This window comes from Allobosea spartocytisi, assembly GCF_014764685.1.
Lineage (GTDB): Bacteria > Pseudomonadota > Alphaproteobacteria > Rhizobiales > Beijerinckiaceae > Allobosea > Allobosea spartocytisi.
Genome location: NZ_JACXWY010000006.1, coordinates 110,461 through 222,460, shown reverse-complemented (window position 1 = coordinate 222,460; position 112,000 = coordinate 110,461). Strand labels below are relative to the sequence as shown.

Sequence of the window (112,000 nt, the reverse complement as noted above, 5' to 3'; positions counted from 1 at the left end):
ACGATGGCGCGGCCGGCGGCGAGGCGAACCGGATAGACGCAGCTTCTGGCCGCGACCCCATCGAGCAGGACGGTGCAGGCACCGCATTCACCGAGGCCGCAACCGAATTTCGGGCCGTTGAGCGCAAGATCGTTGCGCAGGAAGAAGAGCAGCGGCGTGTCGGGCTCGCCTTCGACGCGATGCTCGGCGCCGTTGACGGTCAAGGTGAAGGCGCGCGCGACAGGCCTCATCCCACCCTATCCGCGCCTGGAGAATGCAAGTCCCGCGACACCCACCTGCCCCGAAAGTCATTCGTATACGAACGAGACAACAACGATTCCGGATCGGCCGCAATCGTTATATCGTTGAAAACCTCATCGGCCGATGGGCGGCGTGACCAAGCCGAGGCCGTTCAGTGCCCCTGGACCGAGGGCACCTTCTCGGCCGGCGGCGTGTTGCGGCTGCGGCCGGAGCGGACGAGGCCGTCGATCACCACCATGCCGATGCCCGGCAGGTCGCCAAGCTGGATGCTGTCGAGGAAGCTCTTGCCCGCGGAGTGCTGGGCCTTGTCCATGAAGACGAAGTCGGCGGAGCGCCCGACCTCGATCAGACCGCAATCGAGATTGCGCATCCGCGCCGTGTTGCCGGTGGCGAAGCAGAAGGCGATCTCGGCCGGCACCTCTCCCAGCGAGGAGAGCAGCGAGACCATGCGGGCGATGCCGAGCGGCTGGACGCCGGAGCCCGCCGGCCCGTCCGTGCCAAGGATGACGCGGTTGAGTTCGCCCATCTCGCGGGCGACGCGCAGCGTGTAGAGAGCGGCGCGCTCATTGCCGTTATGGACGAGTTCGAGGCCGCGCTTGCAGCCCTCGCAGATGCAGCGGATCTCCGCGTCCGGCAGGGCGGTATGGCCGCCATTGATGTGGCCGACAACGTCGGTATCGGCTTCCAGCACCACGTCGGCGCCGATCAGCCCCGAGCCCGGGATCGAAGGGCCGCCCGTATGGATTGTCGACTGGATGCCGTATTTGCGCGCCCAGGCGACCATCTGCTTCGCCGTGGCGCCATCCTTGACGCCGCCGAGCCCGACCTCGCCGAGCAGCCTGACGCCGGCATCGGCCAGATCCTTGAAGTCCTGCTCGACCATGCCGGGCTCGATCACCGGCGCGCCGGCATGGATCTTCACGCCGCCCGGCCGGAAGGCGTCGAAGCAGCGCTGGGCATAGATCGCCATCGCCTTGACCCCGACGACATCCCTCGGCCGGCCAGGCGTATGGACCTCGCCGGCGGAGATCATCGTGGTGACGCCGCCATGCATGGTCGAATCGATCCAGCCGAGCTGGTTCTGGCGCGGCGTCCAGTCGCCCGCGACCGGGTGGACATGGCTGTCGATCATCCCCGGCAGAAGCACCGTGCCGTTGGCATCGATGACGGTGTCGGCCTTGTCGGTGTCCAGATCCTTGGCCCGGCCGACCGCCGCGATCCTGCCGCCGATGGCAATGAGCGTATCCGCTTCGAGAATGGGATTGCCGATATCGCCGCTGAGCATGAGGCCGATATTCCGGACCACGAGCTTGTGGTCGGGGGTGATTGTCGCCGTCGATTGTTCAGCCATCGGCCCGCCTCGGTTTGGTCGTTTCCACGTTACGCGCCGCCAATTGACAAAGCCATATCGGCGAGTCATATCGTTTGTATACGAACGAATTTGTCGGACCCTTTTCGTCCTGTCAAGCAGGAGGGAGAGCCTCATGGCCTACGCGGTCACGGAAGCCTGCATTCGCTGCAAATACACCGACTGTGTCGCGGTCTGCCCGGTCGACTGCTTCTACGAAGGCGAAACGATGCTTGTCATCAATCCCGACGAATGCATCGATTGCGGCGTCTGCGAGCCGGAATGCCCGGCCGAGGCGATCATCCCCGATACGGCCGAGGGTTCGGCCCGCTGGGTCGCCCTCAACGGCCGACTTGCCGCGCAATGGCCCGGCATCACCGACAAGCGCGACGCGCCCGCCGATGCCGAGGATTGGAAGGGCATCCCGGACAAGCTGCAATTCCTGCCCGAGGCCCTCGACGCATAGGATTTACTTTGCCGGCAATGCTTCGGCGGAAGCAGAGACTCGGCTGCGACTTAACCCTCGAATTCCACGACCCGTCGGTGAAGGCACCCGCCAGCCCGCCGCCGGACTTTCAAGGACGATGCGATGAGCCATTTCTACGAGGAACAGGTCCTGAGCGTGCATCACTGGACGGATACGCTGTTCAGCTTCACGACGACGCGGGATACGACGTTCCGGTTCAAGAACGGCCAGTTCACGATGATCGGGCTGAAGGTCGGCGAGCGTCCGCTGCTGCGGGCCTACAGCGTCGCCAGCACGAATTACGACGAGACGCTGGAGTTCTTCTCGATCAAGGTGGCGGACGGCCCGCTGACCTCGCGTTTGCAGAACCTCAAGGTCGGCGACCCCATCATCGTTGGCAAGAAGGCGACGGGCACGCTGGTGCTCGACAACCTCAAGGACGGCAAGCGGCTCTTCCTGCTCGGCACCGGCACCGGGCTGGCGCCGTTCCTGTCGCTGATCCGCGACCCCGAGACCTATGAGCGCTATGAGAAGGTCGTGCTGGTCCATGGCTGCCGCCAGGTCGCGGAGCTGGCCTATGGCGAGCGCATCACCCAGCATCTGCCGCAGGACGAGTTCCTCGGCGAGATGATCCGCGAGCAGCTGATCTATTACCCGACGGTGACGCGCGAGCCCTTCCGCAACCGCGGCCGCATCACCGACCTGATGACTTCGGGCCAGCTCTATACCGATATCGGCCAGCCCGGCTTCGATCCTGAGGGCGACCGCTTCATGCTCTGCGGCTCGCCGCAGATGCTGGCCGACCTCAAGACGATCTTCGCCGAGCGCGGCCTTGAGGAAGGCAATCACGGCGAGGCCGGCGACTACGTCATCGAAAAGGCCTTCGTCGAGAAGTAGAATGCGGGATTGAACGCCGGGCGGAGGCAGTGCAGATACAGGCGTCCGTGCAGCGGGCTGTCGATGAGAACCCGAAGCTCCGAGCGAACACGAACGGCGTTGGCGCCGAAAGCACCAAGGCCGGACAATAAGCATCCGCCCCACCGATGCGGGCAGCTCCGAAGGCGACCGGAGGCACCGGGACGCAGCTTCGACGGAAGCGGCAAAGTCCGATTGACAGCGACGAAAAACCGACCCTATCATTCGTATACAAACAAATTATGCGCTGAAATCGCGAGGGGACGAGATGTACGACGTTTTCGCCACTGACCGCTTGATCGATCACTGGCTGATCGAGGACATCGGGGCCTGCGATCTCACCGTCCAGGTCATGATCGAGCCGGACGAGGTCGGCGCGTTCTACATGAACGCCCGCGAGCCGATGATCGTCGCCGGCGTCGAGGTGGCGGCGCGCGTATTCCAGCGCTACGACCCGACGCTGAAGGTGAAACTGCGCGTCAGGGACGGGGACCGCGTCGAGAAGGGCGCCGTCCTGGTCGAGGTCGAGGGAGCGGCCCGCAGCGTGCTTACGGCCGAGCGCACCGCCCTCAACATAGCCCAGCGCCTGTCCGGCATCGCCAACGAGACCGCGCGCTATGTGGCGGCGATCGAAGGCACGAAGGCCAGGCTCATCGACACCCGCAAGACCACGCCGGGCCTGCGCATGATGGAGAAGCATGCCGTGAGCTGCGGTGGCGGTCTCAACCACCGGCTCGGCCTCGACAACGGCGTCATGGTCAAGGACAACCACATTGCCGTCTGCGGCAGCATCGCCGCCGCCGTCGCGCGGGCCCGCAAGAAGCTGCCCGTCCTGACGAAGCTCGAGATCGAGTGCGACAACCTCGGGCAGGTGCACGAGGCCGTCGCCGCCGATGTCGATGTCATCATGCTCGACAACATGCCGATCAAGGACATGGTCGAGGCCGTCGCCATCATCGGTGGGCGCGCGAAGGTCGAAGCCTCCGGCGGAATCAGGATCGACACGATCCGCGCCATCGCGGAGACCGGCGTGGACTATATTTCGACCAGCAAGATCACGCAGGCTGCGGTCGCGGTGGATATCGGCCTCGACGAGGCGTGAGCGGCGGCGATGCGTCCCGGCACGCTGTTCTTCGTCATCGGCCCGAGCGGTGCCGGGAAAGACACGCTGATGCTCGGCGCCCGCGAGGCGCTGGAAGCGACGGGGCGCTACGTCTTCGCCAGGCGGGCGATCACGCGGCCCGCGGGTTCGCCCGGAGAGGACCACGAGGCGGTATCCGATGCGGAATTCGAGGGCCGCAGGACGGCCGGGGAGTTCCTGATCGATTGGGAGGCCCATGGCCTGCGCTACGGGCTTCCGGCCTCTCTTGAAGGAGAGCTGGCAGCTGGCAGGCATGTCGTCGCAAACGGATCCAGGGCGGTTGTCGACGCCCTCTCGCGACGCGCCACCCGGCTGGTCCTGGTGGATGTGGTCGCGCCTGCGGCCGTTCTGGCCCGGCGCATCGCGGAGCGCGGGCGCGAGGATTCCGGAGCTATCTGCGAAAGGCTCGCGCGCGTCGTCGAACCGCCGCCGGCAGGTGTTCGGCGCGTCGAGGTTCTCAACGACGACACCCCGTCGGTCGGCGTCGAACGCTTCGTGGCCGCGATCGAGAACGCCGCCAACTACCTGACCTTGAAGCGCATGCCCTTCCTGACCGGCAGGCGCTTCTGCGCCTATCTGCCCGTCGGTGGCACGGTCGATGGACGCGACTATCTCGGGCCGGGCAAGATCGAGCTCTCCAATGGCACCGCAGCCGTTCGCACCGAGGTGCAGGCGGTCGAGCCGTCCGGGCTGCTGGAAGCCGACGAGATCGGCCTCTCGGCCGAAGCTTTCGCCGAATTCGCGATGCCCGAAGGCAGCGAGGTGACGATCCGGCGAACGCCTTCACCCGAAAGCCGCGAAGCCCTCACCGGCAAGCTCCGTGGCGAGGCGCTCTCCGAGGAGCAGTATCGCCTGTTGATCCGGGACATTGTCGAATCGCGCTATCCCGATGCCGAGGTGGCCGCCTTCCTGGTCGCCGCGACGCAGAAGCTGACCGACCGCGAGGTGGCCGCGCTCGCGCGCGTCCGCACCGGCTTCTCGCAGCGGATCGCCTGGCCTGACCGGATCGTCGTCGACAAGCATTCCATGGGCGGTATTCCCGGCAGCCGCATCACCCTCATCGTCGTCCCGATCATTGCCGCGCACGGCAAGTTCCTGATGCCCAAGACCTCCTCGCGTGCCATCACCTCGGCCGCCGGCACGGCGGACGCCATGGAGGTCGTGGCGAATGTCGAGCTCGATCCGGCCGGCTTGCGCCGCTGCCTCGAACAGGCCCGGGCCTGCATCGCCTGGAATGGGCGGCTCAACCACTCCGTCGTCGACGACGTGATGAACGCGATCACGCGGCCGCTCGGCATCGATTCCAATCGCTGGTCGGTCGCCTCGATCCTGTCGAAGAAGTTCACGGCGGGATCGACGAATGTGATCGTCGATCTCCCTTACGGCCCTCGCGCGAAGCTGCATTCGCTGGAGGAGGCCACCGAGCTCGCTCGCCTGTTCGAATTCGTCGGGCAGGAGCTCGGCCTGGTGGTCGAGGCCCATCCGACCGATGGAAGCAGGCCGATCGGACGCGGCATCGGCCCGGCGCTGGAAGTCCGGGACGTCAGATGGGTCCTGAACCGCGACCCGCAGGCGCCACCCGATCTGCTGGAGAAGGCCCTGTTCTTCGCCAGCCGCATCCTCGCATGGGATCCCGACATCGGCTCCCCGGAGGCAGGCAGGGAGCGGGCCGTCGCGCTGCTGGAAAGCGGAGCCGCGGCACGGGCCTTCGAGGCGATCATCGATGCCCAGGGCCGGCGCGCGCCGCCGATCGAGCCGGGTCTGCTGGTGCATACGGTGCGCGCCGGGCGCTCCGGGCTGATCGAGGAGATCGACGGCTGGGCGGTCGCCGGCATCGCGCGTCGCGCCGGAGCCCCCTTCGACAAATCCGCCGGGGTCGACCTGAAAATGCGCGTGGGTGAAGAGGTCCGCGCCGGCGATGCGCTTTTCGCTATTCACGCCTCATCGGCGGCCGATCTCGACGAAGCAAAGCGTCTGGCCGAGGCCGAAGCCTGCTATCTGATCGGCGATTGATCGCCGGCCGCATCGCGCCGCGGCACGAAATCAGGCGTGAACGGGCTCACGGTTCCCTGCCCCGCCCTCTCGAGCGGGGCACCGCCATCGCTCAACCGTGCCCGAGAGCCGGCATGGTGATCGGCCGCGCGAGCCTCGCCTGCGCCGTCAGGCGGATGCCGGCATTGACCGCGCCATAGCCCGCATAACCGTCGCGCTGGACGATCTCGAAGAATAGCCCGCCATCCAGCGTCTGCGTATAGGCCTGCCGGAAGCTGCCGCCGGCATCGCTGTCATGGAGGATGTTCAGCGCCTTCAGCCGGTCGATCTCCTCGGCCGACAGATCGGAACGGGCTTCCAGATCGTCATAGTAATTCTCGGGGATCGGGAGCATCGCGACGCCGTTGGCGATGAGCCGCTCCACCGTCGCCACGATGTCGTTCGTCGCGAAGGCGATGTGCTGCACGCCCGAGCCGAAGAAATCGGTGATGAAACGTGCCGACAGTGTTCGGTGGCTCTGCGAGCCGTTGAGGATGAGCCGCAGACCGTGACCGGGCTCTCCGTCGAGCCCGCTCTCGATCACCTGGCTCTGGACCACGCCGCCGGGATCGAGCACGGCCTGGCTCGGCGCCTTCCTCGTGTCGAACAGCGAGGAGTAGAACAGCAGCCAGGTCAGCATCTCCTCGTACTGCATGCTCTGCGAGACATGGTCGACGCCGGTCAGCCCGGCCTCGGCGTCGCTTTCCTCCGTCGCCTCGAAATCGACCTCGGCCCAGCGGCCGAGCGACGAGGTGCGATCGAGGAAGTAGACGAGGCTGCCGCCGAGCCCGCGCACGGCGGGGATATCGAGTTCGCCCGGCCCGATCGCGCCGGCATGCGGCACGTCGAGCAGCGCCTTGGCCCGGGTGATCGCGGCCTGCGCATCCGGCACGCGCAGCGCCAGCGCACAGACCGAGGTGCCATGGGTGATCTGGTAGCTATGGGCGAAGCCGTCCGCCTCGCTGTTGAGCACGATGCGGATATCGCCTTGGCGCCAGAGATCGACATCCTTCGAGCGATGCGCACCCTTGCGGCTGAAACCGAGCGCGCGCAGAAGCTTCTCGAAGCCCGGCCGCTCCGCCTCCGAGGCAGCGAACTCGATGAACTCCACCGCCTGGACCGGCCCGGGCGGCGGCATCGGCACCACACCCGGCACGGGCTTGCCGATCTGCCGTGCCGTCTCGTCGAGCAGCCAGATCAGGGAGCGATGCCCGTCGAGCGCCACCGAGCGGGCCGAGCCCGCGCGGAAGCGGTCGTTGAAGATCTCCAGCGAGAGCACGCCGTCATAGCCGGTGGAGACCAGCGCGCGCATGAAGCCGGCGAGGTCGAGCTCGCCCTGCCCCGGCAGGCAGCGCCAATGCCGGCTCCAGGAAAGGAGGTCCATCTGCAGCAGCGGCGCATCGGCCATCTGCACCATCGAGATCTTGTCGCGCGGGATCGTGCCGATGGCGGACAGATCGAGCTTGCGGGACAGGATATGGAAGGAATCGAGCACGATCCCCACCTCGGGCCGATTTGCGCGGCGCACGATCTCCCAGGCATCGCGATAGTCGAAGACGTGCCGTCCCCAGGCCAAAGCCTCGTAGCCGACCTTGAGGCCGCGCCGCCCGGCCCGCTCGCCCAGCTCGGCGAAGTCAGCGGCAAGCCGGTCGATGCCGGCCAGCGCTTCCGGCGAGGTGTTGGAGCAGACGAAAAGCAGGTCCGTGCCCAGCTCCTGCAGCAGATCGAACTTGCGCTCGGCCCGGTCGAAGACACGCTGGCGGCGCCCCTCCGGCATGCCCTCGAAATCGCGGAAGGGCTGGCAGGTGACGATCTCGAGGCCGAGATCGGCGCAGATGCGCCTGATCTCGGCCGGAGAGCCTGGAAAGGCGATCAGATCGTTCTCGAAGATCTCGACCGCCGTGAAGCCGGCCGCCGCGATGGCCTCGAGCTTTTCCTGAAGCGTGCCCGAGACACAGACCGTGGCGATTGACGGAATCACAGAATGCCTCCTCCGGCGCGGCTCACGCGGCCTTGGCCAGTGCAGGCGCGACCGTAAAGGGCGCACCGGTCTTGGCCTTGACCTCGTCGAGGGTGACGCCTGGCGCAAGCTCGATGAGGGTCAGGCCGCCGCCATTGGCCTTGTCGCAGGTCATCACGCAGAGATCGGTGATGATCATGTCGACGACGCCGGCGCCGGTCAGCGGCAGCGAGCAGCGCTCCAGCACCTTGGATTCGCCCGCCTTGTTGGCATGGTCCATCACGACGATGACCTTCTTCACGCCCGCGACGAGGTCCATCGCGCCGCCCATGCCCTTCACCATCTTGCCGGGGATCGTCCAGTTGGCGATGTCGCCATTGGCGGCGACTTCCATGGCGCCGAGGATGGTCAGGTCGATATGGCCGCCGCGAATCATCGCGAAGGAATCGGCCGAGGAGAAGAAGCTCGAGCTCGGCAGCACGGTGATGGTCTGCTTGCCGGCATTGATCAGGTCGGGATCGGCCTCGCCCTCATAGGGGAAGGGACCGATGCCGAGCAGGCCGTTCTCGGATTGGAGCGTGACGTCCACACCTGCAGGAATGTAGTTCGCCACCAGCGTCGGGATGCCGATGCCGAGATTGACGTAGAAGCCGTCTTTCAGTTCCTTGGCCGCGCGGGCGGCGACTTCTTCGCGGGTCCAGGCCATCAGGCTGCCTCCCTCTTGCGCTCGGTCAGCTTCTCGATGCGCTTCTCGTTGATCGTGCTCTTGATGACGCGGTCGACATAGATGCCGGGGGTGTGGATCGCCTCTGGATCGAGCGAGCCGACCGGGACGATCTCCTCGACCTCGGCCACCGTCACCTTGCCGGCGGTCGCCATGTTCGGATTGAAGTTCCGCGCGGTCTTTCGATAGACGAGGTTGCCGGCGGTGTCGGCCTTCCAGGCCTTGACGATGGCGAGATCGGCCTTGAGCCAGGTCTCGCGCACATAGAGCTGCCCGTCGAATTCCTCGACCGGCTTGCCCTCGGCGACGACGGTGCCGACGCCCGTCTTGGTGTAGAAGGCGGGGATGCCGGCGCCACCGGCGCGGATGCGCTCGGCCAGCGTGCCCTGCGGATTGAGCTCAAGTTCGAGCTCGCCGGCGAGATATTGCTGCTCGAACAGCTTGTTCTCGCCGACATAGGACGCGATCATCTTCCTGATCTGCCGGGTCTGCAGCAGCATCCACAGGCCGAAGCCGTCGGCGCCGGCATTGTTCGAGATCACGGTCAGGTTCTTCACGCCGGAATCGCGGATCTGCGGGATCAGGCTCTCCGGATTGCCCGACAGGCCGAAGCCGCCGGACATGATCGTCATGCCGTCGAACAGCAGCCCGTCGAGAGCCGCCTTCGGGCCGTCATAGATCTTGTTCGTCATCCATCCCTCGTCATTGTCGCTTGCCGAACTGACGGCAGACTATCCTGTTGTCTCAGACTCGTTCCAGCCCGATTGCGATGCCCTGCCCGACGCCGATGCACATGGTCGCGAGCGCACGGCGCTTGCCGGTCAGCGACAGCTCCAGCGCCGCCGTTCCGGCGATGCGGGCGCCCGACATGCCGAGCGGATGGCCGAGCGCGATCGCGCCGCCATTCGGGTTCACGAATTCAGCATCCTCCGCGATGCCGAGATCGCGCAATACGGCGATGCCCTGGCTCGCGAAGGCCTCGTTGAGCTCGACCACGTCGAAATCGGTCGGCTTGATGCCGAGGCGCGCGCAGAGCTTGCGGGTCGCGGGAATCGGCCCCAGCCCCATCACGCGCGGCGCGACGCCGCCCGCAGCGCCGCCGACGATCCGCGCCAGCGGGGTCAGGCCATACTTCGCCGCCGCCTTCTCGGAAGCGATGATGAGAGCCGCCGCGCCGTCATTGACGCCCGAGGCGTTGCCGGCGGTGACGGTGCCGCCTTCCTTGCGGAAGGGCGTCGGCAGCTTGGCGAGCTTCTCCAGCGTGGTGTCGCCGCGCGGATGCTCGTCGATCTCGACGCGGATGGGGTCGCCCTTCCGCTGCGGGATCGAAACCGCGACGATCTCCTTGGCAAGCCGGCCGTTCTGCTGCGCCGCCACGGCCTTCTGCTGCGAACGGACAGCGAAGGCATCCTGATCGGCGCGGCTGATGTTGCAATCGGCCGCGACGTTCTCGCCGGTTTCCGGCATGGAATCAACGCCGTACTGCGCCTTCATCAACGGGTTGATGAAGCGCCAGCCGATGGTGGTGTCGTGGATCTCGGCATGGCGCGAGAAGGCGCTGTCGGCCTTGGGCAGCACGAAGGGGGCGCGCGACATGCTCTCGACGCCACCCGCGATCATCAATTCGGCCTCGCCTGCCTTGATCGCGCGAGCGGCGGTGATGACGGCGTCCATGCCCGAGCCGCAGAGCCGGTTCATCGTCGTGCCCGGCACCTCCTTCGGCAGGCCGGCGAGCAGCAGCGACATGCGCGCGACATTGCGATTGTCCTCACCCGCCTGGTTGGCGCAACCGAAGATCACGTCGTCCACCGCGCCGAAATCGACGCCGGCATGGCGTTCGAGCAGGGCTTTCAGCGGTACCGCACCGAGATCGTCCGCCCGCACCGAGGATAGCGACCCGCCGAAACGGCCGATGGGCGTGCGGACATAGGCACAGATGAAGGCTTCGCTCATGTCGTCGTTGCTCTGCTTGCTGTCTGTTCGGGTCGGGAAGACGGTCGGAAGCCGCCCTCAGATATCGAAGAAGACCGTCTCGTTCTCGCCCTGCAGGCGGATGTCGAAGGTGTAGACCGGCTTGCCGTCCTCGTCGCCGCGCGTTGCGATCAGCGTCGGCACGCGCAGGCGGTGTTCGATGCGGGCGAGAAGCGGATCGGCCGCGTTGGCCTGTTCCTCGTCGTCGAAATAGAGCCGCGTATGCAGGCCGATATTGATGCCGCGCGCCACGATCCAGAAGGTGATGTGCGGCGCCATCGGACGACCGTCGAAATAGGGGACGATGCCCGGCTTGATCGTCTCGAAGCGATAGACGCCGGTGGTGCCGTCGAGCGGCTGGCGGAACCAGCCGGGAAAATGCGGATCGGCCTCGCCCCGGCGCTCGCCGGGGCCGGGATAGAGCCCCTGCGCATCGGCCTGCCAGATCTCGATCAGCGCGTCCTTGATCGGCGAGCCGGTCCCGTCGAAGACGCGGCCGGTGACGACGATGCGCTCACCCTTCACCTCCGGCGACAGCGGCAGCGAGCCGAGATCATGCGGAAAGATGCCCTCGATGCCGGAGAAGTTCGGCGTCGCGCCGATATGGATGTAGGGCCCCGCCGTCTGCGACGGGCTTTCCTTGAGACGGCGCAGAGACTGGACCATCAGTTCCCCTCCATCCGGTTCTCGAACAGGGTCGAGCGCCGGCCACGCAGCACGATATCGAATTTGTAGGCCATCGTGTCCATCGGCAAGGTCGCCTCGCGGTCGAGCCCTGCGACGAGTTGCTCCACCGCCTCGCGGCTCGGGATGCCCATCACGATCGGGCACTGCCAGATCATCGGGTCGCCCTCGAAATACATCTGGGTGATCAAGCGCTGCGCAAAGGCATGGCCGAAGACCGAGAAATGGATGTGCGCCGGGCGCCAGTCATTGACCCCATTCGGCCAGGGATAAGGGCCGGGCTTGATGGTGCGGAACCAATAGCGGCCCTCGTCATCGGTGATGGTGCGCCCGCAGCCGCCGAAATTCGGGTCGATGGCGGCGAGATAGCTTTCCTTCTTGTGGCGGTAGCGGCCGCCGGCATTGGCCTGCCAGAACTCGACCAGCGCGCCGCGCACCGGCCTCGCATCCTCATCCAGCACCTGGCCGTGCACGATGATGCGCGGGCCGATCGGCTCACCGGTCTGGACGTAGTTGAGGATCAGGTCGTTATCGAGCGGCCCGAGCATGTTGTGGCCGAAGACCGGCCCGGTCATCTCGGAGAGCGTATTGCCGAGCGACAGCAGCGCGTTCTTCGGCGAGCGCAGCACGGAGGTCTTGTAATCGGGCGTAAAGGCCGGCGGATGCCAGCTTCGATCACGCTGGTAGAACGAACCGCCCTGATGGCTCGAATTCTCGTTGCGCATTTGCGGCGCCTCCCTCCGTCGGAGCCTGTCTCGTCAAGCTGAAAGCCAGATTGCGACGAGATCGGCCCACTGTTCTTGATCTTGCTCAATTCAAAGCTTTGCCACGCCCAAGCTGCTGCTCACCGAACGGCCGGAGCGTGGCAGCCGGGCTCAGCCCGCCTTCTCGTTCTCCATCTCCGCATAGACCGCCTTGGCGATCTTGAAAGCGTGATTGGCAGCCGGCACGCCGGCATAGATCGCCACATGCAGCAGCGCTTCCTTGATGTCGTCCATGCTGGCGCCGGTATTGCGCGTGGCCCGGACATGCATCGCGACCTCGTCATGGTGGCCGAGCGCGGCGAGCAGAGCGATGGTCAGCATTGAGCGCTCGCGCTTGCTGATCCTGTCGCCCGACCAGACCGTACCCCAGGCGCTTTCCGTGATCAGCGTCTGGAAGTCTTCGGTGAAGGCGTCGGTATTGGCGACGGCGGCGTCGACATAGCGCTCGCCGAGCACTTTGCGGCGGGTCGCCATGCCCTGTTTGAAACGATCCGATACGTCAGCCACGTCCGTGCTTCTCCAGATGTCCGGTCACCAGCGCGAGTAGCCGGGCGGGCTGCTCGACCGGGGGAATATGTCCGCAGCCCTCGATCAGCGCGAAGCCCGCGCCCGGAATCCGCTGCGCCATCGCCCGCACCAGATCGGGCGGCGTCGAGAGATCGCCATCGCCGGCCACGGCCAGCGTCGGCACCGTGATCGCGCCGATGGCGGCGGTCAGATCGGCCTGGCTCAGCGCCTGGCAGGTCGCGATATAGCCATCGGCAGGCTGGCGGAGCAGCGCATTGCGCCAGCCGGCGAGATCATCCGGCCGCTCGGCATGGAAGGCAGGAGTGAACCAGCGCTCCATGACGGGATCGGCGATGGCGGCAAGCCCGCCCTTGCGGACGGCATCGATACGCGCATTCCAGCTTTCGGCCGTGCCGACCTTCGCGGCGGTATCGGCCAGCACCAGCGCCGCAAGACGCTCCGGCGCGCGCACCGCCAGATCCTGCCCGATCAGCCCGCCGATCGAGAGCCCGACCAGCGAAAAACGCCGCAAACCAAGGTGATCGGCAAGCCCGATCAGATCATCGGTGAAGTCGGCAATCGCATAAGGCCCCGGTGGTACGTCCGAGAGGCCATGGCCGCGCTTGTCATAGACGATGACGCGCCAGTCGCGAGACAACGCCGCGACGACCTCGTCCCAGATTCGGAAATCCGTACCGAGCGAATTGACCAACACAACGGCCGGCGCCGCGCGCGAGCCGCTGTCGCGCCAGTGCACGAGCTTGCCGTCGATGCGAGTGAAAGCCATGGAAGACGTCTTACCCCGAATACGAGGCCATCATGAGCGATTTGGATGCTCATGTTAAATGGCATTATCGCCAGTCAACATAACCCTGTAGTTATTTTAACTGGCGATCAAATGCTCCTCCGACTCCGTCTGGTTATGACTGGCGTCGTCGGCGCCCGCCGAGGCAGGCTGCGGCGCGAGCTGCGTGCCGCCGCAGACATGGATGACGTCGCCCGTGATGAAATTCGCGCGCGGCGAGGCCAGAAAGGCGATCGCGCCTGCGACATCCTCGGCAGTCCCGAGCCGGCCAAGCGGCGACATCTTGCGGAAGGAAGCGGCCAGCCCCGTGTTCTCCTTCACGATCTTGTCGTTGAAGGGGGTGTTGAGGAAGCTCGGCGCGACCGCGTTGACGCGGATATTGTCGGGGCCGAGCTGCACGGCGAGCACGCGGGTGAGACCGATTAGCCCCGATTTGCTGGAGGTATAGGCGACGCCGGTGCCGGCGAGATAGACCCGCGAGGCGACATTGACGATGCTGCCGCCGCCGCTCTGCTTCATCAAGGGCTGCGCCGCCTGGGCGAGCAGCATCGGCACGGTCAGGTTGAGCGCGAGCACCGCGTTCCAGACCGACAGCTCGACGCTGTCGATGCGCGGAGCTCCGGTCATGCCGGCATTGTTGACGAGGCAGTCGAGCCGCCCGAAGCGCTCCGCCACGCTGTCGATCAGGCGTTGCGAAGCCCCTTCCTCCAGCAGATCGACAGGCTCGGCGACGGCTTCGCCGCCATTGCGGCAGATCTCGTCGCAGATCGCTTGCGTCCGTTCGAGGGCGCGATCCGCCAGCACGACGCGAAAACCGTCCTCGGCCAGCATCCGCGCGGCGGCGGCCCCGACGGCGCCGGCGCCGCCGGTGACAAGAGCAAGCTTCATCGCCGTACCTCTTATTTCTGCTGCCAGGGCATGAGCCGGCGCTGCAGCCATTGCAGCGCGTAGGTCAGCAGCACGCCGAGGATCATGACGACGACGAGGCCGGCATACATCTTCTCGGGGTTGAGGACCTCCCAGTAATAGAAGGTCATGTAGCCGACGCCCTGCTTGGCGCGGACGAACTCGACCGAGATGATCACGATCATCGCCGTGCCCAGCGCGATGCGCAGGCCGGAGAAGATCACCGGCATGGCGCCGGGCAGGATGACGTGGCGCAGCATCGACCAGCCCTTGGCGCCATAGTTCTTGCCCGCCATCAGGTAGACCTTGTCGATGCCACGCACCGCCGCCATCGTGTTGATCGCCATCAGGATGAAGACGGACAGCGCCACCACCAGGATCTTCGGCGCCTCGCCGAACGGGTCGGCGAACATCAGCATCACGATCGGGAAGATCGCGATCTTGGGCAGCACATAGATCGCTGAGAGCGTCGTATCGAGCATCAGCCTGACCGTCTGGTTCAGGCCCATCACCACGCCGAGCAAAACGCCCGGAATGGCGCCGAGCACGAAGCCGACGAGGACGCGCGCCACCGTCGCGAAGACATGGCTCTCGGCCACCAGCTTCCAGACGCCGGCCCAGCCCTCGCTATTGAAGGCTTCCGGCATCAGCCAGGGCCGGCCGAGCAGGGTCGTGCCGGAGAAGCGATCGTAGCGGGTGCTCAGGTCCCAGAGCGCCGAACCGATCCGGCTCGGCGGCGGAAACCAGGTCGGGTTGATGAAGCCGCTATCGGCAGCGATTTCCCAGAGCACGAGGACGAGGAGCGGAAAGCCGAGCGCCAGCGTGCGCTCATAGGCGCCCCTGCCCTTCACCGGCACCAATCGGCCGATACGCTCGCAAGCCAGCACCAACAGGACGAAGCTCGCCCCGATCGCCGGCCAGGCGAAATCGCTCCACAGCCCGGCGATCGCGAGCGCGGCATTGAGCGCCACGCCTGCGGCGAGCAGGAGAAGGATGGCGCGCGCATCGTTGTTGGCCGCCGGAGACCCCTTCACAGGCGTCCGGTCGTCACTCGCCGTGATGCCTTCGGTGGATGCGATCGTCATGGCCGTGCCTCCATGGCGCGCGTCACCTCGGCGCTGAGCTTCTCCCAGATCTCGGCCCGGTATTCGGCAAAGCGCGGCGCGTTCTGCATCGCGATGGTGCGCGGGCGCGGCAGGTCGATCTTGAAGGTCGCGAGGTGCCGGCCGGGCTGGGCACTCATCAGGATCACGCGGTCGCCGAGCAGCACGGCCTCGTCGAGGCTATGGGTGATGTAGAGCACGGTCTTCCGGGTCTCTTCCCAGATCCGCAGCAGCTCCTCCTGGATGACGACGCGAGTCTGGGCATCGAGCGCGCCGAGCGGCTCGTCCATCAGCAGCACCTCGGGATCGTTGGCAAGCGCGCGGATGATGCTGACCCGCTGCTTCATGCCGCCCGAGATCTGGTGCGGGTAGTACTCGGAAAACTTGCCCAGGCCCACGCGGTCGAGCCAGTAGCGCGCGGTGTCGAGCCGTTCCTTGCGACCGATACCGCGCATCTGCGGGCCGAAGGCGACGTTCTCGATCAGCGTCTTCCAGGGAAAGATCGCGTATTCCTGGAAGACGACGCTGTTGAGCGGCTTAGCCCTCTCACGGCCGGGACGGATGTCGATCGAGCCCAGCGAAATCGATTCCAGCCCCGCCACCATCCGCAGGAAGGTCGACTTGCCGCAGCCGGAGGGGCCGACGATGCAGACGAATTCGCCGTCGGCGACATCGAGGGAGAAATCCTCCAGCGCGACCATGGTGCCGTCGGCCGTGGGATAGTGCTTGCTGACATTGCGCGCGCCGATCTTCGGCGCGGCGATGGCCTGCATGGCGGCGGCATTCATCGGCCGACCCTCCGGGCTCGTTGTTGTTGCATCGATCCTGTCCGAGAACCGCGGTTCAAACGGGCCGGCACGAGCCAGCCCGGCCGCCTCACTTGGCCGGAGCGGCCTTGCCGAGAATCTCGACGGCCTTGGCGACGAAACGGCCATCGATCACCTTCGCCATGTCGAGCGGCTTGTCGTATTCGGTGCGACCGTTCTCACGGTGCACGCGCTCGATATCGGCAAGGCCGTCGGTGGGGATCGCCATATTGGGATCGAAGATCACCGAGCCGCCGTTCTTGATCGCCTCGGGCGTCGAGGCGGTATATTTCAGATAGCCGTCCATATTGGGCTGGGCGAGGAAATCGGGGCCCTGCATCAGGCGCGCAGCTTCCGTCATCGCCAGCACGAAGCGCTCGGCCACCTCCGGCCGGTCCTTGATGAACTTGCCCGAGGCGACGAAGGCGACCGTCATCAGGCCGGGCGTGATGTCCTGCATCAGGAGCTTGCCGGTACCGGCCTTGAGGATCTGGTCGGAATAGGGCGAGGAGGTCAGCACCGCATCGACGGACTTCGCTTCCATCGCCGCCGGCATGTCGGCATTGCCGACATTCAGGAGCTGCGCGTCGCGCAAGGTCAGCTTGGCGCTCTCCAGCGCCTTGCTGACGAAATACTCGCCGCCGCTGCCCGGCCCGCCGGCCGCCGCGATGCGCTTGCCCTTGAGGTCGGCGACCGACTTCACCGCGCCGGAATCGAGCAGGTCCTTGCGGACGATCAGCTTGGTCGGGCCGTCGGTCATCGGATCGAGCCCGCCCGGCGCGATCACGCGGATGTCGAGGCCGCGATTCCACGCCGACCAGAGCGAGGCGACGATCGAGATGCCGCCGACATCGACGGAGCCCTTGTCGAGGAAGGCGATCGCCTCGGTGCCGGATTTGACGCTGTCGAGCTGGACGTTGAGCCCGTATTTCTTGAAGAGCCCGCGCGACTCCGCGACATAGGCGGTGGCGAACTTCATGATCGGGACATAGGCGACACGCACGGATTGGGGCGGGTCGAGCGGCTTCGGCGCGGGTGCCTGGGCCAAGGCCGGCGAGCCGGCGAAACCAAAGACCATGGCGACGCAGGCGCTACGCCAGCGAGCAAAACCTTCGAACATCCGTTCCTCCCTTTGGGGACGGCTGCCTGCCGCCTTCCCGTTCGTGTCACGTCTGCGGGCTTCTTCGGCCCGCTCATCCGCTTTCGTCAACCGTCCTGAGCGGCGGAAGGCCGTCGTCTCCTAGCTTACAAGCTCCGACACCGCGCTGAGATAGGCTCCCTGAGCCGTAAGGCCCGCCTGCAATTCCGCGATCGGCACCTGCGCCGGCGTCACGCCCCGGTCGGCGGCGATGGCGGCGGCGACGCCCGCAGCATGGCCTGTCAGCCAGCATTGCGGGATCTCGCGCATGAAGGAATGGCTGGTGGCATCGCAGGAGAGATGCCGGCCGGGCGCCAGCAAACCATCGATCTCGCGCGGCACGATGGAACCGTAGGGAACCGAGATGTTCGCGAATTTCGGTGCGAGCGAGGGCGAGACGCCAATCTCGTCCGGCGCCGTGCTGCCATCCCAGTTCTCGCGGGTGAGCTTGCCCAGCCCCTTGAGGCGCCGCCCGTGCCGCACGCCGAGCTGCGGCGCCGAGAGCATGATGAAGGCGTTCCCGAAACCGGGCGCATGGGCGCGGTAGAAGGCGAGATGCTCCAGCATCAGCTGGTGGCTCCTGATCTCGACCTCGGAAAGATCCTCAACCTTCAGCGCCGAATAGCCGGCGAGACGCGGCCCCATGAAGACGGCGATGTCGTCCCGCCACGAAACCGAGGGCTTGTCGAAGAAGCGCATCGCCTCGCGACCGCGCGCCATGAATTGCGAGAACTGCTCCGGCGTCTCGGCCCGGAAGCGCAGGAAGCCCTTCATGTCGACGCCCGCAAACAGCCAGGAGGTGTTCATGCAGCCATGGATGTCGCGGATATCGACCTCGGTGTCGAAGCCGGAGCCGGCGCCGGCATAGAGATCGCCATCGCCCGTCGCGTCGATCGTCACCCGGGCGAGGATCGCGCGCCGGCCCTCCTTGCTCTCGAAGGTGCAACCGGCGACGCGCCGCCCTTCCATCAGCGGACTCGCACCCCAGGCATGGAAGATCGGATGCACGCCGGCCTCCAGCACCATGGCCAGCGATTCCGCCTTGAGCCATTCCGGATCCAGCGTCGGCGCATGAGTGACGGTGTTGTTGAACGCCGCGTTGCGCTGCCCCCAATAGGCGACGCGCTCCGGGTCATGCGAGCCCCATTCCTGCGGCTCCGGCCCGGCGATCTTGTCGCGGGTCAGGCGTGACAGCAATTCCTCGGCGAAACCGCGAATGACGTGCCGGCCCTGCCAGTCGCTCATCCGGTCGATCCAGATGACGAGGCCGCCGGTCGAAAGGCCGCCAAGATGGTTGTAGCGCTCCAGCAGCACCACATCGGCACCGCGCCGGGCGGCGGCAACGGCAGCCGCCGTGCCGGCAGGCCCGCCGCCGACGACCAGCACGTCGCATTCGGTATGAACAGGCAGTTCGCGCGCCGGCTCTGTGATCGTCTTGTTCGAGAGCCTGCGGCGCTCGAACTTCTCCGTATCGAAGGTCTCGGAGCGGAAGAACAGCCGTCCTCCCTCGCCTTCCATCGAACCCATGATGCGTTTCCTCGGGCTTCGAGGCCGGGCCTTTCCGCACCCGCTTGGGGCGTGAGGGAGGCTCGGCGGCAGTTTCTTGCAAGGAGGATAGTCAAGCCGAACAACGCTGTTCAAATGAATTTGGGAGGCCTATTCATGAGCAATATTGCTCAATCGGGAGCCACATGATGGACGTCGCCGGGCTCGAGGCTTTCATCCAGATTGCCGAATTCGGCAGCTTCCGGCGCGCCGCCGAAGCGATGCGCCTGTCGCAGACGGCACTCAGCCACCGCATCCGCAAGCTCGAGGAGGATGTCGGCGTCACGCTGTTCCAGCGCACGACGCGCAGCCTCGCCTTGACGCGAGCGGGACAGGCGTTCTTCCCGGAGGCGCGCGACGCGCTGCTGCGGCTCAGCAATCTCTACGACAATCTCAAGCGCGAGGGCCGGCAGTCGCAGGAGAAGGTCTCGGTCGGCTGCCTCGGCTCGCTCGGCGAGCATTTCCTGCCGGACGTCCTGCGCGAATTCCGCCAGCGCTACCCGCATGTCTCGGTGACGGTCTTCGACGAACCGGCCGCGGCTTTGCGCGAGCGCGTCTCCTCGGGCGAGGCCCAGTTCGCCCTGACCATCCTCGGCGCGCAGCTCTGGACTCAGAAGTCCCGCGCCCTGTTCGAGGAGGATTTCGTCGCGGCGGTGCCCGCCAGCCATCCGCTGGCGGAACGCGAGGCGCTGACCTGGGCAGATCTCGTCGGCTATCCGCTGGCCCGCGTCGCCACCACGACGAGCCACGGCTTCATGCTGAGCGAAAGCCTCGGCACCTTCGGCGAGAGGCTCGACTGGGCCTATGAGGTCCAGCGCGTCAACATGGCGGTCTGCTTCGTCGCCAACGGCATTGCCGTCACCGTGCTGCCGCGCCTGGCGATCCCGCCGAGCCCGAACCTGCGCATCCTGCCAATCACCGCGCCATCGATCCGGCGCACGGTCGGCATCATCGCGCGCGACGGCGTACCGCTGCCCCGCCCGGCGCAGCATCTGCAACGCATGCTGCTGCACGCGATCGCCCGCCATCCCAAGGGAATTCCCTCCGGTGAGGCTCAGGCCTCCGGTCGGGACAAGGCGACCACGCCGGGCAGTTCCTCCCTGTCGAGCAGATAGGCAAGGTCGTAGGCGGTCCAGCCCGCCCGCCCCGTCGCCAGCCCCTGCGCGTCGAGCACAGGCTCGAGCACGCCGGCGATATCCGCGAGCCGGTTCCGATCGTAGCATTCGATCATGATCGCCCCGCCATCGGCATAGGCAGCTGCGCCGGCCGCTGGCACCGTGAACGGCACGGGCGCGACCGCCGGGTCCTTCTGCAGGACATGGACCGCGCTCGCCGCCGTCTCGCGCAGGACATGGTCCGCGATCGTGTCCCAAGCGCCCTCAGTGGCTGAGACATCCGCGAAGGTCGTCGCCATCAGCGCGCTGCCGACGCCGCCGCCGCGGCTCAGTACCGCAAGATGGCCCACACGGAAGAAACCGCGGAAGGAAAGCCGCATGTTGCGCGACCACGGCGTCGGGGTCTCCAGCAGCTTCCGATAGGGAGCACTCGCCAGCACGGCGTTGTCTTCGAGCTCGTAGAGCGTCAGGAATTCCGGCAACGGCCCCTCGCCGCGATGATAGCGGCGGGCGCGCAGCATGCCGGGGATGGCGAGCCGTTCGGGAACATGCTCTCGCGTATGCCAGAGATCGTATTCCGCGCGCCGGTCCGGATCGACCCCGTTCCAGAGCGAAAGCAGCCCGCGCCCTTTCAGCATCGTCCCGCCCCGCCTTGGTCAGCCCCGTCCGCGCCGACGCTCACGCCGGCTTCCTCTTCAGGCGGAAATCGTAGTGCAAGCTGTCATAGGGCCTGTCCATCGCCCTGCCGTCCGGAGCCTTGCCCGGTGGATGGGATGGGAATTCGCGGATCAGCGAATCCTTCACGCCGAACACCACGTCGGAATCGAGATAGCGATCCCCGGCGACGAAGACATGGGTGACGAGCGTGTCATGCCCGTCCGCATGGATCATGAAATGCACATGGGCCGGACGGTAGGGATGACGCGCCTGTGCCGCCAGCATCTCGCCGACCGGGCCGTCATGGGGAATGGGATAGGCTGCGGGCCTGATCGTCCAGAAATGGAACCGCCCTTGCGCGTCGGCCAGCAGGCGGGCCCGCATCGCCAGCCCGCCCAGCTCGTCCATCTGCTGCACGTCGTAATAGCCGTCCGCATCGGAATGCCAGACATCGACCGCAGCGCCCGCCAGCGGCGTCCCGTCGGCGGAAGCGACCGTGCCCGAGACGAAAAGCGGCTCGCCCTTGATCCCGTCGGAGATATTCGAGCCCAGCGGAAACACGGCCGGGTCCTGCACATAGAAGGGGCCGAGCACCGTGGTGTCGGTCGCGCCGTCCGCGTCGCGGTGATTGATGGCGTCGACCAGCATCGAGACGCCGAGCGTATCCGAGAGCAGGATGAATTCCTGGCGCGTGTCGTCGCACATCTGTCCGGTGCGGGTCAGGAAGCCGATCGCCGCCTCCCACTCCGCCATGCTCGGCTCGACCTCCTTCACCAGGGCATGGAGATGGCGCACCAGCGCCAGCCCGATCTGGCGCGTGCGTGGATCGGACGCCTGCGCGACGCGGTCGAGCACCGCCTGGGTGATCGAGTTCTCGTCGAAATTGCGCATGGCTTCCTCCTGCCTGCGATGCCTGCCGGGGGCTCGCCCCGCTTCGCCGGATGCGCCGCGCCTCAGGCCGCGCGCGGCGCCGATTCCAGCGGCTTGCCCGCGAGCCAGGCCCGGCCGCGCCTGTAGAGATCCTCGACGACCGGCCCGATCAGTCCCGGCATGTCGGGCTTGACCTTGAAGCCCAATCCCGACTGCAGATAGGCGAGATGGCGATAACCGACGGGGAAACTCTCGAGCCGCTCCCGATCCAGTTTGGGAGCTTGCGAAGGATCGACCGGATCGAGGCGATCCTTCTCGTAGATCGGCTGGCGCAGCACCAGCCCCCAGCTTCCGTCGCGCTTTTCCAGGAAATCGTAGAACCGGCCGGTGCAGACCACGTCGCAAATGACGCCGTCCACGCTGGCGCGCTGGTTGATCGTCATCTTGGTCTGGGCGATGGCGCGCTCGCCGGCAAGGTCGATCGCCGTCCCGCCGAGGAAATGCAGGATGCTGACGCCCTTCTCGAAGCCCTCGCGGCTGACCTTGATGAACTCGTCCGCCGTCCCCTGGAACCAGGTTGCCATCATCCGCCCGTCATCGTGCCAGACGCTGCGGAAGCGCTCCCAATCGCCGGCATCGCGCCAGACGGCCCAGTTCTCCACGAGATCGCGGATCAGCAGGCGCTCCCTCCATTCCTCGCTCATCCGATGCCTCCCATTGTACATTCGTTGGAAATTTCCATATGAGAACGAGTTCATTATGTAAAGAAGGCATCGCGGCTCGCCGGGTCCGAACCGGGAAACAGGTTGAAACCACCCGGACGAAGCTCCACTATCGCACGGCGCTTCCACGGGCTGACCGAAGCATTTGAAGAAAACCGGATAAATTCATGCAGCCGGCCGAGTCGGGCTCCGTCAAATCAGCCATGCGCGTGCTCGACCTGCTCGAGTATCTGCGTCGCTGGAACGCCGCCCAGACCCATACCCAGATCGCCGCGCAGCTCGCGATCCCCAAGAGCAGCCTGACGCAACTGCTCAAGACCTTGGTCAGTCGCGGCTATCTCGACTACGACCCGGCCAGCAAAGGCTATTTCCTCGGGCCGGCCATCGCGGCTTTGGGGCAGCGCAGCGCCGAAACGCGGGACCTCGCCAGCGTCGCGGAAACCGTGCTCGCCGAAACCGCGCGGGCGACCAGCGAGACCTGCGCGCTCAACGTGCTGAAGGGCGACGTCTCCGAGGTCATGGCGACGGCGAGCGGCACACACCGGCTACACTACCTCATGCGCGTCGGCGATACGGCGCCGCTCTATGCGACCTCGGGCGGCAAGGCGCTCCTCGCCCATCTGCCGGCGGAGATGCGCCAGGACTATCTCTCCCGCATCCGCCTCGAGGCGATCACGCCGCGCACGATCGGCAGCGTCGCGGCGCTCGAAGCGGAGATCGCGGAGATCCAGCGCAGCGGCATCGCCTTCGTGGTGGAGGAGTTCACGCCGGGCATCGCCGGCATGGCCCGGCCGATCCTGAACCGCTCCGGTTTTCCGCTCGCGGCGGTCAATATCGCGCTGCCGATAGCGCGCTATGACGAGGCCCTGAAGCAACGCTGCCTCAAGGCCTTGGACGCGGCCGTTGCGATGATCCGTGAGCGGATCGGCATCGCCTGAAACAGGCCGATTGAGATCGGGCCCTTCTCAGATCGGCTTGCCTTCGAGGAAGTCGAGCATCACCTCGCGCTGCGCCAGAAACATCCCGACGCCGGTCTGCGTGCGGCAACCGATGCGTTGAGCCGCCTCGAGCAAGGGCGAGACTTCCGGCACCGTGATGACATCGCCGACGAATGTCTCCGGCTTCAACCTGCTGACCTCGACCGGAAGCGGATCACCCTGCTTCATCCCCATCGGGGTCGCGTTGGCGACGATGCCGAAACCGGTGGGATCGGCCGAACCGGTCACCACCTTGCGTGGATGCATGCCGGACAATTTCGCGATCAGCGCATCGCGCTTGGCCACATCCATGTCGTGAATGGCAAGCTCGGCGACGCCGGAATCGAGCAGTTGCAGGCCGATAGCGCTGCCAGCCCCGCCGGCACCCACGAGCAGCGCGCGTTGCCCCCGCGGCTCGCAGCCCGTCTGCATCATGGCGCTGACGAAGCCCTGCCCGTCGGTCATGTCGCCATCCCAGGAGCCGTCGGCGTTACGCCGCACAACATTCGCCGAATCGAGCAGCCGCGCCCGCGCCGAGACCGACGCGCAATGACGCCGCGCTGCGAATTTATGCGGCACGGTGGCGATGATGCCATCGACATTCCGGATCGGCCCCAGCGCCTCGATAAAGGCGTCGACATTCTCCGGCAGCACATGGATCGGCACGACGATGGCGTTGCGGCCACGCTCGGCAAAACCCTTCGTCATGCCCGCCGGCGCCTTCACCTGCGCGATGGGGTGACCGATGATCACGAAAATCCGCGTCTCGCCGCTCAGCATCTCCAGCATCGCTTCCTCCGTCGCAGCGGCCATGGTGCCGCCTTTCGATTGATCGAATATATGAACTTATTTATAGATGAAAATAATCAGCGGACCAGCGGCGCTTGAAACGGCTGCCGCCTTTTCACCGAAAGCCAAGCCATGCTGTCGCTCGCGCATCTCACCTTCATGCAGGCCGGTCCGCTCGAGCTGATCTCGCTCGCCGAGGCCGGAGGGTTCGACGCGGTAGGGCTGCGCCTGATCGACCCCGCGCCCGAAGCCGCCCTCTTCCCGGTCGTCACCGATGCCGGACTGTGCCGGCGGACCAAGGCGGCGCTGGAGGCGACGGGTCTCACGCTTCTCGATATCGAGGCGGTCTGGCTGTGGCCGCAGACGCAAGTCCCGAAGCTTCGTCCCGCGTTCGAGGCCGGGGCCGAACTCGGCGCCCGCAACCTGCTCGTCGCCGGCAACGACGCCGACCGGAACCGCATGACGGACCGCCTCGCCGAGCTCTGCGGCATGGCCCGCGAATACGGCATGGGTGTCGGCTTCGAGTTCATTCCCTATACCGCCCTGAATTCGCTCGCCTTTGCGCAGGAGATCCTGAAGGCGGCCGATCAGCCCCATGCCGGCCTGCTGATCGACGCCTTGCACCTCGCCCGCTCCGGCGGTTCCCCGGCCGACATCGCCGCGATCGATCCTGCACTGATCGCCTACGGCCATCTCTGCGATGCGCCCGCATCCTCCCCCGGCCTGGAGGGGCTACGGGCCGAAGCGCGCGGCGCAAGGCTCTATCCGGGCGATGGCGACCTGCCTTTGGCGGACTTCCTGAACGCGTTGCCGGCGGACAAGCCGATCGCCCTCGAAGCGCCGAGCGCCGCCTACGGCCATGACGACAGCGAAAGGGCACGCCGCGCGGGCGCTGCCTGCCGCGCTTTGCTGGCGAGCATCGGCCGCGGCTGACCGAGGCGCCATCAGCAGGCCTGCCGCTTCTCGCTCGACCGCGCGGCGCGCCTGGCTGCAAAGCGCCGCGTATGCTCCGCGGCGCTGGCGACCTTCTCCCGGAGCGTCAGGGCGGCCTCGCTCGTGACGGGTGTTTCGACCACCATCTGCAAGCCATCCGGCAGGACGTCGAGGATGTCGTCGAGGGCGATGACACCCTCACCGAGATGGAAACGCCCTCCCCGTGCCTCGGCCGGCAAGGCTTCGAGCGGCGGCGCAACCGGGCCGGCGTCGCAAAGCTGGATATAGGCGATGCGCGCGGCGGGACAGGCGCCGAGCTGTTGCGGCGTGCCGCCGGTGCGGTGGAAATGCAGCACGTCCAGGATCACACCGGCATTGGCCTTGCCCGCCGCCTCAAGCAGCGCGAGCGCGGCCGCCAGATTCGGGATGTCGCGATAGCGCATGAACTCGACACCGACATGCAGGCCGCAACGCGCGGCTTCCTCGCAAAGCCGGGAAAACAGATCGATCCGCTCAGCTTCCGACAGGAAGCTGTCATGGCCGATGATCTCGGTCCCGATCGCCGAGATATGGGTCGCGCCCAGCTCCGCACCGGTTTCGAGCGCGGGCACGAAGCTCGCTGCATCGATCCCGGGGCGCAGCACGAAGGCCTCGACATCGAAGACCCGGACACCGGTCGCCTTCGACGCAGCCTTGATCGCGCGGATGACCTCGGGTCGGCCGATGACCTCGCGAGCCAGCGGCTTGTTCATGGCGCTGCGCAGGACGAGCCCCGCAGCCCCGAAGCCGCTTTCACCCGCAGCCTCGATCAGGGCCACGGGATCGCCGCCGCCGACCGTCAGATTGGCGATGGAGAGGTCGTGCAGGTTCAGCGCGCATGTCATGGCGGATGTCCTGTTGCGGAGGAGTGGGGGTGATGCGCAGCGTTCCTTCCGACGAGGTAGCCGAAGGTCATGGCCGGGCCGAGATTGATGCCACCCGCCGGATAGGTTCCGCCCATCACGCTCGCCATGTCGGCTCCGACCGCGAAAAGGCCGGCGATCGGGCGGCCCTGCGTATCCAGAACGTTGGCTTGTGCGTCGGTCTTCAGCCCTGCGAAGGTGCCGAGGCTGCCCGGCACGATTTTGACGGCATAGAAGGGGCCATGCTCGATCGGCGCGACCGACGGATTGGGCCGGACCGACGCATCGCCGCCCGCCCTGTTATAGGGCGTCTCACCGCGGTGGAATTGCGGATCCCTGCCCTGCGCGGCAGCCGCATTGTAGCGCGCCACCGTCTCGACGAGCCGGTCCGGATCGATGCCGCAGATCCGCGCAAGCTCGGCCAGCGTCTTACCGCGCCTGAGATAGCTGCTGGCAAGATAAGGCGCGAGCGGCAATGGCGCCGGCTTGGCGAAGCCGAGCCCATAGCGGCGCTGGAAGCGATGGTCGCAGATCAGCCAGGAAACCGGCTCCGCCCCGGCCGGGATCGCCTTCAGCAGGGCCTCGACATAGTCGTAATAGCTGTCGGCCTCGTTGACGAAGCGGCGCCCATCGACCGTCACCGCGATCAGCCCCGGCTTGGCACGCTCGACGAGATGCGGGAAATGCCCGAAGGAACCGTCCCTGCGCGGCACCAGCGAGACCGGCGCCCAGGCGCAAGGCGCTGCAAGCCCACCATCGACGAGGGCGCCGACGCTCTCGCCCAGGCGCAGCCCGTCGCCGGTGTTGCTGCGGGGTGCCGCCGACCAATGCGCCCGCCCGGTCGGATTGCGCGGCACCAGCTCCTTCAGGCGCTCATAGTCATGCGGAAAGCCGCCGCAAGCCAGCACGACGCCGGCGCGCGCGATGATCCGATGCTCCTGCCCGTCCCGGTCGACGACGGCCCCGATGACCGCCCCGTCATGGCTCAGCAAGCGACGGGCCGGCGCTTTCGCATGCAGATCGACGCCGAGATCGCTGGCGGATTTGAGCAGCCGCGCGACAAGCGCATTGCCGTTGACGAGCTGCATGCCGCGCCCGTGCCGGACGAGGTCGAGAGCATGCCGACCGATGCGGCGCGCGACATGGCGGAAGGACGTCCAGGATCGTGTCGCGTTGAGGAAATGGGCGAAATCGGCACCCGAGGCGATCCCCATGCCCAGCAGCGAGATTTCGGGCAGCGGCGGCCGCAGCTTTGCGACCAGCGGTCCAAGCGCGCGCCCGTCGAACGGAGCCGCGCAGACCGAGCGCCCGCCCAGCCCGGCGCCGGGCGCGTTGCCATGCATGTCGGGGATCTTGTTGCCGTCGATGAACTGCACGGCGGTGTTCGCGCGAAAGAACGACACCATCTCGGGTGCCGCCGCCAGGAAAGCCTCGATCCGGGCCTCGTCGTAATGGTTGCCGAGTTCGTGCCGCAGATAGGTGCGAACCGCCTCCCCGTCCTCCTCGATCCCGGCCTCGCGGGCGAGCGGATTGCGCGGCACCCACATCCAGCCGCCGGACCAGGCGGTGGTGCCGCCGAAGACAGGCTCCTTCTCGACGACCACGACCTTCAGCCCGTGCCAGGCGGCGACGACGGCTGCCGAAAGACCGCCCGCCCCCGAGCCGATCACCAGCAGGTCGCAATGCTCTTCAGGACGGTTGCTCATATCCATCAGGGATCGGCCTTCGCCGGTGGATGCGTGAGGTATCAGGCGCTGGCCGTGGCCTGGACCGCGCGCAGCATCGCCTCTGTCTTCTCCCGCAGCATCCGTGCGCGTGGCGCCGCCGGCATGGTCCTGGCGAGCTCGGCCATCGGAATCTCCACGCTGATCGGCAGGTCCTGAGGAATGGCGCGCAGCATGCCCCTGAGGTCGAGCCCGCCCTCGCCCGGCGGCAAACGTGCCTGCCGCGCCTGGTAGATCATCGTCTCGTGATCCTTCGGACGTTCGGCGGGCAGGTCGCAGATCTGGAAATAGCAATGCAGGTGCCTGGGCATCGCGGCCACGTCGGCGGCCGTTTCGCCGGAGCGGTCGACATGAATCGCATCGACGATGATGTGCCCGTTCGCCGGGTTGGCCGCCTCGACGATACGCCGGGCGGCGGCGAGCGTCTTCACGCCGGTCCAGGGCATGTGCTCCAGCCCCATCCCGATGCCGAAGGGTGCGCCGAGTGCGCAGATCTCGGCGAATTTGTCGACCATGAAGGGCTCGTCCTCGACATCGCCGGCGACGAGCACGAACTTGCCGCCGAGCTTCGCGCCGGTCTCGATCACCGGCAGGAAATCGGTCAGGCGCGTGTCGCGGTTGATGCGCAGGATCTCGAAATCGAACAGCGCCACGCCGCTATCGGCGATACGCCGCTGCGTCTCACGGAACATCGGCGTATCGCCGATCATCGGGAACTGAGCCTCCTTGCCGGGCGCTGCCGGCGCAAGACGCAGGCTGGCATGGCTGTAGCCGGCCTCCGCCGCCGCGCTGAAGACGTCCGGCGGCGCGAGCTCCATGACAGTGAGATGGGCGAGCGAGATCAGGCGGTTCATGCCTTGCGGTCCTGATGGCGGTAATAGGCGATGGTGGCGGCGATGCCGTCCGACAGGCTGGTCTCGGGCAGCCCCGGGAGGAGCGAGGCGATGTCGTCCTTCGCGAGCTCGGGTGCGATCGGCATCGGCGCGCCACGCGCGCTGAGCTTTGCGCCCGGCACCTGCCGTGTGATCTCGGCGATGACCTCGTCGATGGACACGGTCCTGCCGGCAAGGGTGAAGGCGTGGGCGCCCGGCGCATCGCTGAACAGCGCCGCCTCGAAGGCCGCCGCGACATCGTCGACATAAACGAGCCCGGACGGGCCGACATAGTCGATCTCATAGGGCACGCCCTGCGCGGCGGCCCGGCAGGCCAGGGTCGGCCCGGCGCTGGCGCCCGCCTCACCACGGCCCGGGCCGTAGACGATATAGGGGCGGAAGCCGACGCTCGGCATGGCGTGATCGGCCCAGTAAGCGCGCGCGCTGCCCTCGCAGGCGAGCTTGAAGGCGCCGTAATGCGTCATCGGGAACGGGATGCTGCCGCTGTCCGGGCCGAAGACGCCGGCCGAGCTGGCATAGACCACCCGCGCCATGCGCTGGCGCAACGCCGCCTCGAAGACGTGGAGCGTCCCGATCAGGTTGATCTCCGCGCCCTTGACGGGATCGGCCCTGCAGGCCGGCGTCAGGATGCCGGCCATCGCGATGGCGCGGTCGCACCCCTCCGCCGCCTCATGGACGACTGCCCCGTCGCGGACATCGCCGCGCCGCCATTCCACCCGGCCGGCAAGCTCGCCGAGGATGTTGCGCACAGCGCCGCTGTCCGAGGCGATATCGAGGACGCGCACGGCAACGCCGCGGGCCAGAAGGCGGCGAATGATCCAGGCGGCGATGAAGCCCGTGCCGCCGGTCATGAGCACACGCATGGCGCCGCCCCTCCTAGCTCAGCGGCGAGAAGGCGGTCGGCAGATAGATCGCCGAGCTCAGGCTGGTCAGATGCGCCGGCCCGCCCTTCGGCGGCCAGATGCCGCGCTCGACGGCCTCGGCCCGCTTGGCCATGCGGTCATTGAGCGAGGCGAAGGGCCAGATATGGAGGAAGCGCGGCAGCGCCCCGTCGAGCGCATACATCGCGCCGAGCAGAGGCGAGACCTTCGCGCGCTCCGGCACGGCGGCACGCCACAAATCCATGGTCGGCTTGAGACCAGCCGCCTTCACGCCGTAGATGCGGATCTCGTAGACCGGGCCGTGCTTTCCGGGCGCGAGCGGCGCCACGAAGTCGAAAGGCGCATAGGTCGTCGTCTCGACCTCCAGGAAATGCTCGGCCGCGCCGAACAGACTGCCCTCGACGACCTGCCGCGCGCGATCCTCCGCCAGAGCGCGGTCATCCTCATAGCCCTGCAGAATCAGGACCTGGTTCAGCGCGCCGATCTCGGCCGTGAAGCAGCCGAGGAGCTTGCCCGCAAATCCGTTGCCCGTGACGGCGGCCTCGATCCCGGCGAGAACCTTCGGCAGCCCTCCAACCTCGGGCCTGATCCTGGTGACGGCATAGCGCATCGGCGTTCCTCCTGCTCGTTAGCGACAGGACATAGCCGCATCGCGTCATCAATGAAAGTTCATTCTGGAATTTCATTTCAGTTTTGAATATACGGCTCACCAGAGAACACCGACAAGAGCCGGGTAGCGGCGGCGTCGTGGTCGGCCGGCGGCGAAGGCCTCGCCGATGGCCGATCCGGCACGGCCAGGGAGAGGAAGCGAAGCGTGGCCGGATCACCCGATGGAATCGCCTCGGCAGCGGCGAAGGATGCGAATGTCTACGACCTGGTCGTGATCGGCGGCGGCGGCGCCGGCCTCACGGCGGCCCTGTTCGGTACGCTGCGCGGGGCGCGCGTGCTGCTGCTGGAGAGCACCGAACATGTCGGCGGCACGACCGCCTTCTCAGGCGGAACGATCTGGATTCCGAACACGTTTCACACCGCCGAGGTCGGGACGCAGGACAGCGTCGAACAGGCCGAGACCTATCTCCATGCCGCGCTCGGCAACTACGCCGCCCCCGACATGATCCGCGCCTTTCTCGAGGCGGGCCCGCGTGCCGTCGAACTGCTCGACCGTGAGACGGATGTGAAGCTGCGGCCCTACCCGCTGCACCCGGACTACATCTCCGACCTGCCGGGATCGACGATGAAGGGCCGCGCGCTGGAGCCCGTTCCCTTCGACGGCCGATTGCTCGGCGACAAGTTCGATCTGATCCGCCCGCCGATCCCGGAATTCACCATTCTCAACGGGCTGATGGTTGATCGCAACGACATCGCCCATCTGCTCAACCTGAAGAAATCCTGGGCTTCGTTCCGCTATTCGCTGGCACTCGTCGCCCGCTATGCGCGCGACCGGCTCAGCCGCAAGCGCGGCGCCCGGCTGACCATGGGCAACGCCCTGATCGGCCGGCTGCTGCACTCCTTCTTCCAGCGCGGCGGCACGGTCTGGACTGAAGCCCAGGTCGACAGGCTGATCGAGGAGGACGGACGCATCGCCGGCGTCAGCCTCCTTCGCAATGGCGGGCGCCAGGACATCCATGCCGTGCACGGCGTCATCCTCGCCTCCGGCGGCTTCAACCGGAATCCCAGCTTGCGCAAGGAGCTGGTGCCGGATGCCGAGATCCACACGCCGGGCGCGCCGGGACACAAGGGCGCGGCGCTCGAACTCGCGCTGAACGCTGGCGCGCGCATGGGCGACCGCAATGTCGAGAACGTGTTCTGGGCGCCGGTCTCGATCCGTCAGCGGGCGGACGGCACCAAGGCCGTCTTCCCGCATTTCGTCTTCGACCGGGCCAAGCCGGGCACGATCATCGTCAACAAGGCCGGCAGGCGCTTCTTCAACGAAAGCACCTCCTATCACCTCACCGGCAAGGCGATGATCGAGGCGCACCGCAACGAGCCCAGCATTCCGGCCTTCCTGATCGCCGATCATCAGGCCATCAAGACCTACGGCCTCGGCATGGTCCGTCCCGGCGGCAGCGGCATGCCCTTCCTGCTCAAGGACGGCTATCTGGTGAAAGGCGAAACGCTGGCCGAGCTGGCAAGCAAGCTTGGTGTCAATGCGCCGCAACTGCAAAAGACCGTCGAGACCTTCAATGGGTATGCCGCGACCGGGATCGACCCGGATTTCGGCCGCGGGACCACCGCCTATCAGCGCAATCTCGGCGACTCGAAGCACGGCCCCAATCCAACCATGCGAGCGCTGGAGAACGGGCCATTCTACGCTGTGAAGCTCTATCCGGGCGATATCGGCGCCAGCGCCGGCCTGGTGACGGACGCCCATGCACGGGTGCTCGGCACGGATGGGCCGATCGCCGGCCTCTACGCCATCGGCAACGACCAGAACTCGATCATGGCCGGCCTCTACCCGGCGCCGGGCATCACGCTCGGGCCGGCGATGACCTTCGCCTACATCGCAGTGCAGGACGCCCTCGCCGCCTGATCGGCTTGTCCCACGCCACCTTCGCCTCGGATCGGAAACCCATGCTCGACAATTTCAGCGGCGCGACCCGCATCTATTTCATCATCGGCCACCCGATTGCGCAGGTGAAATCGCCCTACGGCATGACCCGCCTGTTCGAGCAGAACGGCAAGGACGCCATTATGGTGCCGATCGACATCCTGCCCGAGGACGTCCCCGGCTTCGTCACGCTGGCCGGCCGCCTGCCCAATTGCGACGGCATCTGCATCACCGTGCCGCATAAATTCGCCGTGGTGCCGCATTGCCGCACGATGTCGAAGACGACGCAGGTGCTCGTCTCCGCCAATGTCATGCGGCGCAACCCGGACGGTTCCTGGCATGGCGACATGTTCGACGGCCCCGGCCATGTCGGCGCGATGCGGAAGAACGGCGCCGAGCTCGACGGCAAGCGCGCCTTGCTGATCGGCGCTGGCGGAGCCGGCAGCGCGATCGGGCTTGCGCTGCTCGATGCCGGCGCCCGCGAGCTCGCCATCCACGACACCGACGCCTCTCGCCGCGACACGCTGATCGCAAAACTGAACGGGGCTCATCCCGGCAAGGTCACGATCGGCTCGCCCGACCCCACTGGCTTTGACACCGTCTCAAATGCCTCACCGGCCGGCATGAAGCCAGGCGACGCCCTGCCCTTCGACATGACGCGGCTCAGCCCCGCGACCTTCGTCAGCGATGTCGTGACCAAGCCGGCGCTCACGCCGCTGATCGAGACGGCTCGCCGGATCGGCTGCAAGACCTCGACCGGCATCGAGATGTTCGAATCCGAGGCCGCGCTGATGCTCGACTTCTGGCTTGAAACCGCAAACTAGCGCGAGCCGCGGATTTCAGGGAAACGCCGCAGGCTCCGGCGCTTCAGACGAAGATGTTCGGGCGCGGCTCGCCCGGCTTCTCGACCGGCAGGCGCACCGTCGGGCCGAGCTGGCCGAGCTCCTGGGCAGCCGCCACCAGCAGAGGCGCGAGCTGCTGCATGCGCTCCTCGGTCAGCCGGATGAACGGCCCGGCGATGCTGATCGTGCCGGTGACGCGGCCGTCGAGCGAGGCACGGATCGGCGTGGCGATGGCGTTCATCCATTGCGAGAATGTCTGCTGGGTGACGGCGTAGCCGAGCAATCGCGCCTCGCGCAGCCGCCGGCGGACCGCCTGTGCCGTCTGCGGCGCGTTCGGCCCGTATTCCTCGCGCGAGCCGTAGCCTTGCTTCTCGATCAGCGCGATGGCCTCCTCGTCGGATTTGGTCGAAAGCCATGCCAGCCCCGAAGAGGAGCAGGACAGCCTCGCTTCCTGTCCGGCGTCGGGATCGTAGCGCAGCCCGCCGCGCGCGCCTTGCGCCTTGGCGACGAAGATCAGCCGGTCCTCGTCCAGGATCGTGACCCGGACGAGCTCGCCGCAGTCCTGCGCCAGCCGGTCGAGCACCGGCTGCATCAGATCGGTGATGCCGTGCGCCTGCAAATAGCGCAATCCGAGAGAGGCGACCTTCGCCGTCAGAACGTAGGAACCGAAATCGCGCTCCTGCCGGACATAGCCCTCCTCGACCAGGCTCGCCAGAAGGCGATGGGTCGCGCTGCGCGGAATCTTGATGGCGTCGGCGACCTCGTAGAACGGCATGCCGCCCGGATGGTTGGAAAGGATTTCCAGGATCCGCAGGGTGCGTTTGAGAATGCCATCTGGCCCCGCCCCTTTTTCTTTTGTCCTGGGCATCATTGTCTCCGACAGCGTTGAAGGGTCACGATAGAGGAGGCCGGGCTCTCTTCACAAATGCCCGGCCGGGCCGTTCACCGCCACCCCATCGGCAAGAACGCCCTAACATCTTGTAAAAGATCGAATTTTTTATTGACCGGAGCACCACTTGAAGACCGGTATCACAAACTGGACTTTTATTCCAGTTTACGATACCGCTACCGCGAGCGACCCGAAAGACGGCGCCCCAAGAAGACACCCGGAGGAGACCTGATGACCCAACGCAACGGGAATGGCGGAAGGGGAGCCGGCACCTCGCGCCGTTCGCTCCTTCTCGGAGCCGGCGGCCTCGCCGCGACGCAATTGGCGAGCAGCAAGCTCGGCATGCCCTATATCGGCAATGCCGCCGCGGCCGAGCCGATCCGGATCGGGATGATCTGGGCCAAGACCGGCGCCATCGTCGACCAGTCGACCTTCCTCGCGCAGGGCGGTCTTTTCGCAGCCGAGCAGCGCAACAACCAGCTCCTCGGCCGGCCTCTCGAGATCATCTGGCTCGACGAGCCGAACCCGCAAGGCGCCCAGCTCAACGCCCAGCGGCTGATCGACGAGCACAAGGTCTGCGCGCTCATCGGCGGCGCCCAGAGCTCCTTCGCGCTGGCCATCTCCGCCGTCGCCAAGAAGGCCAAGATTCCCTATGTCGCGGCCAACGCCGCCGCGCTCGATCTCACCGGCAAGCTCTGCAACAAATACACTTTCCGGCTGCAACCGCCCGTCGACGTCCACACCAAGGTCCTGGCCCCCTATTGCATGGGCCTCGGCAAGCGCTGGTACACGCTGACGGCGGCTTACGCCTTCGGCCAGGACATCAAGGCGAGCTTCACCGACTTCAACGCCAAGAACGGCGGTACCATCGTCGGCGCCGACGAGGTGCCGGTCGGCACGCCCGACTACTCGTCCTTCATCCTCAAGATCCGGGCCGCCAAGCCCGACGTCGTCGTCGGCGGCCTTTCCGCCAGCGACCTGACCACCTTCCTGAAGCAGTGGAACGAGCTCGGCATGAAGGGCAAGATTCCCTTCGCCGAAATCTCGATCGGCAACACCGATATCTGGGGCGTCGGCCCGGACGCCGCGACCGGCATCTACACCATGGTCTGGTACTACAAGAACCCGGCCAACACCGAGGACGACAAGGCCTTCACCGACGCCTACATGAAGAAATTCAACCAGCCGCCGCCGGACAAGGCCTGGATGGGCTGGTTCGGCATGCGTTCCCTGCTGGAATCGATCGAGCTCGCGAAGTCGACCGAGCCGGCCGCGATCGTCAAGGCCCTGGAAACCTGGCACGTGAAGGACGGCGACCTCGACGTCAGCTATCGCGACTTCGACCATCAGATGAAGCGGCGCACCATCATCTGCAAGGTCAAGGACAAGATCACCGACAAGTGGGACTATGTCGACGTGCTCGAGAACGCGCCCAAGACAGTCGCCGAGATCGACGCGGCCTTCGGATCGGCGGCCGACAGCGCCTGCAAGATGGATGGCCTCTAGAGCCGGAACCTGAATCCGTCTCTCACCAAGGAGTCAGAGCAGGATTCTCGCGAAAAACCGGTTCCCGCTTTTTCGCATCCTGCTCCAAGGCGCCGTCGCCCAGCCGCGGCAACCCGGCGAAACCGCGGCTCCCGCGACCCTCTCATTCCGCGCCACGTCTTTGACGTGGCGCCTTCCCCGCCCGGCAGCCCGATCCGTGCCGGCGCGGGAGGGGCCATGCCATGCTCGACATGATCATCTCCCAGGCGGTGAACGGCCTCATCCTGGGCTTTCTTTACGTTCTCATCGCGATCGGCCTGTCGATCATCTTCGGCATGCTGGGTATCGTGAACTTCGCCCACGGCTCGTTCTTCGCCATCGGCGCCTATCTCGCTTTGGTGCTCGCCCGCGATTTCGGCTGGCCCGCCGCCCTGCTCTCGCCGCTCATCGTGGGCGCCATCGGCATGGTCGTCGAGATGACGTTGATCCGGCAGCTCTACGGCAAGGAGCCGCTGCTCGGCCTGATCCTGACCTTCGCGCTCGCCCTACTGGCCGAAGCGATCCTGCGGCTCATCTTCGGCGGCGCCCCGGTTCCGTTCAGCCCGCCGGCCATCCTCTCCGGCTTCGTCGAATACGGACCGATCCTGATCACGAAATACCGCATGACGGTGTTGATCGTGACGGTGCTGGCGCTGATCAGCTTCTGGGCCTTCCTGCGCTTCACGCCCTTCGGGCGGATCATCCGCGCCGGCTCGCGCGATGCCGAAATGGTCGGCCTGCTCGGCATCAACCTGCCGATCGTGCTTTCCGGCGTCTTCGGCATCGGCTGCTTGCTGGCGGGGCTGGCCGGTATGCTGGCCGGGCCGCTCTGGACGGTCATCCCCAGCATGGCCTCAGGCGCCATCATGCCCGCCTTCGTCATCGTCACCATCGGCGGGCTCGGCTCCTATTCCGGCGCGATCATCGCCGGCCTCCTCGTCGGCATCACCACGGCCATGACCATCCAGTTCGCCCCGGTCTGGTCGGGCGCCGCGATGTACGTGCTGATGGCCGCCATCCTGCTCATCCGTCCGCGCGGCCTGTTCGGCGAGCGCTGGGAGAGGTTCGAATGAGACTCCGCCCCATCCTGACCAGCCCGATCCTCTGGATAGCGATCGTCTTCGCAGGGCTCACCCTGGCTTGGATGGCCCAGGGCGCCCCAGTCAACCTGATCACCCAGATCGCGATCTACACGCTCTACGGCGCCGGCGTGAACCTGCTCGTCGGCTATACCGGGCTGGTGCCTTTCGGAGCCTCCGTCTTCTTCGGCTGCGCCAGCTACTTCGCCGCCCTGCTGCTTCTCGGGCCGGTCAAGCAGGACATCGCGGCCCTGCTCCTCTCCGTGCTGCTTTCGATGGCGCTGGCAGCCGTGCTCGGCGCGCTGATCCTGCGCCGGCGCGGCCTCTATTTTTCGCTGCTGACGCTCGCCTGCTCGCAGATCGCCTTCGAGGTCGCCTATAAATGGACGGCCGTGACCGGCGGCGAGAACGGCCTTCAGGGCGTGCCTCGCACCAGCTTCCACACCGAGATGCAGTTCCATCTCTTCGCGCTCGCCACGGTGCTGCTCGCCATGTGGTTCCTCTGGCGGCTGGTCCATGCGCCGTTCGGCCGCGTCCTGCAGGCCGTCCGCGATAACGAGCAGAGGGCGAGCAGCCTCGGCTACAACACCTATCTGGTGAAGCTCCTCGCCTTCGTCATGATGGCCGGCCTCGTCGGTTATGCCGGCTCCCTGCTGACGTTGATGCTGCAAGGCGTCTACGCCAACAATCTCGGCTGGCAGCGCGCCGGCGACTCGCTGCTGATGACCGTGCTCGGCGGCGTGCATCATTTCCTCGGGCCGCTCTGGGGCGCGATCGCCTTCATCGTCCTGGAGAACCGGCTTTCCGCCATCACCGAGAATTGGTGGCTGATCTTCGCGCCGATCATCATCGTCTTCGCGCTCTTCTCCCCCGAGGGCATTCAGGGACTGGTGCAGCGCCTGCGCCGCAACCAGCGCTGGACGCTGACCCGGAACACCATCCCGCCGCGCCCCGCCGTGATCGAGCCCTATGAGAGCACGGCCCAGGCGATGGACCCCGACAAACCGGTGCTCGAAACGCGCAAGCTGAGCAAGAGCTTCGGCAGTCTGGTGACCGCCAAGGAGATCGACCTCGAGGTGCGCCCCTTCGTGCTGCACTCGATCATCGGCCCCAACGGCGCCGGCAAGACCACCTTCTACAACATGCTGACCGGCGTCCTGCCGCCGAGCGGAGGCACGATCCTGTTCGAGGGCAAGGACATCACGAAGCTGCCGATGTATGCCCGCGCCCGGCTCGGCATCAGCCGCTCCTTCCAGATCCTCTCGATCTTCCCGAACCTCTCGGTCTTCGAGAACGTCCGGGTCGCGGTGCAGGCGCAGCGGCACGGCGCGCTCGGCTTCTTCAGGGACGCCCACGACATCGCGCCGCTGAACGAGCGGACCTGGTCGATCCTCGATGCGGTCGGGCTCGCGGACCGGGCGGCGGACCCGTGCATGAACCTGCCGCACGGTGCCAAGCGCCTGCTCGAGATCGCCGTCACGCTCGCGATCGATTCCAAGCTGCTTCTGCTCGACGAGCCGCTCGCCGGGCTGGCCGAGGCCGACCGGCAGATCGTCGCGGAGTTGATCCGCAACCTGTCGAAGAAGCACGCCGTGCTCCTGATCGAGCACGATATCGACCGGGTTCTGGCGATTTCGGACCGCATCTCCGTCCTGCACCAGGGCCGGATGATCGCCGACGGAAAGCCCGCCGAGGTCGCGCGCAATCCGGAGGTGATCGCCGCCTATCTCGGCACCGCCAAGGGCGAGGCGAAGGCGCCGCCCGCGATCGAGCGGAAGGCGCATGCCGCTGGCAAGCCCCTGCTCGAAGCCAAGGGGCTGGCCGTCGGCTATGGCGGCAGCACGGTGCTGAACGGGGTCGACATCTCGGTCCATGAAGGCGAGGCGATAGCCCTGCTCGGCCGCAACGGCGTCGGCAAGACCACGCTGCTGCGGGCGCTGACCGGCACGTTGCCGCTGGACGCAGGCTCACTCAGCTTCGCGGGCACGGATATCGGCGCGCGCAAGCCCTACGAGATCAACCGGCTCGGCATCTCGCTGGTGCCGGAAGGGCGCCGGCTCTTTCCCAACCTGACGGTGGTCGAGAACCTGCAGATCGCCCAGCGCGCCGGGGGCCTCAGCATCGAGCAGTGCTTCGAGCTCTTCCCGCGCCTGCGCGCCCGGCAGAAGGCCAAGGCCGAGAACCTCTCCGGCGGCGAACGCCAGATGGTCGCCATCGCCCGCGCCCTCGTCGTGCCGAGCAAGCTCGTCCTGCTCGACGAGCCTTTCGAGGGGCTCGCCCCCGCGGTCGTCGAGGAGGTGATGGCGGCGCTCGTCAAGCTGCGCGGCAAGGTCGCGATGGTCATTGTCGAGCATCATGCCGAGACCGTGCTGCCGATCGTCGACAGGGCCGTGGTCCTGGTCAACGGCCGCATCGCCTTCGCCGGCGACGCCGGCGATCTCGAGAAGGATCATGCCTTGCAGGCCAGGCTGCTCGGCGTGGTCCAGGCCGATGAATCCGTGGCGGCCTGAGGCGGCTACGCGGGAGAGGTCTCGGCCTCTCCCGGCATGAGGACCATGCCATGTTCAAACGCATGTCCATTCTCGAAAAGAGGCCCGGCGACGATCCGGCCTTCTTCTCGCATCACTGGCAGGAGCGGCATGGGCCGCTGGTCGGCCGCCTCCCCGCCATCCGCAGCTATGTGCAGAACCATGTCGAGGCGGTGTACGAGCCTGCGCCTTTCCGCATCAGCGGCATCGTGGAGCTCGGGTTCGACGATGCCGCCGCCATGGACAAGGCCTTCACCGCCGAGACGGTGCGGGCCGTCAGGGCCGACGAGCCGCAGTTTCTCGGGAACACCACCGGCTACGTGATCGGAGCTTCGAGCATCCGCATGGCCGAGGAGCAAGGCAAGCTCATCGTCCTTGCGGCGCATGGCGGCGACCGGGCCGGGCTGGAGCCTATCGAGACCGCGTTGCGGCGGTTGCCGGGCTTTGTCCAGTCCATCCGGGACGATGTCGCCTCGACGATCCCGCGCCCTGGCTCCGAAGGGGCGAGCCAGCGGGTCGACAGCTTCTTCCATCTCTATTTCAGCGACGTCGCCGGCGCGGACCGAGCCGCGCTTCAGATCGCCGCAATGTCCGACGGGACGGCAAAGCTCGGTATCGTCCGGGTGCGGACGGTCAGGATCGTCTAGCGGCCGCTTAGGCTCCCTGCCCGGGCCGCACATGCAAGGGCGTCGTTGGACTGCAATCGTTTCCCAACCTGCCATTCATAGATCACATCGGAGGACATCATGGCGCGCGCACGGATCGGGATCATCGGCCTCGGCACGATCGGAAAGACCCATCTTGCTGTGTTGCAGGAGACGGACAATGCCGAGGTCGTCGCCATCTCCGATCCCACGCCGGCCGCACGCGACCATGCGGCCAGCCGCAACGTCAAAGCGTATGACGACCATCGCGCGATGATCGAGGCCGAGCGCCTTGACGGCGTCGTCATCGCCACGCCCAACGACCAGCACGTCCCCATGGCGCTCGACTGCATCGCCCGCGACATCGCGGTTCTCGTCGAGAAGCCGATCGCCGAAAGCGTCGAGGCGGCGCGTCGGCTCTGCGATGCCGCCGAGGCGAAAAATGTCCCGGTGTTGGTCGGCCATCACCGCCGGCACAATCCGGCGGTCGGGGCGGTGCGCCAGGCCATAGCGGACGGCCTCATCGGCAAGCCGGCCATCGCCACCGTGATCTACACGCAGCTCAAGCCGGAGAGCTATTTCAACCTCGGCTGGCGTCGCGACACCGCGAGCGGCGGCCCGATCCTGATCAACCTGATCCACGAGATCGACCTGATCCGCTATGTCTTCGGCGAAATCGACAGCCTGCAGGCGCTGAGCTCTTCGACGGTACGTGGCTTCCCGGTGGAGGACACCGCCGCCGTATTGCTGCGCTTCCGCAACGGCGCGCTCGGCACGATCAGCCTCTCCGACACGGCGGCCTCGCCCTTCAGCTGGGACCTGGCCTCCGGTGAATTCGACCAGATGTCGGACACGGCGGACAAGCTGAAACGCCAGAAGGTTTCCTCCCATGTCTTCGCCGGCTCGGAAGGCTCGCTGACCCTGCCGGATGTCCGCCATTTCAGCTATCGCGGCGCGGGCGAGCCGGGCTGGCTCAGCGAATTGAGCGAGGACAAGCTCGCCATCAGCGTCGAGAGCTCCTATCGCCGCCAGGCCCGGCATTTCGCCGCCGTCTCCCTGCGCCAGGAAGAACCCGTCATCAGCGGCCGCGACGGCTTGCGCACGTTGGAGGCGACGCTCGCGGTCAAGACGGCGTCCGAAAGCGGCAGCACCGTCCGGCTTCCAGCCTGACAGGCAGCCGCAGCCGCTACGGCGCCGTCAGAGTCAACATTGGAGATGGAAGGGACGCACTCAGCCGAGCCGGGCGACGCTGCGCAAATCCTCGGCCGTGGTCGAGGGGAAGCCGAAGAACTCCAGATAGGCGGGGATCTGCTCGAACAGCATGTCCTTGCCGACCTGGACCTCGCAGCCGCGCGCGCGTGCCGCCGCGAGGAAGGGCGTGATCTCCTCCGCCATCACCACCTCGCCGACGAAGGTCGCAGGATCGAGGCGGGCGATGTCGAGCGGCAGCGGGTCGCCCGGTTTCATTCCGAGCGGCGTGGCGTTGACGACGATGTCGAAACCGGCGGGATCGTTGGATGCCAAGGATACGCCGAGCGTGGGATAGTAGCGTCCAAGCCGCGCACCCAGCGCCTCGGCTGCGACAGCGTTGATGTCATAGAGTCCGAGTTCGCTGACCCCGGCCTTGGCAAGGGACGCAGCGATCGCTGAGCCGACGCCGCCGGCGCCGAGCACCAGCGCCCGCTTGCCGGCGATGGCGCGCCCCTTGCGCAGCACCCCGCGCACGAAGCCTTCGCCGTCGAACATCTCGCCGGTCAGGCGGCCATCGGCCTCGCGACGCACGGCGTTGCAGGCGCCGGCGATCGCCGCCGTCGGCAGCAGGACGTCGACGAGCCCGGTCGTGGTGACCTTGTGCGGCATCGTCACCAGCGCGCCATGGGCATTCGAAAGCCGGAAGACCAGCTTCAGGAAGTCCGGATAGTCCTCGGCCCGACAGCCCATCGGCACGACGACGGCGTCGATCCCCTCGCGCTCGAAATAGGGGTTGTAGATCATCGGCGCCTTGAAGCTCTCGGTCGGGTAGCCGAGATGGGCGATGAGCCGTGTGGTTCCGGTGATCATGCTGCGCTCGCCGCCGGCTCGATGAGGACGACGGTTTCGCCCGAGCGGGCCGCCCGCTTGACGGCGTCGATCACGGTGAGCGTGGCAAGGCCCTCGCGGCCCGAGGCGATCGGCGCCGCGCCCTTGCGGATGACATCGCAGAAATGGCGGATCTGGCGCGCCAGCGGGTCGTCCGGAACGAAGGGAACGCGCTCGCGCACAAGCGGCTCCCACCAGCTCCGCTTGTCGCGGTTCGACCAGATTTCGAGCTGCGGGATGGTGAGCGAACCATGCGTCCCGCCGATCTGGTAGCAGGACTGGTCCTGCTGCGGATAGGCCGGGTTCTCGCCGGTCGTCAGCTCCCAGCTCCAGGGCGCGACGATGGTGTCGGAAACCGTGACGGTCGCGAGCACGCCATTGGCAAAGCGCAGCAGGATCGCGGCCGTCTCCTCGACCGCGTGCCCCCTCACCGCATTCGAGCTCAGCGCCTGCACGGAGACGACCTCGCCGCAGAGATGGCGGAAGAGATCGACGTCGTGAATGAGGTTGAGCAGGATCGGCCCTGCCCCCTCTTCGCGGCGCCAGCCGACCTCGAAATAGTCGTCCGGCTTCATCAGCCAGAAATGGCCCTGGATCGCGAGCACCCGGCCGAGCCGGCCGCTCTCGACGATCTCCTTCGCCTTGGCGATCATCGGATTGTAGCGGCGGTGATGACCGGTCAGCAGCGGTAAGCCAGCCCGCTCCGCGGCTGCGACGAGACGGGCCGCGCCGGCAAGATCGTCGGCCAGCGGCTTCTCGACGATGGCGGGGATGCCGGCCTCGATCGCTTCCAGCCCGTTCTCGACATGGAGCTGGTTCGGCGTCGCGATGATCACGCCTTCCGGCCTGTCCGCGGCAATCAGATCGCCGAGGCTGCGATGCCAGCGCGTGCCGAGGCGTTCGGCCAGATCGCGCCCGACCTCGGAGGGGTCGACGATGGCCGAAAGCAGCGCGCCCGGCTCCCGCGCGACATGCTCGGCATGACGTCGGCCGATCAGGCCGGCGCCCATGACTGCGAGTTTGACCGGTGCCATGCTCAATTCCGTTGGAATCCGTGCCTGCCCGCCATCACTTGGCTGCGTCGTCGATGAGCTTCGCGATGCGCCTTAAGCCCAGCTGGTAGCCCTGGGTGCCGAAGCCGGCGATCACGCCGTCGGAGCGCATCGAGACATAGGAATGGTGGCGGAAGGCCTCGCGCTTATGCACCTGCGAGATATGGCATTCGATCACCGGCCCCTCAAAGGTGTTGAGCGCATCGAGCAGCGCGACCGAAGTATGGGTGAAGGCGGCCGGGTTGATGACGATGCCGGCGCCGTCCTCGCGCGCCTCGTGGATCCAGTCGATCAGCTCATATTCGCGATTGGACTGGTGGAAGCGCAGTTCGAGCTTCAGCTCCTCCGCCAGCTTGCGGCAGTCGCGTTCGACATCGGCCAGCGTCTCGTGGCCGTAGATATGCGGCTGGCGCTTGCCGAGCAGATTGAGGTTCGGTCCGTTGAGGACATAGACGAGACGGGACATCGATCGCGGTCCGTTGCTGGTTCTGAGAGGTTCAGTGCTTGTGCAGGATTTCGCCGAGGAATTGGCGCGTCCGTTCATGGCGCGGATTGCTGAAGAATTCCTGCGGCGGCGCTTCCTCAACGATCGCGCCCGAGGCCATGAAGATGACCCGGTTCGCCACCTGCCGGGCAAAACCCATCTCATGGGTGACGCAGATCATGGTCATGCCCTCCTCGGCGAGGCTGATCATGGTGTCGAGCACCTCCTTGACCATTTCGGGGTCGAGCGCCGAGGTTGGCTCGTCGAACAGCATGACCTTCGGCTTCATGCACAAGGCGCGCGCGATCGCGACGCGCTGCTGCTGGCCGCCCGAGAGCTGCGCCGGGTATTTCTCCGCCTGTTCGAGAATCTTGACGCGGCCGAGCAGCTTGCGGGCGGTGGCCTCGGCATCGGCCTTGCTCACGCCGAGCGATCGCATCGGCGCCAGCATGCAGTTCTGCAGCACGGTCATATGCGGGAACAGGTTGAAGTGCTGGAAGACCATGCCGACCTCGCGGCGCACCGCGTCGATCGTCCTGGCATCGTCTCCGAGCCTGGTGCCGCCGACCCTGATCTCGCCCTTCTGGTAGCTCTCCAGATGGTTGATGCAGCGGATCAGCGTCGACTTGCCCGAGCCCGACGGCCCGCAAAGCACGATGCGCTCGCCTTTGCGGACCGCGAGGTTGATGTCGGTCAGGGCCTTGAAGTCGCCATACCATTTCTCGACATGCGCCATGGCGATCATGGCGTCCGTCGCGGCGATGTTTTGCGCGGCAGGCTGGTTCATGGCCCTGTTCCCGATCAGTGCTGGTTCAGCTCGCGGTGAAGGTGATGCCTTCGAGGCTGTCCGGGAACTTGTGCACCGGCACCTTCATCCACTTGTCGTAGACCTTCTGCAGCTCGCCATTGGCCTTGATCTTGTCGATGAAGGTATTGATCGCCGCATTGATCTCCTTCTCGCCGAGACGGGTGCAGGCGCCGTTGTAGAGGTTCTGGAATTCGAGCTTGTTCTCGAACTCGCCCGGCCGGCCCTGCTCGATGCGCTGCATGTAGAAGATGTTGCCGCCGAGCGCCTGGACCTGGCCGGAGACCAGCGCCTGGATCGAGGGCGCATCGCCGTCATAGCGGCGAATGGTGGTGCCGGAGGGGGCATTCTTGGTGACCTGCGTGTCCTGCGCCGCGCCCTTGGCGACGCCGATGGTGTACTTCGCCATATCCTCGTTGGTGGTGATCTTGTCCTTCTTGGGGCCGATCAGCACGATGGTATTGGCGACGTAAGGCTTCGAGAACTGCACCGCCTTGGCACGCTCCGGCAGCATCGCCATGGTGGCGAAGAGCACGTCGACGCGGCCCGTCGTCAGCGCCGGGATGCGGTTGTTGACCTCGAGCGGCACGAACTCGACCTGCACGCCGAGTTCCTTGGCGAAGAGCGTCGCGATGTCGGCGTCGAGGCCGTCCTGCTTGCCGGCGCTGGTGACGAAGCCCCAGGGCGGGTTGTCGCCCTGGATGCCGACGATGATCTTGCCGCGGGCCTTGATCTCGGCCGGGGTGATGGCCTGGGCCGGGCTGCCGAGCAGCGCGAGCGCAGCGGCACCGGCGGCAAGAATGCTGCGGCGTGTGGTCTTGGTCATGTTTCTCTCCCTCTGTCGTTGGTGGTTGGGCTTCTGCGGTGAACGTGTTGTCGGCCTCAGCGCGATGCGACGGCCATGCGGCGCTCCAGATGCGATCCGTAGAGCGAGAGCGGCCAGCAGATCAGGAAATACAGGATGCCGACGATCCCGAAGACCAGCAGCGGCTTGAAGGTCTGGTTGGAGATGATGTTGCCGGCCCGGGTCAGCTCGGTGAAGCCGACGATGGCGGCCAGCGACGTGCCCTTGATGAGCTGGACCAGGAAACCGACCGTCGCCGGCAGCGAGATGCGGATCGCCTGCGGCAGGACGACGTCCTTCATGCGCGAAACGTAATGCAGGCTGAGCGCCTTGGCGGCCTCGGTCTGCCCCTTCGGCACGGCCTCGATCGAGCCGCGCCAGATCTCCCCGAGATAGGCGCTGGCATGCAGCGTGAAGCCGATCGCGACGGCGACCCAGGCATCGAGCTTCAGCCCGACCAGGGCAAGCCCGTAATAGACCACGAAGAGCTGCATCAGGAGCGGCGTGCCCTGGAAGAGCGAGATGTAGCTCCGGGAACCCCGTTCGAGCGGAGCGATGCCGGAGGTGCGCAGCAGCGCGACCGCGAGCCCGAACACGCCGCCGCCGACGAAGCCGACGAGCGAGAGCAGCACGGTCCATTTGAGACCGGTGAGCAGGAAGAGGAATTCGTTCGATCCCATCGCGCCCTCACTTCACCGGATAGCTGAAGTAACGGGTCGAGATCGCGTCGAAGAAGCGCATCATCACCCAGGAGATCACGAGGTAGAACAGCGTGATCGTGCCGTAGACCTCGAAGGAGCGGAAACTGTCGGACTCGATCCGCTGCGCCACCGAGGTGAGCTCGTAAGCCGAGATCGCCGAGCAGATGCTGGTCGACAGGGTCAGCAGCACGAACTGGCTGGTCAGCGACGGGAAGATCGCGCGCAGCGCCGGCTTCAGCACGATCAGCCGGAAGACCTGGGCCTTGTGCAGGCCGAGCGCGAGCCCCGCCTCGATCTGGCCCTTGCCGATCGACTGCACGCCGCCGCGGATGATCTCGATGGCATAGGCGCCCCCATTGAGGCCGAGCGCGATGATCGCCGTCGGCGTCGGATCGAGCCGGACGCCCGCCAGCGGCAGCGCGAAATAGATGAAGAAGATCTGCACCAGGAACGGCGTGTTCCGGACCAGCTCGACGAAGCCCTTGATCAGCCAACGCACGGGAGCGAAGCGGGAATCGCGCAGGATCACGCCGCCGACGCCGATCACGATCGCCAGCGCCATGCCGCCCAGAGCGAGACCGAAGGTGCCGAGGCACGCCAGCAACAGCTCCGGCAGCCCCTCGATCACGGGCGTGAAGTCGAGCTTGTAGTTCATTCTCTCTCCCTGGGCGGCCGACCTTCTTTGGGTCGATCCGTGGCGTTTCCCTGACGGCGCCTCTTGTCGGGCACCGGACACCGCGCAGCTTGCACCATCGCAGCGAAGTGATAAATGTACCGGCTAGTTCAATTGGTCAAGCGCAATGTACCGCCCCGTTCATTTCATCGTGGCCGGCCTTCGCCGTCACGCTCGCTCGACAAGAGCGGCAGCGTGACGAGCCCGGTCATCACCACGCGCGAAAAGCGGCGCCAGGCCTCCTGGACCCAGGATCCCGAAGGGGTGCGCCGCAACATTCTCGAGGTCGCTCGCGCGGAATTCGTCGAGAACGGCCTAAGCGGCGCCAGGGTCGACGATATCGCGGCCAAGACCGCGACCAGCAAGCGGATGATCTACTATTACTTCGGCGACAAGGAGGGGCTCTACCGCGCCGTCCTCGAAACCATGTATGAAGGCATCCGCAGTTTCGAGCGCAGCCTCGATCTCGGCTCGCTGCCGCCGGTCGAGGCGATGGCGCGGCTGGCGGAAGCCACGTTCGACTACCATGTCGAAAACCCCGATTTCGTGCGCATGGTGATGGTCGAGAACGTGCATCATGCCCGGAATCTCAAGGCTTCGCGCACCATCGCCGGCCTGAACAGCTCCGTCGTCGAGGTGACCCGCAACATCTACGAGCGTGGTGTTGCGGCAGGGCTGTTCCAGCCCGGGCTGGAGCCGCTCGATATCTCCCTCACGATCAGCGCGCTCAGCATCTACAATGTCTCGCATCGGGCGACGGTCGGCCAAGTCTTCGGCTACGACATGTGCACGCCCGAGGCCCTTGCCCGGCGCCGCAGCATGACCGTGGCGGCCGTGCTGGGCATGCTGCGGCGCTGAGGCACCGGCGATCTGGCCGTCTTGCGGGCCCCTACTTCCGCTCGACGAGCCCCGCCATGGCCTGGATGGCGAGCGCGTAGCCGGCGACGCCCAGCCCGGCGATAACCGCCGTCGCGGTGCGAGAGACCAGCGAGTTGTGATAGATCGCTTCCCGCGCATGGATGTTCGAGATGTGCAGCTCGATCTTGGGGCCGTCGAACATCTTGAGCGAATCGAGCAGCGCCACCGAGGTGAAGCTGTAGCCGGCCGGGTTGATGATGATGCCGCAGGCTTCCTGCCGGGCCTGATGCACGCTCTCGACCAGTTCGCCTTCGAAATTGGTCTGGCGAAAATCGACCTCGTAGCCCAGCGTGCGCGCCTTCTCCTCGCAAAGCTGCTTCACTTCGGCCAGCGTCGTCGTGCCGTAAATATGTGGCTCGCGCTGGCCGAGCAGATTCAGGTTCGGGCCGTTCAGGACGAAAATGGGCTTGCTCAACGCGGTCACTCCAAAGGTGCTATGGTCGCTATCCGCCCATACTGATCACGGCAGCGGGGGCGGAAGGAACAAGGTTCGGCATAGACTAAAGAATGAGGAGAGACGCGGTTTAGACCGGCGCGCAGATGATTCATCATGGTGGCAATCGGGCGGCTAGATCCGATCTAATCCATTAAATTGGGAGGATAGCGATGCACCTGACCCGTCGCGGGTTCACGACCGCTCTTGCCGGCACCATTGTGTCTCCGGCCGTCATACGCAGTGCCTACGCCCAGGGTGCCACCGTCAAGATCGGCATGGTCGTCCCGATGACAGGCGCGGCCGCCGAATCCGGCTCCTTCGCCCAGACCGGCGCCAAGATCGCGCTGGAGCAGGTCAACAAGGCCGGCGGCGTACTCGGCAAGCCGCTCGAGCTGATCTTCGAGGACGACCAGACCACCAACCCCGGTGCGGTGCTCGCCTTCTCCAAGCTCGCCAGCCAACCCGACATCGTCGCCTTCCTCGGCTCGATCCGCTCGACGCAGATGCACGCCATGGCGCCCGACATGCTGAAGATCGGCAAGCCGGTCGGCTTCGGCGGCACCGACCCGAACCTGACCAAGCTCGGCAATCCCTGGCTCTTCCGCTTCCGCCCGAACGATTCCTATTCGGGCAAGGTGATCGCGCAATACGGCAGCAAGGAACTCGGCAAGAAGAAATGGGCGATCGTCCATTCGACCGATGCCTTCGGCACGGCCGGCGCCAAGGCGCTGACCGAGGCCCTGCCCGACAATGGCGCCACGCTCGCTCTCGACCAGGGCTATGCCAACCAGAGCCAGGACTTCACGCCGGTCGTGCTGGCGGTGCGGCAGTCCGGCGCCGATATCCTCGGCACCTATTTTACCTTCGAGACCGACCTCGGCATCTTCGCCCGGCAATTGCGCCAGCTCGGCGTCAACATCCCCTGGGTCGGCTCGCCTTCCATCGTCAACGTATCGGCGCTGAAGCTCGCGGGGCCGGCGCTCTACAACACCTATGGCGTGGCCGACTACGCCGAGGATTCGAGCGACGCCTCGAAGGCCTTCGGCAAGGCCTATCGCGAGGTGCGGAAGGTCGCGCCGGACAACCAGTCGTCCTGGACCTTCGACGCCGTCACCTGCCTGGCGATGGCGATGAACAAGGCCGGCTCCACCGAGCCCAACAAGGTCCGCGAGGCGATGCTTGCCATCCGCGGCCACAAGGGCGCCGAGGGCGAATACAACTTCGACAAGAACGGTGACGGCCTGCACGGCTACAACATCGTCAAGAACGACAAGGGCGAGATCAAGTTCGACAAGCGGATCGACTTCACGCCGAATCTCGGCTGATCCGCAGGCTGCTCGGCTTCCCTGCTCCTGCCGGGAAGCCGGCCGCCAAGCGCGGCTCGGATCGCGAGCCCCGCGCGGCAACGCCCGACGCATCGCATGTCACGCCTTTCGCGGCGAACGGCCAAACCGTTCACCGCGGAGAACCGATCGCTTCAACGCCAGCGCGGTAGACAGATGGATCTCGTTCTTCAGCTTCTTTTCACCGGGATCGGCATCGGCTCGGTCTATGCGCTGGTCGCGCTGGGCTTCGTCCTGATCTTCCGGGCCACCAACGTCGTGAACTTCGCCCAAGGCGAGTTCTCCATGGTGGCGGCCTTCCTGATGGTGGTCTTCTCGGTCAAGATCGGCCTGCCCTACTGGCTCGCCTTCATCGTCTCATTGTTCGGCATGGCGGCGCTCGGCGCGGTCTTCAATCGCGCGGTCTACTATCCGCTGCGCCACCGCACCTATCTGCCGGTCATCATCTCGACCATCGGCGCCTCGATCTTCATGGCCAACACGACGCTGGCGATCCATGGGCCGGAGCCCGAGGTGCTGTCGGGCTGGTTCGACACGCCCGGCTTCATGCTCGGCCCGGTCTATCTCGACAACCAGTATCTGCTCATCATCGTCGTGACGGCGCTGCTGGTGGCGCTGCAATACTGGTTCTTCGAGCATACGCTGCTCGGCAAGAAGCTGCAGGCGACCTCGCAGGACAAGGAGATGGCCTCGCTGCTCGGCATCCCCGTGGCGGTGATGATCATGATCACCTTCATCTATTCGGCGGTAATCGGCGGCATCGCCGGCATTCTCGTGGCGCCCGTCCTCTTCGTCTCGATCGGCATGGGCGCGACCATCGCGCTGAAAGCCTTCGCCGCCACCATCATCGGCGGCTTCGGCGACGTGACCGGGGCGATCATCGGCGGGCTCGCGCTTGGCGTCATCGAGACCTTCGGGGCGGCCTACATCTCGGTGCCCTACAAGGACGGCTTCGCCTTCCTGGTGCTGATCGCCTTCCTGATCTTCCGGCCGCAGGGCATCTTCGGCGAGCGCGTGGCGGAAAAAGCATGAGCACGACCGAAACCACCGCGACCGCCGGCGATATCCGCCCCCGCCTGCGCTGGGGCGTCCCGGCCTATGTCCTGCTCGTCCTGGTCGCGATGACGCTCGCCATCGTCGTCCCCAAGACCGGCTATATCCTCAACATCTCGATGCAGGCGACCACCTACGCGGTCGCCGTGCTCGGCCTGACGATCGTGCTCGGGCTCTGCGGCCAGATCAATCTGGCCCAGGCCGCCTTCTTCGGGCTCGGCGCCTATGCGGTCGGCCTCGGCCAGACCGATTACGGCCTGAACTTCTGGGTTTGCCTCCTGATCGGCACGGGCATAGCCGCCGGCTTCGGCGCCCTGCTCGGCGCCTCGACGCTCAGGCTCGGCGGCCATTACCTCGCCATGGTGACGATCTCGTTCCAGCAGATCGTCACCCTCGTCCTGATCAACTGGATCCCCGTCACCAAGGGGCCCGACGGTGTCCGCGCCATCCCGCGCCCGCCTCTCTTCGGCGACGGCTCGACCTATCTCGCGCTGTGCATCGCGGTGCTGGGCATCCTCGGCTATCTGGTCTGGCGCCTGCGCGACACGCGGCTGGGCCGCGCCATGCGGGCGGTGCGCGACAACGAGCTCGCCGCGGGCGTCGCCGGCATCGACGTCTACCGGACCAAGGTCACGGCCTTCGCGTTGTCCGCCGTCCTCGGCGGCATCGGCGGCGGCCTCTTCGCCGGCGGCTTCTCCTATGTCAGCCCGGACCAGTTCTCCTTCGCCGAATCCGTGGTGTTCCTCACCATGGTGCTGCTCGGCGGCGTCGCCTCGCCGATCGGCGCCGTCATCGGCACGGGGCTGCTGATCCTGATCCCGGAATGGCTGCGCTTCCTCAAGAGCATTCCCGGTCTCTATCTCGCCATCTACGGCGCGGCGGTGATCCTGATCGTGCTGTTCATGCCGGATGGCATCTGGGGCTATCTGCGCGGCCGGCTCGATCGCTTCAAGCGCACCGTCCTCCCAGTCAGCTCCGGCCTGGCGCTTCCGCTGTCGGGCGGCGGCGAGGGCTCCGAGACCGTCCTGGAGGTGCGCGGCCTTTCCAAGCATTTCGGCGGGCTGAAGGCGGTCGACGAGGTCGATCTGACGATCAGGCGCGGCGGGGTCCATGCACTGATCGGCCCCAACGGCTCAGGCAAGACCACGACGCTGAACGTCCTCTCCGGCCTCTACCGCGCCACGGCCGGGACCGTCACCCTCAACGGGCAGGACATCACCAACCTGCCGCCGCACGCCCGCACCAAGGCCGGGCTCGGCCGCACCTTCCAGAACATCCGCCTCTGGCGCTCGATGACGGCGCTGGAAAACGTCATGGTCGGTGCCGAACGGCCCGGAAACCCGGTCGCGAACGATCCTGCAGCCGTGGTGGCGCGGGCCCGGGCGGCTCTCGCCTTCGTCGACCTGGAAGACCGCGCCAACGAGGTGGTGGCGAGCTTCTCCTACGGCCACCAGCGCGCGGTCGAGATCGCCCGGGCGCTGGCCGGCGACCCCGTCCTGCTCCTGCTCGACGAGCCGGGCGCGGGCCTCAACTCTTCGGAGAAGGTGGAGCTGCGCAACCTGCTCAAACGCATCTCGGCGCGCGGCCTCACCATCATGATCATCGACCACGACATGACGCTGGTGAGCGAGGTCGCGCAGCACATCACCGTGCTGAACTTCGGCCGCCGCATCGCCGACGGCTACTCGGCCGACGTGCTGAAACACCCCGATGTGATCGCCGCCTATCTGGGGACGGGTCCCGATGTCGCTGCTTGAACTCAAATCGCTCGTCGTCCGCTACGGCGAGGTCGAAGCCGTCGACGGCGTCTCGCTCATCGTCGAGGCCGGCGAGGTCGTGACGCTGCTCGGCTCGAACGGAGCCGGCAAGTCGACCACCTTGCGCGCCATCTCGGGCCTCGCCAAGCCGGCCTCGGGCGACATCCTCTTCGAGGGCCAGTCGATCGTCGGGCTGAAGCCCGAGGAGATCGTCCGCCGCGGCATCGCCCATGTTCCGGAAGGCCGCCGCGTCTTTCCGGGCCTGAGCGTGCGCGAGAACATCATGCTCGGGGCTTCCAACCGGCGCGGCATGAAAACCGCCGAGATCAAGCGGGAGGCCGACGAGATGTTCGACCTCTTCCCCGACATCCGCCGCTTCTCCAATGCGCTCGGCTGGACGCTCTCGGGCGGTCAGCAGCAGATGGTGGCGGTCGCGCGCGGGCTGATGGCGAAGCCGCGCATCCTGCTGCTCGACGAGCCTTCGCTCGGCCTCGCCCCCGTCATCGTCCAGGCGGTCTTCGCGATCATCGCCGAGATCAGGCGGCGGGGCACGACCGTGCTGCTGGTCGAGCAGAACGCCCGGATGGGCCTCTCGGTCGCGGATCGCGGCTATGTGCTGGAAACCGGCAAGCTCGTGCTCTCCGGAACGCCGGACCAGCTCTGGTCGAACGAGGAAATCCGCGCCGCCTATCTCGGTGGACGCACCGCCGCGGCCTGAAAGCTCCGGCGAAAACACCAAACAAAAAGGCGCAGCGAGCCTTGCTCGCTGCGCCTTTTTGTTTGGGCCGTCCTTCGTAGCGGCGTGCAAAGCCTCGCGGAAACCCGGCGCGCAACACTTCGATCGACCGCCAGCGCGCAACCGCTTCGGCGGGCGACCCGGCTGCGCGCATGATTGCGCGCTTGACGCTTCATGGCCTCGCTTCGTAAGATCCAAATAAGAAAACAATTGATCCATATATTGGACCATCCGATGACATCAGCACTTGCCGGCATCCTTCCCGTCCTGCCGACGCCCTTTGCCGCCAGTGGCGCGATCGACCCCGCGGCACTGGGGCGCGTGACCGCCTTCGCGCTGGGCGCCGGCGCGGCGGGCGTGGTGTTTCCGGGCTTCGCCAGCGAGGTCGACAATCTCTCGGCAGAAGAACGGGAGATCTTGCTCCGCGAAGTCGTCCGCACCGTCGCGGGGCGTGTGCCGGTTGTCGCGGGTGCGAGCGCGCCGTCTGCGGCAGAAGCCATCGGCTATGCCAGGCAGGCACAGGCGCTCGGGATCGGCCATGTCATGATCCAGGCGCCGAAATCCGTCGGCGTCGATGGAGCAGCCGTCGCGGCATTCTACCGCGAGATCGCGGAAGCGGTGCCGGGGATCGAGATCGTCCTGCAGAACGCGCCCGCCCCGCGCGGCTCCGATCTCAAGCCCGACGTGCTGCTGGAGATCGTCCGCGGCAACCCGGCCATCACCTATCTCAAGGAAGAGACGATTCCCGCCGGGCCGGCGATCACCGCGATCCTGAAAGGCAAGCCAGCCCATCTGAAGGGCGTGATCGGCGGCGGCGGCGCCCGCTACATCATCGACGAATATGTCCGCGGCGCCTGCGGCGCGATGCCGGCGGCCGAATTCACCGATATCCACGCGGCGCTCGACCGGGCTTTCCGCAGCGGGGCGGTCGAGACGGCTCGCAACCTCTATATGCGCACCCTGCCGCTGCTGCTGATCCAGGCCAATCTGCGCATGGCCTTCACCAAATACGTGTTGACCCGCCGCGGCATCCTGTCGAACCAGATCTGCCGAGCGCCGCTCCCGGCCTTCGACGCGGTCGACCGGGCCGAGATCGACGCCTGGCTCGGACGGATCGCGGACCTGCTTGCTCCGGCGGCCTCGCTTCAGGCAGCGGAATAGCGCCATGGCTGAGCGTGTCGCCAAGGTCGATGTCTATACGCTGACCATCCCGCGCGAGACCGTCTATCTCGGCGATCCACGCCCCGGCGAGAACGTCAACGAGAAGGGCTACATCGTCCGCAAGGGCAACCGCACGGTCTATCCGACCATGGATCGTACGGTTGTGGTCCGGCTGGAGACGAGCGGCGGCCTCGTCGGCTGGGGCGAGACCTACGGCATCGTCGCGCCGGGCGCCGCCATCGCGATCATCGACGACCTGCTCGGCCCTTACGTGATCGGCCGCTCGCCGCAAGACGTCGTCGTAATTCACGAAGACCTCTACGACCTGATGCGCGTGCGCGGCTATACCGGCGGCTTCTATCTCGATGCGCTCGCCGCCATCGACATCGCGCTCTGGGACCTGAATGCCCGCCTTGCCGACCGGCCGCTCGTCGCCATGCTCGGCGGAAGGCGGCATGAGCGGCTGCCGGCCTATATCTCGGGCCTGCCCAAGCGCACCCGGGCCGAGCGCGCCGATTTCGCCGCCGAATGGCAGGCGAAGGGCTTCGACAGCTTCAAATTCGCGGCGCCCGTCGCGGATGACGGCAATGTCGCGGAGATCGCGACTTTGCGCGAACGGCTCGGGTCCCAGGCCCGCATCGCCTGCGACATGCACTGGGTCCACACCGCCGAGGAGGCCGTCTCCGCCATCCGGGCGATGGAGCCGCATGGCCTCTGGTTCGCCGAAGCGCCGGTGAAGCCCGAGGATGTCGACGGCCTCACCCATGTCGCCGCCCGCGTCTCGACGCCGGTCGCGGCCGGCGAGGAATGGCGCACGGTCTACGATCTCGTGCCACGGGTGGCGCGGCGGGCCTGCGCCATCGTCCAGCCGGAGATGGGCCACAAGGGCGTCACCGAGTTCATGCGCATCGGGCAATACGCCCAGGCACACAATCTCGCAGTGATCCCGCACGCAACCATCGGCATGGGGTTGTTCATGGCGGCGAGCCTGCATGCGAGCGCCGCGCTCTCGGCGGTGAGCTGTCACGAATACCAGCACTCGATCTTCGAGCCGAACCGGCGCCTGCTCACCGGCGACATGGATTGCCACGAAGGCTTCTACAGCCTGCCGACCGGGCCGGGGCTTGGCGTCGCGCCCTCCGAGGAGGCGTTGAATCTGCTTCGCAAGCACTGACCGTAACCGCCGGACAACACGGCAGAAAAACGAGAGGGAGAAACGTCATGAGGATGCTGGACTGGAAGCGGCTCGCCGCCGCCGGGCTCGTCACGCTCGGCACGATGACGGCCCTGCCCGCGCTCGCCCAGAACAAGGTGCTGAAATTCGTCTCCTGGCAGAAGGACGAGCGCGGCACCGGCGACTGGTGGGGCTCGGTCATCAAGGAATTCGAGGCGACCCATCCGGGCGTCAAGATCGAGTGGACCAAGGTCGAGCGCGGCGCCTTCGCCGACACGATGACGACGCTCTTTGCCGGCGGCCAGCCGCCGGACATCGTCCACCTCGCCTCGTTCGAGTTCCAGAAATTCGCGGACAATGGCTGGCTGGAGCCGCTCGACCCCTACATCAAGAACGCCAAGCTCGACCTGAAAGGCTGGGCCGGCCAGGACACCTGCACCTGGAACAAGCAGAATGTCTGCGTGATGATGCTCTATTTCGGGTACTTCATGGCCTATAACGAAGACCTCCTGAAGAAGGAGGGGCTCGAGGTTCCGAAGACCTATGCGGAATTCCTCACCGCTGCCCGCAAGCTCACCAAGGACATCAACGGCGACGGCATCGTCGACCAGTTCGGCACCGGCCACGAGACCCGTGGCGGCGGTGGCCAGTACATGTCCGAGATGATGAACTACACGCTCGACGCCGGCGCGCGCTGGACCGACGAGAACGGCAAGGTCACGATCAACACGCAGCAGATGATCGAAGGCCTCACCCGCTGGAAGACCATCGTCAAGGAGAACCTGACGCCGCGCGACCTCGCGGCCGGCGAAGTCCGCCAGCTCTTCGCCGATGGCAAGATCGCGCTGAAGATGGACGGCCCCTGGCTCTGGCCGATCATCCAGAAGGGCAAGGCCCGGGACCAGATCAAGCTGACCACGGTACCGTTCAACCCGCCGGTCGGCGGCTCCTCGAACGTGCTCGGCATCGCCTCCGAGATTTCGCCGGAGAACAAGAAGCTCGCCTGGGATTTCATCGCGATCGCGACCTCCGACAAGTTCCAGTCGAGCTATGCGACGCTCGGGGCCTCGCCGCCGCCGGACCCGCGTGCCGACACGACCGGTGCCAGCAAGGAGACGCCGCATTTCGACCTGCTGGTGAAGGCCACCAAGGCCGCCGCCGACGCCAAGGTCGACCGGATCCCCAAGGGGCTCGAGCTGCAGTTCAACGAGTTCGCCAAGATGGTCATGGAGGAGAGCCAGCGCATGATCATCCAGGATCTCGACCCCAAGGTCGTGGCCGCGACCATGCAGAAGAAGGCGGAGACGCTGCAGCAGCAGTGACGACCGTGCCCTTCTCCCCCTGCGGGAGAAGGTGGCTCGGCAAAGCCGAGACGGATGAGGGGTCGCGCCGCCTTGCGTCGTCAGCGCTCGTGCGAGGCACTCACGCCGGCAACGTCGAGAGACCCCTCGCCTCAACCCACTCCCGCAAGGGGAGAGGGGGTCTGTCGCGGAACATGCTCCCTACCTGAAAGCCGCCCCATGTCCCGATCAGCCTTTCTCGATCTCGCCCGCCCGAGCCGACGCCATTGGCTCGGCTACCTCCTGCTGTTGCCGGCGGTGCTGCTGATCGGGCTGATCATCGCCTATCCGCTCTTCGTCTCGGTCGATCTCTCCTTCCAGAATGTCGGCATCCCCCGGCTCGACCAGCCGCGGCGGCCCTTCACGACGATGAACTACGAGCGGCTCTTCACTTCGCCGGAATTCTGGAACGCGAGCTGGACCACGTTGAAGCTCGTCGTGATCGTTTCCTTCTTCTGCTTCCTGCTGGGCCTCGGCACGGCGCTGCTGGTCAACAACCGCTTCAAGGGCCAGTCGCTGGCGCGCCTGCTTGTCGCCCTGCCCTGGGCGGTGCCGGAAGTCGTGGCCGTCGTGGTCTTCGCCTGGATCTTCGATTCCTCCTTCGGCCTGATGAACTGGGTCTTCATCCGGCTCGGGCTCGTCGACACCACGATCAGCTGGTTCTCCTCGCCGGAGGCCGCCTTCGCCGTGGTCTGCGTCACCATGATCTGGAAGGGCTACCCGTTCGTCTCGATCATGATGCTCGCCGGTTTGCAGTCGATCCCGGAGGATTTCTACAACGCGGCCCGCGTCGACGGCGCCAATGCCTGGCAGCGGCTGATCAACATCACCCTGCCCTCGCTGATGCCGGTGCTCGGCGTGACCCTGATCCTCGTCATGCTCTGGGTCTTCCGCGACTTCTCGATCATCTACGTCATGACCGGCGGCGGGCCGCTGAAGGCGACGCAGACGCTCTCGATCATGACCTACGAGCAGGCCTTCGGCTTCTTCAAGATGGGCTACGCCTCGGCGATCGGCGTGGTCACGCTGATCATCTGCGTCATCGCGAGCCGGCTGCTGATGGGCCGGGCGCCCGAGAACATCTGAGGAGGCGCCGATGAAACGCAAGCTCCCCGCAGCCGCCCTGCTCTATGTGACGGTGATCGTCACCTGCGCGCTCCTGGTCTTCCCGATCTATTGGCTGATCGTCACCGCGCTGGCGACGCCGGCCGAGCTCAGGGCGCTGCCGCCGACATTCTGGCCGACAGCCCCGCGCTGGGGCGTCTTCGAGGAGATCATCGAGCAGCGGCCGATCCTGCTCTGGCTCGGCAATTCCGTGCTGGCGGCGGCGGGCGCGGTGACCTTGTCGATGCTGGTCTCGGTGCTCGCCGGCTACAGCCTCTCGCGCTTCAAGGTGCGCGGCGGCCAGTCGCTCGGCCTCTTCATCCTCACTGCCAAGATGCTGCCGGCGACGCTGCTCGTCATCCCGCTCTTCGGCATTTTCCGGATGACGGGAATGATCGGCAGCCTGTGGTCGATCATCCTCGCCCACGCCACGTTGATCGTGCCCTTCACCACCTGGATGCTGAAGGGCTATTTCGACACGATCCCGCGCGAGCTGGAACAGGCGGCGATGGTCGATGGCTGCTCTCCGCTCGGCGCGATGGTCCGGGTCATCCTGCCGGTCTCGGCGCCGGGCCTGGCCGCAACGGCGCTCTACGGCTTCGTCCTGTCCTGGTCGGACTATGCCTATGCCCGCACCTTCCTGACCAACGCCCAGACCAACTGGACCGCCAATCTCGGCCTGACCACGATGAAGGGCGAGTATGTCTCGAACTGGGCCGATATCTCGGCAGCGGCGCTGATTGTCGCCCTGCCGGTCCTCCTGATCTACCTCTTCCTCGAACGCTACCTCGTCGGCGGGCTCACCGCCGGCGCGGAGAAGTGAGCTCACGCATGGCCGGCATCAGCATCGAACGCGTCACCAAATCCTACGGCCCGCTGCAGGTCCTGAAGGACTTTTCGCTGGAGATCACGGATGGCGAGTTCGTCGTCTTCGTCGGCCCCTCCGGCTGCGGCAAGTCGACCATGCTGAAGATCCTCGCGGGGCTGGAGGATGCGACCTCGGGCACCGTCCGGATCGGCGGGCGCGACGTCACCGACCTCGCGCCGGGCGACCGCGACATCGCCATGGTCTTCCAGAACTACGCGCTCTATCCGCATCTGACGGTCGCGCGGAACATGGGCTTCGGCCTGAAGATGCGCGGCATGCCGGCGGCCGAGATCGAGCGGCGGGTCAACGAGGCCGCGCAGATCCTCGGTGTCGCTCATCTGCTCGACCGCAAGCCGAAGGCGCTCTCCGGCGGGCAACGCCAGCGCGTCGCGCTCGGCCGGGCCATCGTGCGCGAGCCGCAGGCCTTCCTGATGGACGAGCCGCTCTCCAATCTCGACGCGAAGCTGCGCGTCCACACCCGCGCCGAAATCTCGGCCCTTCACCAGCGCCTGAAGACCACGACGATCTACGTCACGCATGACCAGACCGAGGCGATGACCATGGCCGACCGCATCGTCATCATGCGCGACGGCGAAATCCAGCAGATCGCCGATCCCGACACGATGTTCCGCAAACCGGCCAATCTCTTCGTCGCCGGCTTCATCGGCTCGCCGGGCATGAACTTCTTCCGCGCTGAGTTGACGGGCGCACGCACGGCCCGGCTGCTCGGGCGCGAGATCGAACTGCCTCTGGCGAAGGCGCCCGGCACCCGCGAGCTGCTCGTCGGCCTCAGGCCCGAATATCTCAGCGCAGGCGCAACCGGCCCCGTCACCTTCGAGGCGACGCCACGGCTCGTCGAAAGCCTCGGCAGCGAGAAATACCTTTATCTCGACCTGGCCGAAGAGAACCGCACCTCCCTCAAGGATGCCGGCAGCGACGACCGCCGAGCGGACCAATTCATCGCCCGCGTGATGGATGCCGACCATGTGACACAGGGACAGCCGGTCCCGCTCTCCTTCGATCCGGCGCGCCTGCATCTCTTCGATCCCCAGACGCATCTCGCCCTGAACTGAGGACAGAGTAGCCATGGCCATTCTCGTCACGGGCAGCGCCGGGCGCATCGGTTCCCGCGTCGTCGACCGCCTCCTCGCCGAAGGGCAGACCGTCACCGGCTTCGACCTGCGCAGCGCGGGGCGCTCCCAGCCCGGCTATCGCGAAATCGTCGGCGCCTTCGACGATCCGGCCGCGGCGCGCGAGGCGGTGAAGGATGCCGAGGCGATCCTGCATCTCGGCGCCTTCATGTCCTGGCTTACAGCCGATGCCGACAAGGTCTTCCGCGCCAATGTCGACGGCACGCGCATCCTCATGGAGGAAGCAGCCGGGGTGAAGCCCGCCCGCATCGTCTTCGCCAGCTCCGGCGAGGTCTATCCGGAGAACGTCCCGGACTACCTGCCGGTCGACGAGAACCATCCGCTCAAGCCGCGCTCGGCCTATGGTCTCTCCAAGCAGCTCGGCGAGGAGATCATCCGTCTCACCGAGCGCAGCGCCGGCATTCCGGCGACGATCCTGCGCTTCTCGCACACGCAGGACGCGGCCGAGCTGCTCGACGAGACGAGCTTCTTTTCTGGCCCCCGCTTCTTCCTGCAGCCGAAGATCCGTCAGCAGGAAGCCTTCGGCAACGCGGCCGCGGTCGCCGCGCTGAAGGCGGTCGACGACGGCACGCCCGCGCTGGTGCTCTCCCGCAACGAGAACGGCCGGCCCTTCCGCATGCACATCACCGATTCCCGCGACATGGTCGACGGCATCCTGCTCGCCCTGAAGAGCGAGAAGGCGGCCGGGCGCACTTACAATCTCGGTGCCACCGCGCCCGTCGATTTCGCCGACGCCTTGCCGCTGATGGCGCAGGCGACGGGGCTGCCTCTGAAAACGGTCGACCTGCCCGGTTCCGGCGTGTTCTACGAAACCTCGAATGCCCGGATTCGGGCCGAATTGGGTTTCGAGCCGCAATGGACGATCGAGCGGATGATCGCGGAGGCCGCAGCAGCGCGCGCGGCCCGCGCGAAGGCGGGCTGAGGATGCAGGAAGAGCGCGTCCTGCCCCCGAAGGAGCGCGACGTCCCGGTCGGCGCCGCCGCGCTGGCCAAGGGCCTCTATCTGCTCGAGGTCATCGGCGAGCACCCGACGCCGCCGCGCTTCAAGGATCTGCAGGCGGCGACCGGCCTCGCCAAGGGCACGCTCGCCCGCCTGCTCAACACGCTGCTGCTCTTCCGTTTGATCCGGCACGAGGACAGCGACAACACCTATCGGCTCGGCCACAGGCTGTTCGAGCTCGCCCATCGCGTCTGGGAATCCTTCGATCTGCGCGGCGCTGCCGCGCCCATGCTGGAGCGGCTGGCGGAGGAAACCCGCGAAACGGTCGCGCTCTGCGCCATCGATGGCGGCGAGGTGCTCTATATCGACCAGCGCAGCCGTGGCGGCGCCTTCGGCTTCCGCATCGAGGCGGGGCGCCGTGCGCCTCTGCATTGCACGGCCGGCGGCAAGGCGCTGCTGGCCTTCGCGGCCCCGCATGAACGCCGGGCGCTGCTCGATGCGATCACGCTCGAATCGTACACTCCTGCGACCATCACCACGGAGGACGCGCTCCTCGCGGATCTCGCTCTCGCACAGGTGCGCGGCTACTCCGTTTCGCAGGAAGAGCATCTGCCAGGAGTGTCCTCCGCGGCGGCGCCGATCTTCGACCATACCGGGCGAGCGGTGGCCGCCATCGGCGTGTTCGGCCCTTCGACGCGGCTGTCGAACGATCGCCTCCACACGACAGGCCGCGACTTGATGGCCGCCGCGCGCCAGATCTCCGGCAATGTCGGTGCGGTTCCGCCCAACAGCATCGCGCCGCCCTCACCCGCCCACCGGCAAAGCGAGAGCGACGCCGAATGCGTGCTGCCCTGGGGCGCGCATCTGGCGGAAGGCCCGCTCTGGTCGGCCGCCGAGCAGCGCCTCTACTGGGTCGATATCCTCGCCCCGGCGGTCCACCGCTTCGACCCGGCGACGCGGACCAATCAGGAGGTCAAGCTGCCGCGCCTCGTCTCCGCCGTTATCGAGAGGCGGCAGGGCGGGCTCGCGGCGCTGACGCAGGAAGGGCTGGAAAGCTTCGATTTCGCCAGCGGCGCCTTGTCGCCCCTCGTCGACCCGGAAACCGACCTGCCTGACAACCGCTTCAACGACGGCAAATGCGACCGGCAGGGCCGGCTCTGGGCGGGATCGATGAGCCTCGATGCGAGCAAGCCGACCGGCTCGCTTTATCGAATCAACGGCGATCTGAGCTGGGAGCGGGCCGATGGCGGCTTCCGCGTCGCCAACGGCCTCGACTGGAGCCCCGACGGCCGCATGTTCTACTTCACCGACAGCGCGCCCGGCCGCATCTACGCCTATGACTTCGACATGGCCTCGGGGGCCGTCTCCAGGCGCCGCGTCTTTGCCGAGATCGACCCGGCTGAAGGCCGTCCCGACGGCCTCGCCGTGGACAGCGAAGGCTTCATCTGGTGCGCGCTCTGGGACGGTTGGTGCGTGCGCCGCTTCACCCCGGATGGCCGCCGCGACCGCGATATCCGCCTGCCGGTGCCGCGCCCGACCAGCCTCGCCTTCGGCGGCGCCGATCTTTCGACCCTCTTCATCACCACGGCCCGCATTCGCCTGCCCTCCCGCGTGCTGGCGGAAGCGCCCTTCTCCGGCGGCCTCTTCGCTGCGCCCGCGCCGGTCCCCGGCCTGCCCTCGACGAGCTTCGCGGGATGACGGTCGAAGCCACCTATCCGGACCTCAAGGGCCGCACCGCCCTTGTCACAGGCGGGGCCGACGGGATCGGCCGAGCCACCGTCATCGCACTGGCCCGCCAGAGCGCGCGCATCGGCTTCATCGACATCGCGGCCGATGCCGGCCGGGCGCTCGAAACCGAACTGCGAGCAACAGGCGCCGATGTGGCCTTCGCCTGCGCCGATCTGCGCGACATCGAGGCTGCCCTGGCCGCCGTCGATGTCCTCGAGGCGAGGCTCGGTCCCGCTGCGATCCTCGTCAACAATGCCGGCCATGACGAGCGGCATGCCTTCGCTGCCGTGACGCCGGAATACTGGGACGACCGCTTCGCCGTGAACCTGCGGCCGATGATGTTCCTCGCCCAGAAGCTCGCGCCCGGCATGGCGGCGCTGGGTGGCGGCGCGATCGTCAATCTGAGCTCGACCTCCTGGATGAAGCGCTCGGCCGATCTCATCGCCTACACCACCGCGAAATCGGCCGTCATAGGCTTCACCCGCTCATTGGCGCGCGAACTCGGCAAGGACCGCATCCGCGTCAACTGCGTCACGCCCGGCTGGGTGATGACGCCGCGCCAGCGCGCCGAGCGCCTGACGCCCGAGCGCTGGGCCGAGGCCCAGGAGCAGCAGGCGATCAAGGGCGCGATCGAGCCCGAGGATATTGCCGCGATGATCCTGTTCCTCGCCTCCAATGCCTCGCGCATGTGCACCGGCCAGAACTTCATCGTCGACGCAGGGAGCGTCTGACGACGACGCGCCGAAGCTGCATGCCGCCGCACCCCGGCCATGCCCCGGCCGAGCTTGAGCGCCCTGCCGGCCCATCCTAGTCTGAGTGTGCCGGCTGTCGTCGGCTGCTCGCGCCTCGCCTTCCGGCCGGCGCTCCCCCGAGTTCCAGGCGCATTCTCATGGCTACCTCCGACGCATTGGCCGCAGTCTTCGATCATATCGAGGCGAACCGGGCCGCCTTCCTCGACCGCCTGATCGACTACCTGCGCCACCCCAGCATCAGCGCCGAGAACATCGGCATCACCGAGGTCGGCAATCTGCTGCTGGGCATGCTGACGAAGATCGGTCTCGAAACCAGCCTCGTGCCAACCGAAGGCCATCCGATGGTGGTCGCGCGCTGGGAGAAGGCGCCGGGCAAGCCGACCGTGCTGCTTTACGGCCATTACGATGTGCAGCCGGCCGACCCGCTCGACAAATGGCTTTCGCCGCCCTTCGAGCCGACGATCCGAGACGGGCGCCTCTATGCGCGCGGCGTCGGCGACAACAAGGGCCAGCACTTCGCCCAGATCCTCGCCATCGAATCGCATCTCAAGGTCCATGGCGAGCTGCCCTGCAACGTCATCCTGCTGCTGGAGGGCGAGGAGGAGATCGGCAGTCCGAACATCGCCGGCTTCGCGCGCGCCAACCGGCATCTGCTGAAGGCCGACCTCTCCGTCACCGCCGACGGCCCGCGCCATGCCAGCGGCAAGCCGAGCATCAAGTTCGGTTCCCGTGGCGTCGTCTCCTTCGAGCTGCGCTGCCGCCATGCCAGCCGCGACGTCCATTCCGGCAATTTCGGCGGCGTCGTGCCGAACCCGATCTGGACGCTCGTCCACCTGCTGTCCACGATGAAGAGCGCCGATGGCGAGATCACCATCGAGGGGCTGCATGACGATGTGCTGCCGCCGACGCCGGAGGATATCGAGGCGATCAAGCGCCTGCCGCTCGACATCGAGGCCTTCAAGCAGGGCTTGAGCCTCACCCGACTCGACGCGCCGCTCGACCGCCCCTTCTACGACCGCCTCTGCTTCCAGCCGACGCTGACGATCAACGGCTTCCATGGCGGCTATAGCGGGCCGGGTACCAAGACCGTGCTGCCGAACGAGGCGCTGGTGAAGTGCGATATCCGCCTCGTCGAGGCACAGGATCCCGAAGACATCCTGCGCAAGGTCAAGGCGCATGTGGAGAAGCATGCGCCCGAGGTTGAGTTCATCGCCGAGGAGATGGGCATGCAGCCCTCGAAGACGCAGATCGCCTCGGCCTATACCGCGCCGCTGCACCGTGCCTTCGTCGCCGCCCATGGCGAGGAACCGCTGCTGATCCCGGCCGGCTTCGGCAGCCTGCCGAACTACGTCTTCACCAAGATCCTCGGCATCCCGGCTTACGTCACGCCCTATGCGAACCATGACGAGGCCAATCACGCCCCGAACGAGAACATGACCTTGGACTGCTTCTACAGCGGCTTGCGGACGGGTGCTGCGCTGCTGCACGAGCTCGGGCAGATGCCAAGCCGGGACTAAGCGCCAGCCCAAATTTCCACGTCATTCTGGACAAGCCGCGAAGCGGCGCCGATCCGGAATCCATCATAGGCCTCCGCGCTCTGCGATGGATTCCGGGTCAAGCCCGGAATGACGGCGTGTTTCCGAACCACCCTGGAAGCACCTCGAACCTATGAGGCAGACGGCTCCTCTTCCGCACGCCTGCGCAGGACGTAAAGCCCGGCCCAGGCGCTCATCCCCGCGAGGCAGAACCAGGTCAGCGCATAGATCAGATGCGTGTTGCGGAAGCTGACCACCGTCAGCCCGCCCAATGGCAGAGGGCCGGGCTCGGAGGCAGCATCCGCATCGACGAAGTAGGGCGCGACCTGGCCGAGTCCGCCTGCCCCGGCAATCGCTGCGACATCGCGTGAATACCAGCGCCCGCCGGCCGCGTCGTTGCTGCGCAGGAACCCGCCGCCCGGCTCGCTCAATCGCAGCAGCCCGACGAGATGCGTCTCGCCGCGCGCCGCCGCATCGCTGCGCTCTCCTGGCTCGCGCCGGTCTTCCGGCACGAAGCCGCGATTGACCAGGACCGTGAAGCCGCGCACGGTGTGGAACGGCGCCAGAACCCAGAAGCCGGGTCCTTTCTCGGTCACGGCCTTCACCAGCGTCTCCGGCCCGGGAAGATAGCGCCCTTCCAGCGCGACCCTCCGGTACTCTTCCCCGGCGATGCCCGCCCAATCCTCCGGCCCCGGCGCAGGGGCCGGCGGCGCGTGGATGCGCGCATCGACGCGCGCGATCAGATCGAGCTTCCAGCTGCGCCGTTCGACCTGCCAGAGGCCGAGCCCGGTGAAGACGAGGGTGAGCAGGCCGGTGAGGCCGAGAAGGGCAACCCGGCGTGCCGGCGATGGCCGGCCGGCCTCGGCCTGTGCCGGGGCGGCCATGGCGACGCCCTCACATCGGGTGGTCGCCGGGCGCCATCGGCATCATGTTGCTGTTGAGGTGATACATCACCCACAGCGAGCCCGAGAGCGCGATCACCACGATAACGATGGTGAAGATCAGCGCCATCATCGTCCAGCCGCCTTCCGAGCGCGAATTCATGTGCAGGAAGTAGACCATGTGGACGACGATCTGCACCGCCGCGAAGGCCATGACGACCAGCGCCGTCACGGTCGAATTGCCAAGCACGTCGCCCATCACCAGCCAGAATGGGATCGCGGTCAGGATGGCCGCGAGGACGAAGCCGGTGAGATAGCCGCGCAGCGTCGCATGCGAGGCGCCGTGATCGTCATGGCCGGCGCCATGCGCTTCGGCGTGAGCTCCGGAGTGGTCCTGCGATCCGCTCATTTCAGCACGCCCATCAGATAGACGAAGGAGAAGACGCCGATCCAGACGACGTCGAGGAAGTGCCAGAACATGGAAAGGCACATCAGACGGCGGCGATTGGCCTCGATCAGGCCGCGCTGCGACACCTGCACCATCAGCACGGTGAGCCAGATCAGGCCGAAGGTGACGTGCAGCCCGTGCGTGCCCACCAGCGTGAAGAAGGAGGAGAGGAAGGCGCTGCGCATCGGCGTCGCGCCCTCCAGGATCATGTGGTGGAACTCGTAGAGCTCGATGCCGATGAAGGCGAGGCCGAACAGGCCGGTCACCGCAAGCCAGCACTGCACCGCGGCCTGCCGCCCCTTATCCATCGCCAGCATCGCGAAGCCATAGGTGATCGAGGAGAGCAGCAGCATGGTGGTGTTGACCGCCACCAGCTTGAGGTCGAACAGATCGGCGCCGGAAGGCCCCGCCGCATAGTTGCGCCCGAGCACGCCGAAGGTCGCGAAGAGGACTGCGAAAACCAGGCAGTCGCTCATCAGGTACATCCAGAAGCCGAGCATGGTCGAGCCGCCGGAGTGCTCGTGCTCGTCTTCCGTGACGTGGAAGACCGGGATGTCGGCCTTGTCGGTGTCCAGCGCTGTCGCCGTGGTCATCGTCATCCCTCAGGCCTGTCCGAGTTGCTCGGTGCGCGCATTCTCCTCGCGCAGGACCGCCTCGGCCGGGATGTGGAAGTCCCGGTTATAGTTGAAGGTATGGGCGATCGCCGTCGCGATCACCGCGATGAAGGCCAGCGCCGCCAGCCACCAGATGTACCAGACCAGCGCGAAGCCGCAGATCGTCGCGAAGGCGGAGATGATCAGGCCTGCGCCGGTGTTCTTCGGCATGTGGATCGGCTTGAAGCCGGTCAGCGGTCGCCGGTAGCCGCGCTTCTTCATGTCGGCCCAGGTGTCATGGTCGTGGATGACGGGCGTGAAGGCGAAATTATAGGCCGGCGGTGGCGAGGAGGTCGACCATTCCAGCGTACGCCCATCCCAGGGATCGCCGGTCGTGTCGCGCAACTGCTCGCGACGCAGGATGCTGACGCCGATCTGGATGAGGAAGCAGAGGATGCCGAGCGCGATCAGCACGGCGCCGAAGGCCGCGATCACGAACCAGATCTGCAGCGACGGATCCTCGAAATGGTTCACCCGACGGGTCACGCCCATCAGGCCGAGCACATAGAGCGGCATGAAGGCGACGTAGAAGCCGATCACCCAGAACCAGAAGGAGAGCCTGCCCCAGAACTCGTCGAGCTTGAAGCCGAAGGCCTTCGGGAACCAGTAGGTGATGCCGGCGAAGGCGCCGAAGACCACGCCGCCGATGATCACGTTGTGGAAATGCGCGATCAGGAACAGGCTGTTGTGCAAGATGAAATCGGCTGGCGGCACCGCCAGCATGACGCCGGTCATGCCGCCGATGACGAAGGTCAGCATGAAGGCGAGCAGCCACATCATCGGCAATTCGAAGCGGATGCGGCCGCGATACATCGTGAACAGCCAGTTGAAGATCTTCGCGCCCGTCGGGATCGAGATGATCATCGTCGTGATGCCGAAGAAGGAGTTCACGCTGGCGCCCGAGCCCATCGTGAAGAAATGGTGCAGCCAGACGAGGTAGGACAGGATGGTGATGACCACCGTCGCATAGACCATCGAGGTATAGCCGAAGAGCCGCTTGCCGGAGAAGGTCGAGGCCACCTCCGAATAGACGCCGAAGACCGGCAGGATCAGGATATAGACCTCCGGGTGCCCCCAGATCCAGATCAGGTTCACGTACATCATCGGGTTGCCGCCGAGATCGTTCGTGAAGAAGTTGGTGCCGACATAGCGGTCCAGCGTCAGCAGCGCGAGCGTGCCGGCCAGGATCGGGAAGCTCGCCACGATCAGCACGTTGGTGCACAGCGCCGTCCAGGTGAAGACTGGCATCTTCATCATGTCCATGCCGGGCGCGCGCATCTTCACGATCGTCGCGATCAGGTTGATGCCCGACAGCGTCGTGCCCACGCCCGCGATCTGGAGCGCCCAGAGGTAGTAGTCCATGCCCACCCCGGGCGAGTAGGCGGCCCCCGACAGCGGCGGATAGGCAAGCCAGCCGACCTTGGCGAACTCGCCGACGAAGAGCGAGGCCATGACCAGCACGACGCCGCCGACGGTCATCCAGAACGAGAAATTATTGAGGAAGGGGAAGGCGACGTCGCGCGCGCCGATCTGCAGCGGCACGACATAGTTCATCAGCCCCGTGACCAGCGGCATCGCCACGAAGAAGATCATGATCACGCCATGCGCCGTGAAGATCTGGTCGTAGTGATGTGGCGGCAGATAGCCCTCGTTCGCGCCGAAGGCGATGGCCTGCTGCCCACGCATCATCAGCGCGTCGGCGAAGCCGCGCAGCAGCATGACGATGCCGAGCACCATATACATGATGCCGATCTTCTTGTGGTCGACGCTGGTGAACCACTCGTGCCAGAGATAGCCCCAGGCCTTCATCCGGGTGATGAGCGCGATGAGCGCGAGGCCGCCGATCACCACGCCAGCGAAGGTCGCGAGCAGGATGGGCTCATGATACGGGATCGCCTCGAGCGTGAAGCGTCCGAACACGAGCTTCCACCAGTCGGGATAGGAATTCATGGCTTCCTCGGATCGCTAGGCTTGGCCAGGCGGCCGTTCAATTGGCGGCTCAATTCGCGACTTGGGCTGTCACGCCGCCCTTGCCGTAGACATCGGCCGGCGTGCAGATCGCGGTGACGAAGGGTCGCGGCGGCAGGGGCGCGCCACCCCGGCGCACCGATTTGTCGTATTCGAGCGCCATGACGGTGGAGATACCCTCCTTGCCGCCGCCGCCCTTGGCATCCATCGCCATCATGTCGCGCATGCACATCTTGGCGCGGTCGACGCACATGTTGAGGATCGCGTCGTAGAGATCGGGCGCGACGCTGCCGAACTGGCGGGCCGGCTCACGCTCGCTCGGCCGCTCGAAGACGAGATATTCCTCGCGGCCGAGCTTGTCGCCCTTGTCGCGCGCAGCCTTCACCCAGTCCTCGAATCCGTTGCCTTCGACACCACGGAAGCGGAAGCGCATCCCGGAGAAGCCCTCCCCGCTATAGTTCGCCGAGAAGCCCTCGAAATCGCCGGCATGGTTGATGACGGCGTTGAGCTTGGTCTGCATGCCCGGCATCGCATAGATCTGGCCGGCGAGCGCGGGGATGAAGAGCGAGTTCATCACCGAGGAGGCGGTGATGCGGAATTCGATCGGCTGGTTCACCGGCGCCACCACCTCGTTGACCGAGGCGATGCCCTGCTGCGGGTAGAGGAACAGCCATTTCCAGTCGAGCGCCACGACCTGGATGACGAGCGGCTGCTTGCGTACCTGCGCCTCGCCGCCCTGCGGCGTCGCGATCGGCGCCGTCGCGCTGATGCGGTTGAGCGGCCGATAGGGATCGAGCAGATGCGTGCCCATCCAGGTCAGCGCGCCGAGAATGACGATGATCAGGAGCGGCACCGCCCAGATCACCACTTCGAGCGGCAGCGAGTGATTCCAGTCCGGATCGTACTCGGCCTTCGCCGAAGCGCGGTAGCGCCAGGCGAAGAACACCGTCAGCGCCATCACCGGCAGGATGACGGTCAGCATGAGCCCCGTCGAGATCAGCATGAGGTTGCGTTGCTGCAATGCAACATCACCGGAGGGCGACAACAGCACCGCCTGACAGCCCCCAAGCAGGGCGAAAAGCGGCAACAGCGCCAGAAAACGACGATTCATCAAGAGACCAAGCCCTCCGTGACCGGAAAGTCGCCGTCCTTCTATCGCATTCTATTGCACTGCACAGAGGACAGAATGTCCCATTGGCAGATGATCGGCGCTCCGCTTTTATCCGCCGCATCCATGGCGTCCGGAGCGGGGGAATGTTATCCCTTTTCCGCGCGAACGAGGAAGCCCCCGAATGAGCGCCCATGTGGCAAGCCCGGCATCGAGCCATCCGACCGACGAACATGGTCGCGATCACGTCACCCCGGGCGAGATCGCGCTCGGCGTCATCATCGGCCGGACATCGGAATATTTCGACTTCTTCGTCTTCGGGCTGGGCTGCGTGCTGGTCTTCCCCCAGCTGGTCTTTCCCTTCGCCGACCCGCTGACCGGAACGCTCTATTCCTTCGGCATCTTCGCCCTCGCCTTCCTGACGCGACCGATCGGCTCCGTGCTGTTCATGTCGATCGACCGCGTCTATGGCCGCGCCACCAAGCTCACCGCCGCGCTGTTCCTGCTCGGCGGCTCGACGGCCGCGATCGCCTTTCTGCCGGGTTACGAAACCATCGGCATCTGGTCCGGCATCATCCTGGCGACCTTCCGCCTGCTGCAGGGCATCGCGCTCGGCGGCGCCTGGGACGGCCTGTCCTCGCTGCTCGCGCTCAACGCCCCGCAGAACCGGCGCGGCTGGTATGCGATGCTGCCGCAGCTCGGCGCGCCCATCGGCTTCATCCTCGCGGCCGGGCTGTTCGCCTTCTTCGAGGGCTCGCTCTCGACCGAGGATTTCCTCGGCTGGGGCTGGCGCTATCCCTTCTTCGTCGCCCTGACGATCAACGTCGTCGCGCTGTTCGCTCGCTTGCGCATGGTCGCGACGCAGGAATTCGCGCAGCTCATGGAAACGCGCGAACTCATGCCCAGCCCGGTCATGCAGCTCGTCCGCAAGCGCGGCAGCACGCTGGTCCTCGGCGCCTTCGTGCCACTGGCGAGCTTCGCGCTCTTCCACATCGTCACGATCTTTCCGGTGAGCTGGATCAACCTCTTCACCAACCGCTCGGTCTCGGAGTTCCTGATCGTGCAGGGCGCCGGTGCCGTGGTCTGCGCCGGGGCGATCATGACCTCCGGCCTGATCGCCGACCAGATCGGCCGGCGCCGGACGCTGATTCTCTCCGGCCTGATGATTGGCCTGTTCAGCCTGGGCAGCGTCATCGCTCCCCTGCTCTTCGGCGACAGCCAAGCGGGGCAGACGGTCTATGTCATCATCGGCTTCGGCCTGCTCGGCCTCTCCTACGGCCAAACCGCGGGCGCCGTCGCCTCGAGCTTCGGCCAGGAGTATCGCTACACCGGCGCGGCGCTGACCTCCGACCTCGCCTGGCTGATCGGCGCCGGCTTCGCGCCGCTGGTGGCGCTGACGCTCTCCAGCAAGCTCGGCCTCGCCTGGGTCGGGCTCTATCTGCTGTCGGGCGCGATCTGCACCCTCGTCGCGCTCTGGTTCGACCGGCGGCTGGAAGCCCGCTACGGCTGAACGAAGCGTCTTCCGCCGCCTGCCTCAGCGCCCCCGCCAGACCGGGGGACGCTTAGCGAGGAAGGCCTCCATGCCTTCCCGGAAATCCTCGCTCGTGTAGCAGAGCGTGACCAAGTCCTCGCCGGCGACAGCTTGCGCCGTGGCGGCCGTCAGCCGCCGCATCGCCTCTTTGGTCGCCCGCATGGTCAGCGGCGCATGCCCGGCGATGGTCGTGGCGAGTTCGGCCGCCCGCAGCATCAGCGCGGGATGATCCGGCAGCAATTCGCTGTAGAGCCCGGCCCGGCGCCCCTCCTCCGCCTCGACGAGCCGCGCCGTGAAGACGATGTCCTTGACCAGCGCCGGGCCGAGCAGGGCGAAGAGCCGGGCATAATTCGCCATCGACAGGCTGTTGCCGAGCGTGCGCGCGATCGGGAAGCCGAAGCGTGCCGTCACCGTCGCGATCCTGAGATCGCAGGCGAGCGCGATGGCCGCCCCACCGCCGGTGACGGCTCCGGAGATCGCCGCCAGCGTCGGCACGGCGCAGCGCTCGATGGCATCGATCACGCCTTCGATCCGCTCCTCATAGGCCAGCGCATCCGCCGCACTCGCAAAGGAACGAAACTGCGCGATATCGGTGCCCGAGGCGAAAGCCTTGTCGCCGGCGCCGGTCACGATGATGACGCGCGGGTCGCCATGGGCCGCCGGATCGCGGCAGATCTCGGCCAGCCGCTCATACATGGCGAAGGTCATGGCATTGCGCGCTTGCGGCCGGTTGAGCGTGATCGTCCCGATCCCGCCCTCTACCGCATAGAGAATGTCTTGGCTCACTCCGGCCTCCGTCAGATCACGCCCTCGGCCCGCAACCGCGCGAGCCCAGCTTCGTCATAGCCGAGTTCGGCCAGAACCTCGTCATTGTGCTCCCCGGCCGCCGGCGTCGGCGTCGCCACCGTGGAGGGGGTGCGCGAGAGCGTCACCGGCTGGCCGACGACCCGGATTTCCCCGAGCTGGGGGTGTTCCAGCGGCCTGGCGATGCCGAGATGGCGCACCTGCGGGTCGTCGAACATCTGGTCGACCGCATAGATCGGCCCGGCCGGCACGCCATGCGCCTCCATCGCGGCGAGCCAGTGCGAGCTGCCAGCCGCGGAGAGGCGCTCCTCGATCATCCGCCGCAGCTCCGGGCGCTGGTCGAAGCGCTTTTCCATGCTGTCGAAGCGGGGATCGCTGCCCCATTCCGGCCGCTCGACAGCCCGGCAGAAGGAGCGCCATTGCTCCTCCCCGCCGACGCCGAGATTGATGGCGCCGTCCCGGGTTTTATAGACCCCCATCGGCGTGGAATAGGGATGGTCGTTGCCGGCCTGCGGCGGCACCGAGCCTTCGACGAGATAGCGCGCGGCCTGGAAATCCATCATCGCAATCTGCGCCTCGAGCAATGAGGTCTGCACCCATTGCCCCTTGCCGGACAGGGCCCGCTCCTGCAGCGCCACCAGCGCGCCGACGGCCCCGTAAAGCCCCGCCGAGGAATCGGCCAGTGCGATGCCGGCGCGCACCGGCCCCTGCCCCGGCAGGCCGGTCACCGACATCATCCCGCCCATGCCCTGCGCGATCTGATCGAAGCCGGCCCGCGTCCGGTACGGGCCGGATTGCCCGAAGCCGGAGATCGAGACCAGGATCAGCCGTGGATTGATGGCATGCAGGGTCTCGAAATCGAGGCCGAGCCGTTCCTTGACGTCCGGCCGGAAGTTCTCGACCAGGAGATCGGCTTCCTCGACCAGCCGCATCAGGATCGCCTTGCCCTCGGCCGTCTTCAGGTTGATGGCCAGGGAACGCTTGTTGCGATGCAGATTCTGCATGTCATAGCCGAGGCGCGGGCCGCTCATGTTCTCGTTCGGATCGAAACCCGGCGGGCTCTCGACCTTGATCACGTCAGCCCCGAAATCCGCGAAGATTCGCACGCAGGTCGGCCCGGCCCGCACCCGCGTCAGGTCCAGCACCCGCAGCCCTCTCAGGGCCATCGATGGTCCGGCTTGTGCCATGCCGTTTTTTCCTCCCTGCCCTGCCGGACGCGTGGCCGGAACGCGCCGACTGCATCGGGACGGCTCAGCCGCCAGCGCATCGGTCGCGTCCTGCCGCAATGACCCAGCCGGGCTGTCCGCCCGCTTTTGAGGAGCTATCGATTTCTAGCTGCATACTGCATGCAGAGGCAAGACCAGCGGCAATGCAAGGTTGCGCCGGCCTAGGATCGCGGCATCGGCGCGCTGTTCGCGGTGGCGATCATTTTTCCTCTTGAACCTGAAGTGGCTACAGCTTGTAGAAGCTGTGTCCCGTAGCGAAGGCAGACGGAGACAGGCCATGGCGACCCGCACCGAATCCGAACCGAAGACCCTCTCCTGGAAGGTCGGCGGCATGGATTGCGCGAGCTGCGCGACGAAGATCCGCGGCGCGGTGGAACGCATGCCCGGCGTCAGCGACGTCAGGCTTTCCGTGATGTCGGAGACGCTGACGCTGGCGCTCGACGAGGCGCAGACCAGCGCCGGCGCCGTGGAAAAGCGCGTCAACGGGCTCGGCTATACAACCTCCGCGCTCGCGGCCGCCCCCGCTCGGAAGCCGGCCGCCGAAGCGGCGCCCTGCTGTGGCGGTCACGACCATGACCACCATGGTCACGCCCAGGAATCGCATGACCATGAATCGCATAACCACGGCGCGCATGCCCATGACGGCGCCGGCTGCTCGGGTCACGATCATGGACACGACCACGCTGGCCACAATCACGCCGGCCATGACCATGCCGCCCATGGCCGGCACGGACAATCGGCCGGAGCCGCCGCGAAGGCCGACCAGGGCCACGGCCTGCCAGGCCATGTCCACGAGGTCACGCCGGACGGCATGAGCTGGTACCAGACCGGCAAGGGCCGGCTGGTGCTGGTGACGGGCGCGCTGCTCGCGGCCGCCTGGATCGTCGGCACGGTCCGGCACGACATCGCCTATTGGGCTTTCGTCGTCGCCTGCGCGATCGGCGTGGCGCCGGTGGCGCGCCGTGCCCTCGCGGCGGCGCGCTCCGGCATTCCCTTCACCATCGAGATGCTGATGACGATTGCCGCCATCGGCGCGCTCTTCATCGGCGCCGCCGAGGAAGCGGCGCTGGTCGTCTTCCTCTTCGCCGTCGGCGAGGTGCTCGAAGGCGTGGCGGCCGATCGCGCCCGCGCCTCGATCCGCGCGCTCGGCGACCTCGTTCCGAAGACCGCCATCGTCGAGGAGAACGGCGCCACCCGGCAGGTCGACGCTGCCAGCCTGACGATCGGCCAGATCGTGCTGGTGCGTCCAGGCGACCGCATCCCGGCCGATGGCGAGATCACCGACGGCATTTCTGGTATCGACGAGAGCCCGGTGACGGGCGAGTCCGTGCCGAAAACCAAGGGCGTCGGCGAGCCGGTCTATGCCGGCTCGGTCAACCGCGAGGCGGCGCTGCGCGTGCGCGTCGACAAGGCGGCGCAGGACAACACCATCGCCCGCATCATCCGCCTGGTCGAGGAGGCGCAGGAGGCCCGCGCGCCGACCGAACGCTTCATCGACCGCTTCTCGCGCTGGTACATGCCGGCGATCGTCGGCCTCGCCCTGCTGGTCGCGCTGGTGCCGCCGCTCCTCTTCGCCGGCGAGTGGTCGGTCTGGATCTACCGCGCTCTGGCGCTGCTGCTGATCGGCTGCCCCTGCGCGTTGGTCATCTCGGTTCCGGCCGCCATCGCCGCCGCGCTATCGGCCGGCGCCCGCCAGGGCCTGCTGATGAAGGGCGGCGTGGTCATCGAGACGGCCGCCCGCACCGGCCTCGTCGCCTTCGACAAGACCGGCACGCTGACCCAGGGCAAGCCTCGCGTCACCGACATCGTCGCCCTCGACCGGGAAGAACGCGAGGTTCTGGCCTTCGCGGCCGCCGTCGAGGCCGGCTCCGCCCACCCCCTGGCGGAGGCTGTTCTGGAGCGCGCCCGGGCTGACGCGGTCGCCTTCGCACCGGCTGCGGAAGCGGCGGCGCTGGCCGGCCAGGGCGTCACCGGCAAGGTCGAGGGCCGCGCCGTGTTCGTCGGCGCGCCGCGCCATGCCACGGCCCGCGCCCCATTCGACGATTGGGCCAAGGCCTCCGTCGAGTCGCTGGAATCGGCCGGCAAGACCGTCGCCGCCGTCATCGTCGACGGCACGCTGGCCGGGCTGATCGCGCTGCGCGACGAACCGCGGGAGGATGCCGCCCCCGCCATCGCCGAACTCAAAGCGATGGGCGTCCGCGCGACCATGCTGACCGGCGACAACACCCGCACCGCGGCCGCCATCGCCGGCGCTCTCGGCATGGAGCACAAGGCCGAGCTGATGCCGGACGGCAAGGTCGCGGCGCTGCGGGAACTCGCCGCCGGCACGCCGGTGATGATGGTGGGCGACGGCATCAACGACGCTCCGGCGCTGGCCGCGGCGAGCGTCGGCATCGCCATGGGCTCGGGAACCGACGTGGCGCTGGAAACCGCTGACGGCGCCGTGCTGAAGAGCCGGGTGCGCGACATCGCCGCGATGATCCGGCTGGCCCGCGCGGCGATGGGCAATATCCGCGCGAACATCGCCATCGCGCTCGGCCTCAAGGCCGTGTTCCTGGTGACGAGCGTGCTCGGCTATACCGGGCTCTGGGTCGCGATCCTGGCCGATACCGGCGCGACGGTCCTCGTCACGGCGAATGCGCTGCGGCTGCTGCGCTTCAATGCGGGTAAGGCTGCGTGACTCTGGGCGCACTTTTATAAGACGGCCCGGTGGCGCGATCGCGTGCCGCCGGGTTCCGCATTGTTCAGACCTTGATATCGGCGACAGTGCCGGTGCGGCGCCCGCCCTTCGTGTCCATCTGGCGCAGGATCTCGTCGCGGACCTTGGCGAGGACATCGCCCTTGGCCTTGGCGTCGAGCTTGTTGAACTGTTCCTCGGTCATGCCGAGCTTCGACAGGACCGCCTGCTGAACCCGCTCCTCCGGGCTCATCCGCGCGAATTTCAGGAAGTCGGCCTTGACCGAGGAGGAGGCCGAAGCGTCGCCCGCCTTGCCATCCGCTTCCGTCGCGGCGGTGCTCGTTGAACGCGTCCCGAGCGGGAATGTGGAAGCCGGTGCGGGAGACCGGCTGGAGATGGCGACCGACATGGCATCCTCCGGATGTGATCCATATGCCCAGCAAGCCCCGGGCCGCGCCGCCAGGCGGGGAAATGCCTTCGTTTTCAGTGAGATGATCGCGAGAGCCCATTCGGCCCTCGCCCAAGCGGCACAAATTGCCCGGCAAAAGCAGCCGATGGGCGGCTCGGAATCAGCTTCGCGGCTCGCTCCGCCGCTTCCGGGAATCGGCCCGGTTTCCGTTGCCGGCCGGCACCGCCGATTGCGACCGGACAATGACGATCGTTCCATTTTGCAGCGCAGAGCCTCGGCTGTCCCCGCTATGCATCAGTGAGCACATGCAACATGGTCAAAACGCAGGCACCCGCTCGTTCGACCTAGATAGCGAATGGAGGAAAGACAAAATAATAGGCAGAAAATCGGTTGCATTTGAAACGAGGCACGTCTCCAGCGCAGGGCAACGGCACAAAAGTAACCGACATCTTAATGGCTCATGCGCAAGGCGCATAACGGAATTGAGGCAGAGCCTCTGTAAGCGGCAGACCGCCTGGCTTATATGCACTGCACAACGAGATTGTCGCTGTGGGCACCGCCCCGCTCCGGAATACACGCAAGGAAAACCACCATGTTCGTCACCATGATCGCTGCCAAGATCCGCGCCTACCTCCGCTACCGCGAGACCGTTCGCGAGCTCTCCCGTCTGACCGACCGCGAGCTCGACGATCTCGGCCTGTCGCGCTCGGAGATCAACTTCATCGCCCGCTCGCACGCCGCGGCCTGAAGTTACCGAATACGAACCGCCACGCGTCATGCGTGGTGCGTTCCGTGTAGTTTCTCCTGAGGCTCGTGTTTCCCCTCCCCTCGAGCTTCGGTCGAAGAGCGAATGCCCGCCTCCCGGCGGGCATTTTGCATTTTGGGGCCGTCTGCCCCCGCCATTAGGGCTTCGCCGCGTCGTGCCTCGCAACGACCTGCCGATTCATCCCTTGACCTGAAAGCCGGCTGCGGACACATCCGAGCCATGGCAACCTCGTCAGTTCAACCCGTACACGTCATCGGCGGCGGCCTCGCCGGCTCGGAAGCTGCCTGGCAGATCGCTCAGGCCGGCATCCCCGTCATCCTCCACGAGATGCGTCCGGTGCGCGGCACCGACGCTCATAAGACCGAAGGGCTGGCCGAGCTGGTCTGCTCGAACTCCTTCCGTTCCGACGATGCGTCCAGCAATGCCGTCGGCCAACTCCATTGGGAGATGCGCCGGCTCGGCTCGCTGATCATGGCCAAGGGCGATGCGCATCAGGTCCCGGCCGGCGGCGCGCTCGCAGTGGATCGCGACGGCTTCTCGCAGGCCGTCACGGCCGCGCTGGAGGCTCACCCGCTCGTCACCATCGAGCGTGGCGAAATCGCCGGCCTCCCGCCTGCCGGATGGGACAATGTCGTCATCGCCACCGGCCCGCTCACCTCCTCGGCTTTGGCGCAGGGCATCCTGTCGCTGACCGGCGAGAGCGAGCTCGCCTTCTTCGACGCCATCGCGCCGATCGTCCATTTCGATTCGGTCGACATGGATCGGGCCTGGTTCCAGTCGCGCTATGACAAGGCCGGTCCGGGCGGCACCGGTGCCGACTACATCAACTGCCCGCTCGACAAGGACCAGTACGAGGCCTTCATCGACGCGCTCCTTGCCGCCGAGAAGACCGAGTTCAAGGAGTGGGAAGGCACGCCCTATTTCGACGGCTGCCTGCCGATCGAGGTCATGGCCGAGCGCGGCCGCGAGACCCTGCGCTGGGGCCCGATGAAGCCGGTCGGCCTCACCAACAAGCACAACCCGTCCGTGAAGGCCTATGCGGTGGTGCAGCTTCGCCAGGACAACGCGCTCGGCACGCTGTTCAACATGACCGGCTTCCAGACCAAGCTGAAATATGGCGAGCAGGCCGCGATCTTCCGGATGATCCCCGGCTTGCAGAATGCCGAGTTCGCGCGGCTCGGCGGCATCCACCGCAACACCTATCTCAACTCGCCGAAGCTGCTCGACGAGCGGCTGCGGCTGAAAGCCGATCCGCGGCTGCGCTTCGCCGGCCAGATCACCGGTTGCGAGGGCTATGTCGAGAGCGCCGCGATCGGCCTCCTCGCCGGACGCATGGCGGCGGCCGAGCGGCTCGGCCGCGACCTGCCGCTGCCGCCCGCGACGACGGCGCTGGGCGCGCTGGTCAACCACATCACTGGCGGCCACATCACCACCATCGACGAGGGCCCGCGTTCCTTCCAGCCGATGAACATCAATTTCGGCCTGTTCCCGCCGATCGAGGGCGTCGCCAAGACGGGCCCCGACGGCAAGCGCCTCAAGGGCCCGGCCAAGAGCCTCGCCCGCAAGCAGGCGCTGACGGCGCGCGCCAAGCAGGTGATGGAGGAATGGGCCGGGAGTGAGCAGGCGGAAGCGGCCGAGTGAAGCGCTGACCGTCATCCCCGGTCGGAAGCGAAGTGCAGCCCCGGGGGCTCTTTTGGAGGAGATGCTCGGTCCGAGCCCGAGCATGACGGAGCCTCTCAGCTTTTCCGCGCCGCCCGCCACAGGATCCACTGCCGGCGCCAGGCCGGCAAGGTGATGATGGTACGATAGGGATCGTAGCCCTTGCCTTCCATCTTACGCAGATAGGGCTCGACCAGCGCGACCGGCAGGAAGGCTGCCTGCACCGCCGGCGGAATCGTGTCGCTCAGGCTCGCGAGCTGCTTGAGATGGTTGCGCGCGATCTCGCGCAATTCCTTGAGCGTATAAAGCACACCGGGCCCGCCGCGCCCGCGCACGATGTCGTCCCGCGTCACGCCGTTGCGGGCCAGGATGTCGGCCGGCAGATAGACCTGCCCCTCCGCCGCATGCCAGGGGAAGGCGCGCATCAGCCCGGCCAGCGCATAGGCGACGCCGGCATGGCCGCAAGCCACCGCCCCGCCGGGGTCGCGCCCGCCGGCCAGCACGATGCAGGCGAGCCGGATCAGGGCGCTGGAAGTCTCTCCCGCATAGCCATCCAGATCCCGCAGCGACGGCATGGGGTCGTCATAGAGATCGAAGGTGCGGGCATCGATCAGCCCGGTCAGCGGCGCGATCGGCAGGCGATAGCGCTTCACCGTGTCGAGCAGCGCCGCAGCGACGGGGTGGCCCTGCACCTCGCCATTCGGCTGGCCTTCGAGCAGGTCGCGCCACCATTGCATCCTGACCTCGCCCGGCAGCGGCTCGCTGACGAGCGCCCTCACCCGCGCGATCTCCTGGCTGAAGGCATAGAGCGCGAAGAGCCCGTGGCGGCGCGCCTCAGGCGCGTAGAGCGTCGCGATATAGCGATCCTGATCCTGCTCCCGAACCAGCGCCGCGCAATGCGCATAGGCCTCCGGCAGGCGCGCAGGCACCCTATCGTCGCGCTGATCTGTCTGAACCTGCGGTGTCGTACCGTCTCGGCCCGCCATGCCCGGCCTCGCTTTCGTCCTCAGTCTAGGCCAATGCCCCCGCGGGGGCTACGCCCACGATTCATGGCTGCCAAAACGCCGCAGCCGGATGCGGCCTGTGCCGCGATCTCAGGGGATCGCGATCAGCGCCGCAGCGACGCGGCGATCCTCGGCGACGAGGACATTATAGGTCCGCGCGGCGGCGCCGGTCGCCATGCCTTCCACGGTGATGCCGGCCTGCTTCAGCGGCTCGCGCAAGGCCGGCGGAATGAAGGCGATGTCCGGCCCGGTGCCGATGATCAGGAAGTCGATCGCCCCGGCCTCATCGAGTATCGGCTGGAGGCTGTCGAGCGTGACCTCGGAGAATTGCGTCACCGGCCAGAGCCGTATCCCGGCCGGCGTCGCGATGATCGAGCCCTTGTGGCTCATCTCGGCGAAACGGAAGCCACCGGCTCCGATCGCATCGAGCGCCCAGCGCCCCGGCACGAAGCCCTCGAAGCGTGCCATGGCCGCCGGCCTCAGCCGGCCTTGGGCTTGGCGCCGGCGAGCGTCTTCTCGCGGGCCTCCTCGCGCTGGCCCTGGCCGCGAACGTCCATGTAGAGCAGCACCGGCGTCGAGACGAACATCGCCGAATAGGTGCAGACCACGACGCCGAACAGCATGACGAGCGCGAAGCCCTCGATCGCCGAGCCGCCGAAGATGACGAGCGCGAGCAGCGACAGGAAGGTCGTGGTCGCCGTCATCGCAGTGCGCGACAGGGTCGAGTTGACCGAAAGGTCGAGCAGCTCCGGGATCGGCATCGTCTTGTAGCGGCGCAGCAATTCGCGCGTCCGGTCGAACACCACGACCGTCTCGTTCAGCGAATAGCCGACGATGGTCAGGATCGCCGCGATCGAGGTCAGGTTGAATTCGAGCTGCGTGATCAGGAAGAAGCCCATCGTCAGCACGATGTCGTGCAGCGTGCCGAGGATCGCGCCGATGGCGAGCGGCATCTCGAAGCGGAACCAGAGATAGATCAGCACGCCCATGATCGCCAGCACGACGCCGAGCGCGCCGGCCTGAACCAGCTCGCCCGAGACCCGCGGCCCGACCGTCTCGACGCGGCGGAACTCATAGGTCGAGGCGAAAGCGTCGCGCGCCTTCGTCACCACGCCCTGCTGCGCCGCCTCGCCGCCCGCCTGGAGCGGAAAGCGCATCGACAATTCCGTGCCGTCGCCGAACTCCTGCACCTCCGCCTCGCCGAAGCCGAGGGCATTGGCGGTCTGGCGCACTTGCGCGATCTCGATCTTGCCGCTCTTGGCCTGCATCTCGATCAGGGTGCCGCCCTTGAAGTCGATGCCGAAATTCAGGCCGACCGTCAGGAAGAGCGCCAGCACCAGAATCGAATAGGCGGCCGAGATCGGATAGCTGAACCGGCGGAACCAGACGAATTTGAAGCGGGTATTGTCGGGAACGATACGAAGCAGGCGCATGGCCAATCTCCTGGAGCTTGGGCTGCGTCAGAACGGGAGGTGCTTGGGCTTGGCCCAGCGATACCAGACGGCGATCAGCATCCGGGTCAGCGTCACCGCCGTGATGACGGTGGTGAGGATGCCGAGGATGAACACCACGGCGAAGCCGCGCACCGGGCCGGAGCCGAGCGAGAACAGCGCCACGGCCGCGATCAGCATGGTGACGTTCGAGTCGATGATCGTCGCGAAGGCGCGCTGGAAGCCGGCCTCGAGCGCCGAGACGAGGCTGCGGCCCTGATGCTCCTCCTCCCGCATGCGTTCATAGATCAGCACGTTGGAGTCGACCGCCGTGCCGATGGTGAGCACGATGCCGGCGATGCCCGGCAGCGTCATCGTCGCCCCGATCAGCGACATCAGGCCGAAGATCAGGCAGACATGGACGAAGAGCGCGATGCTCGCGATCAGCCCGAAGATGCCGTAGGTCCCGAGCATGTAGAGCACGACGAGAACGCCGGCGATCAGCGTCGCGAGCTTGCCGGCATGGATCGAGTCGGCGCCGAGGCCCGGACCGACCGTGCGCTCCTCGACGATGGTCATCTTGGCGGGCAGCGCGCCGGCACGCAGCAGGATCGCCAGGTTGTTGACCTGCTGGACGGTGAAGTTGCCGGAGATCTGGCCCGAGCCGCCGGTGATCGGCGACTGGATGACCGGCGACGAGATCACCTTGTTGTCGAGCACGATGGCGAGCGGGCGGCCGAGATTTTCGGTGGTGATCTGGCCGAAGCGCTGCGCGCCGCGGATGTTGAAGCGGAAATTCACGATCGGCTGGCCGGTGCGCGAATCGAAGGAGGGCTGCGCATCGACGAGATCGGCGCCGTCGACGACGGGCTGGCGCAGCACCGGCACGGGCTGGCCGCCCGAATCCTGCGAGGGCAGCATGTCGACATCGGTGCTGTTGGCATCGCCCAGCAGGCGGAACTCCAGCTTGGCGGTGTCGCCGAGGATTTCCTTCAGCCGCTGCGAATCCTGCAGGCCGGGCACCTGGACGAGGATGCGGTCGAGGCCCTGGCGCTGGATGTTCGGCTCGGTCGTGCCGAGCGCGTCGACGCGCCGGCGTAGCACTTCCATCGCCTGCTCGACGGCGCGGCGGATGCGCTCGTTCGAGCCGGCTTCCGTCACGGTGAGCTGGATCAGTCCGTCGGGCTGTTCGGTGATCGCGATCGACTGGTTGCCGGACGGGCCGAAGGCGCCGAGCGTGCCGATCGGCTGCGAAAGCTCTTGCAGTTTGGGCAGCACACGCGCGCGTTCGGCAGCGTCGGGGATGCGCATCTGCACGCCGCGCGTCGTCGTCTGGATGCCGCCCTGGAGGCTGATGCGCTCCTCGCGCAGGATGCGGCGCGTATCGTCGCGCAACTGCGTCACCTGGCTGCGGATCAGATCGGCGCGGTCGATCTCGAGCAGGACGTGCGAGCCGCCCTGCAGGTCGAGGCCGAGCACCACCGCATGGGTCGGCAGCAGGAAGCGCGGAATCCAGGAGGGCGCATTCTCCTCGATCGACTTGCGCGTCTCCGGCGAGAACAGGTTCGGCACGGCGAGCCCGCAGCCGAAGAACAGCACGAGCAGGACGAGAATGACCTTGCGGGCCTGGAGACGAAGCATCTGCGTGAACAGCCTTGTTGTGGGGGCTGGCCTCACGAGGAGGCCAGTCGTCGTCTTGGGCGACGTCGCCTCAGTTCTTGACCGGCTCGCTCTTCGAGCGGACGTCCTGGATCATGCCGCGCACGATGCGCACCCGCACGCCTTCGGCGATCTCGGCCTCGACCTCGCCGTCGTCGACGACCTTCGACACCTTCGCGACGAGCCCGCCGGAGGTGACGATCGTATCGCCGCGACGCACGTTCTTGATCATCTCCTGATGCGCCTTGGCCCGGCGCTGCTGCGGCCGGATGATCAGGAACCACATGATGACGAAGATCAGAAGGAACGGCACCAGCTGAATCAGCATGTCGGAGCCGCCGCCGGCTCCAAGCGACTGGGCAAAAGCGGGGGTGATCACAAAAACACTCCTCTGGTGCGACGGCAACGAGCCGCCAAGCCGCAAGACACGCCGCGAAAAGACACGACAAAAGCATCGCCCGGCCGGAAAATCGCGCGGACTATAGCCAGCAATGCCGTGAAATCAATCGGACACGCCCACTCGCGCGAGCGCGCTCCTCACCTATGGGCTTGCCGCCATTCGCGCAATGCCCTTGCGCAAGATCGCACAACGCGGTTTAGCTAGGCGGGCAACCGTACCGGACGGTACGGTACGGTTGTCAGCCAAACCATGAAGGCGCATGCCAGATGACCGACAAGACCACCGAGAAAACCATCGACCAGACCGCCACCGAGACGCTCGCGACCCTGCTGCGGATCGCTTCCGCGCTGGAGCGCATCGCCCCCCTCCCGCGCAAGCCGATCGACCTTGCGGCGGCGGACGCCTTCGTCTGGCACGCGGCGGGCTCGGAGCTCATGCCGGTGCCGAAGGTCAACCGCGTCGCCCTGTCCCTGCTGCGCGGCGTCGATCGCGTCCGCGACACGCTGGCCGAGAACACCGAGCGCTTCGCCCGCGGCCTGCCCGCCAACAACGTCCTGCTCTGGGGCGCGCGCGGCATGGGCAAGTCCTCCCTGGTCAAGGCAGTCCATGCCGACACCAACCAGCATCTCGCCAAGGGCGAACTGCCGCTGAAGCTGATCGAGATCCACCGCGAGGATATCGAGAGCCTGCCCGCTTTGATGAGCCAGCTCCGCAGCGATCCGCACCGCGCCATCGTCTTCTGCGACGATCTGTCCTTCGACGGCGACGACACCTCCTACAAATCGCTCAAGGCTGCGCTCGATGGCGGCGTCGAGGGTCGGCCCGAGAACGTCGTGTTCTACGCGACCTCGAATCGCCGCCACCTGCTGCCGCGCGACATGATGGACAATGAGCGCGCGACCTCGATTAATCCCGGCGAGGCGATTGAGGAGAAGGTCTCGCTCTCCGACCGCTTCGGCCTCTGGCTCGGCTTCCACAAATGCAGTCAGGACGAGTATCTCGCGATGATCGACGGCTATGTCGCCCATTTCGGGCTCACCGTCGCCCCGGAGGAGTTGCGCCGCGACGCGCTCGAATGGGCGACGACGCGGGGCTCCCGCTCCGGCCGCACCGCCTGGCAATACATCCAGGACCTTGCCGGCCGGCTCGGAAAGAAGCTGGAGGGGTGAAGCGCGAAGGTCATGGTCGGGCTTGTCTCGACCATCCACGCCTTCATCGACGCAGCGCACTGCTCAGGATCTGGATGCTCACCACAGGAGCGAGCATGACGGTATCCGAAAAAGCAAACAAAACGGGGCGCCTCTTCTGGAGGCGCCCCGTTCCGTATTCGATCGGCGGGGTCTCGCGGGTACCGATCGAAGGCTGAAGCCGGATTTGGGCAGCTTCGATCAGTTGTTCAGATAAGGCGTCGGATCGACCGGGGTCGAACCCTTGCGCAGCTCGAAGTGCAGCTGCGGCGACGAGACGTTGCCGGTCTGGCCGGAGCTGGCGACGACCTGGCCACGCTTGACCGTATCGCCGCGCTTCACCTTGAGCTCGCCGTTATGGGCATAGGCCGAGACATAGCCGTTGGGGTGACGGATCAGGACCAGGTTGCCATAACCCTTCAGCTCGCTGCCGGCATAAGCGACGGTGCCCTCCTCGGCGGCCTTGACCGGGGTGCCGTCCGGCACCGCGATGTTGATGCCCTCATTGCCACCCTTGCCGCTGAAGCCCGAGATGACGCGGCCCCGGGCCGGCCAACGGAAATCGGCCTTGTCAGCGCTCGACGTCGCCGCTTCCTGCTTCGGCAGGCTGGCGGTCGTCTTGGGCTCGGGAGCGGGCTCGGCCTTCGCGGCCGGTGCAAGCTTCTCGGTCGCCGGAGCGCTGGCGACGGCGACGGGCTTCGCCGGCTCGACCGCCGTGGTCGCAACCTTGGGCTGGCGGAGCTGCGCCGGGGCAGCCGCAGGCTTGGCCTCGGCGACGGTGGCCTTGCGGGCCTCCGCTTTGGCCTTGGCTTCAGCGGCGAAGCGGGCACGCGATTCCTTCATCGCCTGCGCATCGGCCTCCGCCTTGGAAGCAGCCGCAGTCCTGGCTTCGGCGACCGGCTTGACCTCGGCGGCGCTACGAGCCTGCGAGCGGACCTCCGTCGCAGCCTGGCGCACCGGCGCCGCTCCCTGAACGAAGCCGCGCGACTCGGGCGTGGGGGAAGCCGCACGCCGGACCGGCTCGGCCGCGGCCGTAGCCGCTCCACTGGCATTGTAGATCGGGATCGTCAGGCGGGTGCCCGGCGCCACATTGGCATTGCTCAGCCCGTTCGCCGAGATCAGCGCCGCGCGCGGCACGCCGTAGCGGGAAGAGATCATGTCCAGCGTTTCGCCCTGGGCGAGCACGATCGGCGTGCCGCCCTGCGCGGTCCAGCCAGCGGCGCTGCCCCCGACAGGCTGCGCCGACGGAGCGGCCGCGACCGGAGCGACCGGCGCCGGCCGCATTGCGGCGGAGGCCTGCGGCGGCGGCAGCGACTGCGAGCGCACGACCGGAGAAGACGGCACCGGCTGCAAAGAGCCGGAGCTGGAGCCGATCGAACCGGTGGTCACCGGGTCGCGCACCGGCGCGGCTTGCGCCGTCCTGAACGGATTGTCGAAGGGAGTCTCGGTGAAGCGCATCGTATCCGACGAGCAGGCGCTGACACCGAGGGCAAGCAGACAGACCGTCGAAAGACGGCAAAGGAGACGGGATTTGACCGTTCCGGCTTGGCTACGCATGGACAGAGTACTCGCGAACGACGCAACTCGATGAAGGCCATTAAAGTCCCGTTCAGGTTACGAAAGCGTTTCTCTCGCGAGTCCCGATTCACCTTTTTCGATTTTTTGCCGGCGTGGCCGCGGTCCGGCGGGAAAGCCGTCAAAGGGCCTGCGAGCGGCCCGGAATCAGCGGCGGCAGCCGCAGGATCGGCCCCGTCGCGTAATCGAACTGGCCGTCACTGAGGCGGGTCACCACCACGCGCCGCGCCACGCCTTCGACGCGCAGCGCCCCGACCAGCCGACCGCCGGGCGAGAGCCGCATCAGCAGGGCCTCCGGAACGGAATGCGTCACGCCGTTGACGAGGATGCGGTCGAACTGGCCCAGCGTGCGATCGGGCTGGAAGCCATCGGCGTGGCGCAGATCCACCACCTTGCCGAAGCCGCTGCCGGAGACGCGCTCATGCGCAGCCAGCGCCAGGGAGCGATAGCGCTCAAGCGAGACGACCTCGCCGCCAAGAGCGGCGAGAAGCGCCGTGACATAGCCCGAGCCGGTTCCGACCTCGAGCACGCGCGCGCCTGCCTGCAGGTCGAGCGCGCCGATCAGATTCGCGACCGTATGCGGCGCCGTCATCGTCTGGCCGCAGGGCAGCGGCACCGAGACGTCCTGCCGCGCGAGATCGGCGAAGCGGGCCGGCGCGAAGCGGTCGCGCGGCACGCGCTCCATCGCCCGCAGCAGCGCAAGATCGCGCACACCCCGCGCCCTGAGCGACAGGAGAAAGGCGACGGTGCGCTCGCCCTCGCTGGCCGGCACCTCCTCCCCCATCTCCGCCCCTCCCCTCAGCCTTCCCCAATCGCCTCAGGCGAAGACCTGCGCGAAGCGCGTCAGCGTCGGCTCATGGGTCAGGTCGAGTTCCAGCGGCGTCACCGAGATGCGGTTCTCGGCCATGGCGCGCAGATCCGTGCCGTTGGCCGGCTCCTTGCGGCTGCGCTGGAAGGCGATCCAGTAATAGGGATTGCCGCGCCCGTCCTTGCGGGGCTCGAGCTTGACCAGTTCCTGGTCGCGCCGGCCCTGCACCGTGACGGAGACGCCCTGCACATCGCCGGGCCCCGCATTGGGGAAGTTGAGGTTGAACAGCACGCCCTCGGGAATCCCCTCCTCCAGCAAGCGGCGGATGATGCCCGGCGCATGATGCTCGGCGCAGTCCCAGCGGATATTGTTGCGGTCGCCCGGCGTATAGGCCTGGCTGATCGCGATCGAGGGGATGCCGAGCAGCGTGCCCTCCATCGCCGCGGCGATAGTGCCGGAATAGGTCACGTCCTCGGCGACGTTCGAGCCGCGATTGACGCCCGAGAGCACGAGGTCGGGCCGCACCTCGGCCATGACCGAGCGCACCGCCATGATGACGCAGTCGGTCGGCGTGCCCGCCACGGCGAAGCGCTTCTCGCTGATCTGACGCAGCCTCAGCGGATTCGACAGCGACAGTGAATGGGCGACGCCGGACTGGTCGCTCTCCGGCGCCACGACCCAGACATCGTCGGAGAGCTGATGCGCGATACGCTCCAGCACTTCCAGCCCCTCGGCATGGATGCCGTCATCGTTGGTGACGAGGATTCGCATCTCAGGCTGCCTTCTCGATCCGCGTCACGCCGCGCATATAGGGCACCAGCACGTCCGGCACGGTGATCGAGCCGTCGGAATTCTGGTAGTTCTCCATCACCGCGATCAGCGCGCGGCCGACCGCCGTGCCCGAGCCGTTGAGGGTGTGCACGAAGAACGGGCCCTTGCCGTCCTTGGTCTTGTAGCGCGCATTCATGCGCCGCGCCTGGAAATCGCCGCAGACCGAGCAGGACGAGATCTCGCGATAGGTCTTCTGCCCGGGCAGCCAGACCTCGATGTCGTAGGTCTTCTGCGAGGCGAAGCCCATATCGCCGGTACACAAGGTCATCACGCGATAATGCAGGTCGAGTTTCTTCAGCACGGCCTCGGCGCAGGCGAGCATGCGCTCATGCTCCTCGCGCGATTTTTCGGGCGTGGTGATCGAAACGAGCTCGACCTTCTCGAACTGGTGCTGGCGCAGCATGCCGCGCGTATCACGCCCAGCGGAGCCTGCCTCCGACCGGAAACAAGGCGTCAGCGCGGTGAATCGAAGCGGCAGCTCCTCTTCGGAAAGGATTGATTCCCTTGCCAGATTGGTCAGCGGCACCTCGGCGGTGGGGATCAGCCAATGCTCCTCGCCAGCGCGGAACTGATCCTCACGGAACTTCGGCAACTGCGCCGTCCCGAACATCGCATCGTCGCGGACCAGCAGCGGCGGATTGACCTCCGTATAACCGTGCTCCTCCGTGTGCGTGTTGAGCATGAACTGCCCGATCGCCCGCGACAGCCGCGCGATCTGCTTTTCCAGCACGACGAAGCGCGCGCCCGAGAGCTTGGCCGCCTTCTCGAAATCCATCTGGCCGAGCGCCTCGCCCAGCTCGAAATGCTGCTTGGGATCGTTCACGCCCTTGAGCAGCCCGCGCTCCTCCGGCTTCACGCCATGGACATGCGACACGACGTTGCCGTGCTCGTCGGCGCCATCGGGCACGTCGTCGAAAGGCACGTTCGGAATCGCCGCGAGCTTCTCGTCGAGCGCGTCCTTGGCGGCCTTCTCCTGCGCCTCCAGCGCCGGCTGCTCTTCTTTAAGCGCGGCGACCTCGGCCTTCAGCTTGTCGGCGAGCGCGACATCCTTCGCGCCCATCGCCTTGCCGATTTCCTTGGAGAGCGCATTGCGGCGCTCCTGCGTGGCCTGCGCTTTGGCGATCGACGAGCGGCGCACATCGTCGAGTTCGAGCAGCGAGGACGACAGCGGCTCGAGCCCCCGTCGCGTCAAGCCCTTGTCGAACGCCGCGGCGTTCTCGCGAATCCATCGGATGTCGTACATCGTCTTCCGGCCATGCATCGCTGCGGAATGCAGCGCAGCATGCTCTAGACCGGGATCGCGCGGGAGGGAACCACCGACATCGGCATTCGGCGCCCCGATCACGTCATGGTCGGGCTTGTCCCGACCATCCACGTCTTCGTTCGGAAGCAGCGGCGTTCAAGACGCGGATGTTCGCCACAAGGGCGAGCATGACGACAGCACCCTACTCCGCGTCCTCGGCTGCCTTCGCGGCCTCGCCCTTCTTCTCCACGCGGCGCACCGAGAAGATCGAAAGCTCGTAGAGCAGCAGCATCGGCACGGCGAGCATGAGCTGCGAGATCACGTCCGGCGGCGTCAGAACCGCCGCGACGATGAACACGAAGACGATGGCGTAACGGCGCTTGTCCTTCAGGAACTGCGAATCGATGATCCCCGCCTGGCCGAGCAGCGTCAGGATCACCGGAAGCTGGAAGGCGATGCCGAAGGCGAAGATCAGCGTCATGATCAGCGAGAGATATTCGCTCACCTTCGGCAGGAGCGCGATGCCGGCCTGCGTCTCGGTCGCCGCCTGCTGCATGCCGAGCGAGAACTTCATCAGCACCGGCATGGCGAAGAAGAAGACCAGCAGCGCGCCGAGCGTGAAGAACACCGGCGTCGCCACGAGATAGGGCGCGAAGGCGGCCTTCTCATTCTTGTAGAGGCCGGGCGCGACGAATTTGTAGATCTGCGTCGCGATCACCGGGAAGGCGAAGAAGCCGGCGCCGAAGGCCGCCACCTTGATATGGGTGAAGAGCAATTCGAGCGGGCCGGTATAGATGAGCTGCGCGTTGGCCGCACTCCCCGCCGCCCAGACATAGGGCTTCACCAGGATGTTGTAGATCTGCGTCGAGAAGCCGAAGCAGATGAAGAACATGATCAGGAAGGCGATCAGCGACTTGATCAGCCGCGAGCGCAATTCGATCAGATGGTCGAGAAGCGGCGCGCGCGAGGCCTCGATCTCGTCTTCGCCCTCGCGAGGATTGGCGACGCTCATGCGGAAGTCTCCTCGCCCTTCGCCGTCTTCGTCTTACGCTTGCGGGCAGGCTTGGCCGGCTCCGACGCGGTCTTTTCCGGCAAGGGCGCGTCCGGCTCCTTCGGCGCCACGGCCGCGGTCTGCTTGACGCGCCGCGCGCGGGCCGGCTTGGGCTCAGCGCCATTCGTCTTCGCGACGGGCTCGACGGCTTCCGCTGCCGGAGCGGCAGCGACAGGCGCAACCTCTTCGGTCTTTTCTTCCGGTTTGGCCTTGCGAACTCGCTTCGGCTTGGCGGCCGGCGTCTCGGCGGCAATCTCCACCGGCGGCAGCTCGGGAGCCGGCATCGCCGCGAGCTTGGCTTCCGCCTCCTTCAGCGCGGCCGTATCGGGCTTGGCCACATCGCCGGCCGTTCCGGAAGCCGAAAAATCCTTCGGCTCCTCAATCGGCTTGTAGTCCGTATGGGTGTTGAGCGAGCTCGACACGCTGCCGCCGACATCCTCGACCTGCTTCTTCAGGTCGGCGAGCTCGGCCTCGCGCATGGCCTCGTTGAACTGGCCCTGGAATTCGGCCGCCATGCGCCGGACCTTGCCGATCGTCTGGCCGACCGTGCGCAGGACTTTCGGCAGATCCTTTGGACCGATCACGACGAGCGCGACCGCCCCGATCAGCACCATTTCGCTCCAGGCGATGTCGAACATCGACGGCTCTTCCTATCGGCGCGCTCGCCGTTCGACCACAGGGCCGAACGGTCGGGCCGCGCGCATCACCAACACCACGCCCTCGGGGCGCGCGCCGCGTCAGGCCTTGTGGTCGGCCTTGGCCTGCGCCTGAGCCGCCGCGTTGCTGGCCTGCGTCTGGTCGATCACCTTGGGGTCGACAGTGGTGGCGGTCGGCGTCGGCTCGTCATCCTCCGCCATGCCCTTCTTGAACGATTTGATGCCCTTGGCGACATCTCCCATCAGCTCGGACACCTTCCCGCGCCCGAACAGAAGCATCACGATGACGCCGACGACGATCCAGTGCCAAATGCTCACGCCACCCATGGCGAAACTCCTCCGAAATTGCCCCGACCGGGGCCTGTCCCCGACCAATTCTGGCCCGGTCGTTCGCTCGGCGGCGGAACCTATTGATCCGCCGCGGGAAACACAAGGACTTCGTCCGACGGAATGTCGACGCCGACCTCGTCGCCCACGCCGACCTCGTCCGACAGCGCCATGCGCGCGGCGAGCGGCCGGTCGAAGCCATCGACGGCCACGAGCACATGATCGACCTCGCCGAGAAAGCGCCGCGCGACCAGCCGCCCCTTGAGATAGTACCCCTTCGGCACGATCCGCACCCGATGCGGCCGGATGCAGACGATCGCGTCGCTGCCTTCCGCCACGCCCTGCGCCGCGAAGCGCCCGAACGGCGTCTCGACCGTTCCGCCCGAGACCCGGCCCTCGATCTCGTTAAAATCGCAGAAAAATCGGGCGGCAAAGAGGCTGGCAGGCTTGCGGTAGAGCTCCTCCGCGGTGCCGATCTGGGCGATGCGCCCGGCGCGCATCAGCACGATGCGGTCGGCGATGCGCATCGCGTCCTCGGGGTCGTGCGTGACGATGATCGAGGTCGCTCCCGTCTCCTCCAGCAGCGCGGCGGTCTCGTCGCGCACCACATCGCGCAGCCGCCGGTCGAGGTTGGAGAAGGGCTCGTCCATCAGCAGGACGCCGGGACGTGGCGCGATGGCGCGCGCCAGCGCGACGCGCTGCTGCTCGCCGCCCGAGAGCATATGCGGATAGGAGTCGGCCAGATGCTCGAGCCCGACGCGCGCCAGCGCCCGCAGCGCCGTGGCGTCGGCGGCGCTTCCCGACCGGTCGCGCAGCCCGAAGCGAACGTTCTCCCGCACGCTCAGATGCGGAAACAGCGCATAATCCTGAAAGACGAAGCCGACGCCGCGATGTTCCGGCTCGACGAAGGCGGCGGGCGACGAAACATCGCGCCCTTCCAGCAGCACCCGCCCCGCGCTCGGCCGCTCGACTCCGGCCGCGAGCCTCAGCAGCGTCGTCTTGCCGCAGCCAGACTGGCCGAGCAGCGCGACGATTTCCCCGGGTCGAACCGAGAGGGACACGTCCGACAGCGCCGTCACCGCGCCGAAGCGCTGGGTCACGCCATCGAATCCGAGCGCCATCGGGATCGCGGCTCCCGCCGTCCCGCGCCGGCCCCAGCCGAGCCAGCTTCTCGCAGTTTCGCTTCCCGCCAATCCTTGTCCTCTCAGCAAATGGGCCGTCATCCCGGGCAGAGCGATGCCTAGACCCGGGATCCATGTCTGAACCGACCCAGGTAAGCTTCAGGCATGGATCCCGGATCGGCGCCGCCAGAGGCGGCTTGTCCGGGATGACCAGCGAGGAGAGCCGAGTGTTCGCCCTCACTCCTGTTGCGGGCCGCCCTCGCCGTCGTCAAGCGGGCTGAACAGATCGCCGAGCGGATCCTCGTCGTCGCGCAGACCCGGATCGTCATCGGGAACCGGCACGGTGAGGTCGCGCGTCAGCCGGCCCTCGATGAAGCCCGCCCCCTTCAATTCGTCGAGCCCTGGCAGGTCGTCGATGCGGTCGAGCCCGAAATGATCGAGAAAGCCGCGTGTCGTGCCATAGGTCACCGGCCGGCCCGGCGAGCGCCGCCGCCCGCGCAATCGCACCCAGCCAGCCTCGAGCAGGATGTCGAGCGTGCCCTTGGCCGTGGCGACGCCGCGGATCTCCTCGATCTCGGCGCGCGTCACCGGCTGGTGATAGGCGATGATCGCCAGCACTTCGAGGGCCGCCCGCGACAGCTTGCGCGGCGGCTCGGCCTCGGCGGCGAGCAGATAACCGAGATCGGACGCCGTCCTGAAAGCCCAGCCGCCGGCGACCTGCCGCAGATTGACGCCGCGCGCCACGTAGAACGCGACGAGACGGGCCAGGACCTGTCCGACATCGATTCCCGCCGGCACCGAGCGGCTGAGTTCCTCCTCCGACAGCGGCGCTGCGGAGGCAAAGAGCAACGCCTCGACGATGCGCAGCGCCTGCGCGAAGGCTTCCGCCCCGCCGCCATCCTCCTCGTCGCGCGTCTCGGCCATCGCCGCCGTCATGAGGCGTCCTGTCCGACGAAGGGCAAGGCCGGCGGCCGGGCCGAGCGGCGGCGGACATGGATCGGCGCGAAGGCGTCGTCCTGCCGGATGTCGAGCATGCCTTCCCGCACCATCTCCAGCATGGCCGAGAGTGCCGACGCCCTGACAGTCGCCCTCATCTCGCCCACCGGCAGCCCATGCGCCTGCATGTAACGCGTCAGATAGGGGTCGATATCGGTCCAGTCCCCCGCTTCGCCGACGAGTTTCTGCAATGCCTCGCGCGCCTCGACCAGCGACCAGACGACGCGATGGCCGACCGAGATATGCCCCTGCACCCGCTTCTGCCGCTGATGCGCATAGGCCGCGAGCAGATCGTAGAGTTCCGCCTCCCAGACCGGCCGGGCACCGGCGACGATCTCCTCCGGGGCGCCGCGCGCGAAGACATCCTGCCCCAGCCGCTCGCGCGCCGAGAGCTTGTTCGCCGCCGCCCGGATCGCCTCCAGCCGGCGCAGGCGCAAGGCGAGCGCCGTGGCGAGATCGGCCGCGCTCGGCTCCTCGCCCCTCGGTGGCTCGGGCAGCAGCAGGCGCGACTTGAGATAGGCGAGCCATGCCGCCATCACGAGATAATCGGCCGCCAGTTCCAGCCTCAGCGCCCGCGCCTGCTCGACAAAGACGAGATACTGCTCGGCCAGCGCCAGGATGGAGATGCGGTGCAGGTCGACCTTCTGGCGGCGCGCGAGATCGAGCAGCAGGTCGAGCGGCCCTTCATAGCCGTCGACATCGACGACGAGCGCAGGCTCGTCCTCGCGCCGCGCGCGATCTTCCGCGAATGGCAAATCGGCCGTCATGCTGGCCTGCCCTCACCCGCCTTGCCCATCTCGCGCCGTCATTCCGGATGCCTCGAAGCGGAGATCCGGGATGGCCAGCGGGAAGATGTGATCAACCCCGTGGGACAGATTCGGCTTTTCAGCCGTCCAGCGCAAGGGCGCCGGCAACCTCGGCGCGCGCGGCGGTGACATCGAGAGGCTCGGGCTCGTGGCGGATGCGGCCGAGCGCGGCGGCAGCCCGGCGCGCGCGTGCGCCGGTCATCTCCGGCACCGCCCCGGCGATGGCGACCATCTCCTCCATGATGCCGTGGCAATGCAGCACGACGTCGACCCCAGCGCGGACGGCGGCCCGGGCCTTCGCCTCGAACGTGCCGGAGAGTGCCTTCATCGAGATGTCGTCGGTCATGATCAGCCCGTCGAAGCCGATCTCCTCGCGCATGATCCCGCGCACGATCTTCCGCGACACGGTGGCCGGATGCTTCGGGTCGAGCGCCGTGAAGACGACATGCGCCGTCATCGCCAGCGGCATGTCGGCGAGATGGCGGAACGGCCGGAAATCATGCGCCCTGAGCTCGTCGAGCGTCGCATCCACCACCGGCAGGTCGTGGTGGCTATCCGCCCGCGCCCGGCCGTGGCCGGGCATGTGCTTGACGACCGGCAGCACGCCGCCGGCGAGAAGCCCTTCCGCCGCCGCCCGGCCGAGGCGCGCCACCTGGTCCGGCTCATAGGCGTAGGCGCGGTCGCCGATGACGTCGTGGCTGCCGGCGACCGGCACGTCGAGCACCGGAAGGCAGTCGACGTCGATACCGACGCTTTTCAGGTCATGCGCCATCAGCCGTGCGGAAAGCCGCACGATCTCGCGCTGGCGCACCGCATCGTTGATGGTCAGGAAGGCCCACGCCGGCGGGTATTTCGGCCAGTTCGGCGGCCCCATGCGCTGCACGCGGCCGCCTTCCTGATCGATCAGGATCGGCGCCTGCCAGCCGACGGTCTCGCGCATCTCGGCCGTCAAGGCCGCGACCTGCTCGGGCGACTGCGTGTTGCGCCGGAACAGGATGAAGCCCCAGGGACGGGCATCACGGAAGAAGGCGCGCTCGTCGGGCGTGAGGCTCGTGCCGAGGCAGCCGGCGATGAAGGCGCGCGAGGTCATGGCACCGGGTTAGAAACTGGCGCGGGCGCGGTCAAGCACCACGCGTCCCCTCCCCCCGCTTGCGGCGGGGAGGGAACGGCGGAGTGCCGACCGCCTCACTTGATCTGTTGGAAGTTCTGCGCGTTGAAGGCGTCGAAGGGCAGCTCCGCGATGCGGAACCAGAGCTGCTCCTTCTTCCAATAGGGCAGGAAGGAATCGTAGAAGGTCTTGAACTGCGGGTTGCTGGCGGCGAGCTCCGCATACATGGCGAAGGCCTCCTTATAGGCGGCCGCCATCACCTCCTGCGGGAAGGCGCGCAGCTCGGCCCCGGTGCCGACCAGCCGCACCAGCGCATCCGGGTTGCCGTGATCGTATTTGGCGACGCAGAGCGCGTTGGCCTCGGCGCAGGCCGCCTCGAGAATCGCCTTGTAGGACGCCGGCAGCGCGTTCCACTTGTCCATGTTAGCGATGAAGCTGACGTTGGCGTTGCCCTCCCAGAAACCGGGATAGTAATAATATTTCGCCACCCGGACGAAGCCGAGCTTCTCGTCGTCGAACGGCCCGGAGAACTCGACTGCGTCGAGCGTGCCGCGCTCCAGCGCCGGATAGATGTCGGCCCCGCCGATGGTCTGCGGCACCACGCCGAGCCGCGCCATGATCCGGCCGCCGAGCCCGGCGATACGGAACTTCAGCCCCTTCAGATCCTCGAGCGTCTTGATCTCCTTGCGGAACCAGCCGCCCATCTGCGCGCCGGTGTTTCCCGAGGGGATCGTGTAGCAGTTATAGGTCTTCATGAAGGCGCGGCAAAGCTCGAGCCCGCCGCCCTGATAGAGCCAGGCGTTCTGCTGGCGGGTGTTGAAGCCGAAGGGCAGCGAGGTCTCGAAGGCGAAGGCCGGATCCTTGCCGATATAGAAGCTCGACAGCGTGTGGCTGCATTCGACCGTGCCGTTCTGCACCGCGTCGAGCGCCTGCAGCGCCGGCACGATCTCGCCCGGCGCGAAGACCTGGATCTGGAAATTGTTGTCGGTCGCCTCCGCCACGCGCTTGGCGACATGGGTCGAGATTCCATAGAGCGTGTCGAGGCTCTTGGGATAGCTCGAGGTCAACCGCCAGCTGATCTTGGGCTGCGACTGCGCGAGCGCCGGCGCCGCAATGGCGGCGCTGCCGGCAGCGCCCACACCGGCGACCTTGACGAAGTTGCGACGATCCATGGGTATCCTCCAGCTGGTGCTTTGCGTCGCGCCGGCGGCACGCGGCCTTCCGACGCATCGTTGATTGTTGTCAGCTAAGTCGCATGCGCCTTCGGGCGCGACAAGTATGCCCGGCGCCATGCCTGCTCGCACAAAAAGCGCAGGCGGCCGGAGCATGGACGCAGCGAGACGGCCAAACAAAAGGGCAGCGCCCGAAGGCGCTGCCCTTTCATGACGAAACGAGGCTGTCTCAGTTCTTGGCGATGAAGCACTGACCGCCCGCGGCCTGAAGCGCCGAGCACATCGAGGTGGCGTCATCGCGGGAATAAGGCCCGACGCGCAGGCGATAGACCGTCTTGCCGCCAGCGAGCTCCGTCTTGCGGACGATCGGCGACTGACCGCCGAGCTGCTGCGGATATTTGCGCTGCAGCGCCGCGAAGGTCGCCCGCGCCTCCTGCTCACTGCCCGGCGCCCCGAGCTGCACCACGAAATCGCCGGTTCCGGCGCGGATCGCGGCGTTGGCGGGAGCCGGCGTCGGAGCGGCAGGCGCTGCGCTGGCGAGGCGGGTCGGAGCGGCGGGCGTGGTCGCGGCCGGCGGTGTCGTCGCGCGCTCCTGCGGCTTCGGCGCAGCCGGCGGCGGCACGGCGGCCGCGACCGGCAGATTCGCACTGGCCGGGCTGCCCGCGATCGAGCGGCTCGGCGCCGAGCCGGTCGCTATCGGGCGGTTGCCATTGGCGTCGGCAGCGGCCGCCTGCGCCGGCGAGCCGTCGGGACGGATCGAGACGGTGCGGACCTTGCGCGGCTCGCCGAGGCCCGGCACCGGCGGCATCGGGGTCAAGGCGGGCTCGGGCATTACGATGCTGCGCTCGGCGCCACCAGGTGTCGGGACGGTGGCGGTTTCGCTCGAAGCGGTGCCCGGTCCGGGCAGAACCACCCGCGAGGGCATCGAGCGGGCCGCTTGCTGGATGTCGACCGGCTGCTCCTGGCTGTCGACGAGCTTGGTCTTGCCCTGCGGATCTTCGGCGGAGCGCTCGTAGATCTGCTTGTTCTGGTTCGGAATTTCCCGGCCGCCCGGATTGGCGGGCTCGACCTTGACCGGGCCGCTATCAGCCGCGATCACCGGCGGCGCGCCGCTCTTCGAGGACGAGCCGCCGCGCAGCAGCATGGTTCCGCCGACGCCGATGACGCCAATGGCGATCACCGCAGCCGCCGCCCAGAGGCCCTTGCGCGAGCGCCGGGGCTCGAGGTCGGGCAGGTCGTGTTCGGCATATTGAGGATGGTAGGTCTGCTGCCGCGCATCGAAGCCCTGGTCCGAAGCCTCGGCGTCATAGGCGGGTTCCTGCTGATAGACCGGCGCCCGGTAGAAGCCCTGCTCCTCGTCAAGGTCGCGCGCGGCTGGTGCCCCTTGGGCCGGCACCGGCCGGGAATAGGCGGCCGGCTCGGGATGAGCGTAATCCTGCTCCGCGGGCTCGTCGTCGTATTGATACTGTTGCCGGGGCTGAACCGGCGCGGCCGCGGGCTTGCGCTCGGGCTCGGTCCGGCGCAACAGGGCCTCGAACTCGTCGAGGGCGCCGCGCATCTCGGCCGGCGGCTCGGCGACGGGCGAAGGAGCCTGCGCCGTACGCGGCGGCACATAGACGGGCTGCTGCGGCACCACGGCGAAGCTGGGCTCCTGGCGCGTCGCCGGCGCAGCAGGCTGCTGCCTGCGCTCGGTGAAGATGTCCTTGAGCGGATCGTCCTGACTGACGATACGGGTCAGCTCCGCCAGCGGATCGGGCGAGTGCGCGGGGCGCTGCGCCTGCCCTGCCCCCCGAAGCTGGCGCTCGAGATCCTCGAGATCGAGCGCGAAACGATTCCTAGCTGGCTCACTCATGGTACGATCCATTCCAGCACAAGCCGCTTCCCCCTATGGAAGAACCGGGAACTCTGTGCGGTCAACCTGACCTTGTGCGCGCCGCCGGAATAGTGCCCCGTCAGCGCATCTCTTCCGGCGCCGCAACTCCGGCGACCGCCAGACCGGAAGCAAGGACGCTGCGCACCGCATGCACGAACGCCAATCTCGCCAAGGTCGACTTTCGATCAGTTTGATTAACGAACCGTAATTGCGGCGAGTCTTTGCCCTTGTTCCAGAGAGAATGGAACGCGCTCGCCAGTTCATGCACGAAGAATGCCACGCGATGCGGCTCGTGGGCCGTGGCCGCGCCTTCGATGATCCGCGGATAGGCGGCGATCATCTTCACGATGCCGACCTCGGCCTCATCCACCAGAATCGACAGATCCGCCTGCGACAATGCGGCGGGGGACAGGTCGAGATCGGGGAACGCCTCGCGGGCCTGCCGGAAGATCGAGGCGCAGCGCGCATGGGCATACTGGACATAGAAGACGGGATTGTCCTTCGACTGCTCGACCACTTTCGCAAGATCGAAGTCCAGGGTCGCGTCGTTCTTGCGGAAGATCATCATGAAGCGCACCGCGTCGCGGCCGACCTCGTCGATGACCTCGCGCAGCGTGACGAAGTCGCCGGAGCGCTTCGACATGCGCACCTGCTCGCCATTGCGCAGCAGCCTGACGAGCTGGCAGAGCTTGACGTCGAGCGAGCCCTCCCCGTTGGTCACGGCCTTCACCGCGGCCTGCATCCGCTTGACGTAACCGCCATGGTCGGCGCCCCAGACGTCGATCATCTCGGCAAAGCCGCGCGTGAACTTCGAGCGGTGATAGGCGATGTCGTTGGCGAAATAGGTATAGCTGCCGTCCGACTTGAGCAGCGGCCGGTCGACATCGTCGCCGAACTGCGTGGCGCGGAACAGCGTCTGCTCGCGATCCTCCCAGTCCTCGTCCTTCTGGCCCTTGGGCGGCGGCAGGCGGCCTTCATAGACCAGGTCACGCGCGCGCAGATCCTCGATCGTCTCCGCGACGGCATCCTTGTTGCCGTCGACGGCCTGCAGCGAGCGCTCCGAGAAGAAGACGTCGTGGACGACGCCGAGCGCGGCGAGATCGTCGCGGATCATCGCCATCATGCCGTCGATGGCGGCCTGCCGGACGAGCGGCAGCCACTCGCTCTCGGATTTGTCCTTCAGCGCCGGACCGTACTGCTTCGCCAGCGTCTCGCCGACCGATTTGAGGTAGTCGCCCGGATAGAGCCCCTCGGGAATCGCCCCGATATCCTCGCCCAGCGCCTCGCGATAACGCAGGAAGGCCGAGCGGGCGAGCACGTCGACCTGCGCGCCGGCATCGTTGATGTAGTATTCGCGCGTCACATCATGGCCGGCGAAGGCGAGCAGGCGGGCGAGCGCGTCGCCGAACACCGCGCCGCGGCCATGGCCGACATGCATCGGCCCGGTCGGATTGGCCGAGACGTATTCGACATTGATCTTCGGCGCAGGCTTGGCCCTGCCGCGGCCATAGTCGAGACCCGTCTCGATCGCGGATTTCAGGATCGCAGTGAACACCGCCGGCTGCAGCGTCAGATTGATGAAGCCCGGCCCGGCGATCTCGGCCTTTGCGATCTCGGGATCGCGCGACAACTCCTCCACCAGCAACGCGGCCAGCGCGCGCGGATTGGTGCCGGCCTCCTTGGCGAGCACCATCGCGGCGTTGGTGGCGAGGTCGCCATGCGCCGGGTCCTTGGTCGGCTCGACCACGACACGCCCGAGATTGAGCCCGGCGGGAAGCGCGCTTCGCTCGGCAAGCGCCCAGAGCGCGGCGTGAAGGCGAGCGGAATAGGTCTCGAACAGGTTCATCGTGGTCATCTTGTCGGCAGGAAACTTCCGAGCCCTCATCCTGAGGAGCGTTCTGCGAAGCGCGTCTCGAAGGATGATCCAGGAGGCTCCGGAAACCGCTGGAGCATCCTTCGAGACGCGGCCTTCGGCCGCTCCTCAGGATGAGGGCTCACCAAGCTCGAACATTTTTGTACGGCCGCCCGGCCCTATCGCAGCGAGGGGGTGACGTCAAACAGGCGGCGATGCTCGTCGAGCGCGTACCAGTCGGTCATGCCGGCGATATAGTCGGCGATACGGCGCATCCGGCGATGCTCATCGAGCCCGTCGCAACCCGCCGCCCACTCCTGCGGCATCGCCAAGGGATCGGCGCTGAAGCGCGCAAACAGCTCCCGCACCACCTGCGCGGCCTGGGCGCGGATCGGCGCGATGCGCGGATGACGGTACATATTGGGGTAGAGAAAGCCCTTGATGTCCCGGTCGGCCGCCTCGATCGCCGCGGAGAAGGCCACGACCGGCTGCCCTGCCCGCCTGATCGCATCGGCCTCAGTGGGCGCGAGCGCCTCGAGCCGCCGCTGCGATTCTGCGATCACATCCTCGACGAAGCGGGTGATGACGCGCCTGACGAGCTCATTGGTCAGGCGCGCTTTTTCGAGCCCCGGATGCAGCCGCTCGATCTCGTCGAGCAGCCCGGCCAGGAACGGCACCGAGCGCAGGGCGGCATGGCCGAACAGCCCGGCCCGCAAGCCATCGTCAATGTCGTGGGCGTTGTAGGCGATGTCGTCGGCGAGCGCGGCGGCCTGCGCTTCGGCCGACGCATAGCTGTCTAGCCAGAGATCCTGCCGATGCTGGTATTCGACAATCGCCGCCGGAATGCCGGTTTTGGCGTAGCGCGCCGTCGGCTTCCCTTCGGGGTCGAGCAGCGGGCCGTTGTGCTTGACCAGCCCTTCCAGCGTCTCCCAGCTCAGGTTGAGCCCGTCGAAATCGGCATAGCGTTGCTCGAGCCGGGTCACGATCCTCAGCGTCTGGGCGTTGTGGTCGAAACCGCCGAACCCCGCCATGCATTCGTCGAGCGCATCCTCGCCGGTATGGCCGAAGGGCGTGTGGCCGAGGTCATGGGCCAGCGCCAGCGCCTCGGCCAGATCCTCGTCGAGACCGAGCGCGCGCGCCAGCGCGCGGGCGATCTGGGCCACCTCGATCGTGTGGGTCAGCCGCGTGCGGTAATGGTCGCCCTCATGCGAGACGAAGACCTGCGTCTTGTGCTTGAGCCGCCGGAAGGCGGTCGAATGGATGATGCGGTCGCGATCGCGCTGGAATTCGCCCCGCGTCGCCGAGGCGGGCTCACCGACGAGCCGGCCGCGGCTCATGCTGGAGCGGCATGCATAAGGAGCGCGCCAGCGCTCACCGGGCTCGGAGCCCGCTGAGAAGACCGATGTCGGGATGTGCGGATGCGGCATGGCAGCCTCGTCGCCGCCCCCGTGCTTGTAGAGGCGCTGCCGGGCCATTACCTTTATGGACAACCAGGGTGCAAGGAACATCTGCCCATGTCGACCGATCTTGCGGTCAACCCGCGCGGCATCGCGGTGACGGCCAACGCCGCGAAACGGATTCTCTCGGTGATGGCAAAGGAGCCGCCGGGCGCGATGCTGCGCGTCAGCGTCGCCGGCGGCGGCTGCTCCGGCTTCCAATATGTCTTCGATATCGAGGAGAAGAAGGCGCCGGACGATCTCGTCATCGAGCGCGATGGCGCGACCGTGGTGATCGACGAAACCTCGCTCGACCTGCTCGAAGGCTGCACCATCGACTTTGTCGACGACCTGATCGGCCAGTCCTTCCGGATCACCAATCCGAACGCGACCAGCTCCTGCGGCTGCGGCACGTCCTTCGCGGTCTGAGCCGGTTCAGGCCGCGTCCTCGGCCGCAGCGCTGGCCGCAGGCCGCGCCATCATCTTGCCGAGCCGCGCCACGGAGCTGTTCAGGACCACATTGCCGAAGGCGCGCAAGAGGTCCCGGTCGAGCTTGTCGCCCATGCCGATCAGCGTGGCGAAGGCTTCCTCCGGCGACATGGGCGCCTTGTAGGAACGACGTTCGATCAGCGCGGCATAGATGTCGCAGATCGTGATCATCCGGACCGGATCGGGAATTCTGTCGGCGCCGATGCCATGCGGGTAGCCGGAGCCGTCGAGCATCTCGTGATGCGACAGCACGGCGGCGAGCACCGCCGGCGCGAAACCACCCTGCGCGACCAGCATGTCGTGCCCGATCTGCGGGTGCTGGCAGATGACGGCACGCTCCGCCGGCGTCAGGCGTCCTGGCTTGCGCAGGATATCGAGCGGGATTCGCGCCTTGCCGACATCATGCAGCACGGCGGCCGTCGTCATCAATTGCCGGTCGCTCTCGCCGAAGCCGAGCTTGCGGGCGAAGGCGGCGACCAGTCCAGAGACCAGAAGGCAGTGCTGGTAGGTGGCGTCGTCATGCTGCCAGACCATATCCAGCCAGGTATCGAGATTGCCGTCATCGGCCGCCCGGTTGATCGCCTCGACACTGTCGTTGATCGCCTGAACGGGCAGCGGCCCGTCGGAGCCGGCGGCTTCGAGCAGGCCGGCGAATGCGGCGGAAGCCCTGACGAATCGCCGCTGCAGAACCGTTTCCGGCCCACTGTCCCGCAGCAAACCGAGCATGGCCCCGACCTTGTCGAGCAGCGCCGACGGCGGCGTTTCGGCCGGCAGGATCGCCTGGGCCCCGAGGGCGTTGGCCTGCATCTGGCTGCGCGGCGACATGTCCCGCAGAAGGAAGAGGAAGGGGGCGCCGGACTGTCGGTGAGTCGCAAGCGCCGCGCTCGCCGAGACGATCGTCGCGGGCCGGGAGAGATCGAGATCGACGATGAGCAAACGACCAGCGGCCTTGCGGATCTCCTCGATTTCGGCGAGGTCGAAGGCCCTGCACGCTCCCCAGACCGAGAGCGCGCGTTGCAGCGACTGACGCTGCTGATCACGATCGCTGACGAGAAGGACGATGGCGCTAGGTCTCCGGCAAGACCTCCATCTTAGCCCGGCCGATTGATGAAGCGTAAAAACCGCAGCCGGAATTCGCGCCAGGCGGGTGCCGGCGCGATAAAAAACCGGCAAGGGACGATAACCTTGCCGGCGTGCTTACCGGATTCTCAATTTAGAGCTCCCAACAACCCCAGAGGGGTTTCGATGGGGTTTGTCGAAAGCCCTCAGTGCGATGCGGCGGCGCCGCCCGGCTCAAGCCGGATCTCCGCAGCCATGAGCCCCTTCGGCCCCGGTCCGTAGCGCACCAGCACGGTCTGTCCCGGAACGAGCTCGACGAGCCCGTAGCGGCGCAGCGTCTCCATATGCACGAACACGTCCGGCGCCCCTTCGCCCTTCGAGACGAAGCCGAAGCCGCGCAGCCGGTTGAACCACTTCACCACCATCGGCTCCAGGCCGCTCGTCGGCGCCACGGTGACGTTGGTGCGGGCGAGCGGCATCTCCGAGGGATGCCGCGCCACTGTCGTATCGATCGAGAGAACGCGGACCGCCTGACGCCCCCGCGGCTTCTCGACCGCCTCGAGCACGATGCGAGCACCTTCCGCTATCGCATTGAATCCGTCGCGTTTCAGGGTCGTGACATGGAGCAGCACATCCGCCCCGCCGGTCTCGGGAACGACGAAGCCGTAGCCCTTCGACACGTCGAACCATTTGACGTAGCCGCTGGTCTCGACCGGGACCTCCGAAGCGTGAGGGCTTGGCCCATCGAGGCGCACGACACGGTTGAGTGACTGGATGGGACCCATCGGTGGTCGCCCGCTCTCACCGAATTCGTCGGACATTTGCCGCTCACCCCACGCAGAACGTCTTGATTCGCGACATTACGATAGCACTGCTGCGGATTCGGGGAACACCCCCGAAGATCTCGTCCACATAATCTCCAGCGGAAAGTTCACTTTTTCGATCGGGAAAGCTGGAGCCGTGAGCGAGTCGGTGCCTTGTCCCGGATCGGCGTGGCCCTGCGGTGCAGGCCTGTCGCTCAGGACAGGAGCGGCGCCAGGGCCTTGCCGCTTTCGGCCCGGATCACGAGATCGGCGATCGCGTCGAGCTCCGTCGGCTCGCGGTTGAGGATGACGAGCCTCGCCCCCTGCCGTTTGGCGATGACGGGCAACGTCGCCGCCGGAAAGACCACGAGCGACGAGCCGACGACGAGGAAGAGGTCGCATTCCAGCGCCAGTCCTTGCGCCCGCATCATCGCCTCCTGCGGCATCGCCTGCCCGAAGGAGATCGTCGCGGATTTCACCGGCCCGGTGCACATCAAACAGGATGGCGGCTCGCCCGTCGCCTCGAAGGCCGGCCGGATCGCGGCGAGCTCATGCCGCCAGCCGCAATCGAGACAGGTCGCATAGGTGCCGTTGCCGTGAAGTTCGATCACCTGCTCCTCCGGCACGCCGGAAGCCTGGTGCAGCCCGTCGATGTTCTGCGTCACGATGGCGGGCGAGCGCCCATCCGCCACGAGTCGCGCCAAAGCGCGATGGCCGATATTGGGCTGCGCGTCGCGGTAATGGTCGTCCATCGTGAATTTGCGCCGCCAGGCCTCCCTGCGCGCCTCGCGGCTCGTCACGAAGGCCTCGAACGGGATCGGCTTGTTGACCATCCAGGGCGAGCCCGGCGAGCGGAAATCCGGCACGCCCGATTCGGTCGAGATGCCCGCGCCGGTAAAGCTGACGATCCGGTCCGCGCGATCCAGCATCGCGTGCAGCTCGGCGATCGCATCCTCTGTCTCGTCCTGCATCGGCTCGCCCGGTTTTATGGAAATGGAACACCTCCAGATATGGAACGCCGCTGCGACGCTTCCAAGGCGATTGACGCAAGGCCGGCGCCGCAGCAAACCAGACTGATCATGCCGACACTCCCCCCCGCCGCGCTGAATCCCGACCTGATCGATACCGGCACTCCGCCGATTCCGGAGGCGCAGGGCTGGGCCAGGTCCTATGACGGCCGCCATGGCCCGCTGATCGACCTGTCGCAGGCCGTGCCCGGCTCGGCCCCGCCGGAAGCGCTGCTGCGGAAGCTGGCGGAAGCGGCGGCGGAGCCCGGCAGCGCCCGCTATGGCGGCATCACCGGCGATGCCGCTTTGCGTGAGGCCTATGCCGCCGAGATCGCGGGCATCTATGGTGCGCCCTTCACGCCGGCGGAGATCGCGATCACGTCGGGCTGCAACCAGGCCTATGTCGTGACGATGATGGCGCTGGCCCGGGCCGGCGACAACGTGCTGCTGCCGACGCCCTGGTATTTCAACCACGAGATGACGCTGACCATGCTCGGCGTCGAGGCGCGCCCGCTGCCCTGCACCCCCGAATCCGGCTTCGTGCCGGATGTCGCCACCGCCGAGGCGCTGATCGACGAACGCACCCGCGCCATTGTGCTGGTGACGCCGAACAACCCGACCGGCGCCGTCTATCCGCCGCAGACCATCGCCGCCTTCGCCGCGCTCTGCGCAAGGCGCGGCCTCTGGCTCGTGCTCGACGAAACCTATCGCGACTTCCTGCCCGAGGGCCTTGCCAGGCCGCATGAGGTTTTCTCCGCAAGCGACTGGCAGGATTCCGTGATCGGCCTCTACAGCTTCTCGAAGGCCTATGCCGTTCCGGGCTGGCGCCTCGGCGCGATCACGGCCGGCGAACAAGTCCTCGCCCAGATCGGCAAGGTGCTCGACTGCGTGCAGATCAGCCCCGTCCGGGCCGGTCAGGCCGCCGTGACCTGGGGCATCGACGGCATCCGCGACTGGCGCGAGCGCAACCGCGCCGAGATCAACACCCGCGCCGGCCTCTTCCGCGAGACTCTGGCGCCGCTGAACGGCTGGCGCGTGCTCTCGGCCGGAGCCTATTTCGCCTATGTCGCGCATCCCTTCGCGGGCGCAAAGGCGGCCGAAATCGTGCGCCGGCTGGCGCAGGAGCGCGGCGTGCTCGCCCTGCCCGGCCCCTATTTCGGCCCCGGACAGGAAAACCATCTGCGCATCGCCATCGCCAATGTCGCCGCCGACCGGATCGGATTGCTGGGCGAGCGGCTCAGAGACTTTTCGTTCTACCATGATCCGAACGCCGTCATCCCGGACAAGCCGCGATAGCGGCGCTGGTCCGGGATCCATCGAAGGGCACTGCGCTCCATGATGGATTCCGGGCCTCCGCTTCGCTCCGCCCGGAATGACACGATGGTTCCAAGGCCTAAAGGCTTACCGAAACATCTCCGCATAACGGTCCCGGTAGGCCCAGACCAGCGGCAGCCCCAGGACGACGAGGACCGCCGCCACCGGCAGACCCTGCGGGTTGATCGTGGCGTGGAAGAGCACGATTACCGCCATCACCGGCGCGATCAGCGCGAGCCCGAAGGCCGGCACGACGTTGGAGATCAGGCTCAGGCCCCCGGTCAGGTTGATCGCCTTCACGAAGGGCCAGAAGAAGCCGGAATCCTGCAAGGCCGCCTCGAAGGCAGCGCCCCGCGCGCTGGTCGGCGGATGGATCAGGTTCATGCCCGTAGCGAGCCACCAGAAACCGTCGACGGCGCTGATGAGGAAAATCAGCCCAAGCAGGATGCGCGGGGCGGTCACGAGAAAAAGATTCTTCATGGGAATCCAGGCCGATGCGAGAACAGGCCGGCGCCGCTCTCGAGCAGCGCCGGCCTGTTCCTTGATCGCTTCGGCCTCTCGCCGGGTTCAATCGGCGAGACGAAAAACTACATCGTCGCGCCGATCTGCCACGGCACGTATTCCGCATCGCCATAGCCGAGCAGCTCAGACTTGGTCTTCTCGCCCGACGCGACCTTCAGCAGCTTCTCGAAGATCTCGCGGCCCTTTTGCTCGAGGCTGACGCCGTCGAGCACATCGCCGCAATTGATGTCCATGTCGTCGATCATCTTCTCGTAGATCGACGTATTGGTGGCGAGCTTCACCGAAGGCGTCGGCTTGCAGCCATAAGCCGAGCCGCGCCCCGTCGTGAATGCGAGGATATTGGCGCCGCCGGCCACCTGCCCTGTCGCCGCGACGGGGTCGTAGCCGGGCGTGTCCATATAGACGAAGCCCTTCGCCCTCACCGGCTCGGCATAATGATAGACCGCCGAGAGCGTCTTGGTGCCGCCCTTGGCCGCCGCGCCGAGCGACTTCTCCAGAATGGTGGTCAAGCCCCCCGCCTTGTTCCCCGGCGAAGGGTTGTTGTTCATGCTCATCCGGGCGCGTTCGGTATAGTCCTCCCACCACTTGATGATGCCGACGAGCTTCTCGCCGACCTCGCGGGTGGCGGCGCGGCGCGTCAGCAGATGCTCGGCACCGTAGATCTCAGGCGTCTCGGAGAGGATCGCCGTGCCGCCATGCTCGACGAGGATGTCGACGGCCGCGCCCAGCGCCGGGTTGGCGGTGATGCCGGAATAGCCGTCCGAGCCGCCGCATTGCAGCGCCAGCATCAATTCGGAGGCCGGCACGGTCTCGCGCTTCGCCCGATTGGCGATCGGCAACATCACCTTCAGCGCATCGATGCCGGCGGCGACGGCCTTCTTGGTCCCGCCCGTCTCCTGGATCGTCAACGTGCGGAAGACGTCGCTTTCGGTAACACCGTAGGCTTCCTTCATCCTGCTGATCTGGAAGCCCTCGCAGCCGAGGCCGACGACCAGCACCGCCGCCATGTTCGGATTGCAGGCATAGCCCCAGGTGGTGCGCTTCAGCACCTCGAAGCTCTCGCCATTATAGTCGATGCCGCAGCCGGTGCCGTGGGTCAGCGCGATCACGCCGTCGACATTCGGATAATCGGCGAGCAGGCCGGAGCGCTTGACCTCCTCGGCCATGAAGCGCGCGGCCGAGGCCGAGCAGTTCACCGAGGTCAGGATGCCCACGTAATTTCGCGTGCCGGCCTTGCCGTTGGCGCGGCGGAAGCCCTCGAAGGTCGCCTGCTGCTCGACCGGCAGCACGAATTCGGGCTTGGCCTCGGCCGCATAGGCATAGTCGCGCTCGAAGGCGTGGAAGCCGGTATTGTGCTCGTGCACCCAATCGCCCGGCACGATGTCATCCGTCGCGAAGCCGATGATCTGGCCGAATTTGCGGATCGGTTGATCCTTGGCGATCGGCACGATCGCCATCTTGTGCCCGCGCGGAATGCGCTTCAGCGCCTCCACGCCGGCCGCGGTCACGCCAAGATCGACCGGATCGACGGCGACGACGACATTGTCGGCGGCGTTGAGCTTCAGCGTGCGGGGCGGCGCGGACTTGTCGAGCATGGCGGAACCGAATTCTCCGGGCACCGCGACGGCGGCGTGCGTCCCTAGAGATGCGCCCAACCGGCCGCGTTTTCAATCGGTTCAAAGGAGGAAACGGTCATGCGTCAGACTCGGGCGCGGGCTAAAGGTCGAACGCCCGCGGCAAGGTTCACCCAACAGTAACCATCCAAGCCGATGTATCTCCTCAGACCTGCCTGAGAGATACCCCATGCTGACGCGCCGCTCGTTTACGTTTCCTGCCCTGTCCGTCGCGGCGGCAGGCTTGGCCGGCTGCGGGTCGAGAAGCATCGTCGCGCTGCCGGAGATCGGCTCAGGCTCGATCGCCCAGAGCCCGCAGGGCCTCGTCACGCGCACCTTGGCACGGCCCAACTATGCCGAGATCTATGCCGATTATCCCGGCGAGCGCTTTCCGATCTCGGCCATCGACTATCAGCGCATCGATCCCCGCTTCCTCCGGCAGACCGTGGCGTTTCCGCGCGACGACAAACCCGGCTCGATCGTCGTCGATCCCGCCGGCTACCATCTCTATTTCGTCGAGTCCCCGCGCGTCGCGACGCAATACGGTGTCGGCGTGGGGCGCGAGGGCTTCGGCTGGTCGGGCGCCGCCCGGATCAACATGAAGCGGGACTGGGCCGACTGGGTCCCCCCGCCGGAGATGATCGCGCGCGATCCCGAGATCAGGTCCCAGCTCGAGCAGACGCCGCGCGGGCTTGGCGTGCGCGGCGGCTCGAAAAGCCCGCTCGGCGCCCGCACGATGTACCTCTTCGGCGAAGGACGGGACCTCGGCTATCGCATCCACGGCACATTCGAGCCCTACACGGTCGGCACCAATGTCTCGTCGGGCTGCATCCGCATGATCAATCAGGATATCGCGCATCTCTACGCGCGCGTATCGCTCGGCACCCCCGTGACGGTGCTGCCTGCGTGAGCAGGGCCGGATGAACGGCAGCGCTCGGACCGGTTCATGTTCCGTTGAACTTCTGTGTGTTTTGATGGGTATCGAAAGGAGTTTGCCATGCGCAAGCTGTTGATTTTTGCGACGATTGCGGTCGGGAGCGCGCTCGCCGCGCCGGCCATGGCCACCGAGGCCCTGCCAAGGGAACTGGCCGCGCGCCTCGACAAGGCGCCGGCCGAATATTCCTGGTCGGCGGCAGCCGAGCGGCGGCACATGATCATGGAAGAGACGATGCGCCAGCAGCGCTACGGTCGCGGCTACGGCCCGCCGCGTGGCTATGGCCCACCGCGCGGTTATGGCTACGGTCCCCGCCCGGGCTGGGGCCCGCCGCCTCCGCGCTATTATGCTCCGCCCCCGCCTCCCGGCTGGTGGTAATTCCGAGAGCGACGGGCAACCGTCGCTCTTTTTTCTGATAGGCAGGCGCGCTTGCCAGCCGGGCCATCTGGCGGCGATCTCCGCCACGCTCCACCTTCTACTGACCTGAGATCCTGAAGGCCGCGCTCGATCCGCCTGGGCAGGCGGCTGCGACAAGCCGATGCTCATGACCGGCTCGAAGAAGCCTTCCACGCTGGCGCTTTTCGAGGCAGCGGGTTTCGAGCCATCCAAGACCGGCCTTCAGGCCAGACGGCTTCCGGCCCGCACCGGATAAGCGGCAGCCGGCGCAACGAAAAACCCCGGCCTTGCGGGCCGGGGCTCTCAAACGCAACTGAACTCTAGGCAGCACCGGCAACGCGGATCAACCGCGCCACAGGATCACTTGCCGCAAATCACTTGCCGGCGGCGGCCGGGACAGCCTTCGAGACGATACCTTCGAACGGCTTGTAGGCGTCCTTGGCGAGAGCGGTGTAGAGCTCGCCCATCTTGGTGAGCTGGGCGACAGCGCCCTCGAACGAGGTCTTGACGTAGTCGGCCTGGATCTCGAGAGCCTTGTCGAAGGTCTTCACGCCGGCGAGCTTCTCGAGCGTCGCGGTGCTGGCCTCGAAGGACTTCTTGGCATAGTCGGTCGCCTCGACGGCGATCGTCTGAACGCCCTTGGAGGTGGCGCCGAAAGCCTTCAGAGCGGCATCGACGTTCTCTTTGGAAGCCTTCTGGATGGTCTCGAACTGCTGGATCATGGCTGGTCTCCTGGCACCTTGGGTGCGGCCTCTGGTGACGGGCGTTGTCTCGCCCTGACGTGTCGCCCCAAGGTCGGATGAAGAGATCACCACCGGGGACTGCCGCTATATTGTGCAGCGCAACATGAATGTCAAGCGAACGCTGCAATGCACCAAACGCATATCGTTCCGATCGCAACCATTCAAGTTTTAACGGCTCCGTAACCGCGTCCGCCTAACCTCTCCCTCTGTGTCCTTCGCGCCACGTCAACCAGCGCGCGGAGGTCGGACTTTTGAGTATCGAGTTCGGGGCGTTTCATGGTGTTTGGTTGCGTTGGGTTGCGGCGTCCGCGTCTGCGGGTCGTCGCCGGGCTGATCGGAGTTGTCGCCATTGCGGCTACGATGGCCGCTTCCCCCGCCGAGGCGCGCAAGCGTCGCCATCATGCTGCGGGCGGCGGTGGCTACACCCCGCCCTATGCCGCGATGGTCGTCGACGTGAAGAGCGGGCGCACGCTGCACGCCGTCAATGAAGACGCGGCCCGCATCCCCGCCTCGCTCACCAAGGTCATGACGCTCTATCTGCTGTTCGAGCAGATGGAACGCGGCCGCTTCGACATGGATTCCGAGCTCAAGGTCTCGTCCTATGCGGCCTCGCAGCCGCCAACCAAGCTCGGCCTGCGCGCTGGTTCCACCCTTTCGGTCGGTGACGCGATCCGCAGCATGATCACGCTTTCGGCCAATGATTCCTCCGTCGTCGTCGCCGAGAATATCGCCGGCTCCGAGGATGCCTTCGCCGAGATGATGACGCGCAAGGCGCGCTCGCTCGGCATGAGCTCGAGCCGCTTCTACAATCCGCACGGCCTGCCGCATTCTCCGCCGAACCTGACGACCGCGCGCGACCTCACCATCCTGGCCCGCGCCATCCAGGAGCGCTTCCCGCGCTATTTCGCGCTCTTCCAGACCCGCGCCTTCCAGTATGGCAGCCGCACCATCCGCGGCCATAACCGCCTGCTCGGCAAGGTCGAGGGCGTCGATGGCATCAAGACCGGCTACACCCGCGCCTCCGGCTTCAACCTGATGACCTCGGCCAAGGCGGACGGTCACCAGATCGTCTCCGTCGTGCTCGGCGGGCGCTCCGGCGCCTCCCGCGACAAGATCATGACCGACCTCGTCCTCGCCAATCTGCCGCGCGCCTCGACCAGCGGGCGCTCCTCGGTGATGGTCGCCGAGGCGCCTGAGCGCGAGGAACGCCCGCGCCAGGAAGAACGCCCGCGTCCCGAGGAGCGCGTCCGGCCGGAAGAGCGCCCGCGCGTCGCCGCCCTCGCCGAGCCTGCGCCGATCCCGGTGCCGCGTCCGGAGAACGTCGCCGCGCCGCAGCCCCAGCCGCTGCCGGTGGCCGCCCGCTCCTATGCGCCAATGCCGACCCAGACGCCGATCGCGCCGCCGCGTCCGATTGCCGCCGGCCAGCCGCTGCAGATCTCCGGCATGCGTCCGGTCACCGCGACCACCACGCCTTCGGCGATGCGCTGGTCCATCGGCGCCCAGCCGGCCGATGCCAAGGTCCTGCGCCCGCCGGCGAATGTCGACACCACCTCCTCGATCGCGCGACTGGCCGAGCCGGCCGCCGAGCCCGTCAAGGTCGCGGAGAACAAGGTCGAGGCCCCGGCCGCCACCATCGCCCGCAAGTCGGACGCCGTTCCCGCCAAGGCACAGGCTCCCGAGCCTGCCCCGGCCATGTCGCATCAGGCCGCGGTCGTCGCCTCCGGCAAATGGGTGATCCAGCTCGGCGCCACCGACGACAAGGGCAAGGCCGAAGAGATCCTGGCCCGGGCCCGCGCCAAGGCGGCCGGCTCGCTCGCCAGCGCCTCCGGCTTCACCGAGAAGGTCGAGAAGGGCGGCTCCACCCTCTTCCGCGCCCGCTTCGCCGGCTTCGACGACTCGAAGGATGCGCAGAACGCCTGCAACAGGCTGAAGCGTGGCGGCTTCTCCTGCTTCGCCACCCGTAGCTGACCGGACCGGGAAAGGAGTTCACGCCATGTCGCAGACCTACTCCGGAAGCCCGTCGCTATCCCCGCTTCAGAAGGATGTCCTTGGCCTGGTTGACGCGAGCGGCAAGGCCGCTCGTACCCCCGGCATCCGGATGAATCCGCTTCATCAGGGATCGGTGGGCCTCACGGACCGCCTCCTCGCCCGCCCCCTGCTGAAGCCCCAGGATCTCGTAGGCCTCCTGCTGCGACATCGTGCCCGTGCCCGGCGCGCCGCGCTGCCCCGCGTCACCGTCACGATCAGCGTC

107 protein-coding genes (2 of these 107 running past the window's edge) are annotated in these 112,000 nt (G+C 66.8%); 39 read left to right on the top strand and 68 right to left on the bottom strand.

What is annotated here, in order from left to right; translation table 11 throughout:
* Both IED13_RS12520 and IED13_RS12515 read right to left on the bottom strand, forming a co-directional pair.
* On the bottom strand, positions 1–230 hold the beginning of the coding sequence (locus IED13_RS12520) for a (2Fe-2S)-binding protein (RefSeq protein WP_112762323.1). It extends 268 nt beyond the left edge of the window; the window shows 230 of its 498 coding nt (coding positions 1–230); its start codon is at positions 228–230; its stop codon lies off the left edge, out of view.
* Positions 231–391: 161 nt separating this feature from the next.
* Entirely contained in the window at positions 392–1,591 is a 1,200-nt protein-coding gene (locus tag IED13_RS12515; RefSeq protein ID WP_038365681.1) for an amidohydrolase family protein, read from the bottom strand.
* Between the two features lie 133 nt (positions 1,592–1,724).
* On the opposite strand from IED13_RS12515, the gene fdxA reads away from it, so the two are divergent.
* The 4 genes from fdxA (at position 1,725) to phnN (ending at position 6,123) form a co-directional block, all read left to right on the top strand.
* Positions 1,725–2,054, top strand: coding sequence for a ferredoxin FdxA (fdxA, locus tag IED13_RS12510; RefSeq protein ID WP_133564411.1), 330 nt, complete (start codon positions 1,725–1,727; stop codon positions 2,052–2,054).
* Positions 2,055–2,177: 123 nt separating this feature from the next.
* Positions 2,178–2,951 carry a ferredoxin--NADP reductase gene (locus IED13_RS12505; RefSeq protein WP_191124353.1) on the top strand — a complete coding sequence of 258 codons (774 nt, stop codon included), beginning with the start codon at positions 2,178–2,180 and terminating at the stop codon, positions 2,949–2,951.
* A gap of 286 nt (positions 2,952–3,237) precedes the next feature.
* On the top strand, positions 3,238–4,071 hold the full coding sequence (gene nadC / locus IED13_RS12500) for a carboxylating nicotinate-nucleotide diphosphorylase (protein WP_191124352.1): 834 nt from the start codon (positions 3,238–3,240) through the stop codon (positions 4,069–4,071).
* Positions 4,072–4,080: 9 nt separating this feature from the next.
* Positions 4,081–6,123 carry a phosphonate metabolism protein/1,5-bisphosphokinase (PRPP-forming) PhnN gene (gene phnN / locus IED13_RS12495; protein WP_191124351.1) on the top strand — a complete coding sequence of 681 codons (2,043 nt, stop codon included), beginning with the start codon at positions 4,081–4,083 and terminating at the stop codon, positions 6,121–6,123.
* Between the two features lie 91 nt (positions 6,124–6,214).
* Here the strand turns inward: phnN and IED13_RS12490 are convergent, their stop codons facing one another.
* From IED13_RS12490 to IED13_RS12430, 13 genes are all read right to left on the bottom strand, one after another.
* Positions 6,215–8,122 carry a bifunctional sugar phosphate isomerase/epimerase/4-hydroxyphenylpyruvate dioxygenase family protein gene (locus IED13_RS12490; RefSeq protein WP_191124350.1) on the bottom strand — a complete coding sequence of 636 codons (1,908 nt, stop codon included), beginning with the start codon at positions 8,120–8,122 and terminating at the stop codon, positions 6,215–6,217.
* 22 nt (positions 8,123–8,144) lie between these two features.
* The gene (locus tag IED13_RS12485) at positions 8,145–8,807 is read right to left on the bottom strand and encodes a 3-oxoacid CoA-transferase subunit B (RefSeq protein ID WP_038365674.1); all 663 of its coding nucleotides are present in this window, start codon (positions 8,805–8,807) and stop codon (positions 8,145–8,147) included.
* Positions 8,807–9,517, bottom strand: coding sequence for a CoA transferase subunit A (locus IED13_RS12480; protein ID WP_038365673.1), 711 nt, complete (start codon positions 9,515–9,517; stop codon positions 8,807–8,809). Before IED13_RS12480 ends, IED13_RS12485 begins: the two co-directional genes overlap by 1 nt.
* A gap of 52 nt (positions 9,518–9,569) precedes the next feature.
* The gene (gene pcaF, locus IED13_RS12475) at positions 9,570–10,778 is read right to left on the bottom strand and encodes a 3-oxoadipyl-CoA thiolase (protein WP_191124349.1); all 1,209 of its coding nucleotides are present in this window, start codon (positions 10,776–10,778) and stop codon (positions 9,570–9,572) included.
* A 57-nt stretch (positions 10,779–10,835) separates the two neighbouring features.
* On the bottom strand, positions 10,836–11,462 hold the full coding sequence (gene pcaG, locus IED13_RS12470; protein WP_191124348.1) for a protocatechuate 3,4-dioxygenase subunit alpha: 627 nt from the start codon (positions 11,460–11,462) through the stop codon (positions 10,836–10,838).
* Positions 11,462–12,205, bottom strand: a complete 744-nt coding sequence (pcaH, locus tag IED13_RS12465; protein WP_038365669.1) for a protocatechuate 3,4-dioxygenase subunit beta — start codon at positions 12,203–12,205, stop codon at positions 11,462–11,464. Before pcaH ends, pcaG begins: the two co-directional genes overlap by 1 nt.
* 150 nt (positions 12,206–12,355) lie before the next feature.
* Positions 12,356–12,751 carry a 4-carboxymuconolactone decarboxylase gene (pcaC, locus tag IED13_RS12460; RefSeq protein ID WP_133563694.1) on the bottom strand — a complete coding sequence of 132 codons (396 nt, stop codon included), beginning with the start codon at positions 12,749–12,751 and terminating at the stop codon, positions 12,356–12,358.
* The gene (pcaD, locus tag IED13_RS12455) at positions 12,744–13,538 is read right to left on the bottom strand and encodes a 3-oxoadipate enol-lactonase (RefSeq protein WP_191124347.1); all 795 of its coding nucleotides are present in this window, start codon (positions 13,536–13,538) and stop codon (positions 12,744–12,746) included. Before pcaD ends, pcaC begins: the two co-directional genes overlap by 8 nt.
* Positions 13,539–13,634: 96 nt before the next feature.
* Positions 13,635–14,444 carry an SDR family NAD(P)-dependent oxidoreductase gene (locus tag IED13_RS12450; RefSeq protein ID WP_191124346.1) on the bottom strand — a complete coding sequence of 270 codons (810 nt, stop codon included), beginning with the start codon at positions 14,442–14,444 and terminating at the stop codon, positions 13,635–13,637.
* A gap of 11 nt (positions 14,445–14,455) precedes the next feature.
* A complete protein-coding gene (locus tag IED13_RS12445; protein WP_113254103.1) occupies positions 14,456–15,547 on the bottom strand; it encodes an ABC transporter permease in 1,092 nt (363 codons plus the stop codon).
* Positions 15,544–16,353 carry an ABC transporter ATP-binding protein gene (locus IED13_RS12440; RefSeq protein ID WP_248312560.1) on the bottom strand — a complete coding sequence of 270 codons (810 nt, stop codon included), beginning with the start codon at positions 16,351–16,353 and terminating at the stop codon, positions 15,544–15,546. Before IED13_RS12440 ends, IED13_RS12445 begins: the two co-directional genes overlap by 4 nt.
* Positions 16,354–16,441: 88 nt before the next feature.
* Positions 16,442–17,491 (bottom strand): ABC transporter substrate-binding protein, encoded by a 1,050-nt coding sequence (locus IED13_RS12435; RefSeq protein WP_191124345.1) that lies wholly within the window; start codon positions 17,489–17,491, stop codon positions 16,442–16,444.
* Positions 17,492–17,611: 120 nt separating this feature from the next.
* Positions 17,612–19,036 (bottom strand): FAD-dependent oxidoreductase, encoded by a 1,425-nt coding sequence (locus tag IED13_RS12430; RefSeq protein WP_191124344.1) that lies wholly within the window; start codon positions 19,034–19,036, stop codon positions 17,612–17,614.
* Positions 19,037–19,200: 164 nt separating this feature from the next.
* On the opposite strand from IED13_RS12430, the gene IED13_RS12425 reads away from it, so the two are divergent.
* The gene (locus IED13_RS12425; RefSeq protein ID WP_191124343.1) at positions 19,201–20,169 is read left to right on the top strand and encodes a LysR family transcriptional regulator; all 969 of its coding nucleotides are present in this window, start codon (positions 19,201–19,203) and stop codon (positions 20,167–20,169) included.
* Here IED13_RS12425 and IED13_RS12420 read toward each other — a convergent pair.
* From IED13_RS12420 to IED13_RS12410, 3 genes are all read right to left on the bottom strand, one after another.
* Complete coding sequence (locus tag IED13_RS12420) at positions 20,109–20,807, bottom strand: hypothetical protein (RefSeq protein ID WP_191124342.1); 699 nt, start codon at positions 20,805–20,807, stop codon at positions 20,109–20,111. The two genes, IED13_RS12425 and IED13_RS12420, sit on opposite strands and share 61 nt — an antisense overlap.
* 40 nt (positions 20,808–20,847) lie before the next feature.
* A complete protein-coding gene (locus IED13_RS12415; RefSeq protein WP_191124341.1) occupies positions 20,848–21,717 on the bottom strand; it encodes an intradiol ring-cleavage dioxygenase in 870 nt (289 codons plus the stop codon).
* 62 nt (positions 21,718–21,779) lie between these two features.
* Positions 21,780–22,400 carry a nuclear transport factor 2 family protein gene (locus IED13_RS12410; protein WP_191124340.1) on the bottom strand — a complete coding sequence of 207 codons (621 nt, stop codon included), beginning with the start codon at positions 22,398–22,400 and terminating at the stop codon, positions 21,780–21,782.
* A gap of 185 nt (positions 22,401–22,585) precedes the next feature.
* On the opposite strand from IED13_RS12410, the gene IED13_RS12405 reads away from it, so the two are divergent.
* A complete protein-coding gene (locus IED13_RS12405) occupies positions 22,586–23,356 on the top strand; it encodes an IclR family transcriptional regulator (RefSeq protein WP_038365651.1) in 771 nt (256 codons plus the stop codon).
* Between the two features lie 27 nt (positions 23,357–23,383).
* Here IED13_RS12405 and IED13_RS12400 read toward each other — a convergent pair whose 3' ends face one another.
* The gene (locus IED13_RS12400) at positions 23,384–24,208 is read right to left on the bottom strand and encodes a shikimate dehydrogenase family protein (protein WP_248312559.1); all 825 of its coding nucleotides are present in this window, start codon (positions 24,206–24,208) and stop codon (positions 23,384–23,386) included.
* A gap of 108 nt (positions 24,209–24,316) precedes the next feature.
* On the opposite strand from IED13_RS12400, the gene IED13_RS12395 reads away from it, so the two are divergent.
* Entirely contained in the window at positions 24,317–25,117 is an 801-nt protein-coding gene (locus IED13_RS12395) for a sugar phosphate isomerase/epimerase family protein (protein ID WP_191124339.1), read from the top strand.
* Positions 25,118–25,128: 11 nt separating this feature from the next.
* On the opposite strand, the gene IED13_RS12390 is transcribed toward IED13_RS12395, so the two are convergent.
* Genes IED13_RS12390 through IED13_RS12370 form a run of 5 tightly spaced genes read right to left on the bottom strand, consistent with a single transcriptional unit; the run spans position 25,129 to position 30,127 of the window.
* Positions 25,129–26,001: a sugar phosphate isomerase/epimerase family protein gene (locus IED13_RS12390; protein WP_191124338.1), complete on the bottom strand. Its 873-nt coding sequence runs from the start codon at positions 25,999–26,001 to the stop codon at positions 25,129–25,131.
* On the bottom strand, positions 25,998–27,725 hold the full coding sequence (locus tag IED13_RS12385; protein WP_191124402.1) for an FAD-dependent oxidoreductase: 1,728 nt from the start codon (positions 27,723–27,725) through the stop codon (positions 25,998–26,000). The genes IED13_RS12390 and IED13_RS12385 overlap by 4 nt, the downstream gene beginning before the upstream one ends.
* A 41-nt stretch (positions 27,726–27,766) precedes the next feature.
* Positions 27,767–28,597 carry a sugar phosphate isomerase/epimerase family protein gene (locus tag IED13_RS12380; RefSeq protein ID WP_191124337.1) on the bottom strand — a complete coding sequence of 277 codons (831 nt, stop codon included), beginning with the start codon at positions 28,595–28,597 and terminating at the stop codon, positions 27,767–27,769.
* Positions 28,594–29,499 (bottom strand): NAD-dependent epimerase/dehydratase family protein, encoded by a 906-nt coding sequence (locus tag IED13_RS12375; protein WP_191124336.1) that lies wholly within the window; start codon positions 29,497–29,499, stop codon positions 28,594–28,596. The genes IED13_RS12380 and IED13_RS12375 overlap by 4 nt, the downstream gene beginning before the upstream one ends.
* 13 nt (positions 29,500–29,512) lie before the next feature.
* Positions 29,513–30,127 (bottom strand): NIPSNAP family protein, encoded by a 615-nt coding sequence (locus IED13_RS12370; RefSeq protein ID WP_191124335.1) that lies wholly within the window; start codon positions 30,125–30,127, stop codon positions 29,513–29,515.
* A 204-nt stretch (positions 30,128–30,331) separates the two neighbouring features.
* On the opposite strand from IED13_RS12370, the gene IED13_RS12365 reads away from it, so the two are divergent.
* Together IED13_RS12365 and IED13_RS12360 are read left to right on the top strand one after the other, a co-directional pair.
* Complete coding sequence (locus IED13_RS12365) at positions 30,332–32,047, top strand: FAD-dependent oxidoreductase (RefSeq protein WP_260368359.1); 1,716 nt, start codon at positions 30,332–30,334, stop codon at positions 32,045–32,047.
* 41 nt (positions 32,048–32,088) lie between these two features.
* Positions 32,089–32,889, top strand: coding sequence for a shikimate dehydrogenase family protein (locus IED13_RS12360; RefSeq protein WP_191124334.1), 801 nt, complete (start codon positions 32,089–32,091; stop codon positions 32,887–32,889).
* A gap of 43 nt (positions 32,890–32,932) precedes the next feature.
* Here the strand turns inward: IED13_RS12360 and IED13_RS12355 are convergent, their stop codons facing one another.
* Positions 32,933–33,775, bottom strand: a complete 843-nt coding sequence (locus IED13_RS12355; RefSeq protein ID WP_112763267.1) for an IclR family transcriptional regulator — start codon at positions 33,773–33,775, stop codon at positions 32,933–32,935.
* 252 nt (positions 33,776–34,027) lie between these two features.
* Here IED13_RS12355 and IED13_RS12350 point away from each other — a divergent pair, with 252 nt between their 5' ends.
* The 5 genes from IED13_RS12350 to IED13_RS12330 all read left to right on the top strand — a co-directional run bounded on the left by IED13_RS12350 (position 34,028) and on the right by IED13_RS12330 (position 40,741).
* Positions 34,028–35,302: an ABC transporter substrate-binding protein gene (locus IED13_RS12350; protein ID WP_191124333.1), complete on the top strand. Its 1,275-nt coding sequence runs from the start codon at positions 34,028–34,030 to the stop codon at positions 35,300–35,302.
* Between the two features lie 221 nt (positions 35,303–35,523).
* Positions 35,524–36,393, top strand: coding sequence for a branched-chain amino acid ABC transporter permease (locus IED13_RS12345; RefSeq protein WP_038365633.1), 870 nt, complete (start codon positions 35,524–35,526; stop codon positions 36,391–36,393).
* Entirely contained in the window at positions 36,390–38,909 is a 2,520-nt protein-coding gene (locus IED13_RS12340; RefSeq protein ID WP_191124332.1) for a branched-chain amino acid ABC transporter ATP-binding protein/permease, read from the top strand. Before IED13_RS12345 ends, IED13_RS12340 begins: the two co-directional genes overlap by 4 nt.
* 50 nt (positions 38,910–38,959) lie before the next feature.
* Entirely contained in the window at positions 38,960–39,574 is a 615-nt protein-coding gene (locus tag IED13_RS12335) for an EthD family reductase (protein ID WP_191124331.1), read from the top strand.
* Positions 39,575–39,673: 99 nt separating this feature from the next.
* The gene (locus IED13_RS12330) at positions 39,674–40,741 is read left to right on the top strand and encodes a Gfo/Idh/MocA family protein (protein ID WP_191124330.1); all 1,068 of its coding nucleotides are present in this window, start codon (positions 39,674–39,676) and stop codon (positions 40,739–40,741) included.
* 60 nt (positions 40,742–40,801) lie between these two features.
* On the opposite strand, the gene IED13_RS12325 is transcribed toward IED13_RS12330, so the two are convergent.
* Genes IED13_RS12325 through IED13_RS12295 form a run of 7 tightly spaced genes read right to left on the bottom strand, consistent with a single transcriptional unit; the run spans position 40,802 to position 46,191 of the window.
* Positions 40,802–41,632 (bottom strand): shikimate dehydrogenase family protein, encoded by an 831-nt coding sequence (locus IED13_RS12325; protein ID WP_191124329.1) that lies wholly within the window; start codon positions 41,630–41,632, stop codon positions 40,802–40,804.
* Complete coding sequence (locus IED13_RS12320; protein ID WP_191124328.1) at positions 41,629–42,684, bottom strand: Gfo/Idh/MocA family protein; 1,056 nt, start codon at positions 42,682–42,684, stop codon at positions 41,629–41,631. Before IED13_RS12320 ends, IED13_RS12325 begins: the two co-directional genes overlap by 4 nt.
* A gap of 34 nt (positions 42,685–42,718) precedes the next feature.
* Positions 42,719–43,168, bottom strand: coding sequence for a type II 3-dehydroquinate dehydratase (aroQ, locus tag IED13_RS12315; protein ID WP_038365623.1), 450 nt, complete (start codon positions 43,166–43,168; stop codon positions 42,719–42,721).
* Positions 43,169–43,199: 31 nt separating this feature from the next.
* Positions 43,200–43,973: an amino acid ABC transporter ATP-binding protein gene (locus IED13_RS12310; protein WP_318652256.1), complete on the bottom strand. Its 774-nt coding sequence runs from the start codon at positions 43,971–43,973 to the stop codon at positions 43,200–43,202.
* A gap of 25 nt (positions 43,974–43,998) precedes the next feature.
* Positions 43,999–44,817, bottom strand: a complete 819-nt coding sequence (locus tag IED13_RS12305; protein ID WP_191124327.1) for a transporter substrate-binding domain-containing protein — start codon at positions 44,815–44,817, stop codon at positions 43,999–44,001.
* 56 nt (positions 44,818–44,873) lie between these two features.
* Positions 44,874–45,515: an amino acid ABC transporter permease gene (locus IED13_RS12300; protein ID WP_113254084.1), complete on the bottom strand. Its 642-nt coding sequence runs from the start codon at positions 45,513–45,515 to the stop codon at positions 44,874–44,876.
* A gap of 7 nt (positions 45,516–45,522) precedes the next feature.
* The gene (locus IED13_RS12295; protein ID WP_142022684.1) at positions 45,523–46,191 is read right to left on the bottom strand and encodes an amino acid ABC transporter permease; all 669 of its coding nucleotides are present in this window, start codon (positions 46,189–46,191) and stop codon (positions 45,523–45,525) included.
* Between the two features lie 213 nt (positions 46,192–46,404).
* On the opposite strand from IED13_RS12295, the gene IED13_RS12290 reads away from it, so the two are divergent.
* A complete protein-coding gene (locus IED13_RS12290; protein ID WP_051988291.1) occupies positions 46,405–47,067 on the top strand; it encodes a TetR/AcrR family transcriptional regulator in 663 nt (220 codons plus the stop codon).
* A gap of 31 nt (positions 47,068–47,098) precedes the next feature.
* Here IED13_RS12290 and IED13_RS12285 read toward each other — a convergent pair whose 3' ends face one another.
* Positions 47,099–47,542, bottom strand: a complete 444-nt coding sequence (locus IED13_RS12285) for a type II 3-dehydroquinate dehydratase (RefSeq protein ID WP_038365614.1) — start codon at positions 47,540–47,542, stop codon at positions 47,099–47,101.
* Positions 47,543–47,733: 191 nt separating this feature from the next.
* On the opposite strand from IED13_RS12285, the gene IED13_RS12280 reads away from it, so the two are divergent.
* From IED13_RS12280 to IED13_RS12215, 14 genes are all read left to right on the top strand, one after another.
* A complete protein-coding gene (locus IED13_RS12280; RefSeq protein ID WP_038365612.1) occupies positions 47,734–48,888 on the top strand; it encodes an ABC transporter substrate-binding protein in 1,155 nt (384 codons plus the stop codon).
* A 174-nt stretch (positions 48,889–49,062) separates the two neighbouring features.
* Entirely contained in the window at positions 49,063–49,938 is an 876-nt protein-coding gene (locus IED13_RS12275) for a branched-chain amino acid ABC transporter permease (protein WP_038365609.1), read from the top strand.
* The gene (locus IED13_RS12270) at positions 49,935–51,716 is read left to right on the top strand and encodes a branched-chain amino acid ABC transporter ATP-binding protein/permease (RefSeq protein WP_191124326.1); all 1,782 of its coding nucleotides are present in this window, start codon (positions 49,935–49,937) and stop codon (positions 51,714–51,716) included. The genes IED13_RS12275 and IED13_RS12270 overlap by 4 nt, the downstream gene beginning before the upstream one ends.
* Positions 51,703–52,434, top strand: coding sequence for an ABC transporter ATP-binding protein (locus IED13_RS12265; RefSeq protein ID WP_038365605.1), 732 nt, complete (start codon positions 51,703–51,705; stop codon positions 52,432–52,434). The genes IED13_RS12270 and IED13_RS12265 overlap by 14 nt, the downstream gene beginning before the upstream one ends.
* 252 nt (positions 52,435–52,686) lie before the next feature.
* Positions 52,687–53,613 (top strand): dihydrodipicolinate synthase family protein, encoded by a 927-nt coding sequence (locus IED13_RS12260; RefSeq protein WP_191124325.1) that lies wholly within the window; start codon positions 52,687–52,689, stop codon positions 53,611–53,613.
* A 4-nt stretch (positions 53,614–53,617) separates the two neighbouring features.
* Positions 53,618–54,787, top strand: coding sequence for a mandelate racemase/muconate lactonizing enzyme family protein (locus IED13_RS12255; protein ID WP_191124324.1), 1,170 nt, complete (start codon positions 53,618–53,620; stop codon positions 54,785–54,787).
* Between the two features lie 53 nt (positions 54,788–54,840).
* The gene (locus tag IED13_RS12250; protein ID WP_191124400.1) at positions 54,841–56,109 is read left to right on the top strand and encodes an ABC transporter substrate-binding protein; all 1,269 of its coding nucleotides are present in this window, start codon (positions 54,841–54,843) and stop codon (positions 56,107–56,109) included.
* A gap of 198 nt (positions 56,110–56,307) precedes the next feature.
* Complete coding sequence (locus IED13_RS12245) at positions 56,308–57,213, top strand: carbohydrate ABC transporter permease (protein ID WP_191124323.1); 906 nt, start codon at positions 56,308–56,310, stop codon at positions 57,211–57,213.
* A gap of 10 nt (positions 57,214–57,223) precedes the next feature.
* Positions 57,224–58,054 (top strand): carbohydrate ABC transporter permease, encoded by an 831-nt coding sequence (locus IED13_RS12240; RefSeq protein ID WP_142022678.1) that lies wholly within the window; start codon positions 57,224–57,226, stop codon positions 58,052–58,054.
* An 8-nt stretch (positions 58,055–58,062) separates the two neighbouring features.
* Positions 58,063–59,172, top strand: coding sequence for an ABC transporter ATP-binding protein (locus tag IED13_RS12235; RefSeq protein ID WP_191124322.1), 1,110 nt, complete (start codon positions 58,063–58,065; stop codon positions 59,170–59,172).
* A 13-nt stretch (positions 59,173–59,185) separates the two neighbouring features.
* Positions 59,186–60,172 carry an NAD-dependent epimerase/dehydratase family protein gene (locus IED13_RS12230; protein WP_191124321.1) on the top strand — a complete coding sequence of 329 codons (987 nt, stop codon included), beginning with the start codon at positions 59,186–59,188 and terminating at the stop codon, positions 60,170–60,172.
* 2 nt (positions 60,173–60,174) lie between these two features.
* Positions 60,175–61,887 carry an SMP-30/gluconolactonase/LRE family protein gene (locus tag IED13_RS12225; RefSeq protein WP_191124320.1) on the top strand — a complete coding sequence of 571 codons (1,713 nt, stop codon included), beginning with the start codon at positions 60,175–60,177 and terminating at the stop codon, positions 61,885–61,887.
* The gene (locus IED13_RS12220; protein WP_191124319.1) at positions 61,884–62,648 is read left to right on the top strand and encodes an SDR family NAD(P)-dependent oxidoreductase; all 765 of its coding nucleotides are present in this window, start codon (positions 61,884–61,886) and stop codon (positions 62,646–62,648) included. Before IED13_RS12225 ends, IED13_RS12220 begins: the two co-directional genes overlap by 4 nt.
* Before the next feature lie 158 nt (positions 62,649–62,806).
* Positions 62,807–64,186: a M20/M25/M40 family metallo-hydrolase gene (locus tag IED13_RS12215; RefSeq protein WP_191124318.1), complete on the top strand. Its 1,380-nt coding sequence runs from the start codon at positions 62,807–62,809 to the stop codon at positions 64,184–64,186.
* A gap of 149 nt (positions 64,187–64,335) precedes the next feature.
* Here the strand turns inward: IED13_RS12215 and IED13_RS12210 are convergent, their stop codons facing one another.
* Genes IED13_RS12210 through cyoA form a run of 5 tightly spaced genes read right to left on the bottom strand, consistent with a single transcriptional unit; the run spans position 64,336 to position 69,265 of the window.
* Positions 64,336–65,088 carry an SURF1 family protein gene (locus IED13_RS12210; RefSeq protein ID WP_191124317.1) on the bottom strand — a complete coding sequence of 251 codons (753 nt, stop codon included), beginning with the start codon at positions 65,086–65,088 and terminating at the stop codon, positions 64,336–64,338.
* Positions 65,089–65,098: 10 nt separating this feature from the next.
* A complete protein-coding gene (gene cyoD / locus IED13_RS12205; protein WP_038365587.1) occupies positions 65,099–65,494 on the bottom strand; it encodes a cytochrome o ubiquinol oxidase subunit IV in 396 nt (131 codons plus the stop codon).
* A complete protein-coding gene (gene cyoC, locus IED13_RS12200) occupies positions 65,491–66,132 on the bottom strand; it encodes a cytochrome o ubiquinol oxidase subunit III (protein ID WP_210323594.1) in 642 nt (213 codons plus the stop codon). Before cyoC ends, cyoD begins: the two co-directional genes overlap by 4 nt.
* Before the next feature lie 3 nt (positions 66,133–66,135).
* The gene (gene cyoB, locus IED13_RS12195; protein ID WP_038365585.1) at positions 66,136–68,136 is read right to left on the bottom strand and encodes a cytochrome o ubiquinol oxidase subunit I; all 2,001 of its coding nucleotides are present in this window, start codon (positions 68,134–68,136) and stop codon (positions 66,136–66,138) included.
* A gap of 49 nt (positions 68,137–68,185) precedes the next feature.
* Entirely contained in the window at positions 68,186–69,265 is a 1,080-nt protein-coding gene (gene cyoA / locus IED13_RS12190) for a ubiquinol oxidase subunit II (RefSeq protein WP_081925532.1), read from the bottom strand.
* A gap of 181 nt (positions 69,266–69,446) precedes the next feature.
* On the opposite strand from cyoA, the gene IED13_RS12185 reads away from it, so the two are divergent.
* On the top strand, positions 69,447–70,772 hold the full coding sequence (locus IED13_RS12185) for an MFS transporter (RefSeq protein WP_191124315.1): 1,326 nt from the start codon (positions 69,447–69,449) through the stop codon (positions 70,770–70,772).
* 24 nt (positions 70,773–70,796) lie between these two features.
* Here IED13_RS12185 and IED13_RS12180 read toward each other — a convergent pair whose 3' ends face one another.
* Positions 70,797–71,579: an enoyl-CoA hydratase/isomerase family protein gene (locus tag IED13_RS12180; RefSeq protein ID WP_260368358.1), complete on the bottom strand. Its 783-nt coding sequence runs from the start codon at positions 71,577–71,579 to the stop codon at positions 70,797–70,799.
* Positions 71,580–71,590: 11 nt separating this feature from the next.
* Entirely contained in the window at positions 71,591–72,784 is a 1,194-nt protein-coding gene (locus IED13_RS12175; protein ID WP_191124314.1) for a CaiB/BaiF CoA transferase family protein, read from the bottom strand.
* A gap of 316 nt (positions 72,785–73,100) precedes the next feature.
* Here IED13_RS12175 and IED13_RS12170 point away from each other — a divergent pair, with 316 nt between their 5' ends.
* Positions 73,101–75,503 carry a heavy metal translocating P-type ATPase gene (locus tag IED13_RS12170; protein WP_191124313.1) on the top strand — a complete coding sequence of 801 codons (2,403 nt, stop codon included), beginning with the start codon at positions 73,101–73,103 and terminating at the stop codon, positions 75,501–75,503.
* A 64-nt stretch (positions 75,504–75,567) separates the two neighbouring features.
* On the opposite strand, the gene IED13_RS12165 is transcribed toward IED13_RS12170, so the two are convergent.
* Positions 75,568–75,909, bottom strand: coding sequence for a hypothetical protein (locus IED13_RS12165; protein ID WP_191124312.1), 342 nt, complete (start codon positions 75,907–75,909; stop codon positions 75,568–75,570).
* Positions 75,910–76,501: 592 nt separating this feature from the next.
* Here IED13_RS12165 and IED13_RS12160 point away from each other — a divergent pair.
* Both IED13_RS12160 and trmFO read left to right on the top strand, forming a co-directional pair.
* Entirely contained in the window at positions 76,502–76,657 is a 156-nt protein-coding gene (locus IED13_RS12160) for a DUF1127 domain-containing protein (protein ID WP_081925531.1), read from the top strand.
* 237 nt (positions 76,658–76,894) lie between these two features.
* Positions 76,895–78,316, top strand: a complete 1,422-nt coding sequence (gene trmFO, locus IED13_RS12155; RefSeq protein WP_210323593.1) for a methylenetetrahydrofolate--tRNA-(uracil(54)-C(5))-methyltransferase (FADH(2)-oxidizing) TrmFO — start codon at positions 76,895–76,897, stop codon at positions 78,314–78,316.
* A 95-nt stretch (positions 78,317–78,411) separates the two neighbouring features.
* Here the strand turns inward: trmFO and IED13_RS12150 are convergent, their stop codons facing one another.
* From IED13_RS12150 to yajC, 5 genes are all read right to left on the bottom strand, one after another.
* Complete coding sequence (locus tag IED13_RS12150; RefSeq protein ID WP_038365572.1) at positions 78,412–79,320, bottom strand: phytoene/squalene synthase family protein; 909 nt, start codon at positions 79,318–79,320, stop codon at positions 78,412–78,414.
* A gap of 108 nt (positions 79,321–79,428) precedes the next feature.
* On the bottom strand, positions 79,429–79,806 hold the full coding sequence (locus IED13_RS12145) for an Mth938-like domain-containing protein (protein ID WP_038365570.1): 378 nt from the start codon (positions 79,804–79,806) through the stop codon (positions 79,429–79,431).
* An 11-nt stretch (positions 79,807–79,817) separates the two neighbouring features.
* The gene (secF, locus tag IED13_RS12140) at positions 79,818–80,771 is read right to left on the bottom strand and encodes a protein translocase subunit SecF (protein WP_038365568.1); all 954 of its coding nucleotides are present in this window, start codon (positions 80,769–80,771) and stop codon (positions 79,818–79,820) included.
* Positions 80,772–80,798: 27 nt separating this feature from the next.
* Complete coding sequence (gene secD, locus IED13_RS12135) at positions 80,799–82,409, bottom strand: protein translocase subunit SecD (RefSeq protein ID WP_191124310.1); 1,611 nt, start codon at positions 82,407–82,409, stop codon at positions 80,799–80,801.
* A 70-nt stretch (positions 82,410–82,479) separates the two neighbouring features.
* Positions 82,480–82,755 carry a preprotein translocase subunit YajC gene (gene yajC / locus IED13_RS12130; protein WP_166653019.1) on the bottom strand — a complete coding sequence of 92 codons (276 nt, stop codon included), beginning with the start codon at positions 82,753–82,755 and terminating at the stop codon, positions 82,480–82,482.
* 338 nt (positions 82,756–83,093) lie between these two features.
* Between yajC and IED13_RS12125 the strand changes: the two genes are divergently transcribed.
* On the top strand, positions 83,094–83,996 hold the full coding sequence (locus IED13_RS12125; RefSeq protein WP_191124309.1) for an ATP-binding protein: 903 nt from the start codon (positions 83,094–83,096) through the stop codon (positions 83,994–83,996).
* A gap of 219 nt (positions 83,997–84,215) precedes the next feature.
* Here the strand turns inward: IED13_RS12125 and IED13_RS12120 are convergent, their stop codons facing one another.
* The 15 genes from IED13_RS12120 to IED13_RS12050 all read right to left on the bottom strand — a co-directional run bounded on the left by IED13_RS12120 (position 84,216) and on the right by IED13_RS12050 (position 100,860).
* Positions 84,216–85,472, bottom strand: a complete 1,257-nt coding sequence (locus IED13_RS12120; protein ID WP_191124308.1) for a LysM peptidoglycan-binding domain-containing M23 family metallopeptidase — start codon at positions 85,470–85,472, stop codon at positions 84,216–84,218.
* 238 nt (positions 85,473–85,710) lie between these two features.
* Positions 85,711–86,373 carry a protein-L-isoaspartate O-methyltransferase family protein gene (locus IED13_RS12115; protein ID WP_051988287.1) on the bottom strand — a complete coding sequence of 221 codons (663 nt, stop codon included), beginning with the start codon at positions 86,371–86,373 and terminating at the stop codon, positions 85,711–85,713.
* A gap of 33 nt (positions 86,374–86,406) precedes the next feature.
* Positions 86,407–87,168 carry a 5'/3'-nucleotidase SurE gene (gene surE, locus IED13_RS12110; protein WP_113254066.1) on the bottom strand — a complete coding sequence of 254 codons (762 nt, stop codon included), beginning with the start codon at positions 87,166–87,168 and terminating at the stop codon, positions 86,407–86,409.
* 1 nt (position 87,169) lies between these two features.
* Positions 87,170–88,471 carry a serine--tRNA ligase gene (gene serS, locus IED13_RS12105; RefSeq protein WP_191124398.1) on the bottom strand — a complete coding sequence of 434 codons (1,302 nt, stop codon included), beginning with the start codon at positions 88,469–88,471 and terminating at the stop codon, positions 87,170–87,172.
* 202 nt (positions 88,472–88,673) lie between these two features.
* Positions 88,674–89,483 carry a twin-arginine translocase subunit TatC gene (tatC, locus tag IED13_RS12100; protein ID WP_038365557.1) on the bottom strand — a complete coding sequence of 270 codons (810 nt, stop codon included), beginning with the start codon at positions 89,481–89,483 and terminating at the stop codon, positions 88,674–88,676.
* Positions 89,480–90,160 (bottom strand): Sec-independent protein translocase protein TatB, encoded by a 681-nt coding sequence (gene tatB, locus IED13_RS12095; RefSeq protein ID WP_191124307.1) that lies wholly within the window; start codon positions 90,158–90,160, stop codon positions 89,480–89,482. Before tatB ends, tatC begins: the two co-directional genes overlap by 4 nt.
* A gap of 99 nt (positions 90,161–90,259) precedes the next feature.
* Positions 90,260–90,505 carry a twin-arginine translocase TatA/TatE family subunit gene (locus tag IED13_RS12090; protein WP_038365555.1) on the bottom strand — a complete coding sequence of 82 codons (246 nt, stop codon included), beginning with the start codon at positions 90,503–90,505 and terminating at the stop codon, positions 90,260–90,262.
* A gap of 80 nt (positions 90,506–90,585) precedes the next feature.
* Positions 90,586–91,698 (bottom strand): ABC transporter ATP-binding protein, encoded by a 1,113-nt coding sequence (locus IED13_RS12085; RefSeq protein ID WP_248312558.1) that lies wholly within the window; start codon positions 91,696–91,698, stop codon positions 90,586–90,588.
* Between the two features lie 165 nt (positions 91,699–91,863).
* Positions 91,864–92,562 (bottom strand): SMC-Scp complex subunit ScpB, encoded by a 699-nt coding sequence (gene scpB / locus IED13_RS12080; protein WP_191124305.1) that lies wholly within the window; start codon positions 92,560–92,562, stop codon positions 91,864–91,866.
* Complete coding sequence (locus tag IED13_RS12075) at positions 92,559–93,389, bottom strand: segregation and condensation protein A (protein ID WP_051988285.1); 831 nt, start codon at positions 93,387–93,389, stop codon at positions 92,559–92,561. Before IED13_RS12075 ends, scpB begins: the two co-directional genes overlap by 4 nt.
* 118 nt (positions 93,390–93,507) lie before the next feature.
* Positions 93,508–94,518 (bottom strand): beta-N-acetylhexosaminidase, encoded by a 1,011-nt coding sequence (nagZ, locus tag IED13_RS12070; protein WP_191124304.1) that lies wholly within the window; start codon positions 94,516–94,518, stop codon positions 93,508–93,510.
* A 95-nt stretch (positions 94,519–94,613) separates the two neighbouring features.
* Complete coding sequence (locus IED13_RS12065; RefSeq protein ID WP_191124303.1) at positions 94,614–95,708, bottom strand: TRAP transporter substrate-binding protein; 1,095 nt, start codon at positions 95,706–95,708, stop codon at positions 94,614–94,616.
* A 229-nt stretch (positions 95,709–95,937) separates the two neighbouring features.
* Positions 95,938–97,560, bottom strand: a complete 1,623-nt coding sequence (locus IED13_RS12060; RefSeq protein ID WP_191124302.1) for an SPOR domain-containing protein — start codon at positions 97,558–97,560, stop codon at positions 95,938–95,940.
* Positions 97,561–97,660: 100 nt separating this feature from the next.
* Positions 97,661–99,427: an arginine--tRNA ligase gene (gene argS / locus IED13_RS12055; RefSeq protein ID WP_191124301.1), complete on the bottom strand. Its 1,767-nt coding sequence runs from the start codon at positions 99,425–99,427 to the stop codon at positions 97,661–97,663.
* A 185-nt stretch (positions 99,428–99,612) separates the two neighbouring features.
* Positions 99,613–100,860, bottom strand: coding sequence for a deoxyguanosinetriphosphate triphosphohydrolase (locus tag IED13_RS12050; protein WP_191124300.1), 1,248 nt, complete (start codon positions 100,858–100,860; stop codon positions 99,613–99,615).
* A gap of 87 nt (positions 100,861–100,947) precedes the next feature.
* Here IED13_RS12050 and IED13_RS12045 point away from each other — a divergent pair, with 87 nt between their 5' ends.
* On the top strand, positions 100,948–101,298 hold the full coding sequence (locus tag IED13_RS12045) for a HesB/IscA family protein (RefSeq protein ID WP_038365549.1): 351 nt from the start codon (positions 100,948–100,950) through the stop codon (positions 101,296–101,298).
* 6 nt (positions 101,299–101,304) lie between these two features.
* Here IED13_RS12045 and IED13_RS12040 read toward each other — a convergent pair whose 3' ends face one another.
* From IED13_RS12040 to IED13_RS12030, 3 genes are all read right to left on the bottom strand, one after another.
* On the bottom strand, positions 101,305–102,294 hold the full coding sequence (locus IED13_RS12040) for an HD-GYP domain-containing protein (protein WP_248312557.1): 990 nt from the start codon (positions 102,292–102,294) through the stop codon (positions 101,305–101,307).
* Positions 102,295–102,623: 329 nt separating this feature from the next.
* A complete protein-coding gene (locus tag IED13_RS12035) occupies positions 102,624–103,238 on the bottom strand; it encodes a cold-shock protein (protein ID WP_038365547.1) in 615 nt (204 codons plus the stop codon).
* A 197-nt stretch (positions 103,239–103,435) separates the two neighbouring features.
* Positions 103,436–104,191 carry an SIR2 family NAD-dependent protein deacylase gene (locus tag IED13_RS12030; protein ID WP_038365545.1) on the bottom strand — a complete coding sequence of 252 codons (756 nt, stop codon included), beginning with the start codon at positions 104,189–104,191 and terminating at the stop codon, positions 103,436–103,438.
* 108 nt (positions 104,192–104,299) lie between these two features.
* On the opposite strand from IED13_RS12030, the gene IED13_RS12025 reads away from it, so the two are divergent.
* Positions 104,300–105,523: an aminotransferase gene (locus tag IED13_RS12025; RefSeq protein ID WP_191124299.1), complete on the top strand. Its 1,224-nt coding sequence runs from the start codon at positions 104,300–104,302 to the stop codon at positions 105,521–105,523.
* Positions 105,524–105,628: 105 nt separating this feature from the next.
* Here IED13_RS12025 and IED13_RS12020 read toward each other — a convergent pair whose 3' ends face one another.
* Positions 105,629–106,021 carry a hypothetical protein gene (locus tag IED13_RS12020; protein WP_112763188.1) on the bottom strand — a complete coding sequence of 131 codons (393 nt, stop codon included), beginning with the start codon at positions 106,019–106,021 and terminating at the stop codon, positions 105,629–105,631.
* 107 nt (positions 106,022–106,128) lie between these two features.
* On the bottom strand, positions 106,129–107,658 hold the full coding sequence (locus IED13_RS12015; RefSeq protein WP_191124298.1) for a UxaA family hydrolase: 1,530 nt from the start codon (positions 107,656–107,658) through the stop codon (positions 106,129–106,131).
* Between the two features lie 208 nt (positions 107,659–107,866).
* On the opposite strand from IED13_RS12015, the gene IED13_RS12010 reads away from it, so the two are divergent.
* Positions 107,867–108,586, top strand: a complete 720-nt coding sequence (locus IED13_RS12010) for a L,D-transpeptidase (protein WP_191124297.1) — start codon at positions 107,867–107,869, stop codon at positions 108,584–108,586.
* 87 nt (positions 108,587–108,673) lie between these two features.
* Positions 108,674–108,988 (top strand): hypothetical protein, encoded by a 315-nt coding sequence (locus IED13_RS12005; protein ID WP_038365539.1) that lies wholly within the window; start codon positions 108,674–108,676, stop codon positions 108,986–108,988.
* A 392-nt stretch (positions 108,989–109,380) separates the two neighbouring features.
* Here the strand turns inward: IED13_RS12005 and IED13_RS12000 are convergent, their stop codons facing one another.
* On the bottom strand, positions 109,381–109,728 hold the full coding sequence (locus IED13_RS12000) for a phasin family protein (protein WP_038365537.1): 348 nt from the start codon (positions 109,726–109,728) through the stop codon (positions 109,381–109,383).
* A 381-nt stretch (positions 109,729–110,109) separates the two neighbouring features.
* Here IED13_RS12000 and IED13_RS28800 point away from each other — a divergent pair, with 381 nt between their 5' ends.
* Positions 110,110–111,717, top strand: coding sequence for an SPOR domain-containing protein (locus IED13_RS28800; protein WP_248312556.1), 1,608 nt, complete (start codon positions 110,110–110,112; stop codon positions 111,715–111,717).
* 55 nt (positions 111,718–111,772) lie between these two features.
* Here IED13_RS28800 and IED13_RS11985 read toward each other — a convergent pair whose 3' ends face one another.
* Positions 111,773–112,000: the end of a DnaJ domain-containing protein gene (locus IED13_RS11985; RefSeq protein ID WP_191124296.1), read on the bottom strand. 492 nt of this gene lie beyond the right edge of the window; the window shows 228 of its 720 coding nt (coding positions 493–720); its start codon lies off the right edge, out of view; it ends in the stop codon at positions 111,773–111,775.

Bases quoted from the DNA above. Each gene is read 5' to 3' on its own strand.
- IED13_RS12215 (WP_191124318.1), top strand. From the start codon at position 62,807: ATGGCTACCTCCGACGCATTGGCCGCAGTCTTCGATCATATCGAGGCG.
- IED13_RS12060 (WP_191124302.1), bottom strand. From the start codon at position 97,560: ATGAGTGAGCCAGCTAGGAATCGTTTCGCGCTCGATCTCGAGGATCTC.
- IED13_RS12165 (WP_191124312.1), bottom strand. From the start codon at position 75,909: ATGTCGGTCGCCATCTCCAGCCGGTCTCCCGCACCGGCTTCCACATTC.
- IED13_RS12175 (WP_191124314.1), bottom strand. From the start codon at position 72,784: ATGGCACAAGCCGGACCATCGATGGCCCTGAGAGGGCTGCGGGTGCTG.
- IED13_RS12230 (WP_191124321.1), top strand. From the start codon at position 59,186: ATGGCCATTCTCGTCACGGGCAGCGCCGGGCGCATCGGTTCCCGCGTC.
- cyoD (WP_038365587.1), bottom strand. From the start codon at position 65,494: ATGAGCGGATCGCAGGACCACTCCGGAGCTCACGCCGAAGCGCATGGC.
- IED13_RS12305 (WP_191124327.1), bottom strand. From the start codon at position 44,817: ATGACCAAGACCACACGCCGCAGCATTCTTGCCGCCGGTGCCGCTGCG.
- IED13_RS12390 (WP_191124338.1), bottom strand. From the start codon at position 26,001: ATGACATGCGCGCTGAACCTGCACGACCTCTCCATCGCCAATCTGACG.
- tatB (WP_191124307.1), bottom strand. From the start codon at position 90,160: ATGTTCGACATCGCCTGGAGCGAAATGGTGCTGATCGGGGCGGTCGCG.
- IED13_RS12120 (WP_191124308.1), bottom strand. From the start codon at position 85,472: ATGCGCTTCACCGAGACTCCCTTCGACAATCCGTTCAGGACGGCGCAA.
- nadC (WP_191124352.1), top strand. From the start codon at position 3,238: ATGTACGACGTTTTCGCCACTGACCGCTTGATCGATCACTGGCTGATC.
- IED13_RS12090 (WP_038365555.1), bottom strand. From the start codon at position 90,505: ATGGGTGGCGTGAGCATTTGGCACTGGATCGTCGTCGGCGTCATCGTG.
- IED13_RS12260 (WP_191124325.1), top strand. From the start codon at position 52,687: ATGACATCAGCACTTGCCGGCATCCTTCCCGTCCTGCCGACGCCCTTT.
- IED13_RS12235 (WP_191124322.1), top strand. From the start codon at position 58,063: ATGGCCGGCATCAGCATCGAACGCGTCACCAAATCCTACGGCCCGCTG.
- IED13_RS12255 (WP_191124324.1), top strand. From the start codon at position 53,618: ATGGCTGAGCGTGTCGCCAAGGTCGATGTCTATACGCTGACCATCCCG.
- IED13_RS12330 (WP_191124330.1), top strand. From the start codon at position 39,674: ATGGCGCGCGCACGGATCGGGATCATCGGCCTCGGCACGATCGGAAAG.
- pcaH (WP_038365669.1), bottom strand. From the start codon at position 12,205: ATGCGCAACGAGAATTCGAGCCATCAGGGCGGTTCGTTCTACCAGCGT.
- IED13_RS12375 (WP_191124336.1), bottom strand. From the start codon at position 29,499: ATGCGTGTGCTCATGACCGGCGGCACGGGCTTCATCGCCGCCTGGATC.
- IED13_RS12325 (WP_191124329.1), bottom strand. From the start codon at position 41,632: ATGATCACCGGAACCACACGGCTCATCGCCCATCTCGGCTACCCGACC.
- aroQ (WP_038365623.1), bottom strand. From the start codon at position 43,168: ATGTCCCGTCTCGTCTATGTCCTCAACGGACCGAACCTCAATCTGCTC.
- IED13_RS12345 (WP_038365633.1), top strand. From the start codon at position 35,524: ATGCTCGACATGATCATCTCCCAGGCGGTGAACGGCCTCATCCTGGGC.
- IED13_RS12065 (WP_191124303.1), bottom strand. From the start codon at position 95,708: ATGGATCGTCGCAACTTCGTCAAGGTCGCCGGTGTGGGCGCTGCCGGC.
- IED13_RS12250 (WP_191124400.1), top strand. From the start codon at position 54,841: ATGCTGGACTGGAAGCGGCTCGCCGCCGCCGGGCTCGTCACGCTCGGC.
- IED13_RS12350 (WP_191124333.1), top strand. From the start codon at position 34,028: ATGACCCAACGCAACGGGAATGGCGGAAGGGGAGCCGGCACCTCGCGC.
- IED13_RS12225 (WP_191124320.1), top strand. From the start codon at position 60,175: ATGCAGGAAGAGCGCGTCCTGCCCCCGAAGGAGCGCGACGTCCCGGTC.
- IED13_RS12240 (WP_142022678.1), top strand. From the start codon at position 57,224: ATGAAACGCAAGCTCCCCGCAGCCGCCCTGCTCTATGTGACGGTGATC.
- IED13_RS12400 (WP_248312559.1), bottom strand. From the start codon at position 24,208: ATGGCCGCTGCGACGGAGGAAGCGATGCTGGAGATGCTGAGCGGCGAG.
- IED13_RS12220 (WP_191124319.1), top strand. From the start codon at position 61,884: ATGACGGTCGAAGCCACCTATCCGGACCTCAAGGGCCGCACCGCCCTT.
- IED13_RS12480 (WP_038365673.1), bottom strand. From the start codon at position 9,517: ATGACGAACAAGATCTATGACGGCCCGAAGGCGGCTCTCGACGGGCTG.
- IED13_RS12515 (WP_038365681.1), bottom strand. From the start codon at position 1,591: ATGGCTGAACAATCGACGGCGACAATCACCCCCGACCACAAGCTCGTG.
- yajC (WP_166653019.1), bottom strand. From the start codon at position 82,755: ATGCTGATTCAGCTGGTGCCGTTCCTTCTGATCTTCGTCATCATGTGG.
- secF (WP_038365568.1), bottom strand. From the start codon at position 80,771: ATGCGCCTGCTTCGTATCGTTCCCGACAATACCCGCTTCAAATTCGTC.
- pcaD (WP_191124347.1), bottom strand. From the start codon at position 13,538: ATGGCTTTCACTCGCATCGACGGCAAGCTCGTGCACTGGCGCGACAGC.
- pcaF (WP_191124349.1), bottom strand. From the start codon at position 10,778: ATGAGCGAAGCCTTCATCTGTGCCTATGTCCGCACGCCCATCGGCCGT.
- IED13_RS12415 (WP_191124341.1), bottom strand. From the start codon at position 21,717: ATGCGCAATTTCGACGAGAACTCGATCACCCAGGCGGTGCTCGACCGC.
- IED13_RS12270 (WP_191124326.1), top strand. From the start codon at position 49,935: ATGAGCACGACCGAAACCACCGCGACCGCCGGCGATATCCGCCCCCGC.
- IED13_RS12020 (WP_112763188.1), bottom strand. From the start codon at position 106,021: ATGAAGAATCTTTTTCTCGTGACCGCCCCGCGCATCCTGCTTGGGCTG.
- IED13_RS12430 (WP_191124344.1), bottom strand. From the start codon at position 19,036: ATGGGTTCGATGGAAGGCGAGGGAGGACGGCTGTTCTTCCGCTCCGAG.
- cyoB (WP_038365585.1), bottom strand. From the start codon at position 68,136: ATGAATTCCTATCCCGACTGGTGGAAGCTCGTGTTCGGACGCTTCACG.
- IED13_RS12045 (WP_038365549.1), top strand. From the start codon at position 100,948: ATGTCGACCGATCTTGCGGTCAACCCGCGCGGCATCGCGGTGACGGCC.
- IED13_RS12380 (WP_191124337.1), bottom strand. From the start codon at position 28,597: ATGAACCGCCTGATCTCGCTCGCCCATCTCACTGTCATGGAGCTCGCG.
- IED13_RS12000 (WP_038365537.1), bottom strand. From the start codon at position 109,728: ATGATCCAGCAGTTCGAGACCATCCAGAAGGCTTCCAAAGAGAACGTC.
- IED13_RS12355 (WP_112763267.1), bottom strand. From the start codon at position 33,775: ATGCCCAGGACAAAAGAAAAAGGGGCGGGGCCAGATGGCATTCTCAAA.
- secD (WP_191124310.1), bottom strand. From the start codon at position 82,409: ATGCTTCGTCTCCAGGCCCGCAAGGTCATTCTCGTCCTGCTCGTGCTG.
- IED13_RS12505 (WP_191124353.1), top strand. From the start codon at position 2,178: ATGAGCCATTTCTACGAGGAACAGGTCCTGAGCGTGCATCACTGGACG.
- IED13_RS12185 (WP_191124315.1), top strand. From the start codon at position 69,447: ATGAGCGCCCATGTGGCAAGCCCGGCATCGAGCCATCCGACCGACGAA.
- IED13_RS12210 (WP_191124317.1), bottom strand. From the start codon at position 65,088: ATGGCCGCCCCGGCACAGGCCGAGGCCGGCCGGCCATCGCCGGCACGC.
- IED13_RS12445 (WP_113254103.1), bottom strand. From the start codon at position 15,547: ATGACGATCGCATCCACCGAAGGCATCACGGCGAGTGACGACCGGACG.
- IED13_RS12075 (WP_051988285.1), bottom strand. From the start codon at position 93,389: ATGACGGCCGATTTGCCATTCGCGGAAGATCGCGCGCGGCGCGAGGAC.
- IED13_RS12335 (WP_191124331.1), top strand. From the start codon at position 38,960: ATGTTCAAACGCATGTCCATTCTCGAAAAGAGGCCCGGCGACGATCCG.
- IED13_RS12010 (WP_191124297.1), top strand. From the start codon at position 107,867: ATGCTGACGCGCCGCTCGTTTACGTTTCCTGCCCTGTCCGTCGCGGCG.
- IED13_RS12115 (WP_051988287.1), bottom strand. From the start codon at position 86,373: ATGGGGGAGGAGGTGCCGGCCAGCGAGGGCGAGCGCACCGTCGCCTTT.
- cyoC (WP_210323594.1), bottom strand. From the start codon at position 66,132: ATGACGATGACCACGGCGACAGCGCTGGACACCGACAAGGCCGACATC.
- IED13_RS12410 (WP_191124340.1), bottom strand. From the start codon at position 22,400: ATGAGCGAGGAATGGAGGGAGCGCCTGCTGATCCGCGATCTCGTGGAG.
- IED13_RS12035 (WP_038365547.1), bottom strand. From the start codon at position 103,238: ATGTCCGACGAATTCGGTGAGAGCGGGCGACCACCGATGGGTCCCATC.
- IED13_RS12340 (WP_191124332.1), top strand. From the start codon at position 36,390: ATGAGACTCCGCCCCATCCTGACCAGCCCGATCCTCTGGATAGCGATC.
- IED13_RS12440 (WP_248312560.1), bottom strand. From the start codon at position 16,353: ATGAATGCCGCCGCCATGCAGGCCATCGCCGCGCCGAAGATCGGCGCG.
- IED13_RS12150 (WP_038365572.1), bottom strand. From the start codon at position 79,320: ATGGCGGGCCGAGACGGTACGACACCGCAGGTTCAGACAGATCAGCGC.
- serS (WP_191124398.1), bottom strand. From the start codon at position 88,471: ATGTACGACATCCGATGGATTCGCGAGAACGCCGCGGCGTTCGACAAG.
- IED13_RS12050 (WP_191124300.1), bottom strand. From the start codon at position 100,860: ATGCCGCATCCGCACATCCCGACATCGGTCTTCTCAGCGGGCTCCGAG.
- IED13_RS28800 (WP_248312556.1), top strand. From the start codon at position 110,110: ATGGCCGCTTCCCCCGCCGAGGCGCGCAAGCGTCGCCATCATGCTGCG.
- IED13_RS12485 (WP_038365674.1), bottom strand. From the start codon at position 8,807: ATGGCCTGGACCCGCGAAGAAGTCGCCGCCCGCGCGGCCAAGGAACTG.
- IED13_RS12420 (WP_191124342.1), bottom strand. From the start codon at position 20,807: ATGCTGAAAGGGCGCGGGCTGCTTTCGCTCTGGAACGGGGTCGATCCG.
- IED13_RS12295 (WP_142022684.1), bottom strand. From the start codon at position 46,191: ATGAACTACAAGCTCGACTTCACGCCCGTGATCGAGGGGCTGCCGGAG.
- IED13_RS12310 (WP_318652256.1), bottom strand. From the start codon at position 43,973: ATGAACCAGCCTGCCGCGCAAAACATCGCCGCGACGGACGCCATGATC.
- cyoA (WP_081925532.1), bottom strand. From the start codon at position 69,265: ATGAATCGTCGTTTTCTGGCGCTGTTGCCGCTTTTCGCCCTGCTTGGG.
- IED13_RS12160 (WP_081925531.1), top strand. From the start codon at position 76,502: ATGTTCGTCACCATGATCGCTGCCAAGATCCGCGCCTACCTCCGCTAC.
- IED13_RS12015 (WP_191124298.1), bottom strand. From the start codon at position 107,658: ATGCTCGACAAGTCCGCGCCGCCCCGCACGCTGAAGCTCAACGCCGCC.
- tatC (WP_038365557.1), bottom strand. From the start codon at position 89,483: ATGAGCGTCGCCAATCCTCGCGAGGGCGAAGACGAGATCGAGGCCTCG.
- IED13_RS12005 (WP_038365539.1), top strand. From the start codon at position 108,674: ATGCGCAAGCTGTTGATTTTTGCGACGATTGCGGTCGGGAGCGCGCTC.
- scpB (WP_191124305.1), bottom strand. From the start codon at position 92,562: ATGACGGCGGCGATGGCCGAGACGCGCGACGAGGAGGATGGCGGCGGG.
- IED13_RS12425 (WP_191124343.1), top strand. From the start codon at position 19,201: ATGATGGACGTCGCCGGGCTCGAGGCTTTCATCCAGATTGCCGAATTC.
- IED13_RS12280 (WP_038365612.1), top strand. From the start codon at position 47,734: ATGCACCTGACCCGTCGCGGGTTCACGACCGCTCTTGCCGGCACCATT.
- fdxA (WP_133564411.1), top strand. From the start codon at position 1,725: ATGGCCTACGCGGTCACGGAAGCCTGCATTCGCTGCAAATACACCGAC.
- pcaG (WP_191124348.1), bottom strand. From the start codon at position 11,462: ATGGTCCAGTCTCTGCGCCGTCTCAAGGAAAGCCCGTCGCAGACGGCG.
- IED13_RS12275 (WP_038365609.1), top strand. From the start codon at position 49,063: ATGGATCTCGTTCTTCAGCTTCTTTTCACCGGGATCGGCATCGGCTCG.
- IED13_RS12145 (WP_038365570.1), bottom strand. From the start codon at position 79,806: ATGGCACGCTTCGAGGGCTTCGTGCCGGGGCGCTGGGCGCTCGATGCG.
- argS (WP_191124301.1), bottom strand. From the start codon at position 99,427: ATGAACCTGTTCGAGACCTATTCCGCTCGCCTTCACGCCGCGCTCTGG.
- IED13_RS12170 (WP_191124313.1), top strand. From the start codon at position 73,101: ATGGCGACCCGCACCGAATCCGAACCGAAGACCCTCTCCTGGAAGGTC.
- IED13_RS12450 (WP_191124346.1), bottom strand. From the start codon at position 14,444: ATGAAGCTTGCTCTTGTCACCGGCGGCGCCGGCGCCGTCGGGGCCGCC.
- phnN (WP_191124351.1), top strand. From the start codon at position 4,081: ATGCGTCCCGGCACGCTGTTCTTCGTCATCGGCCCGAGCGGTGCCGGG.
- IED13_RS12125 (WP_191124309.1), top strand. From the start codon at position 83,094: ATGACCGACAAGACCACCGAGAAAACCATCGACCAGACCGCCACCGAG.
- IED13_RS12370 (WP_191124335.1), bottom strand. From the start codon at position 30,127: ATGCGCTATGCCGTCACCAGGATCAGGCCCGAGGTTGGAGGGCTGCCG.
- IED13_RS12030 (WP_038365545.1), bottom strand. From the start codon at position 104,191: ATGCAGGACGAGACAGAGGATGCGATCGCCGAGCTGCACGCGATGCTG.
- IED13_RS12385 (WP_191124402.1), bottom strand. From the start codon at position 27,725: ATGAGCAACCGTCCTGAAGAGCATTGCGACCTGCTGGTGATCGGCTCG.
- surE (WP_113254066.1), bottom strand. From the start codon at position 87,168: ATGCGAATCCTCGTCACCAACGATGACGGCATCCATGCCGAGGGGCTG.
- IED13_RS12405 (WP_038365651.1), top strand. From the start codon at position 22,586: ATGCAGCCGGCCGAGTCGGGCTCCGTCAAATCAGCCATGCGCGTGCTC.
- IED13_RS12395 (WP_191124339.1), top strand. From the start codon at position 24,317: ATGCTGTCGCTCGCGCATCTCACCTTCATGCAGGCCGGTCCGCTCGAG.
- IED13_RS12300 (WP_113254084.1), bottom strand. From the start codon at position 45,515: ATGGGATCGAACGAATTCCTCTTCCTGCTCACCGGTCTCAAATGGACC.
- trmFO (WP_210323593.1), top strand. From the start codon at position 76,895: ATGGCAACCTCGTCAGTTCAACCCGTACACGTCATCGGCGGCGGCCTC.
- IED13_RS12435 (WP_191124345.1), bottom strand. From the start codon at position 17,491: ATGTTCGAAGGTTTTGCTCGCTGGCGTAGCGCCTGCGTCGCCATGGTC.
- IED13_RS12320 (WP_191124328.1), bottom strand. From the start codon at position 42,684: ATGGCACCGGTCAAACTCGCAGTCATGGGCGCCGGCCTGATCGGCCGA.
- IED13_RS12025 (WP_191124299.1), top strand. From the start codon at position 104,300: ATGCCGACACTCCCCCCCGCCGCGCTGAATCCCGACCTGATCGATACC.
- IED13_RS12360 (WP_191124334.1), top strand. From the start codon at position 32,089: ATGCTCGACAATTTCAGCGGCGCGACCCGCATCTATTTCATCATCGGC.
- IED13_RS12245 (WP_191124323.1), top strand. From the start codon at position 56,308: ATGTCCCGATCAGCCTTTCTCGATCTCGCCCGCCCGAGCCGACGCCAT.
- IED13_RS12265 (WP_038365605.1), top strand. From the start codon at position 51,703: ATGTCGCTGCTTGAACTCAAATCGCTCGTCGTCCGCTACGGCGAGGTC.
- nagZ (WP_191124304.1), bottom strand. From the start codon at position 94,518: ATGACCTCGCGCGCCTTCATCGCCGGCTGCCTCGGCACGAGCCTCACG.